The 112,921-nt window shown below is 62.3% G+C and carries 114 protein-coding genes and 3 tRNA genes (2 of these 117 only partly in view); 49 read left to right on the plus strand and 68 right to left on the minus strand.

Translation table 11 applies throughout. From position 1 onward, the window contains the following. Window positions 1-33 carry the final stretch of a trehalose-phosphatase gene (gene otsB, locus B6V72_RS10020; protein WP_088735472.1) on the plus strand. 717 nt of this gene lie to the left of the window's left edge, so only the last 33 of its 750 coding nucleotides appear in the window; its start codon lies off the left edge, out of view; the stop codon is at window positions 31-33. A 10-nt stretch (window positions 34-43) separates the two neighbouring features. Next, window positions 44-1,390, plus strand: coding sequence for a trehalose-6-phosphate synthase (locus tag B6V72_RS10025; RefSeq protein ID WP_075775207.1), 1,347 nt, complete (start codon window positions 44-46; stop codon window positions 1,388-1,390). On the opposite strand, the gene B6V72_RS10030 is transcribed toward B6V72_RS10025, so the two are convergent. Next, the gene (locus B6V72_RS10030) at window positions 1,382-2,218 is read right to left on the minus strand and encodes a methyltransferase domain-containing protein (RefSeq protein WP_088725252.1); all 837 of its coding nucleotides are present in this window, start codon (window positions 2,216-2,218) and stop codon (window positions 1,382-1,384) included. The genes B6V72_RS10025 and B6V72_RS10030 overlap by 9 nt on opposite strands. Here B6V72_RS10030 and B6V72_RS10035 point away from each other — a divergent pair. From B6V72_RS10035 to B6V72_RS10050, 4 genes are read left to right on the plus strand one after another with little or no spacing between them, the layout of a single operon-like run. Continuing rightward, complete coding sequence (locus B6V72_RS10035; protein ID WP_240497712.1) at window positions 2,217-2,975, plus strand: ComF family protein; 759 nt, start codon at window positions 2,217-2,219, stop codon at window positions 2,973-2,975. The two genes, B6V72_RS10030 and B6V72_RS10035, sit on opposite strands and share 2 nt — an antisense overlap. Window positions 2,976-3,010: 35 nt before the next feature. Next, window positions 3,011-3,268: a glutaredoxin 3 gene (gene grxC, locus B6V72_RS10040; protein ID WP_088725254.1), complete on the plus strand. Its 258-nt coding sequence runs from the start codon at window positions 3,011-3,013 to the stop codon at window positions 3,266-3,268. A gap of 2 nt (window positions 3,269-3,270) precedes the next feature. Then, window positions 3,271-4,098 carry a carbon-nitrogen hydrolase family protein gene (locus B6V72_RS10045; protein WP_075775203.1) on the plus strand — a complete coding sequence of 276 codons (828 nt, stop codon included), beginning with the start codon at window positions 3,271-3,273 and terminating at the stop codon, window positions 4,096-4,098. A 53-nt stretch (window positions 4,099-4,151) separates the two neighbouring features. Beyond that, entirely contained in the window at window positions 4,152-4,541 is a 390-nt protein-coding gene (locus B6V72_RS10050) for a MarR family transcriptional regulator (protein WP_075775454.1), read from the plus strand. Window positions 4,542-4,837: 296 nt separating this feature from the next. On the opposite strand, the gene B6V72_RS10055 is transcribed toward B6V72_RS10050, so the two are convergent. The 3 genes from B6V72_RS10055 to B6V72_RS10065 form a co-directional block, all read right to left on the minus strand. Continuing rightward, window positions 4,838-5,941, minus strand: coding sequence for a site-specific DNA-methyltransferase (locus B6V72_RS10055; RefSeq protein WP_075775202.1), 1,104 nt, complete (start codon window positions 5,939-5,941; stop codon window positions 4,838-4,840). Between the two features lie 113 nt (window positions 5,942-6,054). Beyond that, a complete protein-coding gene (locus B6V72_RS10060; protein WP_088727573.1) occupies window positions 6,055-6,690 on the minus strand; it encodes a ribonuclease HII in 636 nt (211 codons plus the stop codon). Window positions 6,691-6,794: 104 nt separating this feature from the next. After that, the gene (locus B6V72_RS10065; protein WP_075775200.1) at window positions 6,795-7,340 is read right to left on the minus strand and encodes a hypothetical protein; all 546 of its coding nucleotides are present in this window, start codon (window positions 7,338-7,340) and stop codon (window positions 6,795-6,797) included. A gap of 168 nt (window positions 7,341-7,508) precedes the next feature. Between B6V72_RS10065 and B6V72_RS10070 the strand changes: the two genes are divergently transcribed. The 4 genes from B6V72_RS10070 to B6V72_RS10085 all read left to right on the plus strand — a co-directional run bounded on the left by B6V72_RS10070 (window position 7,509) and on the right by B6V72_RS10085 (window position 10,922). Beyond that, window positions 7,509-7,790: a hypothetical protein gene (locus B6V72_RS10070; RefSeq protein ID WP_075775453.1), complete on the plus strand. Its 282-nt coding sequence runs from the start codon at window positions 7,509-7,511 to the stop codon at window positions 7,788-7,790. Then, window positions 7,762-8,466 (plus strand): helix-turn-helix domain-containing protein, encoded by a 705-nt coding sequence (locus tag B6V72_RS10075; protein WP_098409595.1) that lies wholly within the window; start codon window positions 7,762-7,764, stop codon window positions 8,464-8,466. The genes B6V72_RS10070 and B6V72_RS10075 overlap by 29 nt, the downstream gene beginning before the upstream one ends. A gap of 62 nt (window positions 8,467-8,528) precedes the next feature. After that, on the plus strand, window positions 8,529-9,623 hold the full coding sequence (gene nspC, locus B6V72_RS10080) for a carboxynorspermidine decarboxylase (protein WP_088735474.1): 1,095 nt from the start codon (window positions 8,529-8,531) through the stop codon (window positions 9,621-9,623). 51 nt (window positions 9,624-9,674) lie between these two features. Beyond that, window positions 9,675-10,922, plus strand: coding sequence for a saccharopine dehydrogenase family protein (locus tag B6V72_RS10085; RefSeq protein ID WP_088719910.1), 1,248 nt, complete (start codon window positions 9,675-9,677; stop codon window positions 10,920-10,922). Between the two features lie 57 nt (window positions 10,923-10,979). Here B6V72_RS10085 and B6V72_RS10090 read toward each other — a convergent pair. Beyond that, window positions 10,980-11,056, minus strand: a tRNA-Arg gene (locus tag B6V72_RS10090). A 327-nt stretch (window positions 11,057-11,383) separates the two neighbouring features. On the opposite strand from B6V72_RS10090, the gene B6V72_RS10095 reads away from it, so the two are divergent. Beyond that, the gene (locus B6V72_RS10095) at window positions 11,384-12,412 is read left to right on the plus strand and encodes a LacI family DNA-binding transcriptional regulator (protein ID WP_088725257.1); all 1,029 of its coding nucleotides are present in this window, start codon (window positions 11,384-11,386) and stop codon (window positions 12,410-12,412) included. Here the strand turns inward: B6V72_RS10095 and B6V72_RS10100 are convergent, their stop codons facing one another. Further along, the gene (locus B6V72_RS10100; protein ID WP_088735475.1) at window positions 12,413-13,039 is read right to left on the minus strand and encodes an SH3 domain-containing protein; all 627 of its coding nucleotides are present in this window, start codon (window positions 13,037-13,039) and stop codon (window positions 12,413-12,415) included. Window positions 13,040-13,079: 40 nt separating this feature from the next. Continuing rightward, on the minus strand, window positions 13,080-13,901 hold the full coding sequence (locus tag B6V72_RS10105; RefSeq protein WP_075775195.1) for an ABC transporter permease: 822 nt from the start codon (window positions 13,899-13,901) through the stop codon (window positions 13,080-13,082). Between the two features lie 130 nt (window positions 13,902-14,031). Here B6V72_RS10105 and cysQ point away from each other — a divergent pair, with 130 nt between their 5' ends. The 8 genes from cysQ to B6V72_RS10145 all read left to right on the plus strand — a co-directional run bounded on the left by cysQ (window position 14,032) and on the right by B6V72_RS10145 (window position 23,077). Then, entirely contained in the window at window positions 14,032-14,826 is a 795-nt protein-coding gene (gene cysQ / locus B6V72_RS10110; RefSeq protein WP_075775194.1) for a 3'(2'),5'-bisphosphate nucleotidase CysQ, read from the plus strand. After that, a complete protein-coding gene (locus tag B6V72_RS10115) occupies window positions 14,826-15,626 on the plus strand; it encodes a manno-octulosonate cytidylyltransferase (RefSeq protein WP_088735476.1) in 801 nt (266 codons plus the stop codon). Before cysQ ends, B6V72_RS10115 begins: the two co-directional genes overlap by 1 nt. A gap of 193 nt (window positions 15,627-15,819) precedes the next feature. Beyond that, the gene (gene galU / locus B6V72_RS10120) at window positions 15,820-16,713 is read left to right on the plus strand and encodes a UTP--glucose-1-phosphate uridylyltransferase GalU (RefSeq protein ID WP_075775192.1); all 894 of its coding nucleotides are present in this window, start codon (window positions 15,820-15,822) and stop codon (window positions 16,711-16,713) included. A 3-nt stretch (window positions 16,714-16,716) separates the two neighbouring features. Next, on the plus strand, window positions 16,717-17,700 hold the full coding sequence (galE, locus tag B6V72_RS10125; protein ID WP_088735477.1) for a UDP-glucose 4-epimerase GalE: 984 nt from the start codon (window positions 16,717-16,719) through the stop codon (window positions 17,698-17,700). 25 nt (window positions 17,701-17,725) lie between these two features. Then, complete coding sequence (locus tag B6V72_RS10130; RefSeq protein ID WP_088723195.1) at window positions 17,726-18,748, plus strand: glycosyltransferase family 2 protein; 1,023 nt, start codon at window positions 17,726-17,728, stop codon at window positions 18,746-18,748. A 212-nt stretch (window positions 18,749-18,960) separates the two neighbouring features. Beyond that, the gene (locus B6V72_RS10135) at window positions 18,961-19,971 is read left to right on the plus strand and encodes a glycosyltransferase family 2 protein (RefSeq protein ID WP_088735478.1); all 1,011 of its coding nucleotides are present in this window, start codon (window positions 18,961-18,963) and stop codon (window positions 19,969-19,971) included. Window positions 19,972-19,984: 13 nt separating this feature from the next. Then, the gene (locus tag B6V72_RS10140; protein ID WP_088735479.1) at window positions 19,985-21,682 is read left to right on the plus strand and encodes a beta-1,6-N-acetylglucosaminyltransferase; all 1,698 of its coding nucleotides are present in this window, start codon (window positions 19,985-19,987) and stop codon (window positions 21,680-21,682) included. A 3-nt stretch (window positions 21,683-21,685) separates the two neighbouring features. Continuing rightward, complete coding sequence (locus tag B6V72_RS10145; protein ID WP_088735480.1) at window positions 21,686-23,077, plus strand: nodulation protein NodH; 1,392 nt, start codon at window positions 21,686-21,688, stop codon at window positions 23,075-23,077. Window positions 23,078-23,143: 66 nt separating this feature from the next. Here B6V72_RS10145 and B6V72_RS10150 read toward each other — a convergent pair whose 3' ends face one another. From B6V72_RS10150 to B6V72_RS10245, 20 genes are all read right to left on the minus strand, one after another. After that, window positions 23,144-23,608: a PTS sugar transporter subunit IIA gene (locus B6V72_RS10150; RefSeq protein WP_075775186.1), complete on the minus strand. Its 465-nt coding sequence runs from the start codon at window positions 23,606-23,608 to the stop codon at window positions 23,144-23,146. Window positions 23,609-23,641: 33 nt separating this feature from the next. Then, window positions 23,642-24,217 (minus strand): ribosome-associated translation inhibitor RaiA, encoded by a 576-nt coding sequence (gene raiA / locus B6V72_RS10155; RefSeq protein ID WP_075775185.1) that lies wholly within the window; start codon window positions 24,215-24,217, stop codon window positions 23,642-23,644. A gap of 295 nt (window positions 24,218-24,512) precedes the next feature. Next, complete coding sequence (gene lptB, locus B6V72_RS10160; protein WP_075775184.1) at window positions 24,513-25,289, minus strand: LPS export ABC transporter ATP-binding protein; 777 nt, start codon at window positions 25,287-25,289, stop codon at window positions 24,513-24,515. Next, window positions 25,289-25,780: a lipopolysaccharide transport periplasmic protein LptA gene (lptA, locus tag B6V72_RS10165; RefSeq protein WP_240497713.1), complete on the minus strand. Its 492-nt coding sequence runs from the start codon at window positions 25,778-25,780 to the stop codon at window positions 25,289-25,291. Before lptA ends, lptB begins: the two co-directional genes overlap by 1 nt. A gap of 8 nt (window positions 25,781-25,788) precedes the next feature. Continuing rightward, window positions 25,789-26,391 carry an LPS export ABC transporter periplasmic protein LptC gene (gene lptC / locus B6V72_RS10170; RefSeq protein ID WP_146696196.1) on the minus strand — a complete coding sequence of 201 codons (603 nt, stop codon included), beginning with the start codon at window positions 26,389-26,391 and terminating at the stop codon, window positions 25,789-25,791. After that, window positions 26,391-27,347 (minus strand): KpsF/GutQ family sugar-phosphate isomerase, encoded by a 957-nt coding sequence (locus tag B6V72_RS10175; RefSeq protein WP_088735482.1) that lies wholly within the window; start codon window positions 27,345-27,347, stop codon window positions 26,391-26,393. Before B6V72_RS10175 ends, lptC begins: the two co-directional genes overlap by 1 nt. Further along, the gene (locus tag B6V72_RS10180) at window positions 27,328-27,942 is read right to left on the minus strand and encodes a ribonuclease D (RefSeq protein ID WP_075775180.1); all 615 of its coding nucleotides are present in this window, start codon (window positions 27,940-27,942) and stop codon (window positions 27,328-27,330) included. Before B6V72_RS10180 ends, B6V72_RS10175 begins: the two co-directional genes overlap by 20 nt. Before the next feature lie 105 nt (window positions 27,943-28,047). Continuing rightward, window positions 28,048-28,689 (minus strand): DedA family protein, encoded by a 642-nt coding sequence (locus tag B6V72_RS10185; RefSeq protein ID WP_075775179.1) that lies wholly within the window; start codon window positions 28,687-28,689, stop codon window positions 28,048-28,050. Window positions 28,690-28,763: 74 nt separating this feature from the next. Next, complete coding sequence (locus B6V72_RS10190) at window positions 28,764-29,501, minus strand: hypothetical protein (protein WP_075775178.1); 738 nt, start codon at window positions 29,499-29,501, stop codon at window positions 28,764-28,766. Between the two features lie 110 nt (window positions 29,502-29,611). Then, complete coding sequence (locus B6V72_RS10195; protein ID WP_088723201.1) at window positions 29,612-30,670, minus strand: ABC transporter ATP-binding protein; 1,059 nt, start codon at window positions 30,668-30,670, stop codon at window positions 29,612-29,614. 3 nt (window positions 30,671-30,673) lie between these two features. Further along, entirely contained in the window at window positions 30,674-31,462 is a 789-nt protein-coding gene (locus B6V72_RS10200; protein WP_075775176.1) for an ABC transporter permease, read from the minus strand. Beyond that, complete coding sequence (locus B6V72_RS10205) at window positions 31,459-32,313, minus strand: ABC transporter permease subunit (protein WP_075775175.1); 855 nt, start codon at window positions 32,311-32,313, stop codon at window positions 31,459-31,461. Before B6V72_RS10205 ends, B6V72_RS10200 begins: the two co-directional genes overlap by 4 nt. Before the next feature lie 77 nt (window positions 32,314-32,390). Continuing rightward, complete coding sequence (locus B6V72_RS10210; RefSeq protein ID WP_088719921.1) at window positions 32,391-33,497, minus strand: ABC transporter substrate-binding protein; 1,107 nt, start codon at window positions 33,495-33,497, stop codon at window positions 32,391-32,393. A gap of 237 nt (window positions 33,498-33,734) precedes the next feature. Next, a complete protein-coding gene (locus tag B6V72_RS10215; RefSeq protein WP_088735483.1) occupies window positions 33,735-34,889 on the minus strand; it encodes an iron-containing alcohol dehydrogenase in 1,155 nt (384 codons plus the stop codon). After that, window positions 34,886-36,274, minus strand: coding sequence for an aldehyde dehydrogenase family protein (locus tag B6V72_RS10220; protein ID WP_075775451.1), 1,389 nt, complete (start codon window positions 36,272-36,274; stop codon window positions 34,886-34,888). The genes B6V72_RS10215 and B6V72_RS10220 overlap by 4 nt, the downstream gene beginning before the upstream one ends. A 44-nt stretch (window positions 36,275-36,318) precedes the next feature. After that, window positions 36,319-37,683: a glutamine synthetase family protein gene (locus B6V72_RS10225; protein WP_088723204.1), complete on the minus strand. Its 1,365-nt coding sequence runs from the start codon at window positions 37,681-37,683 to the stop codon at window positions 36,319-36,321. A 103-nt stretch (window positions 37,684-37,786) separates the two neighbouring features. Continuing rightward, window positions 37,787-38,824 carry a TRAP transporter substrate-binding protein gene (locus B6V72_RS10230; RefSeq protein ID WP_075775171.1) on the minus strand — a complete coding sequence of 346 codons (1,038 nt, stop codon included), beginning with the start codon at window positions 38,822-38,824 and terminating at the stop codon, window positions 37,787-37,789. 43 nt (window positions 38,825-38,867) lie between these two features. Then, complete coding sequence (locus B6V72_RS10235) at window positions 38,868-40,193, minus strand: TRAP transporter large permease subunit (RefSeq protein WP_075775170.1); 1,326 nt, start codon at window positions 40,191-40,193, stop codon at window positions 38,868-38,870. Next, entirely contained in the window at window positions 40,193-40,699 is a 507-nt protein-coding gene (locus B6V72_RS10240; protein ID WP_075775169.1) for a TRAP transporter small permease subunit, read from the minus strand. The genes B6V72_RS10235 and B6V72_RS10240 overlap by 1 nt, the downstream gene beginning before the upstream one ends. Further along, window positions 40,699-41,469: an N-formylglutamate amidohydrolase gene (locus B6V72_RS10245; RefSeq protein WP_075775168.1), complete on the minus strand. Its 771-nt coding sequence runs from the start codon at window positions 41,467-41,469 to the stop codon at window positions 40,699-40,701. The genes B6V72_RS10240 and B6V72_RS10245 overlap by 1 nt, the downstream gene beginning before the upstream one ends. A 138-nt stretch (window positions 41,470-41,607) precedes the next feature. On the opposite strand from B6V72_RS10245, the gene B6V72_RS10250 reads away from it, so the two are divergent. Then, entirely contained in the window at window positions 41,608-42,486 is an 879-nt protein-coding gene (locus B6V72_RS10250; protein WP_233243062.1) for a MurR/RpiR family transcriptional regulator, read from the plus strand. An 87-nt stretch (window positions 42,487-42,573) separates the two neighbouring features. Here the strand turns inward: B6V72_RS10250 and B6V72_RS10255 are convergent. Further along, window positions 42,574-42,658, minus strand: a tRNA-Leu gene (locus B6V72_RS10255). Between the two features lie 160 nt (window positions 42,659-42,818). On the opposite strand from B6V72_RS10255, the gene B6V72_RS10260 reads away from it, so the two are divergent. The 8 genes from B6V72_RS10260 (at window position 42,819) to mtgA (ending at window position 54,109) form a co-directional block, all read left to right on the plus strand. Then, the gene (locus tag B6V72_RS10260; RefSeq protein ID WP_075775166.1) at window positions 42,819-43,805 is read left to right on the plus strand and encodes a complex I NDUFA9 subunit family protein; all 987 of its coding nucleotides are present in this window, start codon (window positions 42,819-42,821) and stop codon (window positions 43,803-43,805) included. A 49-nt stretch (window positions 43,806-43,854) separates the two neighbouring features. Continuing rightward, entirely contained in the window at window positions 43,855-44,652 is a 798-nt protein-coding gene (locus B6V72_RS10265; RefSeq protein ID WP_088735484.1) for an undecaprenyl-diphosphate phosphatase, read from the plus strand. A 218-nt stretch (window positions 44,653-44,870) separates the two neighbouring features. Further along, a complete protein-coding gene (locus tag B6V72_RS10270; RefSeq protein ID WP_075775164.1) occupies window positions 44,871-46,304 on the plus strand; it encodes an NAD(P)-dependent oxidoreductase in 1,434 nt (477 codons plus the stop codon). Between the two features lie 35 nt (window positions 46,305-46,339). Next, entirely contained in the window at window positions 46,340-47,095 is a 756-nt protein-coding gene (locus tag B6V72_RS10275) for a hypothetical protein (RefSeq protein WP_240497714.1), read from the plus strand. Further along, on the plus strand, window positions 47,092-51,630 hold the full coding sequence (gene gltB / locus B6V72_RS10280) for a glutamate synthase large subunit (protein ID WP_088735486.1): 4,539 nt from the start codon (window positions 47,092-47,094) through the stop codon (window positions 51,628-51,630). Before B6V72_RS10275 ends, gltB begins: the two co-directional genes overlap by 4 nt. A 76-nt stretch (window positions 51,631-51,706) precedes the next feature. Then, complete coding sequence (locus B6V72_RS10285) at window positions 51,707-52,282, plus strand: DUF1269 domain-containing protein (protein WP_168173031.1); 576 nt, start codon at window positions 51,707-51,709, stop codon at window positions 52,280-52,282. 131 nt (window positions 52,283-52,413) lie between these two features. Continuing rightward, complete coding sequence (locus tag B6V72_RS10290; RefSeq protein ID WP_088735487.1) at window positions 52,414-53,331, plus strand: Hint domain-containing protein; 918 nt, start codon at window positions 52,414-52,416, stop codon at window positions 53,329-53,331. A gap of 31 nt (window positions 53,332-53,362) precedes the next feature. Then, window positions 53,363-54,109, plus strand: a complete 747-nt coding sequence (mtgA, locus tag B6V72_RS10295; RefSeq protein ID WP_075775159.1) for a monofunctional biosynthetic peptidoglycan transglycosylase — start codon at window positions 53,363-53,365, stop codon at window positions 54,107-54,109. Here mtgA and B6V72_RS10300 read toward each other — a convergent pair whose 3' ends face one another. The 4 genes from B6V72_RS10300 to B6V72_RS10315 are packed head-to-tail and all read right to left on the minus strand — an operon-like array spanning window position 54,110 to window position 57,900. After that, window positions 54,110-54,676, minus strand: a complete 567-nt coding sequence (locus tag B6V72_RS10300; RefSeq protein ID WP_233243064.1) for a DUF3833 domain-containing protein — start codon at window positions 54,674-54,676, stop codon at window positions 54,110-54,112. It lies immediately after the preceding gene. Window position 54,677: 1 nt separating this feature from the next. After that, window positions 54,678-55,841 (minus strand): cyclopropane-fatty-acyl-phospholipid synthase family protein, encoded by a 1,164-nt coding sequence (locus B6V72_RS10305; protein ID WP_075775449.1) that lies wholly within the window; start codon window positions 55,839-55,841, stop codon window positions 54,678-54,680. Further along, a complete protein-coding gene (locus B6V72_RS10310) occupies window positions 55,841-56,593 on the minus strand; it encodes a DUF1365 domain-containing protein (protein ID WP_088735488.1) in 753 nt (250 codons plus the stop codon). The genes B6V72_RS10305 and B6V72_RS10310 overlap by 1 nt, the downstream gene beginning before the upstream one ends. Further along, window positions 56,590-57,900: an FAD-dependent oxidoreductase gene (locus tag B6V72_RS10315; protein ID WP_088735489.1), complete on the minus strand. Its 1,311-nt coding sequence runs from the start codon at window positions 57,898-57,900 to the stop codon at window positions 56,590-56,592. Before B6V72_RS10315 ends, B6V72_RS10310 begins: the two co-directional genes overlap by 4 nt. Window positions 57,901-58,090: 190 nt before the next feature. Here B6V72_RS10315 and B6V72_RS10320 point away from each other — a divergent pair, with 190 nt between their 5' ends. Both B6V72_RS10320 and B6V72_RS10325 read left to right on the plus strand, forming a co-directional pair. Continuing rightward, window positions 58,091-58,678, plus strand: a complete 588-nt coding sequence (locus B6V72_RS10320; protein WP_075775156.1) for a sigma-70 family RNA polymerase sigma factor — start codon at window positions 58,091-58,093, stop codon at window positions 58,676-58,678. Further along, complete coding sequence (locus B6V72_RS10325; protein ID WP_075775155.1) at window positions 58,675-59,313, plus strand: ChrR family anti-sigma-E factor; 639 nt, start codon at window positions 58,675-58,677, stop codon at window positions 59,311-59,313. Before B6V72_RS10320 ends, B6V72_RS10325 begins: the two co-directional genes overlap by 4 nt. Window positions 59,314-59,317: 4 nt before the next feature. Here B6V72_RS10325 and B6V72_RS10330 read toward each other — a convergent pair whose 3' ends face one another. The 8 genes from B6V72_RS10330 to leuB all read right to left on the minus strand — a co-directional run bounded on the left by B6V72_RS10330 (window position 59,318) and on the right by leuB (window position 65,973). After that, complete coding sequence (locus B6V72_RS10330; protein ID WP_088735490.1) at window positions 59,318-60,226, minus strand: glycosyltransferase; 909 nt, start codon at window positions 60,224-60,226, stop codon at window positions 59,318-59,320. Window positions 60,227-60,232: 6 nt separating this feature from the next. Continuing rightward, the gene (gene rfbA, locus B6V72_RS10335; protein WP_088735491.1) at window positions 60,233-61,102 is read right to left on the minus strand and encodes a glucose-1-phosphate thymidylyltransferase RfbA; all 870 of its coding nucleotides are present in this window, start codon (window positions 61,100-61,102) and stop codon (window positions 60,233-60,235) included. After that, a complete protein-coding gene (gene rfbD / locus B6V72_RS10340) occupies window positions 61,099-61,944 on the minus strand; it encodes a dTDP-4-dehydrorhamnose reductase (protein WP_088735492.1) in 846 nt (281 codons plus the stop codon). The genes rfbA and rfbD overlap by 4 nt, the downstream gene beginning before the upstream one ends. Next, a complete protein-coding gene (gene rfbB / locus B6V72_RS10345; protein ID WP_088735493.1) occupies window positions 61,941-62,978 on the minus strand; it encodes a dTDP-glucose 4,6-dehydratase in 1,038 nt (345 codons plus the stop codon). The genes rfbD and rfbB overlap by 4 nt, the downstream gene beginning before the upstream one ends. Further along, a complete protein-coding gene (gene rfbC, locus B6V72_RS10350; protein ID WP_168173032.1) occupies window positions 62,975-63,547 on the minus strand; it encodes a dTDP-4-dehydrorhamnose 3,5-epimerase in 573 nt (190 codons plus the stop codon). Before rfbC ends, rfbB begins: the two co-directional genes overlap by 4 nt. A gap of 98 nt (window positions 63,548-63,645) precedes the next feature. Beyond that, a tRNA-Pro gene (locus B6V72_RS10355) sits at window positions 63,646-63,722 on the minus strand. A gap of 52 nt (window positions 63,723-63,774) precedes the next feature. Beyond that, the gene (locus tag B6V72_RS10360; protein ID WP_075776754.1) at window positions 63,775-64,752 is read right to left on the minus strand and encodes a DMT family transporter; all 978 of its coding nucleotides are present in this window, start codon (window positions 64,750-64,752) and stop codon (window positions 63,775-63,777) included. Window positions 64,753-64,869: 117 nt separating this feature from the next. Continuing rightward, window positions 64,870-65,973, minus strand: coding sequence for a 3-isopropylmalate dehydrogenase (gene leuB / locus B6V72_RS10365; protein ID WP_088735495.1), 1,104 nt, complete (start codon window positions 65,971-65,973; stop codon window positions 64,870-64,872). A 216-nt stretch (window positions 65,974-66,189) separates the two neighbouring features. On the opposite strand from leuB, the gene B6V72_RS10370 reads away from it, so the two are divergent. Beyond that, complete coding sequence (locus tag B6V72_RS10370) at window positions 66,190-67,110, plus strand: hypothetical protein (protein ID WP_075776752.1); 921 nt, start codon at window positions 66,190-66,192, stop codon at window positions 67,108-67,110. On the opposite strand, the gene B6V72_RS10375 is transcribed toward B6V72_RS10370, so the two are convergent. The 5 genes from B6V72_RS10375 to leuC form a co-directional block, all read right to left on the minus strand. Beyond that, window positions 67,074-68,063 carry an endonuclease/exonuclease/phosphatase family protein gene (locus tag B6V72_RS10375; RefSeq protein WP_346394102.1) on the minus strand — a complete coding sequence of 330 codons (990 nt, stop codon included), beginning with the start codon at window positions 68,061-68,063 and terminating at the stop codon, window positions 67,074-67,076. The two genes, B6V72_RS10370 and B6V72_RS10375, sit on opposite strands and share 37 nt — an antisense overlap. Window positions 68,064-68,107: 44 nt before the next feature. Further along, window positions 68,108-68,935 (minus strand): hypothetical protein, encoded by an 828-nt coding sequence (locus B6V72_RS10380; protein ID WP_075776750.1) that lies wholly within the window; start codon window positions 68,933-68,935, stop codon window positions 68,108-68,110. A gap of 272 nt (window positions 68,936-69,207) precedes the next feature. Further along, window positions 69,208-69,720 (minus strand): DUF308 domain-containing protein, encoded by a 513-nt coding sequence (locus tag B6V72_RS10385; protein ID WP_088735497.1) that lies wholly within the window; start codon window positions 69,718-69,720, stop codon window positions 69,208-69,210. Window positions 69,721-69,846: 126 nt separating this feature from the next. After that, window positions 69,847-70,452, minus strand: coding sequence for a 3-isopropylmalate dehydratase small subunit (gene leuD / locus B6V72_RS10390; protein WP_075776748.1), 606 nt, complete (start codon window positions 70,450-70,452; stop codon window positions 69,847-69,849). Window positions 70,453-70,464: 12 nt separating this feature from the next. Further along, on the minus strand, window positions 70,465-71,886 hold the full coding sequence (gene leuC / locus B6V72_RS10395; RefSeq protein ID WP_075776747.1) for a 3-isopropylmalate dehydratase large subunit: 1,422 nt from the start codon (window positions 71,884-71,886) through the stop codon (window positions 70,465-70,467). Between the two features lie 267 nt (window positions 71,887-72,153). On the opposite strand from leuC, the gene B6V72_RS10400 reads away from it, so the two are divergent. The 8 genes from B6V72_RS10400 (at window position 72,154) to B6V72_RS10435 (ending at window position 79,969) form a co-directional block, all read left to right on the plus strand. After that, window positions 72,154-73,509, plus strand: a complete 1,356-nt coding sequence (locus B6V72_RS10400) for a mechanosensitive ion channel domain-containing protein (protein ID WP_075776746.1) — start codon at window positions 72,154-72,156, stop codon at window positions 73,507-73,509. Between the two features lie 132 nt (window positions 73,510-73,641). Next, window positions 73,642-74,004, plus strand: a complete 363-nt coding sequence (gene rsfS / locus B6V72_RS10405; protein WP_075776745.1) for a ribosome silencing factor — start codon at window positions 73,642-73,644, stop codon at window positions 74,002-74,004. A 10-nt stretch (window positions 74,005-74,014) separates the two neighbouring features. After that, window positions 74,015-74,482: a 23S rRNA (pseudouridine(1915)-N(3))-methyltransferase RlmH gene (gene rlmH, locus B6V72_RS10410; RefSeq protein WP_088723493.1), complete on the plus strand. Its 468-nt coding sequence runs from the start codon at window positions 74,015-74,017 to the stop codon at window positions 74,480-74,482. A gap of 154 nt (window positions 74,483-74,636) precedes the next feature. Then, complete coding sequence (locus B6V72_RS10415) at window positions 74,637-75,299, plus strand: class I SAM-dependent methyltransferase (protein WP_088727549.1); 663 nt, start codon at window positions 74,637-74,639, stop codon at window positions 75,297-75,299. Window positions 75,300-75,369: 70 nt separating this feature from the next. Further along, window positions 75,370-76,893, plus strand: a complete 1,524-nt coding sequence (gene gpmI, locus B6V72_RS10420) for a 2,3-bisphosphoglycerate-independent phosphoglycerate mutase (protein WP_088735498.1) — start codon at window positions 75,370-75,372, stop codon at window positions 76,891-76,893. Further along, on the plus strand, window positions 76,890-78,035 hold the full coding sequence (locus B6V72_RS10425) for a peptidoglycan DD-metalloendopeptidase family protein (protein ID WP_075776741.1): 1,146 nt from the start codon (window positions 76,890-76,892) through the stop codon (window positions 78,033-78,035). Before gpmI ends, B6V72_RS10425 begins: the two co-directional genes overlap by 4 nt. 2 nt (window positions 78,036-78,037) lie before the next feature. Further along, window positions 78,038-79,453, plus strand: coding sequence for a S41 family peptidase (locus B6V72_RS10430; protein ID WP_088725288.1), 1,416 nt, complete (start codon window positions 78,038-78,040; stop codon window positions 79,451-79,453). 30 nt (window positions 79,454-79,483) lie between these two features. Next, window positions 79,484-79,969 (plus strand): RNA pyrophosphohydrolase, encoded by a 486-nt coding sequence (locus B6V72_RS10435; protein ID WP_088719943.1) that lies wholly within the window; start codon window positions 79,484-79,486, stop codon window positions 79,967-79,969. A gap of 4 nt (window positions 79,970-79,973) precedes the next feature. Here the strand turns inward: B6V72_RS10435 and nadC are convergent, their stop codons facing one another. From nadC to B6V72_RS10470, 7 genes are all read right to left on the minus strand, one after another. Then, window positions 79,974-80,810 carry a carboxylating nicotinate-nucleotide diphosphorylase gene (gene nadC, locus B6V72_RS10440; RefSeq protein ID WP_088735499.1) on the minus strand — a complete coding sequence of 279 codons (837 nt, stop codon included), beginning with the start codon at window positions 80,808-80,810 and terminating at the stop codon, window positions 79,974-79,976. 1 nt (window position 80,811) lies between these two features. After that, on the minus strand, window positions 80,812-82,362 hold the full coding sequence (locus tag B6V72_RS10445) for an L-aspartate oxidase (protein ID WP_088735500.1): 1,551 nt from the start codon (window positions 82,360-82,362) through the stop codon (window positions 80,812-80,814). Beyond that, entirely contained in the window at window positions 82,359-83,411 is a 1,053-nt protein-coding gene (gene nadA, locus B6V72_RS10450) for a quinolinate synthase NadA (protein ID WP_088735501.1), read from the minus strand. The genes B6V72_RS10445 and nadA overlap by 4 nt, the downstream gene beginning before the upstream one ends. A 102-nt stretch (window positions 83,412-83,513) precedes the next feature. Next, the gene (gene dnaQ, locus B6V72_RS10455; protein ID WP_088719946.1) at window positions 83,514-84,212 is read right to left on the minus strand and encodes a DNA polymerase III subunit epsilon; all 699 of its coding nucleotides are present in this window, start codon (window positions 84,210-84,212) and stop codon (window positions 83,514-83,516) included. Beyond that, window positions 84,205-84,804, minus strand: coding sequence for a dephospho-CoA kinase (gene coaE / locus B6V72_RS10460; RefSeq protein ID WP_088735502.1), 600 nt, complete (start codon window positions 84,802-84,804; stop codon window positions 84,205-84,207). Before coaE ends, dnaQ begins: the two co-directional genes overlap by 8 nt. After that, window positions 84,801-85,640: a shikimate dehydrogenase gene (locus tag B6V72_RS10465; protein WP_075776734.1), complete on the minus strand. Its 840-nt coding sequence runs from the start codon at window positions 85,638-85,640 to the stop codon at window positions 84,801-84,803. Before B6V72_RS10465 ends, coaE begins: the two co-directional genes overlap by 4 nt. Continuing rightward, window positions 85,637-86,278, minus strand: a complete 642-nt coding sequence (locus tag B6V72_RS10470; RefSeq protein WP_240497715.1) for a Maf family protein — start codon at window positions 86,276-86,278, stop codon at window positions 85,637-85,639. The genes B6V72_RS10465 and B6V72_RS10470 overlap by 4 nt, the downstream gene beginning before the upstream one ends. A gap of 356 nt (window positions 86,279-86,634) precedes the next feature. Between B6V72_RS10470 and B6V72_RS10475 the strand changes: the two genes are divergently transcribed. The 7 genes from B6V72_RS10475 to B6V72_RS10505 all read left to right on the plus strand — a co-directional run bounded on the left by B6V72_RS10475 (window position 86,635) and on the right by B6V72_RS10505 (window position 94,013). Continuing rightward, on the plus strand, window positions 86,635-87,099 hold the full coding sequence (locus tag B6V72_RS10475; RefSeq protein WP_088735503.1) for a CopD family protein: 465 nt from the start codon (window positions 86,635-86,637) through the stop codon (window positions 87,097-87,099). Window positions 87,100-87,233: 134 nt separating this feature from the next. Further along, complete coding sequence (gene rho, locus B6V72_RS10480; protein ID WP_075776732.1) at window positions 87,234-88,505, plus strand: transcription termination factor Rho; 1,272 nt, start codon at window positions 87,234-87,236, stop codon at window positions 88,503-88,505. Window positions 88,506-88,539: 34 nt separating this feature from the next. Beyond that, complete coding sequence (mnmE, locus tag B6V72_RS10485) at window positions 88,540-89,823, plus strand: tRNA uridine-5-carboxymethylaminomethyl(34) synthesis GTPase MnmE (RefSeq protein ID WP_088735504.1); 1,284 nt, start codon at window positions 88,540-88,542, stop codon at window positions 89,821-89,823. 12 nt (window positions 89,824-89,835) lie between these two features. After that, complete coding sequence (gene mnmG / locus B6V72_RS10490) at window positions 89,836-91,698, plus strand: tRNA uridine-5-carboxymethylaminomethyl(34) synthesis enzyme MnmG (RefSeq protein WP_088735584.1); 1,863 nt, start codon at window positions 89,836-89,838, stop codon at window positions 91,696-91,698. Next, a complete protein-coding gene (gene rsmG / locus B6V72_RS10495; RefSeq protein WP_088735505.1) occupies window positions 91,695-92,324 on the plus strand; it encodes a 16S rRNA (guanine(527)-N(7))-methyltransferase RsmG in 630 nt (209 codons plus the stop codon). The genes mnmG and rsmG overlap by 4 nt, the downstream gene beginning before the upstream one ends. After that, the gene (locus B6V72_RS10500) at window positions 92,317-93,129 is read left to right on the plus strand and encodes an AAA family ATPase (protein ID WP_075776728.1); all 813 of its coding nucleotides are present in this window, start codon (window positions 92,317-92,319) and stop codon (window positions 93,127-93,129) included. Before rsmG ends, B6V72_RS10500 begins: the two co-directional genes overlap by 8 nt. Before the next feature lie 2 nt (window positions 93,130-93,131). Beyond that, on the plus strand, window positions 93,132-94,013 hold the full coding sequence (locus B6V72_RS10505) for a ParB/RepB/Spo0J family partition protein (protein ID WP_088735506.1): 882 nt from the start codon (window positions 93,132-93,134) through the stop codon (window positions 94,011-94,013). Here B6V72_RS10505 and B6V72_RS10510 read toward each other — a convergent pair whose 3' ends face one another. From B6V72_RS10510 to rph, 4 genes are read right to left on the minus strand one after another with little or no spacing between them, the layout of a single operon-like run. Then, window positions 94,014-94,367, minus strand: coding sequence for a YbaN family protein (locus tag B6V72_RS10510; protein WP_088735507.1), 354 nt, complete (start codon window positions 94,365-94,367; stop codon window positions 94,014-94,016). Continuing rightward, complete coding sequence (hemW, locus tag B6V72_RS10515; protein ID WP_088735508.1) at window positions 94,367-95,524, minus strand: radical SAM family heme chaperone HemW; 1,158 nt, start codon at window positions 95,522-95,524, stop codon at window positions 94,367-94,369. Before hemW ends, B6V72_RS10510 begins: the two co-directional genes overlap by 1 nt. Continuing rightward, window positions 95,521-96,132 (minus strand): RdgB/HAM1 family non-canonical purine NTP pyrophosphatase, encoded by a 612-nt coding sequence (rdgB, locus tag B6V72_RS10520; RefSeq protein ID WP_075776724.1) that lies wholly within the window; start codon window positions 96,130-96,132, stop codon window positions 95,521-95,523. Before rdgB ends, hemW begins: the two co-directional genes overlap by 4 nt. Next, complete coding sequence (rph, locus tag B6V72_RS10525; RefSeq protein ID WP_075776723.1) at window positions 96,129-96,842, minus strand: ribonuclease PH; 714 nt, start codon at window positions 96,840-96,842, stop codon at window positions 96,129-96,131. The genes rdgB and rph overlap by 4 nt, the downstream gene beginning before the upstream one ends. 118 nt (window positions 96,843-96,960) lie before the next feature. Between rph and hrcA the strand changes: the two genes are divergently transcribed. Together hrcA and B6V72_RS10535 are read left to right on the plus strand one after the other, a co-directional pair. Continuing rightward, window positions 96,961-98,022: a heat-inducible transcriptional repressor HrcA gene (gene hrcA / locus B6V72_RS10530; RefSeq protein ID WP_075776722.1), complete on the plus strand. Its 1,062-nt coding sequence runs from the start codon at window positions 96,961-96,963 to the stop codon at window positions 98,020-98,022. Between the two features lie 5 nt (window positions 98,023-98,027). Continuing rightward, the gene (locus B6V72_RS10535) at window positions 98,028-98,576 is read left to right on the plus strand and encodes a nucleotide exchange factor GrpE (protein ID WP_075776721.1); all 549 of its coding nucleotides are present in this window, start codon (window positions 98,028-98,030) and stop codon (window positions 98,574-98,576) included. A gap of 61 nt (window positions 98,577-98,637) precedes the next feature. Here B6V72_RS10535 and mutS read toward each other — a convergent pair whose 3' ends face one another. After that, window positions 98,638-101,283: a DNA mismatch repair protein MutS gene (mutS, locus tag B6V72_RS10540; protein WP_088735509.1), complete on the minus strand. Its 2,646-nt coding sequence runs from the start codon at window positions 101,281-101,283 to the stop codon at window positions 98,638-98,640. Between the two features lie 119 nt (window positions 101,284-101,402). Between mutS and B6V72_RS10545 the strand changes: the two genes are divergently transcribed. After that, window positions 101,403-103,670 (plus strand): NADP-dependent malic enzyme, encoded by a 2,268-nt coding sequence (locus tag B6V72_RS10545; RefSeq protein WP_088719953.1) that lies wholly within the window; start codon window positions 101,403-101,405, stop codon window positions 103,668-103,670. Between the two features lie 40 nt (window positions 103,671-103,710). Here the strand turns inward: B6V72_RS10545 and phoB are convergent, their stop codons facing one another. The 11 genes from phoB to tsaD form a co-directional block, all read right to left on the minus strand. Further along, window positions 103,711-104,403 carry a phosphate regulon transcriptional regulator PhoB gene (gene phoB / locus B6V72_RS10550; RefSeq protein WP_075776718.1) on the minus strand — a complete coding sequence of 231 codons (693 nt, stop codon included), beginning with the start codon at window positions 104,401-104,403 and terminating at the stop codon, window positions 103,711-103,713. Between the two features lie 16 nt (window positions 104,404-104,419). Beyond that, a complete protein-coding gene (phoU, locus tag B6V72_RS10555) occupies window positions 104,420-105,109 on the minus strand; it encodes a phosphate signaling complex protein PhoU (protein ID WP_199224649.1) in 690 nt (229 codons plus the stop codon). Between the two features lie 14 nt (window positions 105,110-105,123). Then, on the minus strand, window positions 105,124-105,921 hold the full coding sequence (gene pstB, locus B6V72_RS10560; RefSeq protein ID WP_075776717.1) for a phosphate ABC transporter ATP-binding protein PstB: 798 nt from the start codon (window positions 105,919-105,921) through the stop codon (window positions 105,124-105,126). 13 nt (window positions 105,922-105,934) lie between these two features. Next, entirely contained in the window at window positions 105,935-107,287 is a 1,353-nt protein-coding gene (gene pstA / locus B6V72_RS10565) for a phosphate ABC transporter permease PstA (protein ID WP_088719954.1), read from the minus strand. Beyond that, the gene (pstC, locus tag B6V72_RS10570; protein WP_088719955.1) at window positions 107,284-108,765 is read right to left on the minus strand and encodes a phosphate ABC transporter permease subunit PstC; all 1,482 of its coding nucleotides are present in this window, start codon (window positions 108,763-108,765) and stop codon (window positions 107,284-107,286) included. The genes pstA and pstC overlap by 4 nt, the downstream gene beginning before the upstream one ends. 81 nt (window positions 108,766-108,846) lie before the next feature. Further along, window positions 108,847-109,887, minus strand: coding sequence for a substrate-binding domain-containing protein (locus tag B6V72_RS10575; RefSeq protein ID WP_088723508.1), 1,041 nt, complete (start codon window positions 109,885-109,887; stop codon window positions 108,847-108,849). 131 nt (window positions 109,888-110,018) lie between these two features. Next, window positions 110,019-110,630 carry a CbiX/SirB N-terminal domain-containing protein gene (locus B6V72_RS10580; RefSeq protein WP_168173033.1) on the minus strand — a complete coding sequence of 204 codons (612 nt, stop codon included), beginning with the start codon at window positions 110,628-110,630 and terminating at the stop codon, window positions 110,019-110,021. 319 nt (window positions 110,631-110,949) lie between these two features. Continuing rightward, window positions 110,950-111,372 carry an EVE domain-containing protein gene (locus B6V72_RS10585; RefSeq protein WP_075776712.1) on the minus strand — a complete coding sequence of 141 codons (423 nt, stop codon included), beginning with the start codon at window positions 111,370-111,372 and terminating at the stop codon, window positions 110,950-110,952. Further along, window positions 111,372-111,641 carry a YciI family protein gene (locus B6V72_RS10590; protein ID WP_088735511.1) on the minus strand — a complete coding sequence of 90 codons (270 nt, stop codon included), beginning with the start codon at window positions 111,639-111,641 and terminating at the stop codon, window positions 111,372-111,374. The genes B6V72_RS10585 and B6V72_RS10590 overlap by 1 nt, the downstream gene beginning before the upstream one ends. 1 nt (window position 111,642) lies before the next feature. Next, on the minus strand, window positions 111,643-112,599 hold the full coding sequence (locus B6V72_RS10595; RefSeq protein ID WP_088735512.1) for an NAD(P)H-dependent glycerol-3-phosphate dehydrogenase: 957 nt from the start codon (window positions 112,597-112,599) through the stop codon (window positions 111,643-111,645). Beyond that, window positions 112,596-112,921 carry the 3' end of a tRNA (adenosine(37)-N6)-threonylcarbamoyltransferase complex transferase subunit TsaD gene (tsaD, locus tag B6V72_RS10600; RefSeq protein ID WP_088735513.1) on the minus strand. Its footprint extends 769 nt past the window's final position, so only the last 326 of its 1,095 coding nucleotides appear in the window; its start codon lies beyond the right edge, outside the window — the gene reads right to left on this strand; the stop codon is at window positions 112,596-112,598. The genes B6V72_RS10595 and tsaD overlap by 4 nt, the downstream gene beginning before the upstream one ends.

The following is a 112,921-nucleotide window of genomic DNA, read 5'->3' on the forward strand; positions in this document are numbered from 1 at the left end:
GACTGGCTGGCCGCCGCGTTGCGCGTTGAATGAGGAACGTCACATGGGTCGCCTGATCTGCATCTCGAACCGTATTCCGACCGGGGCCAATCCTTCGGGCGGGCTGGTCGTGGCGCTTGGCGACGTGCTGGAGGAGACCGGCGGCATCTGGATCGGCACCTCCGGCGAAATCGCGGAGAAACCCGCCGCGGAGCTACGCGAGATCGAGGGCGGGCCGTTCAGGCGCTACTGCTTCGATCTGACCCAGGAAGAGCAGGACAACTATTACGCGGGCTATTCCAATTCGGTCCTTTGGCCGCTGTTCCACGGGCGCGCCGATCTGATGGATATCCACCACCTCTATCTGGGCGTCTACAAGCAGGTGAATCGGCGGATCGCGAAGCTCGTGGCGCCGTTTCTCAAGCCCGACGACAGGATCTGGGTGCAGGATTACCACCTGCTGCCGCTGGCCTACGAGCTGCGCCTGATGGGCGCGACCAACCCGATCGGTTTCTTCCTTCACACGCCCTTCCCCGGGCCGACCGCGATGCAGGCGCTGCCCAACGGGCGCGAAGTCTGCCAGTGGATCGCGAATTACGACCTCGTGGGGCTGCAGGCAGAGCGCGACGTGCGGGCCTGCCTCCACTCGATGATCGAGATCGCCGGGGCTTCCGATCTGGGCGCGGGCTATGTGCATCTCTCGCCGCGCCAATGTCGGATCGCCGCCTTCCCGATTTCGATTGATGCGCGGGAATTCCAGGACCTGGCAGAGGCCGAGTTCGAGAACCTCCCCGCCGGGATCGTGAAGGATCATCGCCGGCTGGTGATAGGCGTCGACCGGCTGGATTATTCCAAGGGCGTTCCGCACCGCTTCCGCGCCTTCGGCGAATTTCTGGAGCGGCACGAGGATTGGCATCGCCACGTCTCGCTGCTGCAGATCTCACCGCCGACCCGCGAGGGCGTGCAGGCCTATGACGATATCCGCGAAGAGACCGAGCATCTCTCGGGCCGCATCAACGGCCAATTCGCAGACATCCAGTGGGTCCCGATCCGCTTTATCAACCGGGCGGTGCCGCGCGAGGTTCTGGCGGGGCTCTATCGCGCCTCGCATGTCGCGCTGGTGACGCCGCTGATGGACGGGATGAACCTCGTCGCGAAGGAGTTCATCGCAGCACAGAACCCCGACGATCCCGGCGTGCTGATGCTGTCGCAATTTGCCGGCGCGGCCGAGCAGATGGACGCGGCGCTGATGGTGAACCCGCACGACCCGGAACAGGTCGCGACCTCGATGCTGACCGCGCTGATGATGTCGCGCGGCGAGCGGCGGGAACGCTACCGGTCGCTGATGGAAGGGCTGACCACTTATGACGTGCATTGGTGGTCGAAGTCCTTCCTCGACGCGCTAGGCTGAGCCGGGCTTGTCGCCGCTCGGCCGCTCGGTCGTGCCAAGCGCATCTGCGAGCCGCTGCGCCGCCGATCCCGGGCGCAACGGTTTTTGCTGATCGGGATGCGGCTTCCAGCCGGTGAGCCAGACCATGTCGAAGGTCGCGCGCACCCGGCCATCGGGCTCCTGATAGGTCTCGATATAAAGACGCAACGCCTCGGTCAGCACATCGCGGCGCAGGAAGCGGCGATCACGGGCGGCGAGCGCATTGGTCTCGCCCATCGCGCGCAGGTCCGAAAGAAGGCGCAGCGGCGTCTCGTAGGTCACCTTGCGCGTCACCGCATCGGCGACCGGCAGCGCCAACCCGGCTCGCTGGATCAGCGCGCCGAGATCGCGGATTTCGCCCATCGGCACGATCCGCGGGCTCAAGCCTCCGGTGATCGTGGCTTCGGCCTGCGCCAGCGCCGCGCGCAGCTCGTTGAGCGTCTGGCCGCCGAACATCACGCCGATGAACAGCCCGTCGGGTTTCAGCGCACGCGACGCCTGCACCAGCTGTCCGACCGGATCGTTCGCCCAATGCAGACACAGCGCGTGAACCACGAGATCATGCGCGCCTTCCTCGAGATCGAGCACATCCGTATCGGCCACCACCTTCGCGTCGGGAAGGATTTCGAGCCAAGGTTCGGGAAAAGCGGAGATCAGGGCCGGCTCCGTAAAGGTCCTGTTAACCTCTAGCAGCCTTTCCTCGATCTCAGCCGCCGCGTCCTCGTGCAGGAACAGTTCGGGCGCGCGGGCGGCGCGTTTCCTGTGGCGCTCGAGCGCCTCGCGGTCGGTCAGAAGGGGCGGCGTATCCATGGCAGATACCCTTAACGAGGTTCGGGGCCGGATGCTAGCGGCGGGACGTCTGGGATTGCGCACCCTCTTCCCGCCGCGCTGCATCGCCTGCGGCGACGCGGTGGGCACCGATTTTGGCCTCTGTAGCGCCTGCTGGTCGGATGCCACTTTCGCGCGCGGCACGGTCTGCGACGCCTGCGGTACGCCCCTGCCCGGAGAAAGCGAGACCGCCATCCTTTGCGACGACTGCCTCACCCATCCGCGCCCATGGGCGCAGGGCCGCACGGTGATGCATTACTCTGGCACCGGGCGCGATCTGGTACTGGCGCTGAAACATGGCGACCGGCTCGATCTGGTGCCGCCGCTGACCGACTGGATGGCACGCGCCGCCGCGCCGCTTCTGACACCCGACACGCTGATCGCGCCGATCCCGCTGCATCGGCTGCGACTGCTGCGACGACGCTACAACCAAGCGGCGGAACTCGCGCGCGCGCTGGCCCGGCGCACCGGGCACGCCTATTGCGCCGATCTCTTCAACCGCACCCGCGCCACCGCGAGCCAGAAAGGGAAAAGCCGCGAGGAGCGCCGCACCAATCTCGACGGTGCGATCACCGTCGCGCCGCGCCGCGCCGCGCTGCTGCAGGGGCGCCCGCTTCTCATCGTCGATGACGTGATGACTTCGGGGGCCACGCTTTCCGCTGCGACGGAGGCAGCGCAAAATGCCGGGGCAGAGCGGATCTGCGCTGTGACACTGGCACGCGTTGCGAAGGCGCCCTAAATCCCTATAGTCTCGCAGACCAAAGGGAATACACTATGAAACGCGTCGAAATCTACGTCACCAGCACCTGCCCCTTCTGCATCCGGGCCAAGCGCCTGTTGGACAAGAAGGGCATCTCCTACGAGGAAACCGATGTGGGCCGCGAGCCGCAACTGCGCGCCGCGATGACCCAACGTGCCAATGGCCGCCGGACCGTCCCGCAGATCTTCATCGGCGGCGAGCCGATCGGCGGCTGCGACGAGCTGCATGCGCTCGAACATTCGGGCAAGCTCGATCAGATGCTGGCGGGCTGACAATGAAGGCGGCGCTCGTTCAGCTTTCGGTCACGGATGATCCGGCACGGAACCTGCCGGTCACGATCGATTTCATCCGCGATGCCGCGTCGAAAGGCGCGCAACTGATCGCGACGCCCGAGTGCACCAACCTGATCTCGTCGGATCGCGCACATCAGAACGCGGTCCTGCAGCACGAGCATCACGATCCGACGCTGGAGGCGCTTTGCAACGAGGCAGAGCGCCTCGGCGTCTATATCCTGATCGGCTCGCTCTGCCTGAAATCCGGAGACGATGCGCGCTTCGCCAATCGCTCCTTCCTGATCGGGCGCAAGGGCAATATCAAAGCCCGCTACGACAAGATCCACATGTTCGACGTGGATGTGTCCGAGACCGAACGCTACCGCGAATCCGAAGCCTACCGGCCCGGGCGCGAGGCGGTTCTGGGCGCCACGAAATACGCCCAGCTGGGCCTGTCGGTCTGCTACGATCTGCGCTTCCCGCATCTCTACCGGACGCTGGCGCAGGCCGGGGCGCAGGTGCTGACGATCCCGGCGGCGTTCAACGACACGACCGGGGCCGCCCATTGGGAGGTTCTGGTACGTGCCCGCGCGATCGAGAATACCTGCTTCGTGCTCGCGCCCGCGCAATGCGGAACCCATGCCGCGCATGGCGGTCGACCGCGCCGGACCTGGGGCCACTCGCTGGCGGTCGATCCGTGGGGCAAGGTGCTGGCCGATGGCGGCACCGAGCCCGGCGTGACGCTCGTCGATCTCGATCTCGACCAGGTGGACGCGGTGCGCTCGCGGCTGCGCTCCTTGTTCCATGACCGGAGCTTCGACGGACCGTGAGCACCTTGCCCGAGAACGATCCGCTCGCCGCGACGCTGTTCGCCGAGGTCTTCATGGCCGATCAACTGGCGCGCAACGTGGTGAGCCGCGCCCTGCCGAAGGGTATGGAAATCTCGCATTTCTCGGTGCTCAACCTGCTGGCCCATATCAACGAGGAACGCACGCCCGCCCAACTGGCCGAGGCGCTGCATGTCACCCGCGGTGCGATGACCAACACGCTCGCCAAGCTGGAATGGGCGGGGCATGTGCATATCCGGCCCGACTGGGACGATGCGCGGCGCAAATGGGTCTCGCTCTCGCCCTCGGGACGGCGCGCGCGTGATGCCGCGCTGGCCTCGCTGATGCCGATCATCGGGGGGATCGTGCGCGACCTCGGTCCCGAAAAGGTCCGAGCCACCCTGCCGGTGCTCCGCGAATTGCGCGCCCGCCTCGGTCAGGCCTGAACGGATCGGGGGGCTCTGCCCCTCTGGCCTGCGGCCATTCACCCCGGGATATTTCCGCCAAACCGAAATCCGGATTTTCGCTCTTCTTCAAATACCCTAGGGGAGCGCGGTACGCGTGGGGGCAGAGTTCCCTTTTCCCTTTTGATTGTCGCCCTCCGGCGACGGCGGCGGAGCCCCCTTTCAACGTTGCGAAAACGAAAAGACCCCGCCGTTTCGCACGGCGGGGCAAGGCGCGTGCCGAGGAGCGGTCCTCAGGCACCGGCGGTAACTTCTAATTCTTGGAAGAGGGCGGAGCCTCAGTTCATCTCGGCGCGGATCTGCTGGCGCAGCAGGTCGATCGGGACCTGTTTGCCGTCGCGCTTGAACGTCCAGTAGGTCCATCCGTTGCAGGAGGGCGCGCCTTCGAGATGGGCACCGACCTGATGGATCGAGCCTTTCACGTCGTCGCCGATCAGCGTGCCGTCGGCGCGGACCTTCGCCTTGTGGCGACCGTTGAGCGAGTAGAGCTCCTCGCCCGGGCGCAGCATCCCGCGTTCGACCAGCTGGCCGAAGGGCACCCGCGGCTCGGCGCGTTTCGAGGTGGAAACCTCCAGAGCTTCCTTGTCGAACTTGCGGATCTTGGCGAGGCGCTTGAGCGCGACTTCGCGATAGGCTTCCTCGCGTTCGATACCGATGAAATCGCGGCCCAGCATCTTCGCCACGGCGCCGGTCGTGCCGGTGCCGAAGAACGGGTCGAGGATCACGTCGCCGGGGTTGGTGGTGCCGACGAGCACGCGGTGCAGCAGCGCCTCGGGCTTTTGGGTCGGGTGGGCTTTCTCGCCGTTCGAATCCTTCAGACGCTCGCCGCCATTGCAGATCGGGATCACCCAGTCGGAGCGCATCTGCACCCCTTCGTTGAGCGATTTCAGCGCTTCGTAATTGAAGGTGTATTTCGCGCCTTCGGATTTCGACGCCCAGATCAGCGTCTCATGCGCGTTCGTCAGGCGCTTGCCGCGGAAGTTCGGCATCGGGTTCGATTTGCGCCACACGACGTCGTTCAGAATCCAGAAGCCCTGGTTCTGCAGCTCTGCGCCCATGCGAAACACGTTGTGATAGGAGCCGATCACCCACATCGCGCCGTTCGGCTTAAGGATGCGGCGTGCGGCCTTCAGCCATTCGCGGGTGAAGTTGTCGTAATGCGCGAATGAGCCGAACTGGTCCCACGCGTCATCGACCGCGTCGACCTTGGAATTATCGGGGCGATGCAGGTCGCCGCGCAACTGTAGGTTGTAGGGTGGATCGGCGAAGATCAGGTCTACACTGTCCTCGGGCAGCGAGTTCATCATCTCGATGCAATCGCCTGCGAGAATTTCGTTCAGGGGCAGTGCATTGCGCACCACCGGAGTCTTGGTCTTTGCCATTTTTAGCCTCTTAACTGCCCGCCTCAGGGCCCAATATCTGGGTGCCGGCTTTGTGCCGATCTATGGCTATAAAAATGAGTCAAAGCCGATTCATCGTCAATTTCTTTTTTGAATCAAGGGCTTATATAATTCGCTTGGCACAAGATATTGTGGACCGGCTTGAAGCTTCGTCTATGAACGGGGGTAACCCCTAAATCTAGAAGCGCCTGCAGATGATCCTTCGTCGCGTAGCCCGCATTTCGTTCCCAGCCGTAGCCAGGATACTGTTGCGCCAAATCCACCATGAGCAAATCGCGGGCCTCTTTCGCGAGGATCGAGGCCGCCGCGATCGACAGGCAGCGCGCGTCGCCCTTCACGATCGGCTCGCAGGAAAGTTGCAGATCGGACGGCACGCGGTTGCCATCGACGAGGACGTGATCGGCGATCCGGGCGAGGCCTGTGACCGCCCGGCACATCGCGAGATGCGAGGCGTGATAGATATTAAGCTCGTCGATCTCCTCGACGCTGGCATGGGCCACGCAGAACTCGGCGCAGTCCATGATCCGGGCCGCCAGATCGGCGCGGCGCTTCGCGCTGAGCTTCTTCGAATCGTTGAGCCCCTCGGGAATGCAGGCTGGATCGAGAATTACCGCGGCAGCGGTGACGGGCCCGCAAAGCGGTCCGCGGCCGACTTCGTCCACGCCCGCGACGACGATCAGGCCGCGCGCGAAAGCGGCTTCTTCGAAGGAAAAGTCAGGTGAGTCTGCCATGCGTTGGGAATGCCCCGAACCGGCAGGTCTGTTCAATGAAAAAGCGGGGACCCGAAGGCCCCCGCACTGCTCGACGACGCTCTTCTTGGCGTCTGCCGCATGTCTTAACGCCGGCGGAGACGGATACCGCGATCCTCCAGGCAGTTGCTGCCGTAGACTTTCTCGACCCCGTGACGCCCGGTGCGCATCGTGAAGGCGCAGTTGGCGGGCAGCGTACGCTCTGTGCGGCGGTCGAGGCAGGAGGCGGAAACCACCTCGCCCCAGCCGCGGCGGGTCTTCACGCGCTGCACGCATTCCGCAGGCAGGTAGATGCGGTCTCGGTCATGGCGATAGCGGTCGTGGTCGTAGCGTTCCTGCGCGCGCTTGCGGCGGGCTTCGGCGGCGCGACGCTCGCGCTCGCGGCGTTCACGCTCCAGTCGGCGCTGCCGGTCCTGCCAGCTTTCATAGCGCGGCTGCGCCTTCTTCGCCTTGTGGTCGTTCTTGTTCATACCGTCGAGCAGCAACGCGGCGGCACCGACCCCAAGCAGGATGGTTAGCGCCTGACGGTCCTTCTTGCCCAGCGCGGCGGCGGGCGTGGCACTGATCGCGACGGAGCCCAGCGCGAGGGCGAGGGCGGTGATGGCGGCGGTGGCCTTGGTCTTGAGGCTCATGGCTTCGGTCCTTTCACTCGGCAGCCCGAAGGCCGCGTGACGTCGATGAACCGAGATTGGGCCGGGGGTCGAAAGTCAGGCAATAACGGCCCCCTGCTATCGGATAACAGACCGGCCAACCCCCTTTGGCTATTGAATAACACGGGCATTGCGCGCAGCGTGTTCCACATGAAACATGCAGTCCTCATATTGGCGTTTCTCGCCTCTGCCTCGGCCGCGCAGGCCGAGTGCTATGCCGACTACAAGGCCAAGCGCGACAACCCGTTGCAGCTGCAATACGGGGTTGCGCAGGTCTCGGACTCGGCCTGTTCGAAAAAGGCGGCGGCGCGCGAATTGGCGCCGAAGCTGAAAGCCGATGGGTGGACCTTGCTGACGGTTCTCTCCACATTCGGCCCCGATGGCTTGGAGCAAAGGAAGGCCAGTGCCGGACAATATTTCCTCCGTTACTGACAGTCTGCGATTGGGCTCGCGCGCGGTCGTGGGCGGGATCGTCGCCGTGGTTGCGATTCTCGCGGTCGCTGCGGTGCTACTATTCGCGAACCTGCCGAATGCGGATGCGTTCAACGCGCGAGTCGAGCAGATCTTCGTGCAAAACGACAACCTGACCTCGCAGGCCGAAATCAAACTGCTGGAGGTGCTCGCGCAATCGGGCACCGCGTTCTCTGATGTGCTGGCGAATTACCGGGTAATCATCTTCATCCTCCTGATCTTCGCCGCCGCGTTGCTGATCGCGACGATCGTCTTCCTGCTGCTGCTGATCGCGCTGAACAAGCGCATGACCGAAATCCGCCGCGCCGGGATCGAGGTGCAGAGCCTGCGCATCCTGCGCGGCGAAAACGCGGTCATGCTCAACGATATGGGCTTCACACTGACCCCGGCCGCGATCGAGACGCTGTCTGTTCTGGCCGAAGCGCGGATGGATGACGACATCCTCACCGGCGCGCAGATCGAGGCGATGATCTCGGGCCGCGACGAGGCCGATTGCGACGAGGCGGCGGGCGCCACGCGGATCAAACGGCTGCGCGACAGCCTCGGAAATCAGCTCGTCAGCGAGCTTCTGGTGCGCAACATTTCCCGCAAAGGCTATGCGCTTAGCGTGGCCAAGGATGCGATCCGAGTCGACTGATCCGGTTGCGCCACTGTCACATGGGCCCTATATCGCAGGGTCTGTTGACCTGCGGGGGAGCCATGTCCGATACGCCCTTCTACCTGATCGACGAGGCCCGACTGCGCGAGAACATGCGCAAGATCGAGCGTCTGCGCGAACGTTCCGGCGCGAAAGCCCTGCTGGCGCTGAAATGTTTCGCGACTTGGTCGGCCTTCGACATCATGAAGCCCTACATGGATGGCACGACCTCCAGCTCGCTGTTCGAGCTGCATCTCGGGCGTGAGAAATTCGGCAAGGAAACCCATGCCTATTCGGTCGCCTGGGCCGATCACGAGATCGACGAGGCCATCGGGTATGCCGACAAGATCATCTTCAACTCGCTGAGCCAGCTGGATCGCTTTGGCGAGAAGGCGGCGCATATCGAGCGTGGCCTGCGCCTGAACCCGCGATTTTCGACCTCCGGCTTCGATCTGGCCGACCCGGCGCGGCCGTTCTCGCGGCTGGGCGAATGGGATGCCGAGCGGCTCGAGGCGGCGATGGATCGCATCTCGGGCGTGATGATCCACTACAATTGCGAGAACGCCGATTTCGCGCTGTTCGATCATCAGCTGAGCCGCATCGAAGCCGAGTTCGGCGATATTCTGAAGCGCCTGAAATGGGTGAGCCTTGGTGGCGGCATCCATTTCACCGGCGAAGATTACCCGCTCGACGATCTGGCCGACCGACTGAAGAAATTCTCCGAAGATTTCGACGTGCAGGTCTATCTCGAGCCTGGCGAGGCCTCCATCACGCAGAGTGCCTCGCTCGAAGTCACGGTGCTCGACATTCTCGACAACGGCAAGAAGATCGCCATCGTCGACAGCAGCATCGAGGCGCATATGCTCGACCTGCTGATCTATCGCGAGACTGCGAAGCTGCCGCAACAGGGCAAATACGAATACCAGATCGCCGGAAAAACCTGCCTCGCGGGCGACATCTTCGGAGAGGCGCGGTTCGACAAACCGCTCGAAATCGGCGACCGTATCTCGATTGCCGATGCCGCCGGTTACACGATGGTCAAGAAGAACTGGTTCAACGGCGTTGCGATGCCTGCTATCGCCATCCGCCGCGAAAATGGGAACATCGACCGGATTCGCGACTTCACCTATGAGGATTATCGCGCCTCATTGTCCTGAGGGCCCACAAGAGCCCCCTTCCCCTGTCCGCAAACAAAGGAGACAGCCGAAGTGAAAAAGAACGTGCTCATCATCGGAGCGGGCGGCGTCGCCCAGGTCGTGGCGCATAAATGCGCGCAGAACAACGACATCTTGGGCGATCTGCACATCGCCTCGCGCACCAAATCGAAATGCGATGCGATCATCGAAAGCGTGCATGAGAAAGGCGCGATGAAGGTCGAGGGCACGTTTGAGGCGCATGCGGTGGATGCGACCGATTCCGAGGCCGTCGCCGAGCTTATCCGCAAGACCGGGTCCCAGATCGTGATCAACGTCGGCACCGCCTTCGTGAACATGCACGTCCTCGATGGCTGCATCGCCACCGGCGCCGCCTATATCGACACCGCGATTCATGAAGAGCCCGACAAGATCTGCGAAACCCCGCCTTGGTATGCCAATTACGAATGGAAGAAGCGCGACCTGTGCGCCGAACATGGCGTGACTGCGATCCTCGGCGCGGGCTTCGATCCGGGCGTGGTGAACGCCTATGCGCGTTTCGCCATCGACCAGATGGACGAGGTGAGATCGATCGACATCGTCGACATCAACGCGGGCTCGCACGGCAAGTATTTCGCGACCAATTTCGATCCGGAGATCAACTTCCGCGAATTCACCGGAGTCGTCTATTACTGGGAAGACCAGCAGTGGAAAGAGACGAGCATGTTCGCCTCGGGCCACGAATGGGATCTGCCCGTCGTAGGCCCGTCGCAGGCCTACCAGTCGGGCCATGACGAGGTGCACTCGCTCGCCACCAACTATCCGCAGGCCGACGTGCGCTTCTGGATGGGCTTCGGCGATCACTACATCAACGTCTTCACCGTGCTGAAGAACCTCGGCCTGTTGTCGGAACAGCCGGTGAAAACCGCCGAGGGTCTGGAAGTCGTGCCGCTGAAAGTGGTGAAGGCCGTGCTGCCCGACCCGTCGAGCCTCGCGCCGAACTACACCGGCAAGACCTGCATCGGCGATCTGGTGAAAGGCACGAAGGACGGCAAGGACGTGGAGTATTTTGTCTATAACGTCGCCGATCACAAAGAAGCCTACGAAGAGGTCGGCTCGCAGGGCATCTCCTATACGGCAGGTGTGCCGCCGGTTGCCGCCGCAATCCTGATCGCGCAGGGCGACTGGGATGCGAAGACGATGAAGAACGTCGAAGAGATGGACCCCAAACCCTTCTTCACCGAGCTCGACCGCATGGGCCTTCCGACCCGCGTGATGGTCGGCGGCCTCAAGGGCGAGGACAAATCCTGGACCGAGGTTTGAGCGGTCGCACCAGAAACACGAAAGGCCCGCATAGCGCGGGCCTTTTTCATGTCTGATTGGCGATCCCGGCAGGATTCGAACCTGCAACCTGCCCCTTAGGAGGGGGCTGCTCTATCCAGTTGAGCCACGGGACCGCACAGCGCCTTTGATGCCGCCAAAGAGCTTGTGGCGCAAGTCCATCGCGGTGGTGCTGCGAAAAACCGCAGCCGCTATGCCGCGCATCTAGTGCGGTCGTGAATTCGGGAACTGGTTGGGAAGAAAGAAAAGGGAGCGCAAATTGGCCCACTGCGCCCCCTTTCGCGTCCCTCGCCCTGACGAATCCGACAGGTGCGCGGGTCTGTCCAGGTATCGAGCGGAGATTATCCGACCCTATAACCGTTAACGCTAACATACTGGTCATCATTCGCTTGCGCAAGGGAAATGTTTGGCGCTAACAAGAGGTGAAACTTGAGGAACTGCCCTTGTCCCGCCCCATCGAAACCCGCCGCCCCTTGACCCTGCGCGATGTCTCCGAAGCCTCCGGCGTCTCCGAGATGACCGTGAGCCGCGTGCTGCGCAATCGCGGCGATGTCTCTGATGCGACACGCGAAAAGGTCCTGCAAGCCGCGAAGGCGCTTGGCTACGTGCCCAACAAGATCGCCGGCGCGCTCGCCTCGCAGCGGGTGAACCTCGTGGCCGTGATCATCCCGTCGCTGTCGAACCTCGTCTTCCCGAAAGTCCTGTCGAGCGTATCTGACGAGCTTGAGGATACCGGGCTGCAGCCGGTCGTGGGCGTGACGAATTACTCGCCCGAGAAGGAAGAGCAGGTTCTCTATGAGATGCTCTCGTGGCGCCCCTCGGGGGTGATCATCGCGGGGGTCGAACACACGCCCGCCTCTCGCGCGATGCTGCAGAACGCGGGCATTCCGGTGGTCGAGATCATGGATGTCGATGGTGAGGGGATCGACTCGGTCGTCGGTATCTCGCATCGCCGCGCCGGGCTGCACATGGCCGAGGCGATCATCGCCGCGGGCTATCGCAAGATCGGGTTCCTCGGGACGAAAATGCCCGAGGATCACCGGGCGCGCAAACGGCTCGAAGGGTTCAAGGAAGGGCTCGCCAAGGCGGGGATCGAACTGGCCGATACCGAGTTCTACGGCGGCGGTTCTGCGCTCGCGAAAGGACGCGAGATGACGGAGACGATGCTCAAGCGCTCGCCCGATCTCGATTTTCTCTATTATTCGAACGACATGATCGGCGCAGGCGGTCTGCTTTGGTGCCTCGACAATGGGATCGACGTGCCCGGCAAGATGGGTCTCGCGGGGTTCAACGGACTCGAACTGCTCGACGGTCTGTCGGTGCGGCTCGCCACGATGAATGCCTGCCGGGCCGAGATCGGGCGCAAGGCGGCGCAGATCATTTCGGGTCGCTCGCAAAGCGGGATGATCGGCGGCGAGGTGATCGAGCTGGAGCCGACCCTCGATCCCGGCGACACGATCCGTAAAGTCTGATCAGTCGAGGCGGCAGCATCCGGTCAGCGCGCGACGACCTGCGGATGTCTTCAGGAAGAGATCGAGCCCGATCGCGTAAAGCGCATCGCTCATGCCATCGGAACACGTGCCGCCCTTGAACACCACAAAGCCGTCCGTGCCTTTTCCCGACAGTTTCATCCCCACCGTCTCGGCCTTTCCGTTTTGCGGAGCCCCTGACCATCCGACATCGAGGTTTTGCGCAGCCTCCCCCGCCATCTCGAACCGAAAGAGCCCCGGCGCGTAGCGCAGCGACCAGAACGGCTCCGTCCCGGAACAGGCTAGCGGCACCTGTTCGGTCCACCACGGCGGCATCGGAACGTCCTTGAGAAATCGCGCCGCAGCCCACCCCGTGCGTCCATCGACATTCAACCTGAGCCATTTTTCGTCCGCGGATGCGCCCGTTATCTCGATGCCTGTCGCTCCGGGAGACAATGTGCCTAGGACGGGCGCCGATGCGGTCGGCTCCGCCCGGAGATTGAGAACATCGTCGGCAGCGACGCCGGTGACCGCCGCGTAGTGGGGAAAGTCCTCTGCCAGAACGGATCCGGCAGAACTCATCGCAAGGGCCAGACCGAGGCCAATCGTTCGGATGGTATTCGCGGCCATAACAGCGCTCCTTTTCGAAACGAGCCTGCCTGAAAAGGCACTAACGCCGCGCCCCCCAGCTGATCGAGGCGTATTGACGCGTGTAGAATTCGCCCAGAAGGCCGATCATCAGGATCGCTAGCCCGACATAGAGCGGATATTCCCAGTTCGAGAAATGCGGATTGTAATTGATGAAGGTGAAGCCGCGCGCTTGATCGATCGTGTGGAACAGCGGGTTCCAGTTGAACAGGATCAGCATCTTGTGCGGCAGATTGTTCGCGAGAAACATCTTTCCCGAGGCGATCATGTTGGCACGGGTGTAGACCTGCTGGATCACGCCCACCACTTCGGGTGCCCAGGGCTTCGCCGCCAACAGCACAACCCCGACCGCGAGCCCCGTGAACCACGCCAGCAACACCATCCCGAAGGCACCGACCCAATCGTAGATCTCGATCGGCTTGAAGGCCGCATGGTAGATGTAGAGCACCGTCACCATCGACAGCACCTGGATGTAGAGCGCGCTCAGCGCCGCCGCGGAGATCGAGACCGCGGTGGTCATCGGCGCGTGTTTCATCATCGCCGAGGTCGGCCCCTCAGATCCGAAGACCGCGCCCAGGGTCTTGGTATGGGTCATGTAGAGGAAAATGCCGGTCATGATGTAGAGCAGGAAATCGCCGCGCACCGAGCTGGACCGCATCCCCAATATGCTGAACATGACGTAGAAAGAAATGACCAGCATCATCGTCTGGACCATGTTCAGCAGCAGGCCGATCAACGCATTGCCGTGGGTCTTGCGCAGATTGCGCACCGTCGCATGGTAGATCAACTCCAGCAGGCTGAAGGTCGTCCCGAGCTTGGTCGCTTTCGTCTCCGGTCTGAACATGTTCCTGCCGATTCGGGCGCGTTGCGGCCCAAGCTAGGTCGGATTGCTTGCTCAACCCTTGTCGCCGCATCATAAGGGGGGAGTTGGAGCATAGCAATTGGGCCTTAACAAGGCCGGGAGAGGCGTGACGATGGATTTCGAACATCTGATGCGAGTGATGCGGCGACTGGCGCTCGAGGCAGGCGACAAGATCATGGAGATCTACGACTCGCCGGATTTCGAGGTGAAGTCGAAGTCGGACAACTCGCCGGTGACCGAAGCCGACGAGGCCGCCGACGCGCTGATCTCCGCCGGGCTGCGCGCCGAATTTCCCGACGTGCCGCTCGTCACCGAGGAACAGGCCGCGAGCCATTCGCAGGAGGTGTCGACCTTCCTCATCGTCGATCCGCTCGACGGCACGAAGGAATTCGTGAAGCGCCGCGGCGATTTCACCGTCAACATCGCCTATGTCGAGAATGGCAAGCCGGTGCGTGGCGTGGTCTATGCGCCCGCCAAGGGGCGGCTGTTCTACACACTGGCCGAGGGCCGCGCGGTCGAAGAAGACGGCCCCTTCGACAAGGAGCGCCCCGGCAAGCAGCAGCCGATCACGGTTTCGATGCCCGACAATCGCGGTCTGATGGTGGTTGCGTCGAAATCGCATCGCGATCAGGCGACCGACGAATACATCGGCAAATACGCGGTGAAGGATATGGCCTCGGCCGGGTCGTCGCTGAAATTCTGCCTTGTCGCGACGGGCGAGGCAGACCTCTATCCACGTCTGGGCCGCACGATGGAATGGGACACGGCGGCAGGTGACGCGGTTCTGCGCGGCGCGGGCGGCGAGATGATCCGCTTCGAAGATCACGCGCCCTTCACCTATGGCAAGCCTGGCTTCGAGAACCCGTTCTTCATCGCCTACGCTCCCGGCGTTCTGCTGGTGAAGTGATGTCTGTCCTCATCGTCATTCCGGCGCGCTACGCGTCGAGCCGTTATCCCGGCAAGCCGCTGGTCGAACTGACCGGCGCCACGGGCGAGAAAAAGACCCTGATCCAGCGTAGCTGGGAGGCGGCGACGCAGGTCGGCGGCGTCGACCGGGTCGTGGTGGCCACCGATGACGCCCGTATCCGCGACGCCTGCCAGGCCTTCGGCGCGGAGGTGGTGATGACCTCGGAGAGCTGCCGTAACGGGACCGAGCGCTGCGCCGAAGCTGCCGCAACGCTTGGCGGTGACTACGATATCGTGGTGAACCTGCAAGGCGACGCGCCGCTGACTCCCGCCTGGTTCATCGAAGACCTCGTGACGGGGTTGCGCGCCAATGACTGGGCCGAACTCGCGACCCCGGTGCTGCGCTGCGAGGGCGCAATGCTGAAAAGCCTTCTGGAAGATCGCCAGAACGGGCGGGTGGGCGGCACCACGGCGGTGTTCGGCGCAGGCAATCGCGGGCTCTATTTCTCGAAAGAGGTCATTCCTTTCACCTCCGAGAGTTACGCGGACGAAGCCCCGACGCCGGTGTTCCACCATGTGGGCGTCTATGCTTACCGACCGGACACGCTGGCGGCCTATGCAGGCTGGCCGATCGGGCCTCTGGAGACTCTCGAAGGGCTGGAGCAATTGCGTTTCCTAGAGAACGGGCGTGCAGTGCTCTGCGCAGAAGTCGAGGCGCGCGGACGGCAATTCTGGGAACTCAACAATCCATCAGACGTGGCCCGGATAGAATCCATGATGCAGCAGATGCAGCTCCCCTGACTGCGGCGATTTATCGCCGAACACGCGTAAACCGCGAATTTTCACGGCGTTGAACGAAACAATTTTCGCGTTTGCAGCATTTCTTCCTTTTGGAGTGCTCAACGCGAAAATCGGTCCCTTGTTGGATTGAGGCTTTGGGGACACAATAAACCAACTTCTGACGATTTGATCGTAGCAACCCTATAGGTGACGAATGAAAAGCAAGGTGACGAAGGCGATCTTCCCGGTGGCCGGCCTCGGAACCCGCTTCCTGCCCGCGACGAAATCGATCCCGAAAGAGATCCTCACGCTGGTGGACCGCCCGCTTATCCAATACGCCATCGACGAGGCGCGCGCGGCCGGTATCGAGGAATTCATCTTCGTCACCTCGCGCGGCAAATCTGCGCTCGAGGATTACTTCGACAACGCCCCCGAGCTCGAAAGCGCGCTCTCGCAGAAGGGCAAGACCGAGATTCTCGACGAGTTGAAGAAGACCAACATGGATAGCGGCGCGATTGCCTATGTCCGCCAGAACCAGCCGCTGGGTCTGGGCCATGCGGTCTGGTGCGCGCGCCGTCTGGTGCATGACGAAGCCTTCGCCGTGATCCTGACCGACGACGTCATCGCCGCCGACAAGCCCTGTCTGCAGCAGATGATGGAAGCCTATAACGAGACCGGCGGGAACTATGTCGCGGCGATGGAAGTCCCCGCCGACAAGACCGCCTCCTACGGTGTTCTGGATGTGGGCCCGGGCGACGGTCCGCGCCTGCCCGTCAATGGCATGGTCGAGAAGCCCAAGCCCGAAGATGCGCCCTCGAACCTCGCGGTGATCGGTCGTTACATCCTGACCCCGCGGATCATGTGGAACCTCGATGCGCGCAAGGCGGGAGCCGGTGGAGAGATCCAGCTGACCGACGCCATCGCGCAGGAAATCCACGGCGGCAACTCGGTCTACGCCTATCGCTTCGACGGCCAACGTTACGATTGCGGATCGAAAGCGGGCTTCCTGCAGGCAACGGTGGCCTTCGGCCTCCAGCGCCCGGATCTGAAGGACGAGTTCGGCGAGTATCTCTCCGATCTCTCCGCGATGCGGCAGGCTGCCGAGTAAGCGATGAAGCATGTGTTGGTGACGGGCGGTGCGGGCTATATCGGCTCGCACGCCTGCAAGGCGCTGGCCGCGGCGGGCTACGTCCCGGTCTGTTTCGACAATTTCTCGACCGGCTGGAAAGAAGCGGTGAAATTCGGCCCCGTCGAGGAGGGCGATCTGGCCGATCGCGCCCGGCTCGACGAAGTGTTCGCCAAGTATCAGCCCATCGCTGTAATGCATTTCGCGGCGCTCAGCCTCGTCGGCGAGTCGATGAAAGATCCGGCGAAATATTGGCGCACCAACGTGAATTGCGCGCTGAACCTGATCGAGGCGGCCGTCGATGCAGACTGCCGCAACTTCGTCTTCTCCTCGACCTGTGCGACCTACGGCGATCAGGACGGGGTGGTGCTGGATGAGAACACAGAACAGCGCCCGATCAACGCCTATGGCGGATCGAAACGCGCCATCGAAGACATGCTGCGCGATTTCGGCGCGAGCCACGGGATGAACTCCGTGATCTTTCGCTATTTCAACGTGGCGGGCGCCGATCCCGACGCAGAAGTCGGCGAGCAGCACATCCCCGAGACGCATCTGATCCCGCTGATGCTCGACGCGATCGCGGGCAAACGCCCGGCGCTGACCGTGTTCGGCTCGGATTACGCGACGCGCGACGGCACCTGCATCCGCGATTACGTGCATGTCTCCGATCTGGTCGATGCGCATGTGCTGGGTCTGAAATGGCTCGAGGATGGCAAACCCTCGCGGGTCTTCTGCCTCGGCTCTGGCAACGGGTTCTCGGTGCGCGAAGTGATCGACGCCTCGCGCGCGGTAACCAATCGCGATGTTCCGATCGTCGAGGGGGACCGTCGACCGGGCGATGCGGCGTCGCTTGTGTCGGGCTCGAAACGGGCGACCGAGGAGCTTGGCTGGCAGCCGAAGCGGTCGGACCTGTCCACCATGATTTCCGATGCATGGCGTTGGCATCAGGCGAAAGAGTATGAATACTGACCCCGAGGCAGGGTCAGGAGTATGGATGCCATCGCGCCATGAGCTTTGGGAGAGCTACAGGCTGCGCCTCAAGCGCAAGCACTTCCTGTGGCGCGCCCTGCGCAAGCGGCATCAGCTCGACAGCGTCACCAACCGCACCGGCAAGATAAGGCCCTGTGCGATCCTCGCCTTCGCGGTGATGCGCAACGAGGCGCGGCGGCTGCCCTTTTTCCTCAAGCATTACCGCAAGCTGGGCGTCGATCACTTCCTGATCGTCGATAATGGCAGCACGGATGACACCGCCGCGCTGCTGGCGGAAGCGCGCGACGTCTCGCTGTGGCAGACGGCGGGCAGCTACCGGGCCTCGCGTTTCGGGCTCGATTGGGTGACATGGCTGATGCTGCGCTACGGGCACGATCGCTGGTGCCTGACCGTCGATGCGGATGAGCTGCTGATCTACCCTTATCACGACAGCCGCCCCCTGCCCGCGCTGACCGACTGGCTCGACCGGTCCGAGCAGCGCTGTTTCCCAGCGATGATGCTCGACCTCTACCCGAAGGGGCCGCTGGGCGCGCAGCGCTATGAGGCGGGGCAGGACCCGCGCAAGATCCTGAGCTGGTTCGATGCCGGGAATTACATGATGACCCGGCAGGACCGGACCGACGCGCTGTGGATTCAGGGCGGACCCCGGGCACGGGCGTTTTTTGCCCACAACCCCCGGCAAGCGCCGACCCTGTCGAAAATCCCGTTGGTGCGGTGGCATCGCCGGTGGGCCTATCTGAACTCAACCCATGCGCTGCTGCCCCGCCACCTGAACCAGACTTACGACACGGAGGGCGGCGAGGCCATCTCGGGGCTGCTGCTGCACACGAAGTTTCTCGACGAGATCGTGGACAAGTCGAAGGAGGAGAAATCACGCGGCGAGCATTTCGGCCAGCCCGCGGAATTCGACCAGTATTACGACGCGCTGGCCGCCGATCCGGAACTCTGGACGCCGCATTCGACGCGGCTCGGCGACTGGCGACAACTGGAGGCGCAGGGGCTGATGTCGCGCGGCGGGTGGATGTAAATTTGTTGACTTGGGGGCAACAATACTGACGTGAGCGTGAAGCGCGGGCTTCTCAGTTGCAAGCAAACCGGGTAAGTATCGGAAGATATTGATAACCCGTTAAAAACTTGCCGATTTGAACCGGGCGACCTTTAACGATTTGAAAACTACGATACGAGCATCACGGGACCGAAGCGGCACGAAATGACCGCGACGTCGAAGAGGGACGGATATTGGGACTGAGAGAAATCGCCAGACTGCGCCGCAAGCGCAGAATTCGGCAGATTCGGGCTTTCCGGAAAAGCCGCGAACTCTCTCTCTATTCCGATCGCACCGGCGACATCCACCCCGAGGATATCCTCGTCTTCGTCACCGCCCGCAACGAACGCATCCGCCTGCCCTATTTCCTGCGCTATTACCGCGAAATGGGGGTCGGCCACTTCCTGTTTGTCGACAATGGCAGCGACGACGGCAGCGCCGAGTATCTCGCGCAGCAGGAGGATTGCTCGGTCTGGCGCACGGAGGCGTCTTACAAGGCGTCGAATTTCGGCATCGACTGGATGAACTGGCTGCTGCGCAAATACGGCACCGGGCATTGGACGCTGACGCTCGATCCGGACGAGTTCTTCGTCTACCCGTTCTGCGACACGCGGCCCATTCAGGCGTTGACCGACTGGCTCGACACCTATGGCATCCGGTCTTTCCCGGCGATGCTGCTCGATATGTATCCGAAAGGACCGATCGACGCGCAGCCCTATCGCGAGGGGCAGAACCCGTTCGATCTGGCCTGCTGGTTCGATGCGGGCAATTACATGATCTCGCAGAACTCCGAGACCAATAATCTGTGGATCCAGGGCGGACCGCGGGCACGCATCTTTTTTCCCGACGCGCCGAAGAAGGCCCCCTCGCTCAACAAGATACCGCTCGTCAAATGGGAGCGCGGGAATGTCTATATCTCCTCGACCCATGCGCTGCTGCCGCGCGGCCTCAACCGGGTCTACGACACGATCGGCGGAGAGATGGTCTCGGGGTGCCTGCTGCACGCGAAGTTCCTCTCGCCGCTCACCGACAAGGTCGAGGAAGAGTTGGAGCGCAAACAGCATTACGCAGGCTCGCGCGAATATCACGCCTATGCCCGCACGATCTCAAAAGAGCCCGATTTGTGGTGCAAATGGTCGGAGAAATATATCAACTGGCGCCAGCTCGAAATCCTCGGGCTGATGTCGAAGGGCAATTGGGCGTGAGGAAACAGGTCTCGTGACGGTCGGATTCATCATGATGTGCCACACCGCGCTCGACCGGGCCGCGCAGGTCGCGCGGTTCTGGTCGGAGGGCGGATCGCCCGTGGTGATCCATGTCGATGCCCGCGTCACCGCGCATGACTATAACGGCTTCAAGAAGATGCTTGCCGATCTGGAGAATGTCTCCTTCTCGCGGCGCTACAAATGCGAGTGGGGCACGTGGTCGCTGGTCGCCGCCAGCCAAGCTGCGGCCGAACAGATGCTGGCACTGCATGCCGACGTGCGCCACGTCTATCTGGCGTCGGGCTCCTGCCTGCCGCTGCGCCCGCTGCACGAGCTGACCGACTATCTCGACGCGCGGCCCTATACCGATTTCATCGAGAGTGTGACCACCACGGAAGTCGGCTGGACGGTTGGCGGGATCGACATCGAACGCTTCACGCTGCGCTTCCCCTTCTCGTGGAAAAAACAGCGGCGGATGTTCGACCGCTATGTCGAGTTCCAGCGCCGCGTAGGCTTCAAGCGACGCATTCCCGACGGGCTGGTGCCGCACTTGGGCAGCCAGTGGTGGTGCCTGACGCGCCAGACCCTGTCGGCCATTCTGGAAGACCCGGATCGCGCGCTTTACGACCGCTATTTCAAGCGCGTCTGGATCCCCGATGAGAGCTATTTCCAGACCCTCGCAAGGCTCTATTCCACCTCGATCGAGAGCCGCTCGCTGACGCTGACCAAGTTCGATTTTCAGGGAAAGCCGCACATCTTCTACGACGATCATCTGCAGCTTCTGCGGCGGTCGGATTGTTTCGTGGCGCGGAAAATCTGGCCCAAGGCGGACAAGCTCTATCGGACCTTCCTCGACAAGAGCCCCGGCCGGTCCGTCATGGCAGAGCCGAACCCGGCCAAGATCGACCGGCTGTTTTCCAAGTCGATCGAGCGGCGCACACGCGGGCGGCCCGGCCTTTATATGCAAAGCCGTTTTCCCAGGAAGGACCACGAGAACGGCAAGACCTCGGCACCCTATTCGATCTTCCACGGCTTCTCTGATCTCTTCGAGAATTTCGACGGCTGGCTCTCGAAATACGTGGGTGCCCGGGTTCACGGTCATCTCTTCGCCCCCGAACGCGCCGAGTTCGCGGGTGGCGAGCGGATGTTCAACGGTTGCCTGACCGACAACGCGGCGCTGCGCGATTACAACCCGCGTGCCTTCCTGACGAACTTGATCTGGAACTCGCGCGGGGAACGGCAATGCTACATGTTCTCGCCGCGCGACAATCAGGCGAATAACTGGTTCACCGCGACCGATCCGAATGCGCAAATCTCGGTCATCACCGGGGCCTGGGCCCTGCCGCTGTCGCGCCGCAACGAGAATTTCACGACGATCCGGCGCGAGGCCGCGATGCTGCAAAAGCGCGAGCTGGAGCATCTGGATATTCTCCGCTCGATGTATGTGAAGGCGCGGGTGCGGATCTGGACCGTCGCGGATTTCATCGAGAACCCGATGGAGCCCCTGCAGACCATCATCGACGAGATCAGCCCCCGCGCCACGCGCCGCCTGACCGAAGCGCCGCAGATGGTCGACCTGTCGGGGTTCAACCAATTCCTGCAAAATCTCAAGAACCAGGGGATGCAGCCACTCGTGATGGGGGATTTCCCGCTCGAGCAAAGCGGGCAGCGCGACGCTGTCCGCCGGGGCCGCCCCTATCTGGTGAAATAACCCATGCCCAAGTTTGAGAGTTTCGTCGTCTTCGCCGAGATGCGCACCGGCTCCAACCTCGTGGAAGCCGCGCTGAACGATCTGGACGGCGTGACGTGCCATGGTGAGGCGTTCAACCCGGCGCTGATCGGGTACCCGAACCGCAAGGAGCTGGTGGGAGTCACCAAGGCGCAGCGCGACGACAATCCTCTGGTGCTGTGGAATGCGATCAAGTCTCAGGATGGGCTGAACGGCTGCCGCTATTTCCACGATCATGACCCGCGGATGCTGGCGGTCTTCGTGAACGATCCGAAATGCGCGAAGATCGTGCTGACCCGTAACCCGATCGAAAGCTATGTCAGCCTGATGATCGCGCGCGCGACGGGCCAATGGAAGCTGGGCGATGCGAAACACCGCAAGGCCACGAAAGCGCGCTTCGATGCGGAGGAATTCGAGGCGCATCTTGAAGGGCTGCAGGATTTTCAGGTGACGTTACTGAACGCTCTGCAACGCTCGGGACAGACAGCCTTCTATATCGATTATGAAGATGCACAGTCCGTCGAAGTGCTTAACGGTCTGGCGAATTGGCTGGGCGTCTCGGGGCGGCTGAAACAGTTGCCCGAGAACCTCAAGGTGCAGAACCCGGAGCCGCTGGAGGCAAAGGTCGCAAATTTCCCGGGGATGGAGGCGTCGCTGGCACGACTCGACCGGTTCAACCTGTCGAAGACTCCGAATTTCGAGCCCCGGCGCGGTCCCGGCGTGCCCGGTTTCATCGCGAGCGAGGCGGGGCTGCTTTATATGCCGCTCCGGCCCGCGATGGATGCGCCGATCCGCGACTGGCTGGCCGCGACCGGAGATCTGGTCGAAGGGTTCAGCCAGAAAACCCTGCGCCAGTGGAAGCGTCGACATTCCGGCCATCGTAGCTTCACCGTGCTACGCCATCCCCTGATGCGGGCGCATCTGGCGTTCAATGCGGTGCTGAACTGGGACACTATGGACGAGACGCGCGCCGTTTTGCGCGAAAGCTACAAGCTGCCAATCCCGAAGGAAGGGCAGAGCATCGCGCAAGACGACTACGCCGAGGCGCTGATCGCTTTCTTGGGCTGGCTCAAATCCAATCTCGCGAACCAGACGAGCCTTCCGGTGAACACGCTCTGGGCCACGCAATCCGCGGCGCTTCAGGGCATCGGCCAGTTCGCGCTTCCCGACCTGCTGGTGCGCGAAGAACGGATGGCCGAGGACTTCGCGTATCTCGCCAGCATGGCCGGGGTGGAGGCGCCTACGTTCGCGCCCGGAGAAACCGACACCGCGGCGATCAAGCTCGCTGATATCTGGACGCCCGATCTCGAGGCCGCCGCGCGCGAGACCTATACGCGCGACATGATGCAGTTCGGCTTCGGAAACTGGCGAGACTGATCTTGGGCCATGAAAAAAGCGCGCCGGGAGGACCGACGCGCTTTTTGATTTTCATTCGAGACCGGTTCAGGCCGCCTGACGGCTTTGCGCTTCCGTCAGCACTGCGTGCAGCGTAGAGGGATCGGTATTCGCCCGCAGCTTCTCGCATGTTTCCGGATCGCGCATCGTGCGCGACACGAGGGCCAGCGCCTTGAGATGCTCGACGCCGGAATCCTTCGGCGCGAACAGCGCGAAAACCAGATCGACCGGCAGCCGGTCCACCGCGTCGAAATCGAGCGGCTTTTCCAGACGCAGGAAGACACCCACGACCTCGCTCAGCCCGTCGAGCCGCGCATGCGGAAGCGCAACACCATGGCCGACGCCGGTCGGTCCGAGGCTCTCACGCTCCTGCAGCGCATCGACGGTTTCCGAGGCGTCGATCTTGTAGCACGCCGCCGCGATGTCACCGAGATCCTGAAACAGGCGTTTCTTGCTCGTGACATTCGACAGCACTTTGACCGCGCCAGGCACGAGAAGTTTAGATAGGTCCATGAACTCGTCTACTCCGCGCCCGTTCCGGGCCGCTCATTTGCTGTTGCGCGGGTCGATCCAGCCGACATTGCCGTCTTCACGCCGATGAACGACGTTGACCCCGCCATGTTTCTCGTTGCGGAAGACGAGTAGCGACGCGTCGGACAGCTCCATCTGCATGACCGCTTCACCGACCGAGAGCGTGGGAACCTTGGTTTCCATCTCGGCTACGATCATCGGAGCGCCTTCGCGCGTCTCGCCGGTATCGTCATCCTCTTCCGAGGCGAGCACATATAGACCTGCAGCTTCGAATTCAACTGGTTCGGCACGGTCGCGGTGATGATCTTTCAATCTGCGTTTGTGGCGCCGCAGTTGCTTGTCCATCTTTTCGCGGGCCGCATCGAAGGCCGCGTAGATTTCGGTGGCATGCCCCTTGGCCGAGGCGGTCAGCCCGGTCGACAGGTGCACCGTCGCTTCGCAGATATATTCATGCGCATCGCGCGAGAAGGTGATCTGCGCGTCGGTGGGACGCTGCATGTATTTCTCGGCGACTTCGCCCAGCTCCGACTTGACGTGAGATTGCAGGGCCTCTCCGACATCGATTTGTTTGCCGGTGATTTGGTAACGCATGGATTTCCTCCTTCACGCATTGGGCCAGTGACCCCAGCCTTGGGGCTGAGGTGTTTCGGGCCGGTTAATCTCTTGAAAAGTCGCGTCGAGTCTGAATTCGCCCGGGCCCTCTTTCGGGGACCTTTCGCGCGCCGGACCCCTCTCGGGGGCCGCAAGCGCGCCCGGGGAGTGGGGGCGAACATCACGCATCTCTTATGTATTTGGGGATGGATCGCAGGGGGTGTCAACGGGTGACACTCGCTGCGGTGCAAAACTGCCGAGGGTCGGAGTCGCTTGGGCGATCCGTAGAGCATGCTCAGAGGATGCGGAAATGCTGCCCGAGATAGACGCGGCGCACGTTTTCGTCCTGCACAACCTCTTCTGCGGTGCCCGACATCAGCACCGTCCCGTCATGAAGGATGTAGGCCCGATCCACGATCTCGAGCGTCTCGCGGACGTTGTGATCCGTGATCAAAACCCCGATACCGCGATCCTTGAGCTGACCGACGAGGGCGCGAATCTCCGACACCGCGATCGGATCGACGCCCGCGAAAGGCTCGTCGAGCAACAGATATTTCGGATCGGCGGCCAGACAGCGCGCGATTTCGCAGCGACGGCGTTCACCGCCCGACAGCGCCAGCGCGGGCGCGTGGCGCAGGTGGCCGATCGAGAAATCGCCCAGCAACTCCTCCAGACGTTCCCGCCGCGTGTGCGGGTCCGGCACGGCGACCTCGAGAACCGCCATGATGTTCTCTTCGACCGAAAGCCCGCGGAAAATCGAGGCTTCCTGCGGCAGATAGCCGATCCCGAGCCGCGCGCGGCGATACATCGGCAGGCCCGTCACATCGCGTCCGTCGATGAGCACCTCGCCCGCATCGGGACGGATCAGCCCGGCGATATTGTAAAAACAGGTGGTTTTCCCGGAACCGTTGGGCCCCAAAAGCGCCACGACTTCGCCGCGCGACAGATCGAGCGAGACATCGCGAATCACGGGGCGGCGCTTGTAGCTCTTGCGCAGCCCGCGGATCTGCAAACCGCCGTGGCCCGCGACCGGGGCCAGCCCGGCGTCGCTCTTGGCGGCATCCTCGACCATCACTTGCTCCCGGCGGGCTTCAGAAGCGTGCGGACACGTCCATCCATCGTGCCCGTGCCGGTGCTCAGATCGACATTGAGCTTGTTGCCCGACATCACGTTGTTGCCTTGGGTCAGAAGAACCTTGCCCGTCATCACGACGGTGCCCGCCTTCACGTCGTACACGGCTTCCTCTGCCTCGGCGGCTTCGGTGGGCGACACCAGCGTGACACCGCCGGTCGCATGCAGCTTCGTGATCTCGGAGCGTTTGTCGCTGGCGTAGAACACCTCAAGCTCGGCCGCTTTCATATGCATATCGCCTTGGGTGACTTCCACATTGCCGGAGAACACCGCCTGGCCGCTTTGCTGATCGACGTTGAGCGAGTCGGCCGTGACCTCTACCGGGGCGGTCTTGTCGGCGCGCAGACCGCCGAAATCGACGCTTTGCGCCATCACGAGAACCGGGAACGAAACCACCATCGCGCAGGCGGTGAAAAAACGCGCTCGAAACATCCACACCCTCATTGTTGCGGCTGATATACCAGCTTCACACCCTGTTTGAAAACAAGATCGTGACCGCTGCCATCCGCCGTCGGGACGATCTGCATATAGCCCGCATCGAGCGTTCCGAAAGGGGATGTCCCGTGAATCGGGCCGGGCGAGGTCAGAACGCTGCTATCGGTCTGAAGTTCAATTTTCTCGGAATTCACCCGATAGCCGTCGGAGGTCTGCATCGCGACCTTCCCGGTCAGGTCGATACGGTTCGAATTAGGCTGAAACAGACCCTCATTCGCGCTCAGATCAGTCACGTGGCCATCGGGCGCGGTCAGCTTCGCCGCGATCTGATCAGCACTCGCGCCCTGGTCCTGCGCGGGCTGCGTGCGCGCCATCGCCGCGGTCACCGAAAGCGTCGCGCCGGTATCGGTTACGCCGGAATATTCCGGTCGCGTCACCGCGTTTTCCCGCGCGAGTTTCTCGACATCGACTTTGGCATAGGGGATCGCGGCGCTCGGATCGATCCGACGTGAAACGAGGAAGATCGTCGACAACAGCGCCAGCGCGAGCAGCGGCAGGACGATCTTCGCCCAGTTCACCAGTCGCGTATGGCTATTGTCGTACATCATCAGACGATCCCGGCCCTCAGGCAGTCGTGGATCTGCAAGAAGCCCACGGGTTTCTCATCTTCGACGACGAAAAGCGCGGTGATCTTGCGCTCGTTCATCTGCGCCACCGCAGCCTCCGCCAGTTGCTCCGGCGCGATGGTGCGCGGATTGGCGGTCATCACTTCCGAGACCTTATGCTCCAGCAGCCCCTGCATATGGCGCCGCAAATCGCCATCGGTGACGATCCCGGTCAGACGGCCCGCCTCATCGGTGACGCCAACGACACCGAAGCCCTTCTGGCTCATCATCAAGAGCGCATCGGGCATCGGCGTGTCTTCCGCGACAAGCGGCATATCGCGATGCATCAGGTCCGAGACTTTCGACAGCCGCGCGCCCAGCTTGCCGCCGGGATGGAACGTGCGGAAATGCTCAGCGGTGAATTCGCGGTGCTCCATCAGCGCGACGGCCAGCGCATCGCCCAGCGCGAGCGTCATCGTCGTCGAGGTCGTGGGCACCACGCCCGTCCCGCAGGCTTCCTCGGCCTTGGGCAGCACCAGCGCGAGATCCGATTGCCGCAGCAGGGTCGAGTCCGGGCGGCTCGCGACACCGATCAGCGGAATCTGAAAGCGCCGCGTATGGGCGATCAGATCGGCCAGCTCCGGCGTCTCGCCAGAATTGGACAGCACCAGCGCCAGATCGTGCCGGGTGACCATGCCCAGATCGCCGTGGCTCGCCTCCGCCGGATGCACGAAATGCGCCGGTGTCCCGGTCGAGGCCAGCGTCGCCGCGATCTTGCGCCCGATATGGCCCGATTTCCCCATGCCGGAAACGATCACGCGCCCCTCGGTCTTGAGGATCATCGACACCGCGCGCGAAAACTCGCCATCGAGGCTCGCCGCCAAGGCTTCGAGCCCGGCGACCTCGATGCCGATCACGCGGCGGGCGATGTCGGAATAATCAGTGGTGGAAGATGTCATTGGGTTCATCCCAGCCCAGCAGATCGAGCTTCGCACGCGTCGGCAGGAAATCAAAACAGGCCTGCGCCAGCCCGATCCGGTTCTCGCGCTCCAGCCGCTTGACCAGTTCAGCCTTGATCTGGTGCAGGTAGAGCACGTCCGAGGCCGCGTATTCCATCTGCGCGTCGGTCAGCTCCGCCGCGCCCCAGTCCGAGCTTTGCTGCTGCTTGGAAATGTCGACGCCGACAAGCTCCTGCACCAGCACCTTGAGCCCGTGGCGATCGGTGAAGGTCCGCACCATCTTCGAGGCGATCTTGGTGCAGAAGACCGGCTTCGTCTCAACCCCGAATGCGTTGTAGAGGGCCGCCACATCGAAGCGCGCGAAGTGGAACAGCTTCTCCACCGACGGATCGGCCAGCATGCGGCACAGGTTCGGCGCTTCGGTCTGACCTTGGGCGATCTTCACCAGATGCGCGTCGCCATCGCCCGCCGAAAGCTGCACGAGGCAGAGCCGGTCGCGGCGCGGGTCAAGGCCCATCGTTTCGGAGTCGATGGCCACGACGGGACCGAGATCGAGCCCGTCGGGAAGGTCGTTTTGATGCAGGTGGATTGCCACGGCGTGTCCTTCTTTAACGTCTTGCCGGGCATATAAGCCTTTTGCCGCGTTCTTGCCAACGCGAGATGGCGAAAGGCAGCCGAGGTATGGCGCTTGCTTCGCCGATCAGCTCTCGCGTGACGGCATGGCGCCGCTCGACTCGTCGGGGTCTTCCAGCGGCTTCCAGGTAATCACGCGGTAGATGTAGAGCAGGACGAGGATCACGATCACGCCGGTCGAGACCGGGTTCACCCAGCTTGCGACTTCGCTGTACTGCTTTCCGAGCAGATAGCCCGCAACGGTCAGCAATGCCGTCCAGAGCGCGCTGCCCACCGTGGTGTAGGCGAGGAACGGCAGGAAGGGCATCCGCGCCATGCCAGCCGGCACCGAGATCAGCGTGCGCGCGCCGGGCAGCATCCGCCCGAAGAACACCGCTGCCCAGCCGTGCTTGTCGAACCATTTCTTGGTCCGGGTAATGTCGCGGGGGGTGATGCCGATCCAGCGACCGTGGCGGCTCGAGAGGTGACACAGACGCTTGATCCCGATCTTCAGACCAATCCAGTACCAGAGAAGCGCCCCGATGACCGAGCCGATCGTCCCCGCGACGATCAAACCGATCAGCGAGAATTTCCCTTGCGCCGCCATGTACCCCGCGAGCGGCATGATCAGCTCCGACGGGATCGGAGGAAACACGTTTTCCAGCAACATCAGCCCCGCGATGCCGAAATAGCCGAAGGACGCGATAACGCCGGTAATCCAGTTGAACATGTTGTCTCCTTTGGCGACGAAAACCGGAACGGCGCGTCTTGGTCGGGTGGGTTAAACTGAGGTATCTGTCCGCTTCATTCAGCGGCCTCGTGCGGAGCCTTTGTTTGGCGCCCGTCGCCGCGTTGTTTCAGGCGTAGCTGCCCCAACTCGGCGCCGCGCCCCCGGCGTTTGCCGTCTTCGCCGGTCAGGTAGGCGCGGGCTTCCTGCTCCAGCATCTCCTCCAGCCGCGACGCCAGTTCCCGACGCTTGCGAAAACTGCGCAGTTGCTCGGTCGATAGGCTCTGCGGCAAGAAGCGTTGATGCTCCCCGGCGTTATAAACGTCGAGAGAGAGGCGTCCGGCGACGAGGATATTGTCGCGACTGCTTTCCGCCAGAACGGTGAATACCACGGTTTCCATCTCTTTCGCGTCGTCAGGCAGGCTGGAGAATTCCAGTGCGACATCCACGAGATCTGAAATCCGGCCCAAATCCCGGTACTCCGCAGTGTTCAACGGGCCCTTGATCGACTCGTCAGGTTGGGAATCCCCGAAAGGAGCGAAGCCGCCGGAGTCGCTGGCGATCGAGTGATAGGTTTTCCCGTCGACCACCAGATCGGCGAGAAGCGCTTTCACGAAGATTGGCTCGGCACCCATATTGCCAAGCATCAGATGCCCGCGTTCATGGCCGCCCGCGACCCGGGTGAGCAGCAGTTTCGAGCGCCGTTCACGCCGAAAATTCTGCAGTAGAAGTTGCAGGTAGACCAGCCAGACGAACGCGGTGACGATCTGCACCGCGATGCTTACAACCTGATTATGGTCGACAAGCCACTCCATCTTCATCCTTCTGCATCGGTCGCACGTAGTGTTCTATCGGCAACGCGGCAGAGGGGCGTCCGGGTCCGGAAACCTGAAGAAATGAGGAGCGCAGGACCGGTTTTGCCTCGTCAGTCGGCAAGAACCAGCAGATCACGGCTCGCTACGCTGACCTCGGCTTCGGTGCCGACCTTGGGCGGCGGGTTGCCGGGGCGGTTGAACGTGTCGAGCGCGATGAGCTGCCCTTCCACTTCCATTTTTACCCGCAGGATCGAGCCGAGGAAATGCGTCTCGACGATCCGCCCGGTGAACACCGTGTCATTGCCCTCGCGGCGGCCCAAGGCCAGAACCTCGGGCCGTGCGGCCAGCGTCACCGGAGTCCCCTGCCCCATGGTGACCGGTTCGGAGAGGATCACCTCGGTATCGCCGACCCGCAATGCGCCCCGCGCGGGATCGGCCACCTCGGCCTCCAGCGCGTTCAGCGTGCCCACGAATTGCGCGACGAACCGGGTCTTCGGCTGATTGTAGATTTCGAAAGGCGCACCGATCTGCTCGGCGACGCCACCATTCATCACCACCACGCGATCCGAGATCGACAGCGCCTCTTCCTGATCGTGGGTGACGAAGATCGTCGTGATGCCCAGACGTCGCTGAATGTCGCGGATTTCCTCACGCAGGCTCACGCGGATCTTGGCATCGAGCGCGGAGAGCGGCTCGTCCAGCAGCAGCACGCGCGGCTGAATCGCGAGCGCCCGTGCGAGCGCCACACGCTGCTGTTGTCCGCCCGACAGCTGGAACGGGTAGCGATTGCCCAGATCGGGCAGGCCGATCAGCGACAGCATCTCGGCGACACGTGCCTTGATCTCAGCGCGCGGACGTTTCGCCACGCGCAGCCCGAAGCCCACGTTCTGCGCGACTGTCAGGTTGGGAAACAGCGCGTAGGCCTGGAACACCATACCGATATTGCGCTGGTTCGCCCCCATATGCGTCACGTCCTGCCCGCCGATGCGGATCGCACCGCCCGAGGGGGACTCGAAGCCTGCCACCATCCGCAGCACCGTCGTCTTGCCGCAGCCCGACGGGCCAAGGAGCGAGATGAATTCGCCCTCTTCGATGGAGAGGTTGAAATCCTTCACAACGCGGTTCGCGCCGAAGGATTTTTCCAGATGTTCGATCTCGAGAGAGGCCATGGGTTACCGCTTTGCGTTCGTATGTTTGGAAAACCGGGTGACAAGTTGAATGAGCCCCATGCAGATCCAGGTGATCGAGAAGGCGATCACCGCAAGCGCGGCGGGCTCGTAAGCCTTGTTCGCGCCGGTCAGCTGCATGTAGGGGCCGAAGGCCGGCCGGTTGAGGAGCGAGGCGAGGACGAACTCGCCGATGACGATGGCGAAGGTGATGAAGGCGCCCGAGAGCACCGCGACCAGCACGTTCGGCAGGATGACGCGGGCGAGGATCGTGCTCCATCCCGCGCCGAGGCTTTGCGCCGCCTCGGTCAGCGTACCGACATCGATGGTGCGCAGGCCGGTATCGACGGCGCGATACATGTAGGGCAGCGAGAGCGTGGCATAGCCCAGCATCAGCAGGACATTGGTGCCCGTCGTCGTGCCGGTCAGCGGCAGGATCGACGATGTGTTATAGAGCCGGATATAGCCGAAAACGATCACGATTGGCGGGATCACCAGCGGCAGCAGCGTGATGAACTCCACCACCGGGCGCCAATGCGGCAGGCGCAACCGCACCCAATAGGCGGTCGGCACCACGATCAGCGCCCCCACGAGGATCGTGAAGATCGCCATCACGACGGAGTAGCTGAAGGTCTCGCGGAATTGCGGATCGGCCAGCACCGAGCGGTAAGCGTCGAGCGAATACACCCCGCGCCGCGCCCGCAGCGAGAATTCCAGCGTACCGAGCAGCGGCAGGGCGAAATAGAGCGCCCCGAACGCCAGCGCGAGCCATGACCAGAGTTTCTTGGATTTCATCGCATCCACCTTTCCGAGCGTACGCGCAGCCAGACATAGGCGAGGTTGGCGAGGCCGGTGATGACGATCATCCCGAAGGCCAGCGCGTAGCCCAGATGCGGGTCCTGCAGCACATCGCCACGGATTTGCGCGTAAAGCATGATCGGCACGATCGACATCGACGAACCGGTGAGCGCATAGGCCGTCGCCACCGCACCGAAGCTATTGGCGAACAGCAGCGCCAGCGTACCGAGCAGCGAGGGCCAGAGGATCGGCAGCGCGACGATGCGCCAATACTGGAAGCCGGTCGCGCCGAGGATGCTCGCCGCCTCTTTCCATTCGCGCTTCAGACCGTCCAGCGCAGGGGTGATGATCAGCACCATCAGCGGGATTTGGAAGAACAGATAGGTGATCGTCAGACCGAAGAAGCTGAGCAGGTTGAAGCCGTGCGTGTAGATGTTGAAGCCGAACCACGACTTCAGCAGCACGGTCACGAGACCCAGACGTCCCAGCGTCGCGAGAAAGGCGAAGGCCAGCGGCACGCCCGCGAAGTTCGAGGCCACGCCCGAGAAGGTCATCACCGGACCGCGCAGCCATTTCGGCAGGCCGCCCAGCGTGACGGCCGCAGCGAGCGCGAACCCGATCAGGCAGCCTACAAGCGCAGTGGCGAGGCTGATCCTGATAGAAATCCAATAGCTCGCGAGGATCGTCGGTTGAAACAGGTTCACGAGGTTCGACAGCGTGAACCCCCCGTCACTCGTCCTAAACGCGCCCACCACGATATACATCGTCGGGGCGATCAGGAACAAAAGCGCGAAGAGCGTGAAGGGAACCATCCCCACCCAAGTCAGCGGCAGCTTGCGGCTTTGCATCGGGCCTCGCCTTACAGAAATTCCAATAAAGTCGCCCCGCGCGATCAAGCGCGGGGCGTTTTCTTATGCCGGTTCGGTTACTGGACGTTCGCGCCGACGACGCTGTCCCAGCCGCCGGTCACGACTTCCTTGTTCGCAGCCTGCGCGTCGAGCGAAGGGAAGATCGCCTTGGCATAGCCTTCCGCCGGAGGCATCGCGTCGAGCATCTTCTGCGGAACCTTGCCGTTGGCCGACAGGTCGTTGAAGCGGATCGGGTGGCAATAGCCTTCCAGCCAGCCGAGCTGACCTTCGTCCGAATAGAGGTATTCCATCCAGAGCTTGGCTGCGTTCGGGTGCGGCGCGTAGGCCGAGATCGCCTGAACGTAGACACCGGCGACCACGCCCGATTTCGGCACGACGACGTCGACCGGCGGGTTGCCGTTCAGCGTGTCGCGACCGGCCAGAGCGTTATAGTCCCACTCGATGACGATCGGGGTCGCACCCTGTGCGAGCGTCCCGGTCTTGCCGATGACCGGCACGAAGTTGCCGTTCTTGTTCATCTCGGCGAAGTACTTCAGGCCAGCTTCACCCGAGGCTTTGCCCGGCTCGCCGCCTGCTGCGACGCCCGCGGCCAGAACGCCGAGGATCGCCTGGTTCGAGGCGCGCGGATCGCCCGCCAGAGCCACCGAGTTCGCGTATTCCGGCTTGAGCAGATCCGACCAGTCCTGCGGCACGTTGTCGACGATGTCCTTGTTCACCGCGAACGACAGCACACCGTAATAATCACCGTACCAGTAGCCTTCGGAATCCTTGGCGCTGTCCGGGATCGTGTCCCAGGTCGAGACCTTGTAGGGCTGGATCAGACCTTCGTCCTTGGCCGCCGGGCCGAAGGAAAGACCGACGTCGATCACGTCGGGCGCCTGCGGACCCTTGTTGTCCTTGTTGGCGCGGATCGCCTCGAGTTCGTCGGCCGAGCCCGCATCGGGGTTCAGCTCGTTCACGGTGATCCCGGGGTACTTCTTCTTGAAGCCGTCGATCACGCCAGAGTAGTTGCACCACGAATGCGGCAGCGCGATCGTGGTCAGGCTGCCTTCTTCCTTCGCGGCGGCGTAGAGGTCATCCATGCTGTCGGCGAAGCTGGCGCCGGTGCTGGCAGCGAGGGCCATCGCGCTGGCTGCCGCAAGATAACGGAACTTGAAGGTCATATTCAGGTCTCTCCCCGTTGATGGAGGGCGGTGCCGCATCATGCGGTCCTGTCCCCCGAGCTATGTCTTTCGACGATTGTGCCGTCCGGTTGGCTCCGGCATCGGCGACCCTTTATGCGGGTCTTGTAACAGAATTTTGGCAAGATTGATCATGCAGTCAATTTACTTATCAACACGAGCCACAGATGCGTGAGCCGCAGGCGCGTGCGACGACCTTCCGGCCGCCGCACGCAGATTTTATAGGCACGCCTCGTAGAGCGCGCGGGTATTGTCGGCGGTCATCTCGACCGGATTGCCACCACAGGACGGATCTTCCAGTGCCATCTCGACCAGCATGTCGAGATCCTCGCGTTTCACGCCCATCTCGGTCAGGTTAGCCGGGATGGACAGTTCGGTGCGCAGGCTCTCGATGCGGGCCTTGAAGCCGTCGAAGCCGCCCGGGATGCCAAGGTAAGCCGCCGCGCGGTTGATCCGCTCTTCGATGGCGACGCGGTTGAAGTCGAGCACCATCGGCATCACGCAGGCATTGGTCGTGCCGTGATGGGTGCCGTAGACCGCGCCGACCGGATGGCTGAGCGAGTGGATCGCGCCGAGCCCCTTCTGGAAGGCCACCGCCCCCATCGCCGCCGCCGACATCATGTTGGCGCGCGCTTCCAGATCGTCCGGCGTCGTGAAGGCGCGCGGCAGGTTCTCGAAGACCAGCCGCATCCCTTCAAGCGCGATACCCTGGCTCATCGGGTGGTAATGAGGGCTGCAGAACGCCTCGAGACAATGCGCCAGCGCGTCCATCCCGGTGCCCGCCGTGATGAAGGGCGGCATGCCGACCGTCAGCTCCGGATCGCAGATCGTGATCGCGGGCATCAGCTTCGGGTGGAAGATGATCTTCTTCTTGTGAGTCTCGGAATTGGTCAGAACGCCCGCGCGCCCGACCTCCGAGCCGGTCCCGGCGGTCGTCGGTACGGCGATGATCGGCGCGATGGCGTCGCCATTGGCGCGCGTCCACCAGTCGCCGATATCTTCCAGATCCCAGACGCTGAGCGAGCTGTCCTGCCCCGCCATCAGCGCGATCATCTTGCCCAGGTCGAGCGCCGAGCCGCCGCCGAAGCAGATCACGCCGTCATGGCCGCCCGCTTTATAGACCTCGATCCCGGCGGCCATGTTGCCCTCGTTCGGGTTCGGATCGACCTCGGAGAAAACCGCGCGGCCCAGACCCGCGCCGTCCAGAACGTCGAGCGCGGCAGCGGTGATCGGCAGCGCCGCCAGCGCCTTGTCGGTCACCAGAAGCGGCTTGTTCATGCCCACGGATTTGCAGTGATCGGCCAGTTCCGAGATCCGGCCGGGGCCGAACTTGATCGTGGTCGGATAGGACCAGTTTGCGGTGGGGGCAGTCATTTCGTCACCTTCTTGAGATGGTAGGATTTCGGACGCGTCAGCGCGTGATAGCCCAGCACCGAGAGCGAGCCGCCACGGCCCGTTTCCTTGCAGCCGGTCCAGCACAGCGCCGGGTCGAGATAGTCGCAGCGGTTCATGAAGACGGTGCCGGTCTGCAGCCGCTTGCCCATCGCCTCGGCGCGGGCGGGATCGGCGGTCCAGATCGAGCAGGTCAGCCCGTAATCGCAATCGTTCATCGCGGCGATGGCTTCCTCGTCATCCTTCACCGGCATGATGCCGACGACGGGACCGAAGCTTTCCTCGCGCATCACGCGCATCTCGTGGTTCACGTCCACGAGGATCTGCGGCGCGAGATAGGCGCCGCCATCGTCTGCCGGGAACAACGAAGGATCGAGCAGCGGCTTCGCGCCATCGGTGATCGCGTCCTCGATCTGGCCGCGCACCACTTCGGCGAAACGCTTGTTCGCCATCGGGCCGAGGGTCGTTTCCGGCTCGAACGGATTGCCGAGGGTCAGCTTGCTTGCCCAGGCTGCGGCCTTTTCGACGAAAGCGTCGTAGAGGCTCGCATGGACGTAGATTCGTTCGATCCCGCAGCAGCACTGGCCCGCGTTGAACAGCGCACCATCCATCAACCCGTCGACCGCCGCGTCCAGGTCGGCGTCTGCGGCGACATAGCCCGGATCCTTGCCGCCCAACTCGAGGCCTAACCCGGTAAAGGTGCCCGCCAGCGCGCGCTCCACCGCGCGACCGCCGCCGACCGAGCCGGTGAAGTTGACGAAATCGAACGCCTTCGCGCCCATCAACTCTTCCGACACCTCATGCGTGAGGTAGACATTCTGGAACACGTCCTGCGGCACGCCCGCCGCGTGGAAGGCTTCGGCGATGCGTTCGCCCACCAGCATCGTTTGCGTCGCGTGCTTCAACATCACCGTGTTGCCCGCGATCAGGGCCGGGACCAGCGAGTTGATCACCGTCATGTAGGGGTAGTTCCACGGCGCGATGATGAAGACGACGCCTACGGGTTCGCGCGCGATCTGGCGCAGGAAGCTGTCGCTCTGCTCGACCACCATCGGGGCCAGCGCCTCTTCAGCGATCGAGGCCATGTAGCCCGCGCGCTCGTTCATGCCGCCGAATTCACCGCCATAGCGAGTCGGGCGGCCCATCTGCCACGCGAGCTCCTCGACTACGAGGTCTTTCATCTCGTTAAGCTTGGCGATGCCTGCCTCGACGAGCGCGATACGCTCGGACAGCGGGCGCTCGGCCCATGCCGGCTGCGCGGCGCGCAGGCCTGCGGCCAGCGCCTGCGCGTCGGAGGCGCTCAGCGCCTCGCGTTCGGCATAGACCTGCCCGTCGACGGGCGAGATACATTTCAGGGTCTTGGTCATCATGTCTCCTTGCGGGGTGTAGGGCCCCGCGGGTCTGTCAAAACTCAGGCGCGTTCGAAACCGCGCATCCGCTCCCAGTCGGTCACAACTCGGTTCTGTTCTTCGATTTCCCAGCGGGCGGCGCGCACGTAATGGGCCATCACGTCCTCGCCGAAGGCGGATTTGAGCATGTCCGAACCTTCCAAAGCGCCCAGCGCCTCGGTCAGGGATTTCGGCACCTCGGTCACTTCGCCCGCCTTGTAGATGTCGCCCGCGGCTTCCGGGCCCGGGTCCATCTGCTGCTCGATCCCGGCGAGCCCCGCCGCCAGAAGCGCGGCGCAGGCCAGATAGGGGTTCAGGTCGGCACCGCCGATGCGACATTCGACGCGGATGGATTTCGTGTCCTCGCCGCAGATGCGGAAACCCGCGGTGCGGTTGTCCAAAGACCAAACCGCTTTCGTCGGCGCGAAAAGCCCCTCGCAGAAACGCTTGTAGCTGTTGGTGTAGGGCGCGAGGAAATAGGTGATGTCACGCGCATGGGCCATCTGCCCGCCGAGATAGTGGCGCATCAGCTCGGACATGCCATTGGGCGCGTCCTTGTCGAAGAAGGCAGGCTTGCCACCCTTCCAGAGCGACTGGTGCACGTGGCTCGAACTGCCCGCCTTGTCGGTGTGGTATTTCGCCATGAACGTCGCCGACAGCCCGTGGGACTGGGCGACTTCCTTGGCGCATTGCTTGACCAGCACATGCATGTCGGCGGTCTGCAGACCGGCCGCATATTTCACGTTCAGCTCTTCCTGACCGCGCTCGGCCTCGCCCTTGGAGCATTCGACCGGCACGCCTGCGGCGTAGAGCGCGTTGCGCATCGCCCGCATCGCCGGTTCGGCGCGCGAATTACCCATGATCGAGTAATCGACATTGTAGCGCGCGACCGGGGTCGGCTCCGGATAGCCCGCGTCGAACAGCTGCGGATAGCTTTCCTCGAACAGGAAGAACTCCAGCTCGGTCGCCATCATCACGTCATAGCCCATGTCCTTCGCGCGCTTGAGCTGCGATTTCAGCATCTGGCGCGGCGCATGGGGAATCGGCTCGTGGCTGTGATGATCGAGCAGATCGCAGATCACCAGCGCCGTGCCCGGAACCCAAGGGATCAGCCGCAGCGTCTCCATGTCGGGCTTCATCACGTAATCGCCGTAGCCGCGTTCCCAGCTGGACGCGTCATAGCCCGGCACCGTGACCATCTCCATGTCGGTCGCCAGCAGGTAGTTGCAGCAATGGGTCTCTTCCCATGCGCTGTCGATGAAATGCGCCGCGTGGAACCGCTTGCCCTGAAGCCGTCCCTGCATATCCACAAGGGCTGCGATGACGGTATCGACCTCGCCAGCATTGACCGCCTTCTTGAGCGCGTCGAACGACATTTTTCGCGACATGAGTTCCTCCGGGATCAGGGTCACCGCGCGAGAGTGCCGCGCGGTGCAAGGCCCTACAAGAGGGCAAATAAGAGCGGGCAGGACGGGCTGCCCGCCGACGAGATCAACCGCAACGGTAGGGCGGGCCTGCCTTGCGCATCGTCTCGTTATACTTGCGGAAGATGTCGACGACTTTCGCCTTCAACTCGCTCTCGGCCGCGATCTCGTCCCAGAACTTGTGCGCCGCATCCTCGACCTTCTGCCATTCGGCATCCGGGATCGTGGTGAGCTGCATGTCCTCGCCATCGACGCGCAGCTTCGCCTCGCCCGACCAGTACCAGTACTGGCGGTGGTAATGCGATTGATCGAAGCAGGTCTTCATCAGCGTCTTCAGACGATCCGGCACTTCGTTCCAACGATCCATGTTGGCGAAGAAGTGGCCGATCCATGCGCCCGAGATGTTGTTGGTCAGGAAGTAGGGCGCGTTCTTGCCCCAGCCCGAGGTGTAATCCTCCGTGATGCCCGACCATGCGACGCCGTCAAGCTCGCCGGTCTGCAGCGCGACTTCCACGTCTTCCCACGGAATCGTCACCGGCACCACGCCGAATTGCGCGAGGAAGCGCCCGGCGGTCGGGAAGGTGAACACCCGCTTGCCGTTCAGATCGTCGAGCGACTTCACCGGCTCTTTCATGGCGAAGTTGCACGGATCCCACGAGCCCGCCGAGATGTGCTTCACGCCCACGGCCGAATACTGCTCGTCCCAGATCTCGTTGAGACCCCATTCGTTGAACAGCGTCGGCACGTCGAGCGAGTAGCGCAGGCCGAAGGGGAAATAGCCGCCGAAGACGGTGACTTCGGTGGGCGAGGCCATCGAGTCGTCGTCGGATTGCACGGCGTCGATCGTGCCCGACTGCATCGCGCGGAACAGCTCGGAGGTCGGCACCAGCTGGTCGGCGTAGTAAAGTTCGATCTCCATCTCGCCATCGGCGATTTCGTTGAAGGTCTTGATGCAGTTATCCACGACCTGTTCAGCCAGCGCGGGGCCGGCATAGGTCTGCATCCGCCACTTGATCGGCGTGGTTTGCGCGACGGCCGGGGCCGCAAGGCCCGCCGCAGCCGCACCCACCGCACCGGTGGTGAGGAACTGTCTTCTTGTCGTCATCACTCTCTCCTTGTTGGTTGATCCCGGTTTTTCCGGGTTATGGTTATCTTCCAAGCACCGCATGCGGCAGCCAGAGCGCCAGCTGCGGAAAGATCATCACGAGGATCAGCGTCAGGACCATCACGCCCACGAAGGGGATCACGGAGGCGTAGATCACAGGCAACGTGAATTCCTTCGGCGCCATCGCCTTCATCAGGAACAGGTTATAGCCGAAGGGGGGCGTGAGATAGGCAACCTGACAGGTGATGGTATAAAGGACACCGTACCAGATCATGTCGAAGCCCAGATGCCGGGCGAGCGAGACATAGACCGGAGCCACGATCACCAGCATCGCCGTATCGTCGAGGAACATCCCCATCACGAGGAAGCTCAGCTGCATCAGGATCAGGATCTGCCACGGGCCGAGACCGAGGCTGTCGGTGAAGAAATCCTCGATCGCGCGGCCCGCACCCAGGCCGTCGAACACCGCCCCGAAGGAGAGCGCCGCGGTGATGATCAGCATGAACATCACGGTGATCTTGAGCGTGTTCTCGGTCGCGACCTGGAACACCTGCCAGGTGAAACGCCGCTTGATCACCGCCGCGAAGACAGCGGCCAGCGCGCCGATCACCGAGGCTTCGGTCAGGCTCGCCCAGCCTTTGAGGAATGGCACCATCATCGCAATGAAGATGAACACCGGCATCAGACCCGCACGCAGCAGACGCAGTTTCTCGCGCATGGTGATCATCGCGCGCTCTTCCGCATCCATCGGCGGCGCGAGGTCGGGGTTCAATTTGCAGCGGATCACGATATAGGCGACGAAAAGCGTGGCCATCAGAAGCCCCGGCACCGCGCCGGCCAGCCACAGTTCGGAGACCGGCTGGCGTGCGATCAGCGAGAACAGCACCAGCACGACCGAAGGCGGAATCAGGATGCCGAGGCTCGACCCCGCCTGGATCACGCCCGAGATCATCAGCTTGTCGTAGTTCCGGCGCAGCAGTTCCGGCAGTGCGATCGTGGCGCCGATCGCCATGCCCGCGACCGACAGCCCGTTCATCACCGAGATCATCACCATCAGCATGATTGTCCCGATGGCGAGGCCGCCCGGTAATGGCCCGAACCAGACGTGGAACATCCGATATAGGTCTTCGGCCAGACGGCTCTCGGACATCACATAGCCCATGTAGACGAACATCGGCAGCGTCAGCAGCGGCGTCCATTTCATCAGCTTCATGACCGAGCCGAAGCCCATCTGCGTGCCGCCCGGCCCCCAGAGCCAGAAGGCCGCGACGACCGCGACGAAGCCGATCGCGCCGAAGACGCGCTGGCCGGTCAGCATCATCAGCAGCATCGTCGAGAACATCAAAAGGGCGATGGTGTTGTGATCCATCAGATTTCCTCTCCGCGAATAGTCGCGACATCGCGGATCAGAAGCGCCACGGCCTGCAGGAACAGAAGCGCGAAGCCCGTCGTGATGATGACCTTGATCGGCCACAGCACCGGACGCCACGCGGTCGGATTTCGCTCGTTGTATTCGAAGGAATAGACCGTCGAGTCATAGGCCGAGTAGACCATGATCCCGAGATAGAAGAGCAGCGCGAAGACGGTGAAAGCATCCCACCACGCCTGCCCCTTCGCCGACCAGCGGGAATATAGCAGGTCCATCCGCACGTTGGTATCGCCCTGCAGCGTCCACGGCGCGCCCAGCATGTAATAGGCCACCAGCGTGAACTGGGCCATTTCCAGCGTCCATAGTGCGGGGATCTGAACAATCTTCGTCACCGACGAGAACAGCATGATGCCCATGATGACGTAGAGCAGGTACATCGCCAGTTTGCCGAGCTTGCGATTGAACCCGTCGATCAGGCGGACATAGGCGACACTCCAGCGTGGCATCAGGCGGCCTCCCCGTTATTTGCGGTGATCCGTGACAGCGCGGCTTGCAGTACCGGCGCAAGCGTCGCGGCCATCGCCTCCTGCGCGGCGGGATCGGCGATCAGATCGTTGCGCAGTTCCAGCATGACATTCGGCAGCCCCATCGGCGTCGCTTGCAGCGCCAGCGTATGACAGACGCCATCGGCGCCTGAGTAAGGTTCGTTAAGACGCGTATCGAGCTCGGTGACACGGCGGGCTTCCTCGAGAACCGCCTGCGCAAAGCTCGGATCGGCGTCGTGGATCACGCCGAACTCTACCGCGCGGGGCTGACCGAACCAGATCGGCGTGAAGGAATGCACCGTGACCAGTGCAGTAGCTTGCCCGCGCGCCAGCCGTTCGGCAACGAGACCGCCCAGAGCCGCGTGGAACGGAAGATAAAGCGCCTCGGTGCGGGCGCTGCGGTCGTCCGGTGTCAGCCCCGCATTGCCGGGGATCTCGTGGATCTCCGATTGCACGGGCATGGCTCCGGTATGATGCGGCGGGCGGTTGAGATCGTAGATCAGCCGCGACTGGCAGGCCGCAACCAGCGGCGCCTCCAATTTCGCGGCCAGACCGCGCGCGAGGCCCAGCGCGCCGGGATCCCAGGCGATATGCGCGTCGCGTTGATCGGGGGTCAATCCCAGCTCGCCCCAAGGCGCGGGAAAGGCATTCGACGCATGTTCGCAGACCAGAACGATCTGGCCCGAACGCTCTGCGCCTTCGATGTCCACCGCTGCATGCGCGCTGTTCAAACTGGTCCCTTCCTGTTGCAAGGCGCGATTCTGCGTCGCGTCCTTAGAGTCAGGCTCGCCCCGGCACCTCGTGTCTGTCAAGAAAATTTCAGAGAAGAAAATTCTGTTACAATCATTTCTAACGTGATTCGCACGGGAGTGCCCGATTTGTCAGCAGCCACGCAAAGCATCGAAGACAGGCTCCGGTCGGGCATCGAAGAGATGACCCGGACCGAGAAGCAGCTCGCCGGACATATCCTGCGTCACTATCCGATGGCGCTTCTGGGATCTGTCGCGCAGCTGGCGCGCGCCGCCGAGGTCTCCTCTCCCACCGTCGTGAGACTTGCCCAGAAGATGGGCTATGGTGGCTATCCGGGACTGCAGCAGGCGGTGCGCGACGAGCTGGAGGCGCAGCTTGTCTCACCGCTCGTCAAACATGACCGCTGGGCGGGGGATGCGCCCGATACCCATATGATCAACCGCTTCGCCGATACGGTTCTGGGCAACCTGCAGGCGACCCTGAAGCAGATCGACCATGCCGAGTTCGACGCCGCCGCCGCGATGATGGCCGATCCGAAGCGGCGCATTTTCGCGACCGGGGGCCGGATCACCGGCCCGATCGCAGCTTATTTCGTGGCACATATGAAGGTGATCCGGCCCGGGGTCGAGCTGCTCGAACCGCTATCGAACAGCTGGCCGCCCGCGCTTCTGGAGATGCAGAAGGGCGACGTGCTGCTGGTATTCGACATTCGCCGCTATGAATCGAGCGTGCTGCAACTGGTGGAGATGGCGGTCGAGCAGGGCGCGGAAGTCGTGCTGATCACCGATCCCTGGGTCTCGCCTGCCGCGACGCATGCGCGCTATCGGTTTTCGGCGCAGATCGAAGCGCCCTCGGCATGGGATTCGACGGTCGCGATTCAGGTTCTGGTCGAAACGTTCATGGCTGCGATCCAGTCGCTCACTTGGGAGGAAACCTCGGCCCGCATGGCTAGGCTCGAGGCGCTTTACGATCGCGCGCGCTTTTTCCGCAGGAAATAAGACGGAGCGCGGGCCGCTGCACGAGGACGCGCCACCCGAAAACGAAAAAGTCGCGCAACCCAGATGAGTTGCGCGACTTTTTAATAGTGGTGCCCAGGAGAGGACTCGAACCTCCACGCCTTGCGGCACACGGACCTGAACCGTGCGCGTCTACCAATTCCGCCACCTGGGCAGGTGCCGTGGAGCGCGAGATACAGAGCGGCGCTGGGACTGTCAACGGGGATCGACACGAAAAATTCGCAAGCTTTCACTCTTCGGGTCTTTGGCCTTGTTCCCGCGGGGGCGAGGCGGTAATCAAAGGACGAAATTCTTGCAAGGAAAGGCCTCTGCCCATGTCCAAGCTGGTTACGATCTACGGCGGTTCGGGGTTCGTCGGGCGGTATATCGCGCGGCGCATGGCAAAGGACGGTTGGCGGATTCGCGTTGCGGTCCGGCGTCCGAACGAGGCGCTCTTCGTCAAACCCTACGGTGCGGTCGGGCAAGTCGAGCCGGTCTTCTGTAACATTCGCGACGATGCCAGCGTGCGCGCAGCGATGCAGGGCGCGGATGCGGTGATCAACTGCGTCGGCATCCTGGTGAACGAAGGCAAGAACAAGTTCGGGGCGGTGCAGGCCGAAGGCGCAGGCCGCGTGGCACGTATCGCCGCAGAGATGAACGTGCCGAAACTGGTGCAGATCTCGGCCATTGGCGCCGATCCGGACAGCCCCAGCGAATATGCCCGCACCAAGGCTGCGGGCGAGAAAGCGGTTCTGGAGGCCTATCCGCAGGCCGTGATCCTGCGTCCCTCGATCATTTTCGGCAACGAGGACGGTTTCTTCAACAAGTTCGCCTCGATGGCGCGCTTCACCCCGATCCTTCCGATCACCGGTGGCAAGACCAAGTTCCAGCCGGTCTTCGTCGACGATGTCGCGAAGGTGGCGGTCATGGGCGCCGACGGGAAAGTCGCGCCCGGCATCTATGAACTCGGCGGCCCGGATGTAGAAACCTTCCACGACCTGATGAAGCAGATGCTGGCAGTGATCCACCGTCGTCGGCTCGTGCTGTCGCTGCCGCGCTGGATCGCAAGCATCATGGGCGGCGTCTTCGATCTGGGCCAGGCCGTCACCGGCGGGCTGTTCACCAACCGCATCCTCACGCGCGATCAGGTGAAGAACCTGCAGGCTGACAATGTCGTGTCCGAGGGGGCGAAAGGCTTCTCCGATCTCGGAATCCATCCTATGGCAATGGAAGCCGTGATGCCCGGCTACCTGTGGCGCTTCCGTCCCGGTGGCCAGTATGACGACATCAAGGCTTCCGCGAAGAACCTTCGCAAGACCTGACCCACCTCCAAGCGTCGCGTGCGGCGCAGTTCTGACATAGGCGGTATTCTTGAGCTATCTGAACGATGTTCTGCTCGGTGTGATTGAAGGGATCACCGAGTTCCTCCCGATTTCGAGCACTGGCCACCTCATTCTCGCCGAACATTGGCTCGGTACGCGCTCGGACACCTACAATATCGTCATTCAGGCCGGGGCGATCCTCGCCGTCACGCTGATCTACTGGCGCCGCCTTATGGAACTGCTGTTCAACTGGCGCGATCCTGAAAACCGCGACTATTTGGCGAAGCTTACCGTTGCCTTCCTGATTACGGCTGTTCTGGGCCTGATCGTAAAGAAGATGGGCTTCGAGTTGCCGACGGCCATTCAGCCAGTCGCCTGGGCGCTGGTGATCGGCGGCTTCTGGATGCTCTTTGCCGAGCGGGTCGCGGATCGTCAGCCCGATAGCAGCCACGTCTTCTGGCGTGTCGCGATCGCAGTCGGGATCGCGCAGATCGTGGCCGGGGTCTTTCCGGGCACCTCGCGTTCCGCCACGACGATCTTCGTAGCGATGCTTCTGGGCACCTCGAACCGCGCGGCCGCGACGGAATTCGCCTTCCTCGTCGGCATCCCCACCATGTATGCGGCGAGCGGTTACGAATTGCTCAAACAGTTCAAGGACGGTGCCGGCGGCAACGAGGACTGGACCGCGCTCAGCGTTGCCTTCGTCGTCTCGACAATCACGGCCTTTGTCGCGGTGAAATGGCTCCTTGGCTACATTCAGGGGCACCGTTTCACCATCTTCGCGATCTACCGGATCATCTTCGGTGGGCTCTTGCTGAGCCTCGCGGCGGTCGGTGTGCTAGGCTAACGAAGCGCGAATCGCTTTTTGGCGGTGCGTCATCTTCAGGAAAATCAGGGAAAAGCCGCAATAACGTAAACTAAGCTGACCTAGTTTGAGTGATTTTGAGGGGCCTTCTCGCGCACCTCACACAAAAAACGCACATTTAGGTCAGCCTTGCTTACTTTTATTGCTGCGGCAAGCGGTGTAGTCATGCGCACCCACCGGTTTTCTAGGGAGGCGCCACAATGGCCAAGCAACCGATGCTCAAGTTCGTCAAGACGGCGAAAGAGATGCCTCAGAAGCGCGACGCGAACGTGCGCTCCCATGATTTCAACGAAATCTATCGCGAATACGCGGACGAGAAGGCTGCCGAGCAGGCGAGCCGCTGCAGCCAGTGCGGCGTGCCGTATTGCCACACGCATTGCCCGCTCCATAACAACATCCCCGACTGGCTGCGCCTGACCGCCGAAGGCCGTCTGCAGGAAGCCTACGAGATGTCGCAGGCGACCAATACCTTCCCGGAAATCTGCGGTCGCATCTGCCCGCAGGATCGTCTGTGCGAAGGCAACTGCGTGATCGAACAGTCGGGCCACGGCACCGTCACCATCGGCGCGGTCGAGAAATACATCACCGACACCGCTTTCGACATGGGCTGGGTGAAGCCGATCAAACCGGCGACCGAGCGTGCCGAAAGCGTCGGCATCATCGGCGCGGGTCCGGGCGGCCTGGCAGCGGCCGACATGCTGCGTCGCGCAGGCGTTCAGGTCACCGTCTATGACCGCTACGACCGCGCGGGCGGCCTGATGACTTACGGCATCCCCGGCTTCAAGCTCGAGAAAGACATCGTCATGCAGCGCGTGAAGCAGCTGGAAGATGGCGGCGTCGAATTTGTGCTGAACTGCAATGTCGGCACCGACATCTCCTTCGACGCGATCCGCGGAAAGCATGACGCGGTGTTGATCGCGACGGGCGTCTACAAGACGCGCGAACTGACCGACGAGGGGTCGGACGCGGCCGGCATCGTGCGCGCGATCGACTATCTCACCGCCTCGAACCGCAAGAGCTTCGGCGACGAGGTACCGGAATTCGAGGACGGCACGCTCAACGCCAAGGACAAGCGCGTCCTCGTCATCGGCGGGGGCGACACCGCGATGGACTGCGTGCGCACCGCGATCCGTCAGGGCGCCACTTCGGTGAAATGTCTCTATCGCCGCGACCGCGCCAACATGCCGGGCTCGCAGCGCGAAGTGCAGAATGCCGAGGAAGAAGGCGTGGAATTCGTCTGGCTCTCCGCACCGGCCGGCTTCTCGGGCAATCCCGTCACCAACTGCTCGGTGCAGCGGATGCGTCTGGGCGCTCCGGACAAGTCGGGCCGTCAGAGCCCCGAGAAGATCGAGGGCGGCATCTATGACGAAGAGGCCGACCTGGTGATCAAGGCGCTCGGTTTCGAGCCCGAAGACCTGCCCGGCGCGTGGGACGCCGACGATCTGGAAACGACCCGCTGGGGCACCGTGAAGGCCGAGTTCGGCACCCACGCGACCTCGATCCCCGGCGTCTACGCGGTCGGCGACATCGTGCGCGGTGCTAGCCTCGTTGTCTGGGCGATCCGCGACGGGCGCGAAGCGGCTGGCTCGATCCTGAGCTATCTCGAAAACGTGGCGGCGGTGGCAGCGGAGTGATCCGCGCCCTGTCGATCTGAAAAGGAATGCATGCGATGCGGTCGAATTTTCTCGGCATGGCGATCTGCGGGGGGCTCTTCAGCGCCCTGCCCGCCCATGCCGCAGACTTCAAGCCGCCGCAGGGCTGCGAGGTCTTCATGACCGTGCAGATGCATAACTGTCAGGTCGCCAATTACTATCGCTGCGCCGCCGATCCCGAGGGCGATCTCTGGACCGCGTTCGCGGATGGCGAGGGCATCTATTACCTGAGCCATATAGATTCCGAGACCCGCTGGCTCGAAAGCGTGTCGACCGATACCGGCGAGATCGAGATGTTCGATCCGGGCGCGTCGAAGGACGCCCCCTCGTTCTCGGCGCTCCTGTCGGATGGCAAGGACGATTACGATTTCGTCACGCGGTCGAATTACCGGGGCCTGCGCCGCTATGTCGGCAGCGATGCCCTCACCGGCAACTCGCTCAGCATCGACGATGTTCCGCTCGAGACAATCACCTTCGACCTGCGCGAAGACGACCAGAACGGCCAAACCGTCGCGACCCGCACCGGCACGCAATATAGCTCGCGCAAGTATCGCGTGTTCTTCAGCGGTGCCGAGCGGTTCGAGAACGATCAGGGCGATGTCGTGAGTTATGACGACAGCCCGGTACGCTTCGACTTTCCCGGCGATCCCGGTTTTTCGACCGAGACGCCTGAATATGACTGCGACCTGATGATGACGGAGGCCGATCTGCGGCCCACGCGCGTCAGCCTCGCCCCCCTTTCCCGCTCTTTCTCCAAGGAGGCACTGCAATGACCAAATATGACGAAGCCTGGGTGGCCGCCGAGGAAGCGAAACGCCAGTGGATGAACGAGAATTCGCTGTGGAAGGAAGATGACGAGAAGGCGTCCTGCGGCGTCGGTCTCGTGGTGTCGATCGACGGCAAGGCCTCGCGCCGGGTCGTGGAGAACGGCATCGACGCGCTGAAGGCGATCTGGCACCGCGGCGCGGTCGATGCCGACGGCAAGACCGGCGACGGCGCGGGCATTCACGTCCAAATCCCGGCCCCCTTCTTCTACGACCAGATCCGCCGCACCGGCCACGAGCCGGACATGGAGAAAATGGTTGCCGTCGGTCAGGTCTTCCTGCCGCGCACCGATTTCGGCGCGCAGGAGCGCTGCCGCACGATCGTCGAATCCGAAGTTCTTCGGATGGGTCACTACATCTACGGCTGGCGCCACGTTCCGGTGAACACCGAAGTGCTGGGCGAGAAGGCCAACGCAACGCGTCCCGAGATCGAGCAGATCCTGATCCGCAACGACAAGGACATCGACGAGGAGCAGTTCGAGCGCGAGCTCTACATCATCCGTCGCCGCATCGAGAAAGCGGCGATCGCTGCGCAGATCAACGGGCTCTACATCTGCTCGCTGTCGACGCGCTCGATCATCTACAAAGGCATGATGCTGGCCGAGCAGGTCGCGGAATTCTATCCCGATCTGAAGGATGAGCGCTTCGAATCCGCCTTCGCGATCTATCACCAGCGCTATTCCACCAACACCTTCCCGCAGTGGTGGCTGGCGCAGCCCTTCCGGATGCTGGCGCATAACGGCGAGATCAACACGATCAAGGGCAATACCAACTGGATGAAGAGCCATGAAATCCGCATGGCCTCCTCGGCCTTCGGCGACAGCGCCGAAGACATCAAGCCGATCATCCCGGCAGGTGCGTCGGATTCCGGTGCGCTCGATGCGGTGTTCGAACTGATGGTCCGCTCGGGCCGCAACGCGCCGATGGTGAAGACCATGCTCGTGCCCGAGCCGTGGTCGAAATCCACCGATACGATGCCCTCCGCGTGGCAGGACATGTATGCCTATTGCAACGCCGTGATGGAGCCGTGGGACGGCCCCGCCGCGCTGGCGATGACCGATGGCCGCTGGGTCTGCGGCGGTCTCGACCGCAACGGCCTGCGCCCGCTGCGCTATGTCATTACTGGTGACGGCGTCCTGATCGCAGGCTCGGAAGCCGGCATGGTGCCGATCGATGAGGCGACGGTCGTGGAAAAGGGCGCGCTTGGCCCGGGTCAGATGATCGCGGTCGATATGCGCGAGGGCAAGCTCTACCACGACACCGAAATCAAGGACAAACTGGCCGCGGCACAGCCCTTCGGCGAATGGGTCGGCAAGGTTACCGATCTGAACGCGATCCTCGTGGACGTGCCGGAAGAGCCGAAATTCTCCGGCGGCACGCTGCGCAAGCGTCAGGTCGCAGCGGGCTACACGGTCGAAGAGATTGAACAGATTCTCGCGCCGATGGCAGAGGACGGCAAGGAAGCCATCGCCTCGATGGGCGACGACACGCCGCCTGCGGTTCTGTCCAAGCAATACCGTCCGCTGAGCCATTTCTTCCGTCAGAACTTCAGCCAGGTGACCAACCCGCCGATCGACTCGCTTCGTGAAAGCCGGGTGATGTCGCTCAAGACGCGCTTCGGCAACCTGAAGAACGTCCTCGACGAGGACAGCTCGCAGACCGAAATCTGGATCCTCGAAAGCCCGTTCCTCGCGAATTCCGAATTCGACCACATGCTCAAGGAATTCGGCGAGCAGGTGGCGATGATCGACTGCACCTTCCCGGCCAATGCGGATCAGGATGCGCTGCGCGAGGGTCTGACCCGGATCCGTCAGGAAGCCGAAGACGCGGTGCGCTCGGGTGCGCTGCATATCGTGCTGACCGACGAGGAGCAGGACGAGAACAAGGTCGCGATGCCGATGATCCTCGCGACCTCGGCGGTGCATAGCTGGCTGACGCAGAAAGGTCTGCGGACTTTCTGTTCGATCAACGTCCGCTCGGCGGAATGTATCGACCCGCATTACTTCGCGGTGCTGATCGGCTCGGGCGCGACCACAGTGAACGCCTATCTCGCGCAGGACACGATCGCCGACCGGATCGACCGCGGGCTGCTGAGCGGCTCGCTCGTCGATGCGATGCGCAAGTATCGCGATGCGATCGACGCCGGTCTGCTGAAGATCATGTCGAAGATGGGGATCTCGGTGATTTCCTCCTATCGCGGCGGTCTGAACTTCGAAGCCGTGGGTCTGTCGCGCGCGATGGTCGCGGAATATTTCCCCGGCATGCACTCGCGCATCTCCGGCATCGGTCTGCACGGCATCCAGCACGCGCTGGAAGGCGTGCATGCGAAGGGCTGGAAAGGCGGTCAGGACGTGCTGCCGATTGGCGGCTTCTACAAGGCGCGCCGCACCGGCGAAAGCCACGCCTGGGGCGCGCAGTCGATGCACATGCTGCAATCGGCCTGTAACCGCGCGAGCTATGACCTGTGGAAGCAGTATTCCGCGATGATGCGGGCGAACCCGCCGATCCACATCCGCGACATGCTGGACATCAAGTCGCTGGGCAAGCCGGTGCCAATCGAAGAGGTCGAGTCGATCACCTCGATCCGTAAGCGTTTCGTGACGCCGGGCATGTCGTTGGGCGCGCTTTCGCCCGAGGCGCACAAGCTCCTGAACGTCGCGATGAACCGGATCGGCGCGAAATCGGACTCGGGTGAAGGCGGCGAAGACCCGGCGCATTTCGTGCCCGAGCCGAACGGCGACAACCCGTCGGCGAAGATCAAGCAGGTGGCGTCGGGCCGTTTCGGTGTCACCGCCGAATACCTCAACCACTGCGAAGAGCTTGAGATCAAGGTCGCTCAGGGTGCCAAGCCCGGTGAAGGCGGCCAGCTTCCGGGGATGAAAGTCACCGACCTGATCGCGCGTCTGCGGCACTCGACCAAGGGCGTGACCCTGATCTCGCCGCCGCCGCACCACGACATCTACTCGATCGAAGACCTCGCGCAGCTGATCTACGACCTCAAGCAGATCAACCCGAAGGTCAAAGTGACGGTGAAGCTGGTGGCGTCCTCGGGCGTCGGCACGATCGCGGCCGGTGTCGCGAAGGCGAAGGCCGATATCATCCTGATCTCGGGCCACAACGGCGGTACCGGTGCATCGCCTGCAACCTCGATCAAATATGCCGGTCTCCCGTGGGAGATGGGTCTGACCGAGGCGCATCAGGTTCTCGCGATGAACAACCTGCGCGAACGCGTCACGCTGCGGACCGATGGCGGTCTGCGCACGGGGCGTGACATCGTGATGGCGGCAATGATGGGGGCCGAGGAATACGGCATCGGCACTGCCGCCCTGATCGCGATGGGCTGCATCATGGTCCGTCAGTGTCAGTCGAACACCTGCCCGGTGGGCGTCTGCACCCAGGATCCGGAGCTGCGCGCCAAGTTCACCGGCACCGCGGACAAGGTGGTGAACCTCATCACCTTCTACGCTCAGGAAGTACGCGAAATCCTCGCCTCAATCGGTGCGCGTTCGCTCGACGAGGTGATCGGTCGCGCCGATCTTCTCAGCCAGGTGAGCCGCGGGTCGGCGCATCTCGACGATCTGGATCTCAATCCGCTCCTGATCACCGTCGATGGCTGGGACAAGATCGTCTACGACCGCTCGAAGCCGCGTAACTGGGTTTCGGACACGCTCGACGCCGAGATCATCAAGGACGGTCACCGCTTCTTCGAGGATGGCGAGAAGATGCAGCTCTCCTACGCGGTGCGCAACACGCTGCGCACCATCGGGACGCGCGCCTCTTCGCACATCGTGAAGAACTTCGGGATGCGCAACGCGCTGCAATCGGACCACCTGACGGTGAAGCTGACCGGCTCCTGCGGTCAGTCGCTGGGCGCCTTCGCGGCCCCGGGTCTGAAGATCGAAGTGTCGGGCGATGCCAACGACTATGTCGGCAAGGGCCTCTCGGGCGGCATGATCGTCGTGCGTCCGCCCATGGCTTCGCCGCTGGTGGCCTCCGAGAACACGATCATCGGCAACACCGTGCTTTACGGCGCGACCGAGGGTCACCTTTTTGCGGCGGGCCGCGCGGGCGAGCGCTTCGCGGTGCGGAACTCGGGTGCGAAAGTGGTGATCGAGGGCTGCGGCTCCAACGGCTGTGAATACATGACCGGCGGCGTCGCGGTGATCCTCGGCTCGATCGGCCCGAACTTCGGTGCGGGCATGACCGGCGGGATGGCCTATCTCTACGATCCGGACAACACGGCGGAAGAGCTGATCAATCTCGAAAGCCTTGTCACCTGCGGTCTGGGCCACGAGCATTGGGAAGCCGAGCTGAAAGGCCTGATCGAGCGTCACGTCGCCGAAACGGGATCGCGCAAAGGCGCAGATATTCTCCAGCACTGGGAGACCGAGAAGGCCAACTTCCTGCAGGTCTGCCCGAAGGAAATGCTGGCGCATCTGTCCTATCCGCTCAGCGACGAGCCGCAGGCAGTGCCGGCGGAATAAGGGAACCCACCCCCTCACGGAACCGTTTCAAAGGGCGAGACAGATGTCTCGCCCTTTGTTCTGTCTGGAGGTAACGATGTCCGAATTACTGGTGATGGCGCATGAAACGGAAGCCGCCGGTTTCGCGATGCGCGAGGAACTGACCGCCCTCGAGAAAGAGGGATTTTTCCGGTCGCAGGACATTGTCGTCGTGACCCGCGAGCAAAGCGGCGCGGTCCGGGTCCATGAGAACAACAATACGGTCGCCCTCGGCGCGATCGGCGGCGCGGTCTGGGGCGGCGTCCTCGGGTTGGTTTTCCTGTCGCCACTGGTCGGTGCAGTGGTGGGCGCCGGGGCCGGGGTGATCTCGGGCAAGTTCACGGATGTCGGGCTGAATACCTCCTTCCTGCGCGAGGCGGGGGAGAGCCTGCCGGAAGGCGGCTCTGCGGTCTTCATCATGCTTAAGAAAGCCAGCGCCGCCGAAGTGCTCGACCGAATGCGGACACTGGGCCATGCAAGCGGCCGCGTGCTGCAGATTCCCTTGCCGGAAGATTTCCACGAACGGCTGGAAGTCGCGCTCTCCTCCGGGGGCACCACGGCGTTCACCGGCGAGGAAATCAGCGAAGGCTCGACCGGCGGCCTTGCTCGTATGGTCGGCCCCTCTGCGCTCTGAATTGGCCCGTCGCCGGGCTGCCACTTTTTAATCCTGTGTTAATTTTGCGCCTTGCAGGCGCCTTCGTGTCGCCCAGATCGCTGCTTACCACGTAACGAATAACCAATAATAACGTTACCAGGGCAGTAAAGATGGCGACTTATTACGATCAGTTCTACGTCATGGACCCGGGCAATCCGCCCACCGCAGGCACCGCCCTGTCTCCGACGACATTCGAAATCGTCGACAGGAACAACGACAACTGGATATCAAGCAGCAACGGTGCCCGCGACACGATTAACGGCCAACGCGTCACCGATGTCTGGCGCGGCGACACGATCACGATCGAACGTGCGAACGGCATGCAGGAAACGATCACCGGCGATACGTTCTACCTGCGCGACGGGACGGCCGTGTTTACGCCCTCGGACGGTACGATCCTCCACAACGCGACCTTCGTCAGCTCGACCTACGTCACGCAAAGCACGCAGGCCCCTGTCGGCGACCTCGGACCGGCCTGTTTTCTCGCCGGAACGCGGATCGAGACACCCACTGGTCCGCGTGCGGTCGAAACGCTCTCGGCAGGCGATCTCGTCTCAACCGAAGACGAAGGGCCGCAGCCGCTCCTTTGGGCGGGGGGACGGGTCTGCCGTGGCGCCGGCCTTTACGCGCCGGTCCGCTTCGCCGCCGGTGCCATTGGGAACGAACGTCCGCTCTACGTATCGCAGGAACACCGGATGTTGCTGCGCGGCTGGCGCGCCGAGATCGCCTGCGCGGATAGCGAGGTGCTGATCGCCGCAAAGCATCTGGTGAATGGCAAAAGCGTGCGGATCGAGCCGAGGGCAACCGTCCACTATCGCCATCTGCTTTTCGCGCGGCATCATATTCTGATTGCCGAAGGTGCGCCGAGCGAGAGCCTTTTTCCAGGGAACATGATCCTCGACGAAGATCGCGACCTCGCGCAGGAGATCCGCACCGCGTGGACAGCCGTCGCAGACGCACCGATCGAAGCCATGGTAACGGCGCGACAGGTGGCACGCGGGCCGGAATTGGCGCTCCTTGTCGCTTGACCCCTCGGGGCGCGCTGTGACTTATACGCGCATGGCAAAGAGCACGAAAAAAACGGGCAGAAAGCCCGCCAAACGCAGCACGAAATCGAGTGTCTCCACCCGCATGCGAGCGCCGTTTCGCGGTGCTCTTAAATGGGCACTGCGCGGCCTGCTCGGTCTCGTCGCGCTCGTGCTCGTGCTTATGGTTCTTTTCAAGTTCGTTAATCCACCGACCACCTGGACGATTTGGAGCGAACGCCAGCGGCTCGGTGCGGTGGATCAGAAATGGGTGCCGCTCGAGGATATTGCGCCGGTGCTTGCCCGGTCGGTCGTCGCGGCGGAGGATGCCAATTTCTGCAATCACTGGGGCTTCGACATGCGCGCGATCCGCAAGGCGATCGACGATGGCGCCAATCGCGGCGCCTCGACGATCACCCAGCAGACCGTGAAGAACGTGTTCCTCTGGCAGGGCCGAAGCTGGCTGCGCAAGGCGCTGGAGGCGTCTATGACACCGCTCGCCGAAGCGATCTGGGGCAAGAGACGGATTTTGGAAATCTATCTTAACGTCGCCGAGTTCGATGAGGGAGCGTTCGGGGTGGATGCTGCGGCGCATCGCTATTTCCGCAGCACACCCGACAAGCTGAGCGCCCGGCAATCCGCGCTGATCGCAGGCGTCCTGCCGGACCCGAAGGACCGTTCGGCAGCGAAGCCCGGCAGCTTCCTGTCGCGCCGCGCGCGTTCGATCATGGATGGCGCGGCGACGATCCAGAAAGACGGCCGCGCCAGTTGCTTTGAGTGATCATTCGGCCGGTTCGGTCATCGGCCGCATGACCGCGAAGAGCTCCGCCACCTTGATGCCGAATTTGCGCATCTGCGACCGGTTCAGAAGCGTCCCGTCCGGCATCAGGTAAATCCAGTCGGTCACGTCGAGCACATGGCCGCCCGCGTCTTCCGGCAGCCGCAGCCGGTACCGCATCCGCAGCGCGTTGCCCGACTGCTCCATCTCGGCGCGGCCTTCGATATCGTCGGCGGTCGAGCTGATCTCGCCGTTCGGCCCGAACTGAATATTCCATGCCCGGCTCTGGCGACGCCCTGAGGCATATTCGAACTCTTCCTCGATTACGCCACCGTCATTGGTGAACCGCCCCGTCATCACAGCGCGGAAGCGGGAGGTGACGCGGCCGTCGGGCCCGTAGATCATGCCGTGCGCCTCGACGGGACCGTCGAAGGCCCGCCGGATGTCGAATTCCGGGCTCTCTGCCGCGTAATCCGCAGATTTCTGCGCCGGGAAAGAGAAGAAGAAGTGTCGGACCAGCAAAGCCGCAAAGATCAGGGCCGCGACGACAATTAACAATTTCAGCATCATGTTACGCCCTCGCATGTGCCAGTTGCACCTGAACGACATCGGTATGGCCGACCGCGAAAGCCGCCGCGCAGGCTTCGAGATAGTAGGCCCAGTTGCGCAGGAATTCCGGGCCAAAGCCCAGCTCGGCAGCCCGCGCGCTGCGCTCTTTCAAGCGGGCGGCCCATTGCCGGCAGGTTTCGGCATAGTCCTGCCCGAAAGCGAAGCTGTCCTTCACCGCCAGGCCCGCCTTCGCCGCCTGATCCCGGATCACGCCATCCGACAGGAGCATCCCGCCGGGGAAGGTGTATTGCCGGATGAAATCCGAGGTCTGGCGATATTTCGGAAAGTAGGAATCAGACACTGTTATGGCCTGAATCATTGCCGAACCGCCCTCCGCCAGCCGCTCTTTCAGAGTACGGAAATAGTTCGGCCAGTAGCGCTCTCCGACCGCTTCGATCATCTCGATGGAGACGATATGATCGAACTGCCCCGGCGTACGGCGATAGTCCTGAAGCCGGATATCCGCGCGCCCGTCGAGCCGCGCATCGGCATAGCCTTTCTGACTGGGCGAGATCGTGATGCCGGTGACGTGGCGCCCCTGCTCGGCCGCGCGTTCGGCGAAATGTCCCCAGCCGCAGCCGATCTCCAGCACCTGCTCCCCCTCACCCATCCGGTCGAGAATGCGATCGAGCTTGCGGTTTTGGGCCCGGTGCAGATCGCTGTCGCCCGGCGCGAAAAGCGCCGACGAATAGCTCATCCCTTCATCGAGCCAGAGTTGATAAAACTCATTTCCGACATCGTAATGCGCCCGAATGTTGCGCGAAGCGCCACGCAGCGAATTGGCCCGCATCAACCGGTCGATCAGGCGGAATTTCAGGTTCGACCAGAAGCCCGCATAGGCATAGCCGTCGACCACATCGAGGTTCTTCAGCGCGAGAGAAAGAAGCGCCTCGATCGAGGAGGTCTCCCATAGCCCCGCAATATAGGCCTCGCCCAGGCCGACATCGCCGCGAGACGCCATCGCCACCACGGCTTGCCAGTCGCGGATTTCCATATCGGCCTGCGGCTCTCCGTGACCAAAGCGGCGAGCGGTGCCGTCGGGCAGGCGCAAATAGAGCGTCCCATGCTCGATTTTCTCGCATGTGGCGAGGAATTCGCTGCGGATGCGGTTGGTCAGGAAAGGCATCATTGGCTGATCTCCTCGGTCGGGGGTGTGGGCCGCGGCAGGTAGCGGGCGCCTTTGAGCTTGAGCCGCAGGGCCTGCCAGTAGATCAGGCCGAGCGTGCGGATTGGGGTGAGCGGACGGCGCAGCGCCATCCCGAGAAGTGCCGCCGAGGTGAGTGGACGCCGGTCGGTCACGAGGGTCGCAACCACGCCTTCTTCTCCATTTCGGTGGTCGATGCGGATGCGGATATGTTCCGCCCGGATATCGAAGCGGAAGCGATACTCGCCCGCGATCGTCTGGAACGGGGAAACATGGAAGATCTTCGCGGCGTGAAGCTCGGTTTCCGCAGAAATAGGGTCGAAATCTGGGGTGGCGCAGAGATAGGAGTGCCGATCACCGAAAGTGTTGTTCACCTCCGCGATAACGGCGCGCAGGTCGTTTTGCGCATCATAGGCCAGCCAGAAATTCACAGGGTTGAACCCCGCCCCGAGAATTTTCGGTTGGGTCAGAAGGCGGAGCTTCGCGATCTCCGGCGCACCGAGCCGAGAGAGCTGCTTGCGGACCCACTCCGCGCCTTCCCCATGATGAGGCGTCCCACCATAGTCCTTGTCCTGCACCGTCGCGAGGTTGCGCCCACGTCGTGAGAATACTCTTGGCCAGGGGCCCCGCGAATCCGGATCGATCAGCACGTAATCGACGTGATAGCGGAACTGGTGCGCAATCGCGCCCCGCCGGGCATGGACCGTGTGACCGGGACAGAATTCGCCACTCATGCGGGCACCTTCTCGAACTTGATCTGCGGCTGCGCCCCGCGATTGAGCTCGCGCGCAACCCGAACCGCCGAGGCGAACCCGTCCTCGTGGAAGCCATGACGTAGCCACGCCCCTGCAAACCAGGTCCGATTCAGACCCTGTATCGCCTGGATTTCGCCCTGCGCCCGCAACGCCGCGCGGTCGAAGACCGGGTGCCAGAAGACCTCGTGGTCGTAGATCTTTTCCTCGGCAATCGGTGTGTCGGGGTTCAGTGTGACAAAGAGCGGATCGCGCTCGGGGATGTTCTGCAACTTGTTCATCCAATAGGTCACACCAAGCCGCGTCTCGCTCGCACGGGTCTGCGCCTGGTAGACCCAGCTCGACCAACATGCGCGCCGACGCGGCATCTGCGCCTCGTCGCGATGAAGATATACATCGTTTGGCTGATAGCGGACCGCCGAAAGCGCGGCCTGCTCCTGCGGGGTCGGCTTGGCCAGCAGCTTGAGCGCCTGATCGGAATGGGTGGCGATGATCACCTGGTCGAACTGATCCGGAAGGGCCTTTTCCGCCAGAATGGCGACCGAATTTCGCTCCCGCTTGATCGCGGTGACCGGGGTACCGGTGCGGAATTCGACACCGCGCAGACGCAAGGCCGCCTCCAGCCGCTTTACATATTCGATCGACCCGCCCGAGACTGTCCACCACTGATGCTGACCGGTCGCTGACAACAGCGCGTGGTTCTCGAAGAAGCGCAGCAGGCTTTTCGCGGGAAACGCGCCGATCTGATCGGCGGGCGTGGACCAGATCGCCCCGCAAATCGGCAGCAGGTAATAGCGCCGGAACCAGTCGCCTAAGTTCAACTCGTCCAGCAGGCCGTCGATCGTCACGTCGTCACTCTGCGCGACAGAGACGGCTTTCGCATTGAACTTCGCGATATCCGCGACCATCCGCAGAAATCCCGGCCGGGCGAGGTTGCGCTTTTGCGCCACGAGGCTGTTCAGATCGCGCAGCGCATATTCGATGCGGCCTTGATCGATCGTCACGCCAAAGCTCATGTCGGATTTCTCGACGGGGACGTCGAGCTCGGAGAACAGGCGCGTCAGATGGGGATAATTCGCGTAGTTGAAGACGATGAAACCGGTATCGACCGGCTGATCGCCGTTGCGCCCCGCGACGATCGTCCGCGAATGCCCACCGAGCCGCGGCTCCGCCTCGTAGACGGTAACGCGGTTTTGCGGCGCGAGTTGCCACGCCGCGGCCAGACCGGAAATCCCCGAGCCGATGACCGCGATGCGTTGCGCCTGTGGATGCACGGCATCAAATGACATTCGAATTCTCCCAAGCTCTTGAAGGCTTAACGGTGCATATTACCGTTTGGATCAGAAGTTTTTTCGCGACTCATGTGAACCAGATTCCCATAAGCTGCGTATCGGTCACATGCTGAGAGATGCGACCATCAACTTCGACACCACGGGGACCCCGCCAATCGCGGCGGGACATACCTTTGCCGGGAAGAGTATGGACGACAAGAATTCAGCGAAACCGACGCCAGAGGCGGCATGCGAGCAGACCGACTGGCTCGTCGCCGTCCGTGACAGGCGTGACAAAATGGCCTTCGCGCGGCTTTACGATCACTTCTCGCCGCGGCTGAAGGGGATGCTGGTGCGCTCTGGCATGTCGCAGGCGGCGGCGGAGGATGTGGTACAGGACGTGATGCTCACGATCTGGCGCAAGGCTCATCTTTACGACGAGACGCGGGCGCGCGCCTCGGCATGGATCTACCGAATTGCGCGCAATCGGCAGATCGATGTGATCCGAAGACGTCCCCGGCCCGTTCCAGACGAGCTGGTCGCCGAAGCGGAAACGCGGGAAACCCGAGAAGCCGACGCGGCGATCGGGTTGGAACAGGAAGCGGCGCAGCTGCGTGAAGCGATCAAGGCTCTGCCCGAAGCGCAGCGCGACATAATCGAGCGGGCCTACGTGGGTGAACTCACACAGGCCGAAATACGCGAGGCAACCGGCCTCGCACTTGGGACGATCAAATCGCGGATCCGGCTCGCGCTGGAGAAGCTTAGACACGAGTTAAGGGATCTGAGAGACGAATGACGGAGATTACGCATCATTTGCCCGATTGGTTGGTTCGGTCTTACGCGACCGGCTCGCTGGGTCATGCGTTTTCGCTGGTCGTCGCGGCGCATGTGAGCCAGTGCGACGAGTGTCGCGCACGGCTTGAAGCAGAGGAACTGGCAGGCGGGCTGGTTCTGGACGAGCTTGAAGGCATGGCGCCGAGCGACGATTTGCGGCGACGTGTGTTTGATGGGCTGGACGACGACGATGTGATCGTCGCGGCGCAACCCGCGCGCGCAGGAATCTATCCGGGCGCCGTGGTCGAGGCTATGGGTGCGGACAACCCGCGCTGGCGTGCCTTGGGCGGCGGCATCAAGCAGGCCATCCTGAGCGAGGATAAAGAGGGGTCGGCCCGGCTTCTCTACATCCCGCCGGGAATGGCGGTGCCCGATCATACCCATGGCGGCCTGGAACTGACCATGGTTCTGCAAGGCTCCTTCTCGGACGAAACCGGGCGCTTTGGCGTGGGCGATGTGGAAGTGGCGGATGACGATCTCGACCACACGCCGATCGCGGGGATGGAAGATGTCTGCATCTGCCTCGCCGCGACCGATGCGCCGCTGAAGTTCAAGGGGCTCCTGCCGCGCCTGCTGCAGCCGATTTTCCGGATTTGAGACCCTAAATCAGGCGAAACACGGCCCCAATCCAAAGGGCAAGCGTAGCCGCCCGGCTTTGGCGATAGAGCCTCAGCCGGGCGAATTCTTTCATTCGGGTCGAAAAATCTGCCTCGCGCATATTCAAGAAGCGGTTGAAAATGGTCCGGTTTTCGGGCGTGAACCGATGCGCGGAGGCGGTAAGCGCCGCGCATTGGACATCGACCCAACCACGCCATTCACCCTTCAGCAGCCGCTTCAACCGAGAGAGCTTTGCACGCATCGTGAGGTTCGCACCTTCCGCGTTGCGGCCGTGCTGTCGATAGAGAAGCGTAGGTTCCGCGTCATAGACGACCCGGACGCCGCAGCCAGTGAACAGTTGATAAATCCACCAGTCATGGCGCGGCGCGACCTGCAATTCGCGCGCCGCAGAGATGGCGAGCTCGGCCCCGCCCGGGTTCAGGAGGATCGTGTTACCGGCCGCGATATTCTGGACCAGAGCGTTACGGAACGATGGCCGATCTGGATGTCGCGCCGAAAGGTGTTTGTTTCCCAAATTAGCGTCACAGACCCATGTGCGGCTGCAATAGAGAGCAGGTTTACCCTCGTCCAAGGCCGCAATCCCCCGCGCGAGCCGATCCGGCAACCAAACATCATCCTGATCGCAGAAGGCGATGAACTCGGTCTTGGCGGGGTCCAAGCCGCTTAGAAGAGATAGGAAATTTACCCCCGCGCCTTTTTGCGGCCCTGCTCCAATCCGTACCTCATGGCTCCGCGCGAACTCTGCCAATAGATCGTGTGCGGCATCGCTTCGGCTGTCGTCCCCAACAATCAGCCGCCACTCAGGATGCGTCTGCGTCGCGAGGCTTTCGAGCTGATCGCGCAACTCCGGGCCCGGATCGCGTATCGCCATCAGGATCGTGACCCGTGCCATTGACCATCACTCGATCAGGCGCAGCAGATACTCGCCATAGCTGTTCTTACCGAACTCATTAGCGCGATCTTTCAGTTGCTCGCCACTGATCCAGCCCTTCTCGAAGGCGATCTCGTCGGGCGAGCCGCTTTGCAGCCCTTGCCGCTCCTCCAGCGTGCGGACGAAATTCCCCGCATCGAGCAAGCTGCCATGCGTTCCGGTGTCGAGCCAGGCGAAGCCGCGGCCCATCTGGGTGACCGAGAGCGCGCCGTCATGCAGGTAGGTTTCCAGAAGCGAGGTGATCTCCAGCTCGCCCCGAGCGGACGGCGTGATCGTCTTGGCGCGGTCCGGAGCGGTCTCGTCGAGGAAATAGAGCCCCGTCACCGCGAATTGCGAGGGCGGCACGTCGGGTTTCTCGATGATCGCGCGCACGGTGCCGCTCTCGTCGAAATCCACCACTCCGTAGCGTTCGGGATCGCGGACGCGATAGCCGAAGACGGTGCCGCCCTCTGTGGTCGCATTCGCCGCTTTCAGGATCTCGCCGAGACCCGCGCCGAAAAAGATGTTGTCGCCGAGAACCATCGCCGAAGGGCTGCCCGCGAGAAAATCTTCAGCTAGCAGATAGGCCTGCGCCAGACCGTCGGGCGAGGGCTGGGTGATATAGGTCAGGCTCAGCCCCCATTGACTGCCATCGCCGAGCGTGCGGATGAATTGCTCCTGATCATGCGGCGTGGTGATCACCGCGATCTCGCGAATACCGGCCAGCATCAGGGTGGTCAGCGGGTAGTAGATCATCGGCTTGTCGTAGACCGGCAGAAGCTGTTTTGAGACGCCCATCGTGATCGGATAGAGTCGCGTGCCCGAGCCGCCCGCCAGAATGATCCCCTTGCGCGTCATATCGCCCCCAATTCGGTTAAAACCTCGTCCAATCCCAATCTCCAATCGGGTCTCTTCAGGCCGAACACGGCCAGGTCGCTGCAGTCGAGCCGCGAATTGAGCGGCCGTTTCGCGGGCGTCGGATAATCGGCGGTGCGGATATCCTCCACCGTCACGTCCCGCCCGGCCCGCGCGAAGATCTCCCGCGCGAAGCCTGCCCAGCTTACATCGGGAGAGCCTGAGAAATGGTAAACGCCGCTTTTCTCGGGCGCGCGCTGCAACTCTTGCGCCATCGTCAGGCAGGCCTCGGCAATCGCCTTGGCCGGGGTCGGGCCGCCGATCTGGTCGGCGACGATCGTCAGGTGATCGCGGCTCTCGGACAGGCGCAGCATCGTCTTCACGAAGTTCCCGCCATGTGCCGAAAAGACCCAACTCGTGCGCAGGATGGCGAAGGTCCCTCCTGCTGCGCGGATCGCCTGTTCTCCGGCGAGCTTGGTGCGGCCATAGGCGCCGAGCGGAGCGGTCGGATCGGTCGGTTTGAACGGCGCTTCACCGGAGCCGTCGAAGACGTAATCGGTGGAGATATGAACGAGCGGGATGCCAAGGTCACGGCAGGCTTTGGCCATCGCAGCGGGCGCGTCACCGTTGACGGTTTGGGCGAGCGCCTCTTCTTCTTCGGCCTTGTCGACAGCCGTATAGGCGGCGGCGTTGATCACTGCCGTTGGCTTCGCCTCCCGGATCGCCTCAGCTGCGGCATCAGGGTTTCTCAAATCGACCCTATTCCGGCCCAGAAACGCCGCCTCGGGTGCGAGGCGCTGCAATTCCTGCGCCACCTGGCCGGTCTGTCCGAAGACGAGGATCATGCCTTGCCCAGCCTTTCACCGACGCCGTGCCGCTCCAGCAGCGGGCGCCACCAGTCCTCGTTCTCGAGATACCAGCGCACGGTGCGCTCGAGCCCCTCTTCGACGGTGACGCTCGGGCGCCAGCCCAGCTCCTCGCGGATGCGGGTCGGGTCGATCGCGTAGCGGGCATCGTGGCCGGGGCGGTCGGTGACGAAGGTGATCAGATCGGCATAGGGCGTCTCGCCCGGACGCAGCCTGTCGAGAATGGTGCAGATCGTTTGGACCAGTTCGAGGTTCGACCGCTCGTTCTCGCCGCCAATATTGTAGCTGCGACCCAAAGCGCCCTTCTCCAACACCAGAAGCAGCGCATCGGCGTGATCTTCCACAAAGAGCCAGTCGCGCACATTCGAGCCGTCGCCATAGATCGGCAGCGGCTTGCCCGCGAGCGCGTTCAGAATCACGACCGGGATCAGCTTTTCCGGGAAGTGATAGGGGCCGTAATTGTTCGAGCAATTGGTGAGCACGACCGGCAGCCCATAGGTCTCGTGCCAGGCGCGCACGAGATGGTCCGAGCCCGCTTTAGAGGCGGAATAGGGACTGTTCGGGGCGTAGGGCGTGTTTTCGGTGAACTGGCCGGTGGCGCCGAGCGTGCCATAGACCTCGTCGGTCGAGATGTGATGGAAGCGGAAACTCTCGGGGCGGCCTTCACCCTCCCAAAAGCTGCGCGCCGCCTGCAGCATGTTGTAGGTGCCCATCACGTTCGTCTCGATGAAAGCCCCGGGACCGTCGATCGAGCGATCCACGTGGCTTTCGGCCGCGAGATGCATCACCGCCTCGGGCTTGTGGCGCGCGAAAATCGCCGTCAGTGCCTCGGGGTCGCGGATATCGGCCTGCTCGAACGCATAAAGCGGGCTGTCGGCGACGGGCGCGACATTCTCGAGGCAGGCGGCATAGGTCAGCGCGTCGAGGTTCACAACCTCATGGCCGCGCGAGACGGCGAGGCGGACGACGGCGGAGCCGATGAACCCGGCACCACCGGTGACGAGAATCTTCATGCTGCGCCCTCCCAGGTGAAGGGGCTGTCGAAGGTAGCGAAAAGAGGTGCCTCGGCATCCTTGCCGGACAAAACAGGCTCTGTTCCTGCGGAAAGCGGCCAGTCTATGCCCAGATCGGGATCGTCCCAGCGGATCGCGCCTTCACAGTCGGGAGCGTAGTAATCCGAGCATTTGTAGACGATCTCGGTGCCCGGCTCGAGCGTCACGAACCCATGCGCAAAGCCCGCCGGGATCAGCAGCTGCTTGCCGTTCTCGAAGCTCAGCTCGGTGCCGAACCATTGCCCGTAAGTCGGGCTGCCCTTGCGGATATCAACCGCGACATCCCAGAGCCGCCCGCGTCCGCAGCGCACCAGTTTCGCCTGAGCATGGGGTGGCGCCTGAAAATGCAACCCGCGCACGGTGCCCACGGCCTCCGAGACCGAATGATTGTCCTGCACGAAATCGATCTCGATCCCGGCCTCGGCAAATCGCTTCGCCGAATAGCTCTCGGAGAAAAACCCGCGGTGATCGCCGAATCGCTTCGGGGTGATCACCAGAACGCCGCTGAGGGGTGTTGCTTCGGCCTGCATGCGCCCTGCCTTCATTGCTTCGGGAAAGTTGTGCCAAAGCACGGGCCGAAAGGCCAGCGACATCGCCAAAAGCCAAGGAATCAGGGAAAATCGGGAAATGGTCGGAGCGAGAGGATTCGAACCTCCGACCCCCTGCTCCCGAAGCAGGTGCGCTACCAGGCTGCGCTACGCTCCGACCGTGGGCGGGGAATTAGCGGCTTGCGCGGGGTTTTGCAAGGGGGTCTTGATCAGCTTCTTGAATTGGGTGCGCGAAGGCCCAAAACGCGGCCCAGAAGCGACGAACGCGGCGCGGTCGCGGTTTCCGAACGACCCCGCGTGCGCAGCACCGGCTGGTTCGTGGAGACGCGGGTCTCGCGGATCACGATGTAGATGCCGGACAGGATCACGACGCCGGCGCCGACGAGCGTCGGGATATCCACGCTCTCGTGGAAAATGATCCAGCCGTAAAAGACCGCCCAGAGGATCTGTGAATATTGCATCGGCGCGACGATTGCGGCCTCTCCCGCCCGATAGGCGAGGATTTGCAGGAAGGACGCGGTCAGGCCGAACATCGCGATCACCGCCATCAGGCCGAGATCGGTAATCTGAAGCGGCTGCCAGACGAAGGGGAGAAGGATCGCCATGACGATCACGTTGCCCAGAAGCGGCGAGAGCAGGAGGACGACCGAACGCTCCTCCGAACCGATCTTGCGCACGATCACCGAGGCGAGGGCGCCGGTCACCGCCGCCGTCATCGCCGCGAAATGGCCCGGCGCGAGTTCCGCCTGTCCGGGGCGCACCACGATCACCACGCCGATCAGGCCGAGGATGACAGCGGCCCAGCGGTGAATACCGACCCGCTCGCCGAGGATCGGGATCGAGAAGACGGTGACCAGCAGCGGCATCGCGAAGAGAAGCGGATAGACCTGCGCCAGCGGCAGGGTCGAGAAGGCGTAGAACGCGCAGAGCCCAGTGACGACGGTGGTGACGACACGCCCCACGACCCAACCGGGATGAACCGGGCGCAGGCTGCCCTCGCGCTTGTCGTTAAGCAGGATCACCGAGAGCAGCGGGAAGGATAGAAGCGCCGCGAAGAACACGATCTGAACCGGCGAATAGGTCTGGCCCAGATGTTTGATGATGACGTCATGCGTGGCGTAGATCGCCATCGATGTCAGGCCGAGCGCGGCGCCGCGCGCGTTTGATTTTCCGCCGAAATCGGGCATGGAAGGCTCCCGGTGTTATCGCTCGCATCTTGGGCGGATGTTCGGGAGTTGCAAGGCCGCGGCATGAAAAAGGCGCGAGCTTTCACCCGCGCCTTTTCATGAGACTTTTCTCTTGGATCAGAGCGAGGCGTCGAGCGCTTCGATGATCTTGTCGCCCATCTCGGCGGTCGAGACCGGGGTGCCGCCTTCGGGGCCCATCAGGTCCGCGGTGCGCACGCCATCGGCCAGCACTTTCTCGATCGCGTTTTCGAGGCGGGTCGCCTCTTCGCCCTGATCGAAGCTGTAGCGCAACGCCATCGCGAAGCTGAGGATACAGGCGATCGGGTTGGCCTTGCCCTGCCCCGCAATATCGGGCGCCGAACCGTGAACGGGCTCGTACATCGCTTTCGGGCGACCATTCGCCATCGGCGCGCCGAGGCTCGCCGAAGGCAGCATCCCGAGCGAACCGGTCAGCATCGCCGCGCAGTCAGACAAGATGTCGCCGAACAGGTTGTCGGTGACGATCACGTCGAACTGCTTGGGCGCGCGCACGAGCTGCATCGCGCCGTTATCCGCATACATGTGGCTCAGTTCGACTTCCGGGTAGTCCTGACCGACGCGGGTCACGACTTCGCGCCAGAGGATGCCCGACTCCATCACGTTGGCTTTCTCCATCGAGCAGAGCTTCTTGTTGCGCTTCATCGCCAGTTCGAACGCGGCACGGGCGGCGCGCTCGATCTCGGACTCGGTGTAGCGCTGGGTGTTGATGCCGACGCGCTCGTTGCCTTCTTCGAAGATGCCGCGCGGCTCGCCGAAATAGACGCCCGAGGTCAGTTCGCGCACGATCATGATGTCGAGGCCTGCGACCACGTCCTTCTTCAGCGAGGAGAAATCGGCGAGCGCGTCGAAGCATTGCGCGGGGCGCAGGTTCGCAAACAGGTCCATCTCTTTGCGCAGACGCAGCAGGCCGCGCTCCGGCTTCACCGAGAAGTCGAGCGTGTCGTATTTCGGGCCACCCACGGCGCCGAGCAGAACCGCGTCCACTTCCTGCGCCTTCGCCATCGTCTCATCGGCCAGCGGCACGCCGTGCTTGTCATAGGCCGCGCCGCCGACGAGGTCTTCGCTCACGTCGAAGGCGAGGTCGCGCTTGGCACCGTACCAATCGATGACTTTGCGAACCTCGGCCATGACTTCAGGGCCGATCCCGTCGCCGGGCAGGATGAGGATGGAAGGGTTGGTCATTAGGATAATCTCCCGAGAAAACAGGGTCTCGAAGGGGGTATCCCCTGCCCGCCCCCTGGTCAAGCGGCACAGGTCGCGAAACCGTGTCTGGACGATCGGCAAGCGGTTGCCGAGGCTTCGGCGGGCTTTTGCGGATCAAGTGGTTGGCGAGTGGCCCCCGCGCGCGTATGAGCGCATGCTAGAGTTTAGAGCAGGCAGACGACACATGAGGGCGAAATGAATCGCAGGGTACTGATCCTGGGAATGGGCGGTTTGTTCGGATCAGCTGCGGCACGGTCCTTCCGAGCGGCTGGCTGGGACGTCGATCGCTATCGCCGGGGCACCGATATGGCGATCGCGGCGCGCGGCGCGCGGTGGATCGTGAATGCGATGAACCCGCCGAATTACCACGACTGGGCGAACCAGATCCCGCAGATCACCAAGCAGGTTCTGACCGCGTCGCGCGATAGCGGCGCATCGGTGATGGTGCCGGGCAACGTCTATGTCTACGGGCGCGAGCCGTCTCCGTGGAGCGCGTCGACCCCGCATCACGCCTGCACCCGCAAGGGCAATATCCGCGCCGAGATGGAGGCGCGCTATCGCGCCCATGCCGAGGAGGGCCGTTCGGTCGTGATCCTGCGCGGCGGCGATTTCATCAATGCCGAGGCGCCCGACACACTACTCAACCGGGTGATGCTGAAGGATTTGCGCAAGGGCAAGATCACCGCGCTCGGCAAGCCCGATGCGCAGCGCGTCTACGCCGATCTCGAGGACATGACGCGTGTCGCGGTGCAACTTGCCGAGACCGAAGATCACTCGCCCGGTCTTCTCGATCTCGGGTTCCCCGGAACCCGGTTCTCCGTTCGCGAGCTGGCCGAGGAATTCTCCCGCCAGATGGGGCGCGACATCTCGATCAAGAAATTCCCGTGGACGGCGCTTCTGCTCGCATCGCCCGCGTGGGAACTGGCACGCGAACTACGCGAGATGCGCTACCTGTTCGACATGAGCCACGAAATCGACGGCACCGATTTCCACGCACGCTTCCCGGAATTCACGCCGAAGACGCTGCAGCGCGTGGTGTTCGAGCATCTCTATATCCGGGGCCTCAAGGTCGTGCCCGATCAGGGCAATACAATGTCTAGCCAGACCATCTTGTGACGCGAGGCGGCGCGTGCCGCCTCCGCCAAGGGCGCGCCCGGCTCGGGCCAGACGACGCCCGCCGCCTCTACATGCAGATCATTCGACGGCAGAACGTAGTCGAGCCGTAGGTTGCCCGGGCCGTCGTAATCGGCGGTATCAAGGCTCGGGTCGCCCCTATGATCAGGATCCGCCGCAGCTTTCGCCCCCGCGCTCCGCGGCTGGGGGTCTCGGAAATGCGGACCGTTCAGCAGCAGATCGAGCGCATCGCGCCGCCCCTCCCCGTCCTTCGGGTCGAGGTTGGCGTCGCCCATCAGGATCACCGGCGCTTCGGGCGGCAGCGCGTCGAGCTCCCCATCCAGATAGCGCAGCCAGAAGGCGATCTCATCACGATTGCGGCGTCCGTTGCGATCTTCCGGCCCATCGAACACCGGCGGCGTCGCGGAGAAGGCCAGAAGATGAAGGCGCTCGCCCGACGGCAACTTGAGCGGCACGTCCCAATGCCCCGTCGAACTGAGGCGCTGTACCGCCATCGCGTCGGGCGACAGCTCCGCCCCGGCGATCCTCCCGTCGGGCAGGTCCTTCCACAGCATCCTGGAGAAGTCGCGCACACGGTCGGCCTCGATCGGATAACGCGACAGAAGCGCCATGCCGCCCTGCCCCGGAAATCGTCCGTAGCCTTGGGCATCCCGCGCTTCGCCTAGCTTTCCGTTGCCGTCGAGATCGGCCCCGCTCGGCCAGCCGCTATTGGGGCGCGGCGCGAAAAGGTGCGGATAGGGCTGCGCGAGGCGTTCGTTCAGCGCCTCCAGCGACAGCCCGTCGAGATCCCAGTCGATCCCGGTCAGCAGCAGAACATCCGGCGCGATCGTGTCCACGATCCGCGTCGCCGCCGCGACCTGCGCCTCGCCTTTGCGGATATCTTTCAGAAGAAGGCCGGGACCCCGGCGCGACAGCCCAGCATCCCATGTCGCCACACGCAGAGTCTCTGCCGTGGCGGGCAGCGCGAAACAGAGCGCGATCAGGCCGGCAAGTAGTCGCTCGCCCCGGAGGCGAGACGCTTGTTCTCGATCATTTGCGCGACCCGGGCCAGCGCGATGCCGCGCATGAACAGGCTTGCGGGAAGGAAGGCCCATGCCGTCACCATCCAGATCATCGTGTGTGGCACTTCCAGCGTCACGATCACGAAACTGACCGAAACGAGTTTGAGCACCGCCGGAATAAGGAAGGGTAAAAGAAATCCGAGTGCAATGTTGAACCACGCGTCGCGGCGCAGGCGCTCGACCACGTCGCCGCCCGCGGTGGGGTCGAAGGTCGGCAGATTTACCCAGACGTTGAATTTGGTATGCGCCTGCGGCCAGCCCATGATCCGCATGACGATGACGAAATAGCCGAGGGTCAGCAGCGAGATCAGGTAGGCCATCCCCGCCGCGGTGCGCACCAGCGCGACCTGATGCAAAGAGGCATCCGCCGGAAGCGCGAGCTGTAACAGGCGCACGGGGCTGTAAGGCACGTCGATGGAGCTTGCGACCGTAGTGCCTAGAACCTCGATCAACCGGGTCAGCGTCGACGCGTGATATTGCGACTGTACCGCAAGAGAGAGCAGGCCGACGGTTAGAAACAGCGACATGAACCGAATGCGGTTGAAGGGCGGCGCATCGCGAAACTCGATCAGACCGGGATAGACCGAGGCGTATTCGAACAGGGTCAGCGCAAATCCGAACAGCGCCATCAACGCCACGATCTGGGCGGTGTCGCTACTGGTATCGGGCAGTATGAGCGCGGGGATGCAAATCACCACCGCAACGAGGATCGCGCGAAAGAGCGCCCCTGAGAGACGTGAAAACACAGTTACCCTACCCTTCCCTGCGGTCGGATTCGATACATTGCCGATCCTTTTACCCGCAAGACGCGCGCCAAATGTGACCCGCTGCCTCAAACTTGCCATGATTTTGCCCAAGTTCCCGATCCAAGCAAATACTGTTTTCAGACTCTCTGCCGTATTCGGGCGTTTTCTGGAAAGACCTGGTGCGACATTGCATCAATAAAGGTGCAAAATTGTGGCAAACTAGGGAGCGGAACCATATTTTGTGGATCAAGGGCTTAGCGGGTCAAAAGCCCTCAGGAGTCGCGGCTGGCAAAGCCAAGTGCGGCAAGACCGACACCATCCGCGAGAAGCTGGATGCCCAGCAAAAGCCCGAGGATCTGCGTCGCGATCTGATCGAAGGCCGCGAAGATCAAAAGCCCGAGAAGGATCGAAACCGCGCCCGACAGGACCAGCATCCAGCGCAGGCGCGGCGCCGCGAGGCGCAGGCCGATCAGCAGGCGCAACGCCCCCATCAGCAGGAAGAGCACGCCGACCACCGCTGCGAGCGAGACCGTGCCGGACATCGGATCGGCGATCAGCCAGACGCCGACGACGATATTGAGAAGCGCGATCAGCCCGTGCCACGCGCGATGCGCCCCGTCTCGGCCGTTGAAGGCGAGCCACGCCTGCACCACCCCGGCAATCAGGAACAGTATGCCCACGAAGGTAGTCAGGGCCAGAGAGGTCGCGAAAGGATTCGTGATGGCCGCGACGCCGAGAACAATCAGCACGAGGCCGGTCATCAGAAACAGGGTCGAAACGCGCATCGCATCATCCTCTCGGTCTACGTCAAATGATGAACGATACCACGGGCGGTGCGTTCCCGCGCCCCCTCCTCACGAAAAAAGCCGCCCGGGTCGGGGCGGCTTTTCCTGTTCTTATGGTATCGGGTATTACACCCAGGGACGCGCCTGATGCATCTGCGTCTCGAAGCTGTCGATGGCTGCGGCCTTTTCAAGCGTCAGGCCGATATCGTCGAGACCTTCGAGCAGGCAATGCTTCTTGAAAGCGTCGACATCGAACTTGATCGTCTCGCCTTCCGAGGTCGTGATCTCCTGGTTCTCGAGATCGACGGTCATCCGTGCGTTCGAACCCTTCTCCGCATCCTTCATCAGGATATCGACCTGCTCCTGCGGCAGCACGATCGGCAACATCCCGTTCTTGAACGAGTTGTTGTAGAAGATGTCGGCGAAGGAGGTCGAGATGATCACCTTGATGCCGAAATCGGCGAGCGCCCACGGGGCGTGCTCACGCGAGGAGCCGCAACCGAAGTTGTCGCCGACCACGAGGATCTGCGCTTCCCGATATTGCGGCTTGTTGAGAACGAAGTCGGGGTTCTCGTTGCCCTGACGGTCGTAACGCATCTCGTCGAACGCATGCACGCCGAGCCCGGTACGCTTGATGGTTTTCAGGAAACCCTTGGGGATGATCATATCGGTGTCGATATTGACCAGCGGCATGGGCGCGGCGATCCCGGTAACTTTTTCGAACTTTTCCATTCTCGTCGCTCCTTACGCGTCTTCCATTTCCATCAGCTTCCGAACATCCGTCAGATGACCGGTGACGGCAGCGGCGGCGGCCATGGCCGGGCTCATCAGATGGGTGCGGCCCTTGTAGCCCTGACGCCCCTCGAAGTTACGGTTCGAGGTCGACGCGCAACGCTCGCCCTCTGCCAGCTGGTCGGGGTTCATCGCGAGACACATCGAGCAGCCCGCCATGCGCCATTCGAACCCGGCGTCGAGGAAGATCTTGTCCAGACCCTCTTCTTCGGCCTGAGCCCGCACGAGACCCGAGCCCGGCACGACCATCGCGCGGACGCCGTCGGCCAGCTTGCGGCCTTTGACGACTTCGGCGGCGGCGCGCAGATCCTCGATCCGGCCGTTGGTGCACGAGCCGATGAAGACCACGTCGATCTTGATGTCAGTCAGCTTGGTGCCCGCTTCGAGGCCCATGTAGTCGAGCGCGCGCTTGGCCGCTTCGACCTTACCGCCCTTGAAGTCTTCCGGCGCGGGCACGGAGCCCGAGATCGGCAGCACGTCCTCGGGCGAAGTGCCCCAGGTCACGACGGGCTCGATCTCTTCGGCCTTGATGGTGACGACCTTGTCGAAATGCGCGCCCTCGTCGGTGTAGAGCTGCTTCCACCAATGCAGAGCCGCCTCCCATTGCGCGCCTTTCGGAGCGTGAGCCCGGCCTTTGACGTATTCGAAGGTCTTCTCGTCCGGCGCGATGAGGCCAGCGCGCGCGCCGCCTTCGATCGCCATGTTGCAGACGGTCATGCGGCCTTCCATCGACAGCTCGCGGATCGCTTCGCCGCAATATTCGATGACATGACCAGTGCCGCCGGCAGTGCCGGTCGCGCCGATGACCGACAGCGTGATGTCCTTGGCGGTGACGCCCGGACGCAGCTTGCCGGTGATCTCGACCTTCATGTTCTTCGACTTCGACTGGATCAGCGTCTGGGTCGCCAGAACATGCTCCACTTCCGAGGTACCGATGCCGTGAGCGAGCGCACCGAACGCGCCATGGGTCGCGGTGTGGCTGTCGCCGCAGACGACCGTCATGCCCGGCAGCGTCCAGCCCTGTTCAGGACCGACGATGTGCACGATGCCCTGACGCACGTCGGAGACCGGGTAATAGTTCACCCCGAAGTCCTTGGCGTTCTTGTCGAGCGCATCGACCTGAATCCGGCTTTCCTCGTTCTCGATCCCCTTCGCGCGGTCGAGCGTGGTCGGCACGTTGTGATCCGGTACGGCGATAGTTTTCTCCGGCGCGCGCACCTTGCGGCCCGCCATGCGCAGCCCTTCGAAGGCTTGCGGCGAGGTCACTTCGTGGACGAGGTGGCGGTCGATATAGAGCAGGCTGGTGCCGTCTTCGTCTTCGGACACGACATGCGCGTCCCAGATCTTGTCATAGAGGGTCTTCGGAGCAGACATGGCTCTCACTTTCTTTGGATGGCTGGCCTATAAAACGGCCGTTTGTCAGACATGGGACAGCAGGCGCAGATATGCGCCCGCGGGCGCAGAGCATCAAAGTCGTGCCAGCACCGAGCGGCTTTCGCCGTAGAAGCGCTCGCGGAGGCGGGCGCGGTCATCCATGTCGAAAACGAGTGTCATGGGCCGCTAAATACGGCGAATCCGGCGCTGAGGCAATCGAAGAGTCCGTGTTTGGCCTGATCGCAAAACCGGGCTAACGTCATTTCCATGGATTTCGCGAACGGGGACATCGTCAAGATTTTGAGTTCGATCTGGGCGCAGATCGAAATCTTCCTCAATTCTATGGTCTTGCCCTCGCGGCTCTGGCAATTCGGGATCATCGCAGCGTGTTTTGCGCTGGCCCATCTCGGGCGCATCTGGCTCGCGCCGAAAGTCGACGACTGGGGGCGGAGGCGTGAGCTCTCGACCCGTCAGCTTCGCTGGCTGATCCTGCTCCGGAAGCGTCTGCGCGGATTTCTCTTCATTGTGTTCGCATGGGCGTCGGTGTTCGTGCTCGAGGCAACCAAGGGTTTTTATTCCTGGCGCTTCCTCGTGGTGCTGGCCGCCACGCTCGTCACGGCATGGCTCGTCGTCGGCCTCGTCGCGCGGCTGATCCGAAATGCGCTCCTGCGCGGTATCGTGCGCTGGGGCGCGTGGATCTGGGTCACGCTCTATTACCTCGGGCTTTGGGACGAAACGGTGCGGCTCTTGAACGGGACCGCGGTCGAATTCGGTGATTTCCGCATCACGGCCTACGGGGTTCTCAAGGCACTGGTGCTGACGACGATCCTTCTGTCGGTGGCGCGGATCATCTCTGGGCAGACCTCGGCGCGGCTGCGGACCAACGAGGATATCAGCCCGTCGATGTCGGAGCTGGTCATCAAGGTGATGCAGGTTCTGCTTTACGGCGCGGCGCTGTTCATCGGGATCAAGGCGGTAGGATTCGACCTGACCGGGCTTGCGGTTCTGTCCGGTGCGATCGGCGTGGGCCTTGGCTTCGGTCTGCAGAAAGTCGTGTCAAACCTCGTCTCGGGCGTGATCATCCTGCTGGATAAATCGATCAAGCCCGGCGACGTGATCAGCCTTGGCGAAACCTTCGGCTGGATCAATTCGCTGGGCGCGCGCTATGTCTCGGTCGTCACGCGCGACGGCAAGGAATACCTGATCCCGAATGAAGACCTGATCACGGGGCAGGTGGTCAACTGGTCCCATTCCAACGAATTCGTCCGGATCGACCTGCCCTTCGGCACCTCCTATCACGATGACCCACATCTGGTGCGCAAACTCGCGGTGGAGGCCGCGCAATCGGTGAACCGCGTCCTGAAGAACCGCCCGACGGTTTGCCACGTGACCGGTTTCGGCAACAGTTCGGTCGATTACCTCCTGCGGTTCTGGATCACCGACCCGGTCGAGGGACTGACCAATGTGCGCGGCCAAGTGTTTCTCGCGCTCTGGGATACGTTCAAGGCGAACGGCATTTCGATCCCGTTCCCGCAGCGCGAAGTGCGCGTGCTCGAAGGGTCACAGCTTGACTTGCAACAGGCTCCGGAAACGCATAGCGAAAATTCGCCGCAGGAAAATTGAAATCGGACCTGCGGAATGCTACTTTTGAAAGACGTCCAGCGCCGGGACTATTGTGGCGCGTAACATCTGGAGGACCATGTCCTGTCTCATCTTTCCCTCGTGCCGAGTGATGCCGGCACAAAGGCAGCGGCCATGAATACACGGGCCGTCAACGCCGAAGCGACGAGCGAAGAAATCCTCGCGCGCGTCATCTCTTCCCTCGAAGACGACAAGGCCGAAGATATCGTGACCATCGACCTGCGCGGTCGGTCCTCGATCGGCGACTATATGGTTGTCTGTTCCGGGCGCAGCACGCGTCAGGTCAGCGCCATAGCCGAAAACCTGACCGAGCGGCTGAAGCACGAATTCGACCGGGCTTGCAAAGTCGAGGGCAAGGATCAGGGCGACTGGGTGCTGATCGACAGCTCTGACGTCATCGTTCACGTCTTCCGCCCGGAAGTGCGCGAGTTTTATCAGCTGGAAAAGATGTGGATGCCTGCGGGCGCCCCCGTCTGAGTTCGGCTGCATGAAGATCACGATCTGCGCGGTGGGCCGCTTGCGCAAGGGGCCCGAGCGCGAGCTGATCGACGACTACCTGAAACGCTTCGAGAAATCCGGGCGCGCCTTCGGGCTCGGCCCGGCTTCCGTCGTCGAGGTCGAAGACAAGAAAGGCTTGGGGCAGGGCGCGGAAGCAGAGTTGCTCAGCCGCGCCATTCCCGAGGGATCGGTCATCGTCACCCTCGACGAACGCGGCAGCCTGATCTCATCGCCGGAATTCGCCACGAAACTGCAAGGCTGGCGCGATCAGGCGCGCGACGTGGCTTTCGTGATCGGCGGTGCGGACGGGATCGACCCGGCCCTGCGCAGCCGCGCCGAGTTTTCCATCTCCTTCGGCAAGATGGTCTGGCCGCATATGCTGGCCCGCGTCATGCTGACCGAACAGATTTACCGCGCCGGACAGATCATCGCCGGCACACCCTATCACCGCGTCTGATCGACAGGTCACTAACCTCTGCTCCCATCGACAGCTTGCACCGCATCACGACGACGTTACGCTGCGTCCGAAAATGATGTGCAGCAGGTCAGGCCCGATGAATACTCTTCGAGACATGAACATATCCGGCGCGTCCATTTCCCGCGAGGCAATGATGCTACTGGGGTTCCAGCGCACGCGCCAGATTTCCGGCACTGCGCGAAAGGCTTGGGAAGACGGTGACAGGGGGCCCGCGTTCGAAGAAGTCGAGACCCGCAACGAGGAGATCTTTCGCGGCGCGCTCGCCGAGGTCTTCACCGAGTATCTACCGCTGCGCAAGACGCTCGAGGAAACCGGCCGCCGTCCGACCCATGTGGTCGACATCGGCTGTGGGCAGGGGCTCAACGACGCATTGCTGATCAAGGATTACGATTGCGCCGTGACCCTGATCGATATCGAGGAAACCCCGGAGCAATATCATTTCTGGAGCGATACCGGTGCAGGCTATGCCTCGCTCGACGCCGCAGCGGCGTTCCTGCGCGACAATGGCGCCCGCGCGGTCGAGACACTCAACCCGGTCAAGCAGCCTGATGCGCTGGACGGAGTCACGGGCGATCTTGTCACCAGCCTGATTTCCTGCGGCTTCCATTATCCGATCGGCGATTATCTCGACCTGATGATGCGGGTGATCCGGGACGGCGGGGCTGTCGTGCTGGACCTGCGCCGGCGCTATATGGAAAAGCCCGACGCGGCGCTCGCCTCGCTGCTCGAAGTCACGCGACAGACCGAGATACTCAGCTACGAGAAGAAGGCCCGGCGGATCATGTTCCAGGCCTGAGCCTCGCATGCCCCCGGTTGCCGCGACGGCCTGCGAGGCGTATGAGGGGGCAACAGATTAGGAGGCCGCCATGACCCGCCCGAAACCCGTCGTCCTGTGCATTCTCGATGGCTTTGGCGAGCGAAAGGAGCGCGAAGGCAACGCGCCCTTGCTGGCCGACACCCCGAACCTCGACCGTGTCCTGTGGAACAACCCGGCGAAATCGACGCTGGTGACCTTCGGCCCCGATGTCGGTCTGCCGAGCGGTCAGATGGGCAATTCCGAAGTCGGCCACACCAATATCGGCGCGGGACGGGTGGTGGCGATGGATCTGGGCCAGATTGATCTGGCGATCGAGGATGGCTCTTTCTTCGAGAACCAGGCGATCTTGTCCTTCATCGACACGATGAAAGAGAGCGGCGGGCGCGCGCATCTGATGGGCGTCATCTCGGATGGTGGTGTGCACGGCCATATCGAACATACGCTCGCTGCGGCGAAAATGGTCTCGGAGGCAGGCGTCCCCGTTCTGATCCACGCGATCACCGACGGGCGCGATGTCGCCCCCGATAGCGCGAAGTCCTTCGTTTCGGATCTTTGCGACCGGCTCCCCGAGGGCTGCACCGTCGTCACCGTCGATGGCCGCTATTACGCGATGGACCGCGACAACCGCTGGGACCGCGTCGGCCTTGCCTATGACGCGATGATCAACGGCAAAGGGCAGGGGGCAGACACCCCAGTGGCCGCGGTCGAAGCCAGCTACGACAAGGACGAGATGGACGAGTTCATCAAGCCCACCGTGATCGGCGATTACGAGGGCGCAAAGGATGGCGATGGCTTCTTCTGCCTCAACTTCCGCGCCGACCGCGCGCGCGAAATCCTGCGCGCGATCGGCGAGCCGGACTTCTCGGAATTCGAGACGGGAACGCGTCCGAAATGGGCGGCGCTGCTGGGGATGGTCGAGTATTCCGACAAGCATAACGCCTATATGAAGACCGCCTATCCGAAGCGCGAAATCGTAAACACGCTCGGAGAGTGGATATCAAAACAAGGGCTTAGCCAATTCCACTTGGCGGAGACAGAGAAATATCCGCACGTCACTTTCTTCCTCAACGGCGGCAAGGAAGAGCCGTGGGAAGGCGAAGACCGCTACATGCCGAAATCGCCCAAGGTCGCGACCTATGACCTGCAGCCCGAGATGAGCGCGCCGGAAGTCACCGACAAGTTCGTCGAGGCGATCGAGACCGGGTACGACCTGATCATCGTGAACTACGCCAACCCCGATATGGTCGGCCATACCGGCTCTCTGAAAGCCGCGATCGCTGCGGTGGAAGAGATCGACCACGATATCGGCCGCGTCGTCGAGGCGCTGGAGGCTGCGGGCGGCGCGATGATCATCACCGCCGATCACGGCAATTGCGAAACCATGATCGATCCGGAAACCGGCGGTCCGCACACCGCGCATACCACGAACCTCGTGCCGGTCTCTCTGGTTGGCGGGCCGGAGGGCGCCAAGCTGCGCGACGGACGGCTTGCGGATCTCGCGCCGACGCTACTGGACCTGATGCAGATCGATCAACCCGAAGAAATGACCGGAAAGAGCCTGATCGTATCGTGATCCGCGCCGCACTCGCAGCTCTTCTGATTTCCGCCGGGCCGCTTTGGGCGGACGGATCTGGCGACGCCGCACTCAAGGCCTCGGCCGATCTGCGCAAGGCGATCACCGCGCTCGACGCGGCGCAGTCGAAGTCGGATCGCATTGCAGCACTAACGAAAACGATCCATGCCTATGAACAAGGGCTGAGCGCGCTGCGCGACGGGTTGCGCCGCGCAGCGATCCGCGAGCGCGAGATCAAGCAAGGCTTCGACGCGAAACGCGAAGAGCTTGGCAGTTTGCTGGCTGTCATGTCGACCATGCAGCAATCCGACGGGCCGCTGCTGCTGCTGCATCCGTCCGGTCCCGAAGGCTCGGCGCGGTCCGGGATGGTGCTGTCCTCGGTCGCGCCTGCCTTGCAGGACGAGGCGCAGAAGCTGAGCGTCCACCTTGAGGAAATTGCGACCCTGCGCAAACTGCAGGAAAACGCGCGCGAGACCCTCGAAAAGGGGATGGTCTCGGTGACCAAGGCCCGCACTGCGCTGTCGGAGGCCATTTCCGAGCGCCGCGAAAAGCTGCCGCAGCGCTATCTCGAGGAACCCGAGGAGCTGACCGCGCTGGTGCAAAGCGCCGATACGCTCGAAGGCTTCGCGACCGGGTTGAGCGATATGGAAAACGATATCGGTCCGCCGCGCGGAGATTTCGCGGGCGCAAAGGGCACGCTGAACTTGCCGGTTATCGGCTCGGTGCTGCGTGGCTTCAACGAACCGGATGCGGCAGGGATCAAACGTCCCGGCCTCGTGATTGCCAGTGAGCCGGGATCTCTGGTCACGACGCCTTGGGCTGCGACGATCCGATACCGCGGTCCCTTGCTCGACTACGGAAATGTGATGGTCCTCGAACCCGCAGATGGATATCTTCTGGTTCTTGCGGGCCTCGGAACCGTCTATGGTGAGGTCGGAGACGTGCTGCCAAAGGGCACGCCCATCGGCTTGATGGGCGGAATTCAGCCGGGAGCGAAGGAATTCGGCAAGGAATTCGTGCAGGCGGCGACAGATGGCGCTGGTGCAGATCGCAGCGAGACGCTTTATTTGGAACTGAGAGAGGGCGGCAAGCCCGTGGACCCGACGCCGTGGTTCATCCAGACAAAAGACGACAAGGGTTGAGTATGAAAAAGTTCATGATGGCAGCGGTTGGCGGGACGCTTGCGGGCGCGCTTCTGTCCACGCAAGTCGCGGCGCCGCTGATGGCTGAGGAAACGAAACGCAACGAAACCGTCTACCAGCAGCTGGACCTGTTCGGCGACATCTTCGAGAAGATCCGCCAGGACTATGTCGAGCCGGTCGATAGCAAGAAGCTGATCGAAGCCGCAATCAACGGCATGCTCAGCTCTCTCGACCCGCATTCAAGCTACCTGCCGCCTTCCGATTACAGCGATATGCGCGTGCAGACGCGCGGTTCGTTCGGCGGTCTCGGTATCGAGGTCACGCAGGAAGACGGCTTCGTGAAGGTGGTTTCGCCGATGGACGGTACGCCCGCGGCCGAAGCCGGCATTCAGTCCGGCGATTTCATCACCGCGGTCGATGGCGAGTCCCTGATGGGTATCCCGCTCGATCAGGCAGTCGACAAGATGCGTGGGCCGGTCGGCTCGGACATCACCGTGACCATCGTCCGCGAAGGCGAGCAGGATCCGTTCGACGTCACGCTGACCCGCGACACGATCAAGCTGACCGCCGTGAAGGGGCGCCATGACGGCGATACCGTCATTCTGCGCATCACCACCTTCAACGACCAGACCTTCCCGAACCTCGAATCCTCGATCAAGGAGCAGGTGAAAGAGGTCGGCGGCATGGACAAGGTCGACGGCTTCATCATCGACCTGCGCAACAACCCCGGCGGTCTTCTGACGCAGGCGATCAAGACGGCGGATGCGTTCCTCGACAAGGGTGAGATCGTCTCCACCCGCGGTCGGAACCCGCAGGATAGCGAGCGCTTCAACGCGACCGCGGGCGACATGGCCAACGGCAAGCCGATCGTCGTGCTGATCAACGGCGGCTCGGCGTCGGCTTCGGAAATCGTGACCGGCGCGCTGCAGGATCATCACCGCGCGATCGTCGTCGGCACCAAGAGCTTCGGCAAAGGCTCGGTCCAGACGGTCATGCCGATCCAGGGCGAGGGCGCGATGCGTCTGACAACCGCGCGCTACTACACGCCGTCGGGTCGTTCGATTCAGTCGCTGGGCATTGCCCCCGACGTGGTCGTGCCGCAGCCCGATCAGCCGAAATCGCAGGATAAGGCGGCCGCTGAAGGCGACAACGCCCGCAAGATGACCTCCGAGGCCGATCTGAAAGGTGCAATCACCAACGACTCGATGACCGAGGACGAGAAGAAACAGGCCGAGGACGAGCGCGCGAAAGCCGAAGAGGCCGCGAAGCGCCGGATGGAAGATTTCCAGATGTCCTACGCGATTGACCTGATCAAAGGCCTCTCGGCCATCGCGCCGGAAGCCAAGGCTGACACCGCGTCGACGCAGCAAGCCGAAGCGCCGAGCGCCGACAGCAAAACCGACACGCAGCAGAATTGAGGGGAAGGGGCCTTCGGGCCCCTTTTTCATATGACTCCCGAAGAAATCGTTAAACTTCCTTACCGCCGCAATGTCGGCGTCGTTCTGATGAACCCCGCGGGCCTCGTCTTCGCGGGCCAGCGCATCGACAATCCTGGACCGGCCTGGCAGATGCCGCAGGGCGGGATCGACAAGGGTGAAAAGCCGAAAGAAGCCGCACTGCGCGAGTTGGAAGAAGAAACCGGGGTGAACCCCGATCTCGTCGAAATCGTCGCGAAAACCTCCGATTGGGTACGCTACGACCTGCCGCACGATCTTGTGCCGAAAATCTGGAACGGTCGCTGGCGCGGGCAGGAGCAGAAATGGTTCCTGATGCGCTTCCTCGGCTCCGACGATCAGGTGCGCATCGACACGGACCATCCCGAATTTTCGGTCTGGCAGTGGATGCCCTTCGACGAACTGGTCGAGAAGATCGTCCCCTTCAAACGCTCGGTCTACGAGGCCGTTCGCGCCGAATTCAGAGACTATCTCGGCTGAATTCTCAGAAATCGAGGCCCAGATCAAGCGTCCGCGCCGAATGGGTGAGCGCACCGGAAGAGATGTAATCCACGCCGGTCGCTGCCACTTCGGCAATCCGCTCGAACGTCATGTTCCCCGAGGCTTCCAGTACGACGCGGCCCGCATTAAGCGCCACGGCCGCACGCAGCTCCGCGCTGTCCATATTGTCGAGCAGGATGACATCGGCGCCACCGATTTTCAGCGCCTCTTCCATCTGGCGCAGCGTGTCGACTTCCAGCTCGATCCGCATCATGTGACTGCGCGCCGCTTTCGCCGCTTCGAGCACCGCGCGCACGCTCCCGGCGGCCGCAATATGGTTATCCTTGATCAGGATCGCGTCCGACAGGCCGTAACGATGGTTGAAACCGCCGCCATGGGTCACCGCCGCTTTCTCGAGCGCGCGTAGACCCGGGGTGGTCTTCCGGGTGCAAGTGATACGCGCCTTCGTGCCTTCGGTTTTCGCGACGAAGCTCGCGGTTTTCGTGGCAATCCCGCTGAGGCGTCCCGCGAAATTCAGCGCCACCCGCTCCGCCATCAGGATCGACGCGGCCGAGCCATCGACCGTCAGCAAGGTCTCCCCGGCTTGGCACGGTTTGCCATCCGCGATCAGTATCGAGACGCGCAGCGTCGGATCGACCAGTCGAAACGCCATCGCCGCGACCTGCAACCCTGAAGCGACGCCATCTTCCCGCGCTTTCAGCCGCGCGGAATAGGTCTTGCCCGCCGGAATCACCGCCTTCGTCGTCGCGTCGCCCATCGGCGAAAGGTCTTCGACCAGCGCGGCGCGGACAATCGGTTCGATCAGCAAATCGGGCAACATATCAGTCCTCCAGGGCTGCGGCGCGAATTTTCAGCGCCTCCTCCAGCGTAATTTTCGTTCTTTTCGCCAATTTTGGGTCCATGTCCGGAAAATCGGAACGGAAATGGCCGCCGCGGCTCTCTTGGCGCGCAAGCGCCGCTGCAGCGATCAACGTGGCCGTAGCGGTCATGTTCCGCATCGTTTCCGTGCGGGCCTCCGCCTCAATCTTCGCAATGACGCGCAGGGCCGCCTTCAATCCCTCCGCATCGCGCACGACACCGACACCATCGGTCATCGCGTTGCGCAGCACCTGCACGGCTGCCTCGTTCACCGGGACATCGCCGTCGGGAAACGCGGGGGTTACCGGCTCAGCGTCGGCGATATCCGCAAGCTCTGCAGCGATACCGACAGCGCAAATCCGTGCGAAAACCAAAGCCTCAAGCAACCCGTTCGACGCTAGACGGTTCGCGCCATGCAGCCCGGTCGACGAGGCCTCGCCGCAAACCCAGAGCCGGTCGAGCGAACTTCGTCCCTCCGTATCGGTATCCACTCCGCCCATATGATAATGTGCGGCCGGCGCAACGGGGATGACGCCGGAAACAGGGTCTATTCCGGCCCGTTCGCAGGCTTCGGCAACGGCGGGGAAGCGGGTCAGGACTTCAGCCCCTAGGGCTGTACGCGTATCCAAAGCGGGTTCGCGCCCGGCCTGTCGCTCCAGGTAAACCGCCCGCGCCACAATATCGCGCGGAGCAAGCTCCGCGTCGGGATGAACGGAGAGCATGAAGCGCTCGCCATCCGCGTTAACGAGTATTGCACCTTCACCGCGCAGCGCTTCGGTCGCGAGCGGGGCAGGGTCTTCGCCACTGGCGATCGCGGTCGGGTGGAACTGTACGAATTCCGGATCGGCGATCCGCGCGCCAGCGCGCGCAGCCATCCCGATGACCTGCCCACGGATCCGAGGCGGGTTTGTCGTAACGGAAAACAGCCCGCCGGACCCGCCGCCCGCAAGCAAAACCGCCGGGCTTTTGATCAGAACGGGCCCCGAAGGCTCAAATGCGCGTTCGATCCACACGCCGGTCACACGGTCATCTTCGGTCTCCAGATACGTGGCCAGGACGCCTTCGAGAACCTGAACCGAGGGTGCCTGCCGGACTGCCGCGACGAGAGTCTGCATGATCTCGCGACCCGCCTGATCGCCTTTCACCCGGACGACCCGCGCGTGACTGTGCGCTGCCTCGCGCGACATCACGTAGTCGCCCTCGAGATCGCGATCGAAGGGCGTTCCGAGTTCGGTCAATGCGAGGATGTGCTGACGTGCTTCTTCGGTGACCAAATGGGCGATTTGCGGTGAAACAGTGCCTGCTCCGGCGATCATCGTGTCGCGTGCATGCGCCGCAGGCGTGTCGCTGACCGACATCGCCGCCGCGACACCCCCCTGGGCCCAAGCCGATGATGCGCCTTCGCCCAGAGTTTCCGGCGAGATGATGAGAACGGGGCGGGGCGCGAGGCTTAGGGCCGCGTAAAGTGCGCCCAAGCCCGCGCCGACGATGACGATCCGCTGCGTTTCGATCACTTCGCCAGCGTCCGGGAGAGTTCGATCATCCGCTCGACCGCGACGCGCGCTTTCTCGGCAATCTGCGGGTCGACGATCACTTCCTCGGTCCCGGTATGCAGCGACCACAGGATTTTTTCGAGCGTGATTTTCTTCATGTAGGGGCACATATTGCACGGACCCACAAAATCTACTTCCGGTAGCGCGTCTGCGATGTTGGATGCCATCGAGCATTCCGTCACCAACATGGCCTCTTTTGGCTTGTTGGTTTCGACGTATTTAATGATCCCCGACGTCGAGCCCGAGAAATCGGAGGCCGCGACAACATCCGGCGGGCATTCCGGGTGCGCGATGATCCGGGTATTTGGGTGCATCGCGCGGAAGTCACTGATATCCTTGGCAGTGTACTGCTCGTGGACGATGCACGAACCTTCCCACCAAACCACATTCTTCTCGGGAACCTCGTTCGCCACGTTCTGCGCAAGGTACTGATCCGGGGTCATGATGACCGTGTCACTCTCCATCGCCCGCACGATCTGCGCGGCGTTGGACGAGGTGCAGCAGATGTCGGACGCGGCTTTCACCTCGGCTGTTGTGTTAACGTAGCTTACCACGGGCGCGCCCGGGTATTTCGCGCGCATCTCCGCAATGCCGTCAGCGGTGATCGACTCCGCCAGCGAGCAGCCGGCTTTCATATCTGGGATCAGGACGGTCTTGGCCGGGTTCAGGATTTTTGACGTTTCGGCCATGAAGTGCACGCCGCATTGGACGATCGTGCCCGCCTGAACTTTGGTCGCTTCGATAGCAAGCTGCAGACTATCACCTACTACATCTGCCACGCCGTGGTAGATTTCCGGCGTCATGTAGTTGTGAGCAAGAATTACCGCGTTCTTCTCTCTCTTCAACTGGTTGATTGCGCGGATATACGGCGCGTAACGCGCGAAATCCGGAAGGGGGATAACGCGATCCATCTTTGCGTGGATCTCGTGCATCTCCTCGGCCAGCTCGATGGACGGCGCAAGATCATAGGTCTCGGCCAGCGTGGCACGCATTTCAGTCAGGTCCAGCATGGACGGTACTCCCGCTCTCTCCCTAAGAAGCCCCCGATTTAAGGGAGGTTGACGCTCGGTTAAATGGGAAACTTGTTTATTTTGATAGAAAAGGCGCCGACGTCAGTCGTAACGGTTCCAGATCGCCGCTTCCCCCAGCTTGGCGACAAAGGCAGCATGGGCTTCGGCTTCTTCAGCAGTCAAACGTGGGGGCAGGGGCTCCGGACGGGGCTTCGGACGCCAGCCTTGATTTGCGCCGGCTTGCAATTTCTGACCGGTTTCAACGGGTTGCAGTCCAAAGCCCGGCTGCCGACCGCCAATCAGCTCGAGGTAGACCTCAGCCAAAATCTCACTGTCGAGCAGTGCGCCGTGCAAAGTCCGCGACGAGTTGTCGATGCCGAAACGACGGCAGAGCGCGTCGAGCGTCGCGGGCGAGCCAGGAAATCTACGCCGTGCCATCGCGAGCGTATCGAGTGCGCGTTCATCCGGGATCAGAGGCATTCCGGCCCAGCGAAGCTCGGCATTCAGAAATTTCATGTCGAACTTGGCGTTGTGGATCACGAGAACCGAGTCCGTGCCGATGAAATTCAGGAAATCGAGGCCGATCTGGGCGAATTTGGGCTTGTCCGACAGGAATTCGTCGCCCAATCCATGCACTTGGAAGGCTTCCTGCGGCATCGAGCGCTCGGGGTTAATGTATTGGTGATAGGTGTTACCGGTGGGCATGTGGTTGAACAGCTCAACCGCGCCGATCTCGACGATCCGATCGCCGTCTTCCGGCTCGAAACCCGTGGTTTCGGTATCGAGAACGATTTCACGCATTTTGCTCACCCCTGATCTGCGCGATCAGGTTTCGCACATCTTGGCGGGTCTGCTCAAGATCGACGGTTTCGATGATGAAGGTCGCGCGGCGGCGTTTCTCTGCGTCCGGCATCTGTCGCGACAGGATGAAATCGAGCTGCGCCTCGGTCATCTCGGGCCGCTCCAGGACGCGCGCGCGCTGAACCTCCGCCGGCGCGGAAACGACAAGAGTGGCATCGCAAGCAGCATCAGCCCCGGTTTCGAACAAAAGAGGGATGTCGAGGAGGATCAGATCCGCCTCTGAGTGATCCGCGATGAACTGGCTACGAGAGGCCGTCGTGAGTGGGTGAACGATCTCTTCAACGCGGTTTAGAGCCGTTTTGTCGTTCGCGAGCAGTTTTTTCAGCTCCACCCGATCCACTGCGCCCGCCTTGATCGCAGAGGGAAAAGCGGCGGCGATCGGCGCAACGGCCGCACCATCCTTCGCATAGAGATCATGCACCGTCTGATCCGCATCCCACACGGGCACGCCGACCTCGGCGAACATCGCGGCGGTCGTGGATTTTCCCATCCCGATGGAGCCGGTCAGACCGAGCAGGAAAGGCTTGCTCATCCCCCGAGCACCGCGTTGCGGACGGTTTCACCGACTTCCGGGCGCTGGCCGAACCAACGCTCAAATCCCGGGACGGCTTGATGCAAAAGCATGCCAAGCCCGTCGACCACGGTGCATCCCGCGTCTTCGGCCTCGGTGAGAAATTTGGTCTTAAGGGGTGTATACACGAGATCACAGCAAGTCGCGCTGGGACGCAATGCATCGAGCGGAACGCGAAACTCCGACTTGCCTATCATACCGAGCGACGTCGTGTTCACCACCGTCGCCGCATCTTCGAGCATATTGCCCGCCCGCACCCAATCGTAAACGACCAGACGCGCCCCGAATTCCTGACGCAGCGCATCGGCGCGCGCCCGCGTCCGGTTCGAGATACGGATTTCCGGCGCTCCGCTTTCCAGAAGCGAAGCGACGATGGCGCGCGCGGCCCCGCCTGCGCCGAGAACGGCAGCCGGGCCAGACTTCGGGTCCCAGTTCGGCGCATTCTGCCTCAGATTAGCGATGAAACCGTAACCATCTGTATTATCTGCGTAAATCTTGCCATCCGGGCGGAACACCAAGGTATTCGCAGCGCCGATTAGGGCCGCGCGATCGGAGATGACATCGGCAATCTCGAGCGCGCGGATCTTGTGCGGGATCGTCACATTCGTGCCGACGAACCCCGCCTTGGGCAAGGTCCGAAGCACGGTTTCCAGATCGTCACTGGCCACATCCATCGGAACATAGAACCCTTCGATCCCGTATTCTGCAAACCAGGTGCGGAACAGGAGCGGCGAGCGCGAATGCGCAACCGGCGATCCGATGACGCCAGCGAGGGGAATGCGCGGATGATCCGTCATGTCGTGAAATCTCCTCGGGCATGAAGCCAGTTAAGGAATTCGATCAAGGGAAGGCCCAGGACGGCAAAATAATCGCCTTGGACGCGGGAGAAAAGACGCACGCCTTCCTCCTCGAGCTTGTAGCTGCCCACGGACCAGCGGATGCTCTCCCAGTTCCGGGCGACGTAATCGTCGATGAAGGGCTCAGTAAGCTCATGCATCGTCAGACGAACTTCGCCCACATGGCGCCAGAGCGGCTCGCCATCCCGGATCGCAACCATCGCGGAAAGCAGTTTGTGGGTTTGGCCGGAGAGGGCACGCAACTGCGATTTCGCGTCCTCCGGTGTCTCCGGCTTCGACAAGACCGTGCCTTTAAGCTCCAGAACCTGATCCGCGCCGACCACCAGTTCTCCGGGATGGCGCGCCGACAGTTTCGCAGCCTTCATCTCGGCGAGAAGGTCCGCGACATCGCGCGGCTTTGCCTCTTCGGCCTCCAAACTCCGCCTGATCGTGTCCTCGTCAATGCGCGCGGGCGCGACCGTCACCGACAGACCGGCGTTGCGCAGAAGCTGCGCGCGGATTTCTGAAGCGGAGGCAAGGAGGATGTTCATGAACTTGTGGATAAGCAGGCGCAGAAGTCTCGGGGTCGAATTGGGCATAACGCGGATCGGCGGATTACTCCACCGGATCGGCACGTTTCATGGCAGATTTGCGAAACTTGTCCACCTGTGGAATTCGGATTCGAGCCGTTGGGGACATGGTGGGGACTTCACAATTTTCTCCAAAGAGTTATCCACAGGATGACGTTGAGACTCTTCGAGACATAAGCACGCAGTATCAATGTTTTAGGAGAAACTAGCCAGCCGAAAGATTCCTTCCCACCAGATGTTTTCCGCCTGTGGAGAAACTCTTGATAAAGTGTTAATCCACATCATCAACAGGCCCTACATCATCATCATCTTTTTCTTTAAAGAATCTTTTTTGAAGATGATGGCAGCTGTCAGCCGGAGGCGAGATGACCGATTTCCTGAGCACTTGGTATTTGTGGATCAAAGCGCTCCACGTGATGGCGATCATCACATGGATGGCGGCCTTGTTTTATTTGCCGCGGCTTTACGTTTACCACGTCGAGGGGCTGAACAAGGCGGGCATGGTGCGCGACAGTGATCAGGAGCTTCTGTTCCGGCATCAGGAACGGCTTCTTCTCAAGGCCATCATGAACCCGGGGATGATCGCGAGCTGGCTTTTCGGTCTGATGCTCGTCTTCACGCCGGGGATCGTCGATTGGTCGAGCGTCTGGCCGTGGACCAAGGCTGCGGCCGTTCTGGGCATGACATGGTTCCACATGTGGTGCGCGAGGGAACGCAAGGCGCTTGTAGAGGGCAGGGCGAACCGCAGCGGGCGCTACTACCGGATGATGAACGAGATCCCGACGATCTTCATGATCGTTATCGTCGCGTCGGTGATCGTGAAATTCTGACTTTCGTTGACTCAGCGACGCTTTGCGCTTATCTGCCTCGCCAAGCCCCGGCCGTCCTGGCCGACCGGTTTTTCTGAGACAAAACGAATCTTTGCGCCCATCGCTCTGGTGAGGCGCCAGCTGCAGGTAATCCGATGAGCGATGAACGCCTCAATCTCTCCGACTTGAAAGCCAAGAGCCCGAAGGAACTTCTGGCGCTGGCCGAAGAATGGGAGATCGAAAATGCCTCGACCATGCGCAAGGGCGAGATGATGTTCTCGATCCTGAAGGAGCATGCCGAGGATGATTGGGTCATCGGTGGCGATGGCGTCCTCGAAGTTCTGCAGGATGGTTTCGGCTTCCTGCGTTCGACCGAGGCGAACTATCTGCCGGGTCCCGACGATATCTACGTCTCGCCCGACATGATCCGCCAGCACAGCCTGCGCACCGGCGATACCGTCGAAGGCGTGATCCGCGCCCCCGGCGAGAACGAGCGGTATTTCGCGTTAACGAAGGTTGAGCGGATCAACTTCGAGGAGCCGGAGAGGGCGCGCCACAAGGTCGCTTTCGACAACCTCACGCCGCTCTATCCGGATGAGCGCCTGAAGATGGAAATCGAGGATCCGACGATCAAGGACCGTTCGGCCCGGATCATCGACCTCGTCGCGCCGATCGGGAAAGGCCAGCGTTCGCTGATCGTCGCCCCGCCGCGGACCGGTAAGACGGTTCTGCTGCAGAACATCGCGACGTCGATCGAGCGTAACCACCCGGAATGCTACCTGATCGTTCTGCTGATCGACGAACGACCGGAAGAAGTCACCGACATGCAGCGTTCGGTGAAGGGCGAGGTGATCTCTTCGACCTTCGATGAACCGGCGACGCGCCACGTTGCGGTGTCCGATATGGTCATCGAAAAGGCCAAGCGCCTCGTCGAGCATAAGCGAGATGTCGTTATTTTGCTGGATTCGATTACCCGTTTGGGCCGCGCCTTCAACACCGTCGTTCCGAGCTCGGGCAAGGTGCTGACCGGTGGTGTCGACGCGAACGCGCTGCAGCGTCCGAAGCGGTTCTTCGGCGCCGCGCGGAACATCGAAGAGGGCGGCTCGCTGACCATTATTGCGACCGCGCTGATCGATACCGGCTCGCGGATGGACGAAGTCATCTTCGAAGAATTCAAGGGCACCGGTAACTCGGAGATTGTGCTGGACCGCAAGGTTGCCGACAAGCGTGTCTTCCCGGCGATGGACATCCTCAAATCCGGCACCCGGAAAGAGGATCTGCTCGTCGATCAGAAGGATCTTCAGAAAACGTACCTTCTGCGCCGCATCCTGAATCCGATGGGTACGACCGATGCGATCGAGTTCCTGATCTCGAAGCTCAAGCAGACCAAAACGAACTCGGAATTCTTCGACTCGATGAACGGCTGAGGCCGTCCTATCTTCCGCTCGGAAGAGGATTGCTATGGACACGATCTATGCTCTGGCCACGGCCCGCGGAAAAGCGGGCGTGGCCGTCATTCGTATTTCAGGACCGCAAGCCTGGTTTGCGGCGCGCGAACTGGCGGGAACCTTGCCGGAACCGCGCATCGCCGGGCTGCGCAGGCTGCGGCTCGCGGGCGAGGAACTCGACGAGGCGGTGGTGCTGTGCTTTGAGAGTGGGGCCAGCTTTACCGGCGAAGAGGTCGCGGAACTGCATATCCACGGGGCGATCGCGACGGTCTCGGCTGTCTTGCGTGCGCTTGGACAGATCGACGGGTTGCGGCTTGCGGAACCTGGTGAATTTACCCGGCGGGCGTTGGAGAACGAACGGCTCGATCTGGCACAGGTCGAAGGACTTTCCGATCTGATCGAGGCGGAGACAGAGGCGCAGCGCAAACAAGCGTTGAAGGTTTTGTCAGGCGCGGTTGGCGCTCTGGTCGAGGATTGGCGGGCGAAGCTGATCCGGGCGGGGGCGTTGATCGAAGCAACGATCGACTTCGCGGATGAGGAAGTTCCGGTCGATGTGTCGCCCGAGGTGTTGGAGCTGATCGACGCGGTCACAGCCGGAATTCGCGATGAATTACGCCGGATTGGTGCGGCAGAACGGATCCGCGAAGGGTTTGAGGTCGCGATTGTCGGGCGTCCGAATGCCGGGAAATCAACCTTACTCAACGCGCTCGCAGGGCGCGAAGCGGCCATCACCTCTGAATTCGCAGGCACGACGCGCGACGTCATCGAGGTGCGAATGGAAATCGGCGGGCAGGCGGTGACCTTGCTCGACACCGCTGGCCTGCGCGAAACCGACGATGTCGTGGAAGCGATCGGGGTGGAGCGGGCTCTGGAACGCGCCCGGCAATCCGACCTGCGCGTCTTCCTGCTCGACGGCGAAGAAGTACCTTTGATCGCGCCAGAACCGGGCGATCTGGTGGTGCATGGCAAATCGGATATCGCCGAGCATGACGGGCTGAACGTGTCCGGGAAAACAGGAGCAGGTCTGGCAGAACTTATCTCCGCAATCGAAGAAAGGCTGTCCGGGCTTGGTGAGGGTGCCGGCGTGATGACGCGCGAGCGACACCGGGTTGCAATGCAACGTGCATTCGGGGCTTTGGAATCGGCGCGAGATGAGGTATTGCGCGGGTCCGACCGGAGCGAGCTGGCAGCGGAATCATTGCGCCAGGCGGCTTGGGCGCTGGAAGCGTTGCTCGGGCGGGTGGATGTCGAGAACCTGTTGGACGAAATTTTCTCGAGCTTCTGCATCGGAAAGTAAGGAGTGTTTCACGTGAAACATTACGACGTCATCGTGATTGGAGGCGGGCACGCCGGAACCGAGGCAGCCCACGCCGCCGCCCGGATGGGCGTGCAGGTGGCCTTGGTGACCCTGCGCGCTGATGCGATCGGGGTAATGTCGTGCAATCCCGCGATTGGTGGGCTCGGAAAAGGCCATTTGGTGCGCGAGATCGACGCGATGGATGGCGTTATGGGGCGGCTCGCCGATGCGGCGGGGATTCAATTTCGCCTTCTTAACCGACGTAAAGGGCCAGCGGTGCAGGGTCCCCGCGCTCAGGCGGACCGTAAACTCTACCGTGAGGCCGCCCAGAGGGTGACTGCGGCGCAACCCAATCTTGAGGTGATCGAAGGGGAGGTGACCGACCTGAGCGTCAAAAGCGGTCGTGTGACCGGCGTGATGCTTGCAGATGGCGTAGCGCTTAGCTGTCATTCGGCGATCCTGACTTCGGGAACGTTCCTGAATGGGGTGATTCATATCGGCGATCAGCAGCGTCCTGGAGGTCGCATCGGGGATCGGCCGTCGCGTGCACTCGCAGAGCGGCTTTATGCGATGGAACTGCCGATGGGCCGTCTGAAAACCGGTACGCCGCCGCGGCTGGATGGGAAGACGATCGCTTGGGAAAAATTGGAGAGCCAGCCGGGCGATGATGATCCGGTGATGTTTTCCTTCCTTAACCGGTCGCCCGAAGTGCGGCAGATCTCCTGCGGGATCACCCATACGAATGGGCGGACTCACGACATCATCCGGGGCAATCTCAACCGCTCAGCAATGTATGGCGGGCATATTTCTGGGGTTGGCCCTCGCTATTGCCCGTCTATCGAAGACAAGGTCGTCCGTTTTGCCGACAAGGGTTCGCATCAGATCTTTCTTGAACCGGAAGGGCTGGACGACGACACGGTCTATCCGAACGGAATTTCGACTTCGCTACCTGTCGATGTTCAGGAAGATTACGTCCATTCGATCTTCGGTCTGGAAAAGGCGAAGATTCTGCAACCCGGTTACGCGATCGAATATGACTATGTCGATCCGCGGGCACTGGACGGCACGCTGCAGTTGCGCGCCGTGCCCGGCCTATATCTTGCGGGACAGATAAACGGAACCACAGGATATGAGGAAGCCGCCGCCCAAGGTTTGGTCGCGGGGTTGAATGCGGCGTCTTCCGCCAAGTCGGGCGAACCGGTGCAATTCAGCCGGACCTCAAGCTATATCGGCGTGATGATTGACGACCTGACCTCACGCGGCGTTACCGAACCTTACCGGATGTTTACCTCGCGCGCCGAATTCCGCCTGTCGCTGCGGGCTGATAACGCCGACCAACGTCTGACCGGGATGGGGATCGAGATTGGCTGCGTTGGCGAAGCGCGCCGTGCGCAGTTTGAAAAGAAGTCCGCCGAACTTGCGGCTGGCGGCGAATTATTGCGGTCGATTTCGCTTACGCCGAAGGAAGCGAAGGAGAAGGGTTTCAAGGTTAACGAGGATGGGACTCGACGGACGGCGTTCGATCTCTTGTCCTTCCCGGATATCACGATGCCCGCTTTGCAGGAGGCGCTTCCGGAACTGAAAAATCTTTCCGAAGATGTCGCGCGGCAATTGTCGATCGATGCGCTTTACGCGAATTACGTGGCGCGTCAGGAGGTCGACGCGGCCTCTCTCAAGCGCGATGAGGGCTGGGAAATCCCCGAAGATTTCAATTTCGATTCTTTGCAAGGGCTTTCGAATGAGCTGAAGGCGAAGCTTCAGCGCGCGATGCCCAAGACTTTAGGTCAGGCGGGGCGTATAGATGGAGTGACGCCGGCTGCGCTAACCTTGATCTTAGCGCGCCTGCGGCAGTCAAAGCGGGAACGCTCTGCATGAAGACGCCCGAAGCCGAGGAGTTTGCGAAGCGATTCGATGTTTCACGTGAAACACTGGATAAGCTCCTAGCCTACGAAGTCCTCCTGAAGAAATGGAACCCGGCGATCAACCTCGTCGCGAAATCGACCTTGGAGGATATGTGGTCGCGCCACTTCCTCGATTCGGCCCAAATATTCGCGATGGCGCCTGAAAATGCGCAGATATGGGCGGATTTCGGGGCAGGGGGAGGGTTTCCAGGCCTGGTGATCGCGGTTTTGTCGGCAGAAAAAGAACCCGAGAGGCAAGTGGTTCTCGTCGAGTCGGATCTTCGCAAATCTGCTTTTCTGTCGACGGTCAGTCGCGAATTGTCGCTCAATACCCGCGTTATCGCGCAGAGAATCGAAGAAATCGCTCCGCTGGACGCGGACGTCGTTTCTGCCCGTGCTCTCGCTAGCCTGCCAAAATTGTTGGAATTCACCGCGCCACATCTGAAGCCGGACGGGACGGCTCTCTTTCCGAAAGGCGCACGCTGGCAGGAAGAACTTGCGCAGGCGCGGGAAAGCTGGTCCTTTGACCACGAGGCGATCGAAAGCCTCAGTGATCCAAACAGTGTTGTCCTGAAAATCCACGGAGCCGAGCGTGTCTGACCCAATTCGCGCAAACGAACCGAAAATTATTGCGATTGCGAACCAGAAGGGCGGCGTGGGCAAGACGACAACGGCGATCAATCTCGCTGCCGGGCTCGTCGAGGCCGGGCGGAAGGTGCTTCTTATCGACCTGGATCCGCAGGGGAACGCGTCGACGGGGCTCGGAATCGAACCTGATGATCGCGAACTGACGACCTATGATCTTCTGATCGAGGATGCGCCGGTTTCGTCAGTCTTGCACAAGACGGAAATCGACGGTCTTTACCTTTGTCCAGCGACAACGGACCTGTCCTCGGCCGATATGGAGCTCGTATCGACCGAAAAGCGCAGCTTTCTTCTGCATGACGCGCTACGACATCCTGATGTCGATACCTATGGCTTCGACTATATATTGATCGACTGCCCGCCTAGCCTTAGCCTGCTGACCATCAACGCGATGGTCGCATCGCATTCGGTGCTGGTGCCGCTTCAGGCGGAATTCTTCGCGCTCGAAGGGCTTTCGCAGCTGATGCTGACGATCCGGGAGATCCGGCTCAGCGCAAATCGAAACCTGCGGATAGAAGGGATCGTTCTCACGATGTATGACGTGCGGAACAATCTCTCGCAGCAGGTGGAGGCGGATGCGCGCGCGACCTTGGGTGAGCTGGTTTTCCGTACGATGATTCCCCGGAACGTGCGGGTCTCCGAGGCGCCTTCCTACGCGATGCCGGTGCTCAACTATGACAGCAGCTCGCGCGGGGCGGTGGCCTATCGAAACCTGGCGAGCGAATTGATGTCGCGGCACGAATTGGCAAAGGCGGTGTGAGCATGGCGAAAGAACGCGAAAAGCGTGGATTGGGGCGCGGTTTGTCGGCGTTGATGGCGGATGTCGATTTGAATCCAGCAGAGACAACAGCGTCGCCGCGCCGGCCGGAGCAATATGTGCCGGTCGAGAAGATCGAGCCGAACCCGGACCAGCCGCGTCGCGATTTCGAGCCTGCCGCCCTGGAAGAACTGGCGGCGTCGATCCGCGAAAAAGGCGTGATTCAGCCGCTTATCGTGCGCAAACACCCGACGAAGCCGGATCATTATGAGATCGTGGCCGGTGAACGCCGGTGGCGCGCGTCGCAGATGGCCAAGCTGCACCAGCTTCCGGTCATCATTCGCGAGTTCAACGACACGGAAGTTCTTGAAGTCGCGATTATCGAAAACATTCAGCGCGCCGACCTCAACGCGTTGGAAGAAGCACTGGCCTACAAGCAATTGATGAGCCGCTTCGGCCACACACAAGAAAAGCTGGCCGAGGCGCTGTCGAAAAGCCGTAGTCATATCGCCAACCTGATGCGTCTGCTGCAACTTCCCGAAGAAGTGCAGGGCTACCTGCGCGAGGGGAAACTCTCCGCTGGTCATGCGCGGGCGATGATTACCGCTGAGGATCCGGTCGGTCTGGCCCGGCAAGCCGTGGCAAAGACGCTGTCGGTGCGCGATGTCGAAAAGCTCGCTAAAAAGCAGCAGGGTGGGGAAGAGCGCAAGGCGCGTCCGAAGCCCCAGAAGGATGCCGATACGCGCGCGCTCGAAGGCGATCTTTCCGCGACGATCGGGATGAAGGTCGCGATCGATCACACGAGCAACGGAAGCGGTAAGATCACGATTTCCTACGGTGATCTGGAGGGGCTCGACCGTCTTTGCCAAATGCTCAGCAACGGCTAATCAGCTATTCGGGCGGGTCCAGATGAAAATCAGAACGCCGAGCAGCGTAATCCCCTGAATCGCTAGGATGCCGACTGGCAACCGGAAGGCTAACGACAGGCCAAAAGCCGCGAAAACAGACACTGTTGCCGCGATTTTTGCGCGTTTCGCGATAGCACGCCGTTCCTGCCAGTCGATGACCTGTGGCCCGAAACGCGGATGGGTGATGATCCAGTTGTGCAGGCGATCGGAGGACCGCGCGAAGCAGAACGTCGCTAGAAGAATCAGGGGAACGGTAGGGACAAGCGGCAGAAACAGCCCGATGATACCGATGGCGGTCGAGACGATGCCAAGCGTGAGCCAGACGATGCGCATCAGGGGATCAGGTCGCGAATGATGGCGTTCAGGACCGGGCGGCCTTGATCCGTCGCGCGCAGAAATCCGTTCTCTCTCTCGATCATGCCGATATCCTCAAGATGGCGCATCGTCGCCTCGTCGAGCGGTGAACGCGAGATCGTGTTGAACCGTTCCATCTCGAGCCCTTCGGAGAGGCGTAGCGCGAATAGAAGATACTCGATTGCCTGCTCTTCGCGGGGCAGGGCGGCGCGTTCATTCTCTCCGGCACCGGTTTTTTCCACCTGCGCAAGCCAGGCGCCGGGTTGTTTGAGCGTATCGGTGGCGTGACGGACACCATTTTCGGTCAGGCGCCCATGCGCGCCGGGACCGATGCCGATATAGTCCCCATAGCGCCAGTAAATCAGGTTGTGGCGGCTCTCGGCGCCGGGGCGCGCGTGGTTCGAGATTTCATAGGCGGGGAGGCCGTGCTTCTCGCAGATTTCCTGCGTCGCGAAATACATTTCGGCGGAGATATCGTCCTCGGGAATGCCGCGGAGCTTGCCTGCATCGTGCCGCGCACCGAACACCGTGCCGGGTTCAATGGTCAGCTGATAGAGGGAGAGGTGGTCGACTGCCATTCGCAGCGCCTCGTCCAGCTCTGACTTCCAATCTTCGATCGACTGGTGCTGGCGCGCGTAGATCAGATCGAAGCTCACACGGTCGAATTGCTTGCCCGCAATGTCGAAGGCTTTCTGGCCTTCTGCGACCGAGTGCATCCGGCCCAAACGACGCAGATCTTCGTCATTCAGCGCCTGCATCCCCATCGAGACGCGGTTCACGCCAGCCTTGGAAAAGGCTCTAAACCGCCCGGATTCGACACTTGTGGGGTTTGCTTCGAGGGTAATCTCGAAATCGTTGCTGGTTTGCCAGTTTCTGCGAATGCGTTCGATGATCGCGGCGACGATCTCGGGATCCATTAGCGATGGAGTGCCGCCGCCGAAGAAAACCGTGTTCAAAACCCGGCCTTCGGTCTGAGCGGCATAGCGGTCGAGTTCGCTGAGATAAGCAGACAGCCATCGTTTTTGGTCGATGGAGGTCGCGACGTGCGAATTGAAGTCGCAATAAGGACATTTGGCGGCACAGAACGGCCAGTGAAGGTAGAGGCCGAACCCCCCGTGCCGCCAATCCTCGGTCATTTCGCCTCGAATACCGTAACGAATTTGCGGAAAGCGTCCGCACGGTGCGAAATCTCGTTCTTCTGCGCGGGGTCCATCTCCGCGAAGGTGAGATCGTAGCCCTCGGGCTGGAACATCGGGTCGTAGCCATGGCCAAGCGCGCCGCGCATCGGCCAGACCAGTTGACCCTCGGCGCGGCCTTCGAACACTTCGTCATGCCCGTCGGGCCAGGCGAGAACCAGCGTCGAGCGGAACCGCGCAGTCCGGGGCGAGGGGGCCTCGATATCGTCGCAAGCCTTCCACGTCTTCTCCATCGCCATGGTGAAATCGCGACCGTTCGGGGTCGTCGCCCAATCGGCGGTATAAACGCCCGGCGCCCCGTCGAGACAGTCCACTTCAATCCCGGAATCGTCAGCCAAGGCGGGCAGGCCCGTCGCCTTGGAAGCGGCGTGCGCCTTGATCCGGGCATTGCCGACGAAGGTGCTCTCGGTCTCTTCCGGCTCGGGTAGGTTCATTTCCTTCGCGCCGACCACCTCGACGCCGAAAGGCGCGAGGATAGCTTTGATCTCCTCGAGCTTCCCAGCGTTATGGGTCGCGACCAGCAGCTTCTTCTCGGTGAAGCTCCTCATCCGATCGCCGCTTTCTGCGCTTCGACGAGCTTCGCCGCGCCTTCCTCGGCCAAATCGAGAAGCCGATCCATCTGCTCGCGCGAGAAGGTCGCGCCTTCGGCCGACATCTGCACTTCGATGAGCTTGCCGCGCCCGGTCATGATGAAATTCCCGTCGGTGCCCGCTTCGCTATCCTCGGCATAGTCGAGATCGGCCACCGGCTGGCCCGCATAAATGCCGCAGGACAAGGCTGCGACATGGTCGAGCAGCGGATCCGAGGTGCAGGCGCCCGATTTCATCAACTTGTTCGCTGCGAGACGCAGCGCGACCCAACCGCCGGTGATCGAGGCGCAACGCGTGCCGCCATCGGCCTGGATCACATCGCAATCGACGACGATCTGACGCTCGCCAAGCGCCGAACGATCTACGCCAGCGCGTAGAGCGCGTCCGATAAGTCGTTGAATTTCAACGGTTCTTCCGCCTTGCTTGCCCGCCGCGGCCTCGCGACGGTTACGCGTGTTGGTCGCGCGCGGCAGCATGCCGTATTCTGCGGTCACCCAGCCAAGGCCGGAGCCTTTCAGGAAGGACGGGGCGCGATCCTCGATGGTGGCGGTGCACAGCACATGGGTGTCGCCCATTTTGATGAGGCATGACCCTTCTGCGTGTTTCGTAACCCCGGTCTCGATTGAAATCGGGCGAAGTTCGCTTAACTCTCTGCCGGAAGGGCGCATCGTGGGGTCCTTTCTACTGAATTCACCCCATTTGATCGCCCATGCGCAGCGATGCAACCCCCGAGCCGAGATTGACCTTCGGCTTCGCGCGGCTTTAAGTCAGCTTGGATGAAGCGCGATGAGTGACCAGAACGATATTCTCTCTGAACTGAACGACCGCTCCCGCGAAGTGTTTCGCCGGGTGGTCGAAGGCTATCTGACGACTGGCGGTCCCGTGGGCTCGCGCAGTCTGACCCGAGAGATGAACGAGAAGGTCTCGGCGGCGACGATCCGCAACGTTATGCAGGACCTCGAATATCTCGGGCTTCTGGACAGCCCGCATGTCTCTGCGGGGCGCGTTCCGACCCAGATGGGTCTGCGGTTGTTCGTCGACGGGGTGATGGAAGTGAGCCACCTCGGGGACGAGGACCGCGCGGCGCTCGATGCAACGATGGGCGCGAATTCAGGCGATGTAGGGTCTTTGTTGGACCGAGTGTCGAGCGCGCTTTCGGGAATGACGCAGGGCGCGAGCCTCGTTCTCACGCCCAAACACGAGGCCCCGATCCGCCATATCGAATTCGTTTCGTTGGCGCCCGACCGTGCACTGGTCGTGCTCGTCTTCGCGGATGGGCAGGTAGAGAACCGCGTCTTCACGCCGCCGCTCGGACAGACGCCTTCGTCGATGCGGGAGGCCGCCAATTTCCTCAACGCGATGGCGGAGGGAAGAACCCTGTCCGAGCTGCGGGGCCACATCGCCCGCCAGATTGCAAATCACCGTAACGAAATCGATTCGCTCGCGACTGAACTGATCGACAGCGGTCTGGCCGCTTGGGAGAACAAAGGCGAGCGCTACGAACGGCTGATCGTGCGTGGTCGCGCCAACCTCTTGGGTTCTGAAGACGACCTCGACCGCATCCGCTCGCTATTCGACGATCTCGAGCGGAAGCGCGACATCGCCGAATTCCTCGATCTGGCCGAGGATGGCGAAGGTGTGCGTATTTTTATTGGCTCAGAGAACAAACTTTTCTCTCTTTCGGGTTCCTCTTTGGTTGTCTCTCCATATATGAACGCTGACCGAAAGATCATTGGTGCGGTGGGCGTGATTGGGCCGACCCGGCTCAACTACGGGCGCATCGTGCCGATCGTGGACTACACAGCGCAACTGGTCGGGCGGATGATCTCCGGCCAGGGCAAAGGATGAATGGCATGAGCGAGAAAAAAGACGAGATTGCCGAGGATCAGGCGCATATCGACGAGAGTTTTGAAGACGTGATGTCTTATGAAGCCGACGAGCTCGAGGCGTTGCGTGCGGAGCGCGACGATTATCGCGACCGTTTCATGCGTGCGCTGGCAGATGCCGAGAACGCACGCAAACGGGCCGACAAAGAGCGTCAGGAAGCCTCGAATTACGGCGGGACGCGTCTTGCGCGCGACATGCTGCCGGTGTTCGACGCGCTGTCGCGTGCGCTCGAGGCCGCGAATGAGGACGTGCGTTCGCAGGCCGGGCCGTTCCTCGAAGGGGTCGAACTGACCCAGCGCGAATTGCTCAACGTGTTCGCTCGTCACGGCATCACCACCGTTGCGCCTGAAGTCGGCGAGAAGTTCGACCCGCAGATGCATGAAGCGATGTTCGAAGCGCCCGCGCCCGGCACCAAGGCCGGCGACATCATCCAGGTCATGGAGAACGGCTTCATGATCCACGACCGGCTTCTGCGGCCGGCGAAAGTGGGCGTCAGCTCCACTCCGAAATCCTGATCGGTAAGGCTGGGGGCACTGCCCCCAGACCCCCGGGATATTTCCATCAAGAAGAGGAAGACTACTCCGTGAGAAGCGCGCGAAGCTCGTAGAGGGCGTCGAGCGCGTCTTTCGGTGTCATGTCGTCCGGAATGAGCGATTTCAGGCGTTCCTCCAGCGGAGACGGACCGGTTGGCGGGGCGGCGGGTTGCGGTGTGTTAGACACTGAAAATAGCGGCAGATCGTCGATCACCGCCTGTTTCTTGCCACCGCCTTCGCGTTCGCCCTTCTCCAGCGCATCAAGGACGATCCGCGCGCGTTCCACGACGGAATGCGGAAGCCCGGCGAGCCGTGCGACCTGAACGCCATAGGAGCGGTCGGCGGCGCCTTTGCGAACCTCGTGCAGGAAGATCACTTCGCCTTCCCATTCCTTCACCGCGACAGTCGCATTTTCGACGCCGTCTAGCTTCGCCGACAGCGCGGTCATCTCGTGGTAATGGGTCGCGAAGAGGGCTCGACAGCGGTTGGACGCGTGCAGATGCTCCATGACCGCCCAGGCGATCGAGAGCCCGTCATAGGTTGCCGTTCCGCGGCCGATTTCGTCGAGGATCACCAGAGCGCGGTCATCGGCCTGATTGAGGATCGCGGCGGTTTCCACCATCTCGACCATGAAGGTCGACCGGCCCCGCGCCAGATCGTCCGCCGCGCCGACGCGGCTGAAGAGTTGTGACACAAGACCGATATGGGCGGATTTCGCCGGAACGAAGCTGCCTGCCTGTGCGAGAAGCGCGATCAGGGCGTTCTGGCGCAGGAAGGTCGATTTACCGGCCATGTTCGGACCGGTGAGCAGCCAGATCGCGGGGGTCGCGCCTTCGGTCAGTTCGCAGTCATTCGCGATGAACGGCTCGCCGGATTTCTTGAGCGAGGCTTCGACGACCGGATGCCGCCCGCCTTCAATCTCGAAAGCGTGGCTGTCATCGACCGTGGGTTCTGCCCAGTCTTCGTTGCGCGCGAGCGTCGCGAAAGCGCTGGCGAGGTCGATTTCGGCAAGTGCGCGCGAGGCCTCGTTGATCGGACCCGCGCGGTCGAGAATTGCTTGTCTCAGACTGGAATAGAGCCTTTTTTCGATCTCCAGCGCATGGTTTCCAGCGTTCAGAATGCGGGTCTCGATCTCGCTCAGTTCGACCGTCGTGAAGCGCACCTGGTTCGCAGTGGTCTGACGGTGGATGAAGCGCTCCGACAACGGCGGGGCGAGCATCTTCTCGGCATGGGTGGCGGTGGTTTCGATGAAGTAGCCCAGCACGTTGTTGTGCTTGATCTTGAGCGAATTGATCCCCGTGGCCTCGATATATTCCGCCTGCATTTTCGCGATCACGCCACGGCCCTCGTCACGCAGCTGGCGCGTCTGGTCGAGATCTTCGTCGTAGCCTGCCGCGATGAAGCCGCCGTCGCGCGCAAGAAGCGGGGGCTCCGCGATGAGCGCCGCATCCAGAAGGGCGGTGAGGTCGTCATGGCCCATCAGTGCCTTGGTGGCCTCGGCGAGCAGCGGCGGGGCCTCGACGGCGGACACCGCTTCGGCGATCCGCTCGGCCTGCGCCAACCCGTTGCGGATCGCGGCCATGTCGCGCGGGCCGCCGCGGTCGAGGGCGAGGCGCGAAAGCGCTCGATCCATATCGGGGCAGCGCTTCAGATCGGCGCGGATATCTTCGGAAAATCGACCCTGTTCCAGCAAAAAACGCACGGAATCGTGCCGCGCGTGGATTTCGGTCAGACTCCGGGACGGGGCGGAGATCCGGCGTTCCAGAAGCCGCGCGCCGCCTGCCGTAACGGTGCGGTCGATGGCATTCAGGAGCGAGCCGTCGCGCCCGCCCGAAAGTGCCTGCGTCAATTCCAGATTGCGGCGCGTCGCAGCGTCGATCTGCATCGCTGCGCCGCTGTCTTCATGCACGGGACGGCGCAGGAGGGGCAGTTTCCCTTTCTGCGTGATCTCGAGGTAATCGACAATCGCCCCCATCGCGGCCATCTCGGCGCGGGTGAAGCTGCCGAACGCATCGAGCGAGCCGATGGAATAGAGCGACAGAAGCCGCGTCTCGGCCGCCTGACTGTCGAAGCTCGCCCGCGACAAGGGCGTCATTGCCGCTCGCATATCAGAGACTATTTCGGCGCAATCGGCCTCTTTCGCCTCACTGACCAGCACTTCACGAGGCGCAAGCCGGGCAAGCTCGGGGCCCAGCCGCGACAGCGGGCATGGCGTCACGCGGAATTCGCCGGTAGAGATATCGACCCACGCAATCGCGGCTTCGTCGCGCACCTCGGCCCAGGCAGCGAGGAAGTTGTGGCGGCGCGCCTCCAGCAAGCTTTCCTCGGTGAGCGTACCGGGCGTGACCAGCCGCACCACATCGCGTTTCACGACGGATTTCGAGCCGCGCTTCTTCGCTTCGGCAGGGTCTTCCATCTGCTCGGCGATCGCCACGCGGAAGCCTTTTCGGATCAGCGTCAGCAAATAGCCCTCGGCCGCGTGCACGGGGACGCCGCACATCGCGATATCCTCTCCCATGTGCTGACCACGCTTGGTCAGTGCGATGTCGAGCGCGGCCGCGGCATCGACCGCGTCCTGAAAGAACATCTCGTAGAAATCACCCATCCGATAGAACAGGAGTGCGCCCGGATTGGCCTCCTTGATCCCCAGATACTGTTCCATCATCGGTGTGACGGTCGGCTTGGCCATGTGCCCCCCATTTGCTGGTCGCGCGACCCTACAAAACCCCGGATTCGGGCGCAATTCCGTTGAGTGACGGATCACGGGACGTTAAACCGGTTCGGACCTGCAGGAGGAGCACCGGCCCAATGCCCAGCAAGAACCGTATCACGCCCGAAGAGGCGTTGGCCTATCACCTCGACCCGCATCCGGGGAAATACGACATCACGGCGTCGAAGCCCATGACGTCGCAGCGCGATCTGTCGCTGGCCTACAGCCCCGGCGTTGCCGTGCCGGTGGAGGCGATCGCGGAGAACCCCGAGCTCGCCTACGACTACACCGTGAAGGGGAACATGGTCGCGGTGATCTCGAACGGCTCGGCCATTCTTGGGTTGGGCAATCTCGGGGCGCTCGCCTCGAAACCGGTGATGGAAGGCAAGGCGGTTCTCTTCAAGCGCTTCGCCGATGTGAACGCGATCGATATCGAGCTCGATACCGAGGATGCCGAAGAGATCATCAACGCAGTGAAGCTGATGGGGCCGACCTTCGGTGGGATCAACCTCGAGGATATCAAGGCACCGGAATGTTTCATCATCGAGCAGCGGCTCAAGGAGTTGATGGACATCCCGGTGTTTCACGACGATCAGCACGGCACGGCGGTGATCTGTGCGGCGGGTCTGATTAACGCGCTGGAGCTGTCGGGCAAGAAGATCGAGGACTGCAAGATCGTGCTGAACGGCGCGGGGGCTGCGGGCATCGCCTGTCTGGAACTCGTGAAGGCGATGGGCGCGAAGCACGACAACTGCATCATGTGCGACACCAAGGGCGTGATCTATCAGGGCCGCACCGAGGGCATGAACCAGTGGAAATCGGCCCATGCGGCGGTGACCGATGCCCGCACGCTGGAAGAGGCGATGAAGGATGCCGACGTGTTTCTCGGGGTGTCGGCCAAGGGGGCTGTGACGCCCGAGATGGTTCAGTCGATGGCCGACAACCCGGTTATCTTCGCGATGGCGAATCCGGACCCGGAAATTACCCCGGAAGAGGCGCAATCGGTACGTCCCGATGCGATCGTGGCGACGGGGCGGTCGGACTATCCGAACCAGGTGAACAACGTCCTCGGCTTTCCGTACCTGTTCCGTGGCGCACTCGACATTCACGCCCGTGCGATCAATGACGAGATGAAGATCGCCTGCGCCAACGCCCTGGCGGAGCTGGCGCGCGAAGACGTGCCCGACGAGGTCGCGATGGCCTATGGGCGCAAGCTGAGCTTCGGGCGCGATTACATCATTCCGACGCCCTTCGATCCGCGGCTGATCCACGTGATCCCGCCGGCGGTCGCGAAAGCCGGGATGGATACCGGCGTGGCGCGCCGTCCGATCATCGACATGGAAGGCTATGCCCAAAGCCTGAAGGCGCGGATGGACCCGACCGCCTCGATCCTGCAGGGCATCCACAGCCGCGCGCGTCAGGCGCAGGCGAAGATGATCTTCGCCGAGGGCGATGACGAGCGGGTGCTGCGCGCTGCCGTGGCCTATCAGCGCTCCGGCATGGGCGAGGCGCTGGTCGTGGGCCGCGAGCAGGACGTGAAGGAAAAGCTGGAAGCGGCAGGTCTGGGCGATGCCTATCGCGAGCTGCGCGTAGTGAATGCGGCCAATTCCAAGCATACTGAGACTTACAAGGATTTCCTCTACAAACGCTTGCAGCGGCAGGGCATCGACCGGCAGGACGCGCATAAAATGGCGACGCGTGACCGGCATGTCTTCGCGGCGCTGATGCTGGTCCATGGCCATGGCGACGGGATGGTGACCGGGGCGACGCGCAAATCGGCGCATGTGCTGGAACTGATCAACAAGGTGATCGACGCGCGGCCTTCGGATGGCGCGGTCGGGATCACCGCCGTGCTGAACAAAGGCCGCGTCGTGCTGATCGGCGATACACTGGTGCATGAATGGCCCGACGAGCACGATCTGGCGGATATCGCGACGGCGGGGGCGCATGTGGCGCGCGGGCTCGGGCTCGAACCCCGCGTGGCGTTCTGCTCCTTTTCGACCTTCGGCTACCCGGTTTCGGAGCGCGCCACGAAGATGCATGTCGCACCGAAAATCCTCGACCAGCGCGGCGTGGATTTCGAATACGATGGCGAGATGACCGTCGATGTGGCGCTCAACATGGAGCAGATGAAGAACTATCCGTTCTGCCGTCTAACCGGCCCAGCCAATATCCTCGTCGTGCCCGCGCGGCATTCGGCGTCGATCTCGGTTAAGCTGATGCAGGAAATGGCGGGCGCGACCGTGATCGGACCCATCCTGACCGGCACGAGCCATGCCGTGCAGCTCTGTTCCACGAGCGCGACGGTGAACGATATCCTGAACATGGCGGCGCTCACCGCGTGCAAGCTCTGCCTGAAGGAATGATTTGAAAAAGGCGCGCGGTGATCCGCGCGCCTTTGTCGCTTTATCCGAGCGCGTAACCCGTGCCGCGCACCGTGCGCACCGGATCATCTCCACCATTCGCCATCAGTGCCTTGCGGAGCCGCCCGACATGGACGTCGATGGTCCGGGTGTCGACATAGATGTCGCGTCCCCAGACCCGGTCGAGCAGCTGGTCGCGGGTCCAGACGCGGCCCGGTTTTTCCATCATCGTGGACAGCAGCCGGAACTCTGTCGGCCCGAGTTTCAGCGGCTGGCCGTTACGGAAGACGCGGTGTTCCTCGGCATCGAGGATGATGTCCTCGAAGCTCAGCCGTTCACCCATCGTCGCGGGGCGGGTGCGGCGCAGTTGCGTGCGCACGCGCGCCATGAGCTCGACTACCGAATAGGGCTTCACGACGTAGTCGTCTGCGCCGGTTTCCAGACCCCGCACCCGGTCTACCTCTTCCGAGCGCGCCGAGAGCATGATGATCGGGATGTTGCGCGTGTCGGAATTGGCCTTCACGCGGCGGCAGATCTCGATGCCGGAAACGTTGGGCAGCATCCAGTCGAGCACGATCAGATCGGGCTTTTCTTCCTTCACGAACAGCAGGCCCTCGTCGCCGTTCTCCGCCATCACGACGCGAAACCCTTCGGCTTCGAGGTTGTAGCTGAGAACTTCGCGCTGGGCGTTTTCGTCTTCGACCACGAGGACGCAGGGCTGTTGGGCTGGCGACATTTTTCAGGGTCTCCGGTCAGGCCACGCTGGAACTTTTCGGACGCGCATCCTCCGGCATTTCGCCGGTCACGAGATAGATCACCTGTTCGGCGATCGTCGTCGCGTGGTCGCCCATCCGCTCGATATTCTTCGCGATGAAATGCAGGTGCATGCAGGGCGTGATGTTGCGCGGGTCTTCCATCATGTAGGTCAGGAATTCGCGGAACAGCGCGTTGTACATCTGGTCGACTTCGAGGTCGCGCTCGCGCACATCGGCGGCCAGTTTCGCGTCTCGCTGGATATAGGCGTCGAGCGCGTCCTTCAGCATCGCTTCCGTGGTGCCGGCCATACGGCGGATCGCGGTGGCGGTGCCGGTAATCTGCGGGCCGTCGGACAGAACCTGCGTGCGCTTGGCGATGTTTTTCGCGTAATCGCCGACGCGCTCGAGGCTCGCCGAGATCTTGATGACCGAGAGCGCCATGCGCAGGTCGCGCGCGGCGGGTGCGCGCAGGGCGATCAGGCGCGCGGCTTCTTCGTTGATCTTCTCTTCCAGTTCGTCGACCGCACGGTCGCGGGCGCGGATTTGCTCGGCCAGTTCGAGGTCGCGCACTTCGAGGGCGCGGGCGCTTTCGAGGATCTGTTCCTCGACGAGGCCGCCCATCTTCACGACCAGGGCCTGCACGGCTTCAAGGTCGCGGTCGAAGGCGGAAAGGATATGCTCGCTCATGATTATTTGCCTCCTCAGCCGATCCGGCCGGTAATGTAGCTTTCCGTCCGGCTGTCGGACGGGTTGGTGAATATCTTGTCCGTATCGTCGTATTCGACGAGATTCCCGAGGTGGAAGAACGCGGTTCTCTGGCTGACGCGCGCGGCCTGCTGCATCGAGTGCGTCACGATCACCACCGAGAAATTCGCCCGAAGTTCGTCGATCAGTTCCTCGACCTGCGCGGTCGCGATCGGGTCGAGCGCCGAGCAGGGCTCATCCATCAGCAGCACTTCCGGCGAGGTCGCGACGGCGCGCGCGATGCACAGGCGCTGTTGCTGGCCGCCGGAAAGCCCGGTCCCGGGAGCGTGGAGGCGATCCTTCACTTCGTTCCACAGCGCGGCCTTGCGCAGCGAATCCTCGACCACCTGATCCAGCTCGGCCTTGTTTTTGGTCAGGCCGTGGATTTTCGGGCCGTAGGCCACGTTGTCGTAGATCGATTTCGGGAAGGGGTTCGGTTTCTGGAACACCATGCCGACCTTGGCGCGCAGCTGCACCGGATCGACGCGCTTGTCGTAGATGTCCTCGCCATCGAGCAGGATTTCTCCCTCGACGCGGGCGACGTCGATCGTGTCGTTCATGCGGTTCAGGCATCGCAGGAAGGTCGATTTCCCGCAGCCAGAGGGGCCGATGAAGGCGGTGACAGTCTTGTCGAGGATGTCGACATTGACGTCTTTGATCGCGTGGGTGTCGCCGTAGTAGACCTGCACGTTGCGTGCGGTGATCTTGATGTCGTCAGTGGTCACGGCTCTCTCCGTCAGGCTCATGTCTTCCATGTCTCGCACTCCCTTACCAACGGCGCTCGAACTTGCGGCGAAGGATGATGGCGATGATGTTCATGCCCAAAAGGAAGATCAGTAGAATGATGATACCTCCCCAGGCGCGTTCGTAAAATGCCGGGTCGGCGCGCTTGGCCCATTCGTAGATCTGCGCAGGCATGGCGGAGTTGGGAGAGACGAAGCCGTCCCAGAACCCGTCCGGCGAGTTCGTTGCGATATAGCCGACCATCCCGATCAGCAGGAGCGGCGCGGTCTCGCCCAAGGCTTGCGCCAGACCGATGATCGTGCCGGTCAGGATGCCGGGCATCGCCAGCGGCAGAACGTGGTGGAATACCGATTGCATCTTAGACGCGCCGATGCCGAGCGCCGCGTCGCGGATCGAGGGCGGCACGGCTTTCAGCGCGGCGCGGGTCGAGATGATGATCGTCGGCAAGGTCATCAGCGTCAGCACGAGGCCACCGACCAGCGGGGCCGATTGCGGCAGATGCGCGAACTGGATGAACACCGCGAGGCCGAGGATACCGAAGACGATCGACGGCACTGCGGCGAGGTTCGAGATGTTCACCTCGATCAGGTCAGTGAAGCGGTTCTTCGGTGCGAATTCTTCGAGATAGATCGAGGCGGCGACCCCGATCGGCAGGGCCAGCACCAGCACCACGAGCATCATGTAGAACGAGCCCAGCATCGAGATCCCGATTCCGGCCTGCTCGGCGCGGCTGTCCGAGGCGTCGGCGCCGAAGATGAAATCCCAATTGAAGCTCTTGTGGATGATGCCCGCGTCACGAAGCTGATCGACGAGGTCGAGCTGCGCCACGGTGATGTTCTTGTCCTTGGCGATCTCGTCGCGATGCACCCGCCCCTTGAGGTAGCTGTCGACCCGCGAGGATGCGAGGATCTCGAAATTCACCGTCTGGCCGATCAGCGATGGGTCTGCGAGGACCGTATCGCGAACCTGGCTCGCGGCAGAGGCCGAGATCAGGTTCTTCATGTCCTTCGCCTTGGCGAGATCGGTTGTCGCGCCGGATTTCTCCACCGCGTCGAGAAGCCCTTTCTCGATCAGCGGTTTGTAGGTGAAGGTCGTCGCCTTCTTAAGGTCCGCCGGGTCGCGGTTGCCCTTCTTGTCGAGCTTTGCGGCGTCTAGGTAGACCGGCACCTGAATGAAGGTCTGCTGGAATGCGGTCGCACCGTTGGAGACGATCGTCACCAGCAGGATCACGAGGAAGGCGAGACCAATCCCGATCGCACCGATGCCGAGCGCTTTGAAACGCTTCTCGGAGGCGTTGCGGCGCTTCGTGCGGGCATCGACATGATGCAGCGAACGTGTCGCGGGCTGGCTTGCGCCGTGTTGGGTCGCATCACTCATTCGTATTGCTCCCGGTATTTGCGCACGATGTAGAGCGCGAAGATATTGAGCCCCAGCGTCAGGACGAACAGCGTCATGCCGAGCGCGAAGGCGACCAGCGCCTCGGGGGAAGCGAAATCGGCATCGCCGGTGAGCTGCGAGACGATCTTGGCGGTGACGGTGGTCATCGCGTCGAACGGGTTCATGCTGAGGCGCGCGGCGGCGCCTGCACCCAGCACGACGATCATCGTCTCGCCAATGGCGCGCGAGGTCGCAAGGAGCACCGCGCCGACGATGCCGGGCAGGGCGGCGGGCAGGATTACCTGCTTGATCGTCTCGGATTTCGTCGCGCCGAGGCCGTAGGAGCCGTCGCGCAGCGATTGCGGCACCGCGTTGATGATGTCGTCGGACAGCGAGGAGACGAAGGGGATCAGCATGATGCCCATCACCAGACCCGCGGTCATCACCGCCGTGCCCGCATGCATCCAGCCGCCATCTGCCATCGCAGCGGTCGGACCCGAGGGGCCGAAGATCGACAGCAGGAAAGGCCCGACGGTCAGCAGGGCGAAAAGGCCGTACACGATGGTGGGGATCCCGGCGAGCACTTCGAGCAGCGGTTTCACGACGCTACGCACCGATTTCGTCGCGTATTCCGACAGGTAGACGGCCGCGAACAACCCGATCGGAACCGCCACGAGAAGCGCCACGAGCGAGATGTAGAGCGTGCCCCAGAGAAGCGGCAGGATACCCAGCTCCGACCCGCCGCCGAAGCTCGGCGACCAGGTGGTGCCGAAGAAGAAATCGGTGATCGGATAGAGGCGGAAGAACTCGATCGTATTGAAGACAAGCGAGAGGACGATACCGATCGTGGTCAGGATCGCGATCGAGGCGGCGGCGATCAGAAGAACGCGAACCCCGTGCTCCACCGTGTTGCGGGCACGAAAATCCTTGTTCGTGCGTATATAGGTGACGGCGAAACCCGCGGCTGCGGCGAGAAGGACGAAGATCGTCATCGCCAGATCACCGGTCGAGGTCATATCGCGATAGGTCTGTGCCGCCTTCAGCGTCGCCGGATCGACATTGGAGCCGAGCGCGACACCGACCGAGCCGAGAACGTCGCGCAGGTCCGTGGTCTGAAGATCGAGATTCGCGGCTTGTCGTGCGCTCAGCGCGCCTTCCGAAATCGCGATATCGAGCCCGTCGGCGACGCGCCGGACATCCGACATCACGAGGCTCATGTTCGAGCCTTCCAGCAACGTTTCCGGAATCTCGGCGGAGACGCGAGCATTCACGATCAGCGGCTGTGCCACCATCCAGACCACAAGGAGAAGAAGCGCCGGAACCGCGGTGAACATCGCGACGTTGAAGCCGTAATAATTCGGCAAACTGTGCAGGGAACGTCGGTCTTCGCCCGCCGAATGCAGCGCGCGCATTCGACCCATCACGAAGCCGACTCCCGCCAGCACGACCACGATCACAACGATCCACAAAACAGGCATTTCAGCCCCACCAGTTGGAAATTACCAAAAAGGAAAAAGGGGGCGGCGAAATATGCCGCCCCCTGAAGATAGCGGTCTCGATTACGAGCCCGAACCCATGGTCACTTCGTTCGCCACGGCTTCCTGGGTCTTCGCCAGTTCCGGGTCGGCGACGAGGCCGTATTGAGCGAGCGGGCCGTCGGGGCCAGCCATGTCGTCGGAGACGAAGAACTCAGCGTATTCCTTCAGGCCGGGGATCACGCCGATATGCGCTTTCTTGACGTAGAAGTAGAGCGGACGCGACACCGGGTAGTCGCCCGACGCGATGGTTTCGGTCGAGGGCTCGACGCCCGACATGGTCGCAACTTTCAGCTTGTCGGTGTTGTTCTCGTAGAACGCCAGACCGAAGACGCCGATGCCGTTCGGGTTCGAACCGATGCGGGCGAGGGTCTCGGTGTAGTCGCCGTCGATATCGACAGCCTTGCCGTCGGTGCGGACTTCCATGCAGGCCTTGCTGGCAGCCTTGTCGTCCATGCCCGAAGCCATGAAGGCTTCTTTGGCGCCGGTGGCTTCGCAGCCAGCTTCCAGAACCTTCTCTTCGAAGACTTCACGGGTGCCGTGCTTGGTGCCCGGGATGAAAGCGACGATGTCGGCATCCGGCAGGTCCGAGTTGAACTCGTTCCACTTGGCGTAGCTGTTGTCGACGATCTTGCCGTCCTTCAGGACCTTCGCGCCGAGCGCGTTGAAGATGTCCGAGGGCGTGAACGCGTTGAAGGCCGGGCCGTCTTTTTGCGACGCGAAGACGATGCCGTCATAGCCGATGCGAACTTCCATGATGTCGGTGACGCCGTTGTCGGCGCAGGTCGCGACTTCCTTGTCCTTGATCTTGCGCGAAGCGTTCGCGACGTCGATCGTGTTTTCGCCAACGCCTTCGCAGAAGCGCTTCAGGCCAGCCGAGGAGCCGCCCGATTCCACGACCGGGGTCGGGTAATCGAAGTTTTCGCCGAAAGCTTCGGCGACGATGGAGGCGTAGGGCAGCACGGTCGAGGAACCGGCGACCTGGATGTTGTCACGCGCGATGGCGGCGGTGCCCGAAACGGCGACGATCGCGATCGCGGAAGCGGCGAGGTTGAACGATTTCATAGATCACTCCCAGTGTTCTGAAATTTGGGCCGTCGTGTGGCCTCAGCGCGGTCCTAGGCGTCTTCGGTGACGCTTATGCAAACATTATGTAACAGCTATGTGACAATCTACGAGTCCGTGAAGGATCGTGATCAGCCTCGCGAAATCGCCTGTGCAATCAGGACGGGAACCTCACGATGCGCCCCGATTTCGGGCAAAAGGCTCCCCCGGTAGCTAGCCGCCTGCAACGCCTGAGGAATATCGCCTGTCACATGTCCTGCCCGCAGCGCGAAGAACGGCAAACACACGCCATCCGGGTGTGCCCGGGCCACGTCTTCAAGGTAGGGCGGCTCCTCGATCAGGGCCACATGAATCTCCGGCATGAGCGGATTCCGGACCAGAGTTTCCGCCATGTCGTAAACCGAATTGCGCGATTTCCGCGAGATTTTCGACCCGTGCGCCACGAGAATCACCGGCGAGTCGGTCGGGACATTTTCTGATTCACGCGCCTCGAAAATGACCTTGGTCAGCAGATCGGGCAGCGCCGGATCGACGCCGAACGGATCGAGCTGGCGCGCATCAGATCCCGCAGCCGCCAGCCGTCGCGGAAGTTCGGTCTTTGTGAACCATCCCTGGGCCATGAAATAGGGATAAATCAAAGGGTTTTCGTGCCGCGCCAAGGCGGCTTCCAAAGACCCCGGAGTCGCGAGCGTCGCCGCATCTATGGAGCGCCCGGAGCTTTCTGCTGCAACCTTTTCGGCCAAGGACAGCAGGGCCTTTTCCTGAGTTTCAGGCTCTGACGGGGATCCATGTGCGACGAGAATGACCGGTTGCATGGGCTTAGATTAGCGCGGCGGCGTCCCTTGGCAACTGCCTGACTCCCGCGTGAATTCTGCATTAACGCCATGAATTTTAAGAGTATTGTCCGCAGATGCCATTTGCACGAGCATTTCTTTGGATATACGGAGATCAGAGAGGCTAGGACGGCCAGACCCGAGATTTTGTTTCACGTGGTGCGCAGGGGTGCGCGCGGGGTGACGGAGGGTTCTGGCCGAGGTGCCGGAACCCTCCAGTTTTTCCTGCTCAGTTCGGATCGGTCTCGCCCATGTCGCAGACGATCTTCCATTCTTCTTCGGTGACGGGCTGAACTGACAACCGCATCGAGGTGACGAGCGACATCTCCGACAGGCGCGGCTCGCCTTTCACATCGGCCAGCGTGACAGGCTTGGTGAACGGCCGCACCGCCTTGAGATCCACGCAATCCCAGCGCGGATCGTCGGTCGTCGAATCCGGATGGCTCTCGGCGACGACTTCGCAGATGCCGACGACCTCCTTGCCGATATTCGAATGATAGAACAGGCCGCGATCGCCGATCTTCATCTCGCGCATGTTGTTGCGCGCGAGATAGTTGCGGATGCCGTCCCATTCCTCGCCCGCATCGCCCTTGGCGACCAGATCGTCCCAGGAAAACTTGTTGGGTTCCGATTTGAACAGCCAGTACCGCATCAGCCGATCACCTTTTTCCACGCCTTGACCTGCACATCCTCGAACAGTCCCGCCTTGGCATAGGGATCGTTCGCCGCCCAATCCTGCGCGGCTTTGAGGCTGTCGACTTCGAGGATCACGAGTGAACCCACCATCTGTTCATTCTCGATAAACGGGCCCGCCATGACGACTGCGCCGGTCTCTTCGATATAGGCGAGATGCGCCTCGCGATTGTCCATCCGGGTTTGCAGGGCGCCGGGTTTGTCGCGGCAGATCACGGCAAAATACATCTCATTCCTCCTTCAAGGGGCGGGCGAGCAGAGCCTGCATCGCCTCATCCACGCTGATTGTTCGTTCGGTAAGCGCAAGAACCATCGCGGCGACGGGAATTTCCAGCCCGCGCCGATGCGCCAGCTTGTTCAGGGCCCCGGCGGTCGCGACGCCCTCGACGGTGATCGATGGATCGAAGCCTTCGCCGGACCCGATCGAGCAGCCCAACCGGAAATTGCGCGATTGCGTCGAGGTGCAGGTCAACACCAGATCGCCGAAGCCCGACAGACCCGACAGCGTCTCGGCCCGCGCACCCAGTTCCGTCGCGATCCGCAACATTTCGGCGAAGCCGCGGGTCATCAGCGCGGCGCGCGCGGAGTCCCCGAGCCCCGCGCCGATCACGGTGCCCGCGGCGATCGCGTAGACGTTCTTCAGCGCACCGCCGAGTTCCGCCCCGGTCGTATCGGTCGTTCGATAAAGCCGCAGCGTCGGCGTCGACAGCTCGGCCTGCAATTCCTCGGAATGATCGGCGCAGGCAAGCGTCAGGGCGGTCGGCAGACCGCGCGCGATATCGGCTGCGAAACTCGGCCCCGTCAGCACGGCGGCGCGGGCGCCGGGCACCTTGGCGCGGATCAGGGCCGTCGGCCCTTGGCCGGTGGAGAGGTCGATTCCTTTGGAGCAGGAGACCAGGGTTTTGCCCGCGAGCGTCTCGGAATGGGCATCGAGAAAGCCGGCCATCTTCTGCATTGGCATCGCGAGAAGCAGCGTCTCGGCGGCGAGCGCGTCCTCGATGTCTGCCGAAACAATGATGTCTTCGGGCAGCTTCACACCCGGAAGGCGGCGCGAGTTCTCCCGGCTTGCCTGCATGGTCCGAACCTGCTCGGCATCGCGCGCCCAGAGGGTCACCGGTCCGTTTTGAGAGAGGCTCACCGCCATCGCGGTGCCAAAAGCGCCCGCGCCCAAGACCGAAATCGTCATGCCTTCGCCCCCTTCTTTCCCGATCCGAGAAGCGGCGCGGCGCTCCGGTCCAGCGGCCAGCGCGGGCGGGCGACCAGATCCATCCCGTCCTGCGCGCCGCTGCGGAACCGTTCGATCCCGGCCCACGCGATCATCGCCGCGTTATCGGTGCAAAGCTTTAAAGGAGGGGCCACGAATTCGGCGCCCATTCCTTGTGAAACAGTCTCTAATCCGGCCCGAATGGCCTGATTTGCCGCGACGCCACCTGCGACCGCGAAACCGGGATTGGCGGGCGAAAGCTTTAGATATTCCGCCAAGGCACGACGCGATTTCTCGACGAGAA

This window comes from Thioclava sp. F34-6, from assembly GCF_002213235.1.
Classification (GTDB): domain Bacteria; phylum Pseudomonadota; class Alphaproteobacteria; order Rhodobacterales; family Rhodobacteraceae; genus Thioclava; species Thioclava nitratireducens.

Coding starts and splice junctions, on each gene's coding strand:
- B6V72_RS10025 (WP_075775207.1), top strand. CDS start 44: ATGGGTCGCCTGATCTGCATCTCGAACCGTATTCCGACCGGGGCCAAT.
- B6V72_RS10035 (WP_240497712.1), top strand. CDS start 2,217: ATGGCAGATACCCTTAACGAGGTTCGGGGCCGGATGCTAGCGGCGGGA.
- B6V72_RS10030 (WP_088725252.1), bottom strand. CDS start 2,218: ATGGATACGCCGCCCCTTCTGACCGACCGCGAGGCGCTCGAGCGCCAC.
- grxC (WP_088725254.1), top strand. CDS start 3,011: ATGAAACGCGTCGAAATCTACGTCACCAGCACCTGCCCCTTCTGCATC.
- B6V72_RS10045 (WP_075775203.1), top strand. CDS start 3,271: ATGAAGGCGGCGCTCGTTCAGCTTTCGGTCACGGATGATCCGGCACGG.
- B6V72_RS10050 (WP_075775454.1), top strand. CDS start 4,152: ATGGCCGATCAACTGGCGCGCAACGTGGTGAGCCGCGCCCTGCCGAAG.
- B6V72_RS10055 (WP_075775202.1), bottom strand. CDS start 5,941: ATGGCAAAGACCAAGACTCCGGTGGTGCGCAATGCACTGCCCCTGAAC.
- B6V72_RS10060 (WP_088727573.1), bottom strand. CDS start 6,690: ATGGCAGACTCACCTGACTTTTCCTTCGAAGAAGCCGCTTTCGCGCGC.
- B6V72_RS10065 (WP_075775200.1), bottom strand. CDS start 7,340: ATGAGCCTCAAGACCAAGGCCACCGCCGCCATCACCGCCCTCGCCCTC.
- B6V72_RS10070 (WP_075775453.1), top strand. CDS start 7,509: ATGAAACATGCAGTCCTCATATTGGCGTTTCTCGCCTCTGCCTCGGCC.
- nspC (WP_088735474.1), top strand. CDS start 8,529: ATGTCCGATACGCCCTTCTACCTGATCGACGAGGCCCGACTGCGCGAG.
- B6V72_RS10100 (WP_088735475.1), bottom strand. CDS start 13,039: ATGGCCGCGAATACCATCCGAACGATTGGCCTCGGTCTGGCCCTTGCG.
- B6V72_RS10105 (WP_075775195.1), bottom strand. CDS start 13,901: ATGTTCAGACCGGAGACGAAAGCGACCAAGCTCGGGACGACCTTCAGC.
- cysQ (WP_075775194.1), top strand. CDS start 14,032: ATGGATTTCGAACATCTGATGCGAGTGATGCGGCGACTGGCGCTCGAG.
- B6V72_RS10115 (WP_088735476.1), top strand. CDS start 14,826: ATGTCTGTCCTCATCGTCATTCCGGCGCGCTACGCGTCGAGCCGTTAT.
- galU (WP_075775192.1), top strand. CDS start 15,820: ATGAAAAGCAAGGTGACGAAGGCGATCTTCCCGGTGGCCGGCCTCGGA.
- galE (WP_088735477.1), top strand. CDS start 16,717: ATGAAGCATGTGTTGGTGACGGGCGGTGCGGGCTATATCGGCTCGCAC.
- B6V72_RS10130 (WP_088723195.1), top strand. CDS start 17,726: ATGCCATCGCGCCATGAGCTTTGGGAGAGCTACAGGCTGCGCCTCAAG.
- B6V72_RS10145 (WP_088735480.1), top strand. CDS start 21,686: ATGCCCAAGTTTGAGAGTTTCGTCGTCTTCGCCGAGATGCGCACCGGC.
- B6V72_RS10150 (WP_075775186.1), bottom strand. CDS start 23,608: ATGGACCTATCTAAACTTCTCGTGCCTGGCGCGGTCAAAGTGCTGTCG.
- raiA (WP_075775185.1), bottom strand. CDS start 24,217: ATGCGTTACCAAATCACCGGCAAACAAATCGATGTCGGAGAGGCCCTG.
- lptB (WP_075775184.1), bottom strand. CDS start 25,289: ATGGTCGAGGATGCCGCCAAGAGCGACGCCGGGCTGGCCCCGGTCGCG.
- lptA (WP_240497713.1), bottom strand. CDS start 25,780: ATGTTTCGAGCGCGTTTTTTCACCGCCTGCGCGATGGTGGTTTCGTTC.
- lptC (WP_146696196.1), bottom strand. CDS start 26,391: ATGATGTACGACAATAGCCATACGCGACTGGTGAACTGGGCGAAGATC.
- B6V72_RS10175 (WP_088735482.1), bottom strand. CDS start 27,347: ATGACATCTTCCACCACTGATTATTCCGACATCGCCCGCCGCGTGATC.
- B6V72_RS10185 (WP_075775179.1), bottom strand. CDS start 28,689: ATGTTCAACTGGATTACCGGCGTTATCGCGTCCTTCGGCTATTTCGGC.
- B6V72_RS10190 (WP_075775178.1), bottom strand. CDS start 29,501: ATGGAGTGGCTTGTCGACCATAATCAGGTTGTAAGCATCGCGGTGCAG.
- B6V72_RS10195 (WP_088723201.1), bottom strand. CDS start 30,670: ATGGCCTCTCTCGAGATCGAACATCTGGAAAAATCCTTCGGCGCGAAC.
- B6V72_RS10200 (WP_075775176.1), bottom strand. CDS start 31,462: ATGAAATCCAAGAAACTCTGGTCATGGCTCGCGCTGGCGTTCGGGGCG.
- B6V72_RS10205 (WP_075775175.1), bottom strand. CDS start 32,313: ATGCAAAGCCGCAAGCTGCCGCTGACTTGGGTGGGGATGGTTCCCTTC.
- B6V72_RS10210 (WP_088719921.1), bottom strand. CDS start 33,497: ATGACCTTCAAGTTCCGTTATCTTGCGGCAGCCAGCGCGATGGCCCTC.
- B6V72_RS10215 (WP_088735483.1), bottom strand. CDS start 34,889: ATGACTGCCCCCACCGCAAACTGGTCCTATCCGACCACGATCAAGTTC.
- B6V72_RS10220 (WP_075775451.1), bottom strand. CDS start 36,274: ATGACCAAGACCCTGAAATGTATCTCGCCCGTCGACGGGCAGGTCTAT.
- B6V72_RS10225 (WP_088723204.1), bottom strand. CDS start 37,683: ATGTCGCGAAAAATGTCGTTCGACGCGCTCAAGAAGGCGGTCAATGCT.
- B6V72_RS10230 (WP_075775171.1), bottom strand. CDS start 38,824: ATGACGACAAGAAGACAGTTCCTCACCACCGGTGCGGTGGGTGCGGCT.
- B6V72_RS10235 (WP_075775170.1), bottom strand. CDS start 40,193: ATGGATCACAACACCATCGCCCTTTTGATGTTCTCGACGATGCTGCTG.
- B6V72_RS10240 (WP_075775169.1), bottom strand. CDS start 40,699: ATGCCACGCTGGAGTGTCGCCTATGTCCGCCTGATCGACGGGTTCAAT.
- B6V72_RS10260 (WP_075775166.1), top strand. CDS start 42,819: ATGTCCAAGCTGGTTACGATCTACGGCGGTTCGGGGTTCGTCGGGCGG.
- B6V72_RS10270 (WP_075775164.1), top strand. CDS start 44,871: ATGGCCAAGCAACCGATGCTCAAGTTCGTCAAGACGGCGAAAGAGATG.
- B6V72_RS10275 (WP_240497714.1), top strand. CDS start 46,340: ATGCGGTCGAATTTTCTCGGCATGGCGATCTGCGGGGGGCTCTTCAGC.
- gltB (WP_088735486.1), top strand. CDS start 47,092: ATGACCAAATATGACGAAGCCTGGGTGGCCGCCGAGGAAGCGAAACGC.
- B6V72_RS10285 (WP_168173031.1), top strand. CDS start 51,707: ATGTCCGAATTACTGGTGATGGCGCATGAAACGGAAGCCGCCGGTTTC.
- B6V72_RS10290 (WP_088735487.1), top strand. CDS start 52,414: ATGGCGACTTATTACGATCAGTTCTACGTCATGGACCCGGGCAATCCG.
- mtgA (WP_075775159.1), top strand. CDS start 53,363: ATGGCAAAGAGCACGAAAAAAACGGGCAGAAAGCCCGCCAAACGCAGC.
- B6V72_RS10300 (WP_233243064.1), bottom strand. CDS start 54,676: ATGATGCTGAAATTGTTAATTGTCGTCGCGGCCCTGATCTTTGCGGCT.
- B6V72_RS10305 (WP_075775449.1), bottom strand. CDS start 55,841: ATGCCTTTCCTGACCAACCGCATCCGCAGCGAATTCCTCGCCACATGC.
- B6V72_RS10310 (WP_088735488.1), bottom strand. CDS start 56,593: ATGAGTGGCGAATTCTGTCCCGGTCACACGGTCCATGCCCGGCGGGGC.
- B6V72_RS10315 (WP_088735489.1), bottom strand. CDS start 57,900: ATGTCATTTGATGCCGTGCATCCACAGGCGCAACGCATCGCGGTCATC.
- B6V72_RS10320 (WP_075775156.1), top strand. CDS start 58,091: ATGGACGACAAGAATTCAGCGAAACCGACGCCAGAGGCGGCATGCGAG.
- B6V72_RS10325 (WP_075775155.1), top strand. CDS start 58,675: ATGACGGAGATTACGCATCATTTGCCCGATTGGTTGGTTCGGTCTTAC.
- B6V72_RS10330 (WP_088735490.1), bottom strand. CDS start 60,226: ATGGCACGGGTCACGATCCTGATGGCGATACGCGATCCGGGCCCGGAG.
- rfbA (WP_088735491.1), bottom strand. CDS start 61,102: ATGACGCGCAAGGGGATCATTCTGGCGGGCGGCTCGGGCACGCGACTC.
- rfbD (WP_088735492.1), bottom strand. CDS start 61,944: ATGATCCTCGTCTTCGGACAGACCGGCCAGGTGGCGCAGGAATTGCAG.
- rfbB (WP_088735493.1), bottom strand. CDS start 62,978: ATGAAGATTCTCGTCACCGGTGGTGCCGGGTTCATCGGCTCCGCCGTC.
- rfbC (WP_168173032.1), bottom strand. CDS start 63,547: ATGCAGGCCGAAGCAACACCCCTCAGCGGCGTTCTGGTGATCACCCCG.
- B6V72_RS10360 (WP_075776754.1), bottom strand. CDS start 64,752: ATGCCCGATTTCGGCGGAAAATCAAACGCGCGCGGCGCCGCGCTCGGC.
- leuB (WP_088735495.1), bottom strand. CDS start 65,973: ATGACCAACCCTTCCATCCTCATCCTGCCCGGCGACGGGATCGGCCCT.
- B6V72_RS10370 (WP_075776752.1), top strand. CDS start 66,190: ATGAATCGCAGGGTACTGATCCTGGGAATGGGCGGTTTGTTCGGATCA.
- B6V72_RS10385 (WP_088735497.1), bottom strand. CDS start 69,720: ATGCGCGTTTCGACCCTGTTTCTGATGACCGGCCTCGTGCTGATTGTT.
- leuD (WP_075776748.1), bottom strand. CDS start 70,452: ATGGAAAAGTTCGAAAAAGTTACCGGGATCGCCGCGCCCATGCCGCTG.
- leuC (WP_075776747.1), bottom strand. CDS start 71,886: ATGTCTGCTCCGAAGACCCTCTATGACAAGATCTGGGACGCGCATGTC.
- B6V72_RS10400 (WP_075776746.1), top strand. CDS start 72,154: ATGGATTTCGCGAACGGGGACATCGTCAAGATTTTGAGTTCGATCTGG.
- rsfS (WP_075776745.1), top strand. CDS start 73,642: ATGAATACACGGGCCGTCAACGCCGAAGCGACGAGCGAAGAAATCCTC.
- rlmH (WP_088723493.1), top strand. CDS start 74,015: ATGAAGATCACGATCTGCGCGGTGGGCCGCTTGCGCAAGGGGCCCGAG.
- B6V72_RS10415 (WP_088727549.1), top strand. CDS start 74,637: ATGCTACTGGGGTTCCAGCGCACGCGCCAGATTTCCGGCACTGCGCGA.
- gpmI (WP_088735498.1), top strand. CDS start 75,370: ATGACCCGCCCGAAACCCGTCGTCCTGTGCATTCTCGATGGCTTTGGC.
- B6V72_RS10430 (WP_088725288.1), top strand. CDS start 78,038: ATGAAAAAGTTCATGATGGCAGCGGTTGGCGGGACGCTTGCGGGCGCG.
- B6V72_RS10435 (WP_088719943.1), top strand. CDS start 79,484: ATGACTCCCGAAGAAATCGTTAAACTTCCTTACCGCCGCAATGTCGGC.
- nadC (WP_088735499.1), bottom strand. CDS start 80,810: ATGTTGCCCGATTTGCTGATCGAACCGATTGTCCGCGCCGCGCTGGTC.
- nadA (WP_088735501.1), bottom strand. CDS start 83,411: ATGCTGGACCTGACTGAAATGCGTGCCACGCTGGCCGAGACCTATGAT.
- dnaQ (WP_088719946.1), bottom strand. CDS start 84,212: ATGCGTGAAATCGTTCTCGATACCGAAACCACGGGTTTCGAGCCGGAA.
- coaE (WP_088735502.1), bottom strand. CDS start 84,804: ATGAGCAAGCCTTTCCTGCTCGGTCTGACCGGCTCCATCGGGATGGGA.
- B6V72_RS10465 (WP_075776734.1), bottom strand. CDS start 85,640: ATGACGGATCATCCGCGCATTCCCCTCGCTGGCGTCATCGGATCGCCG.
- B6V72_RS10470 (WP_240497715.1), bottom strand. CDS start 86,278: ATGCCCAATTCGACCCCGAGACTTCTGCGCCTGCTTATCCACAAGTTC.
- B6V72_RS10475 (WP_088735503.1), top strand. CDS start 86,635: ATGACCGATTTCCTGAGCACTTGGTATTTGTGGATCAAAGCGCTCCAC.
- rho (WP_075776732.1), top strand. CDS start 87,234: ATGAGCGATGAACGCCTCAATCTCTCCGACTTGAAAGCCAAGAGCCCG.
- mnmE (WP_088735504.1), top strand. CDS start 88,540: ATGGACACGATCTATGCTCTGGCCACGGCCCGCGGAAAAGCGGGCGTG.
- rsmG (WP_088735505.1), top strand. CDS start 91,695: ATGAAGACGCCCGAAGCCGAGGAGTTTGCGAAGCGATTCGATGTTTCA.
- B6V72_RS10505 (WP_088735506.1), top strand. CDS start 93,132: ATGGCGAAAGAACGCGAAAAGCGTGGATTGGGGCGCGGTTTGTCGGCG.
- B6V72_RS10510 (WP_088735507.1), bottom strand. CDS start 94,367: ATGCGCATCGTCTGGCTCACGCTTGGCATCGTCTCGACCGCCATCGGT.
- hemW (WP_088735508.1), bottom strand. CDS start 95,524: ATGACCGAGGATTGGCGGCACGGGGGGTTCGGCCTCTACCTTCACTGG.
- rdgB (WP_075776724.1), bottom strand. CDS start 96,132: ATGAGGAGCTTCACCGAGAAGAAGCTGCTGGTCGCGACCCATAACGCT.
- rph (WP_075776723.1), bottom strand. CDS start 96,842: ATGCGCCCTTCCGGCAGAGAGTTAAGCGAACTTCGCCCGATTTCAATC.
- hrcA (WP_075776722.1), top strand. CDS start 96,961: ATGAGTGACCAGAACGATATTCTCTCTGAACTGAACGACCGCTCCCGC.
- B6V72_RS10535 (WP_075776721.1), top strand. CDS start 98,028: ATGAGCGAGAAAAAAGACGAGATTGCCGAGGATCAGGCGCATATCGAC.
- mutS (WP_088735509.1), bottom strand. CDS start 101,283: ATGGCCAAGCCGACCGTCACACCGATGATGGAACAGTATCTGGGGATC.
- B6V72_RS10545 (WP_088719953.1), top strand. CDS start 101,403: ATGCCCAGCAAGAACCGTATCACGCCCGAAGAGGCGTTGGCCTATCAC.
- phoB (WP_075776718.1), bottom strand. CDS start 104,403: ATGTCGCCAGCCCAACAGCCCTGCGTCCTCGTGGTCGAAGACGAAAAC.
- phoU (WP_199224649.1), bottom strand. CDS start 105,109: ATGAGCGAGCATATCCTTTCCGCCTTCGACCGCGACCTTGAAGCCGTG.
- pstB (WP_075776717.1), bottom strand. CDS start 105,921: ATGGAAGACATGAGCCTGACGGAGAGAGCCGTGACCACTGACGACATC.
- pstA (WP_088719954.1), bottom strand. CDS start 107,287: ATGAGTGATGCGACCCAACACGGCGCAAGCCAGCCCGCGACACGTTCG.
- pstC (WP_088719955.1), bottom strand. CDS start 108,765: ATGCCTGTTTTGTGGATCGTTGTGATCGTGGTCGTGCTGGCGGGAGTC.
- B6V72_RS10575 (WP_088723508.1), bottom strand. CDS start 109,887: ATGAAATCGTTCAACCTCGCCGCTTCCGCGATCGCGATCGTCGCCGTT.
- B6V72_RS10585 (WP_075776712.1), bottom strand. CDS start 111,372: ATGCGGTACTGGCTGTTCAAATCGGAACCCAACAAGTTTTCCTGGGAC.
- B6V72_RS10590 (WP_088735511.1), bottom strand. CDS start 111,641: ATGTATTTTGCCGTGATCTGCCGCGACAAACCCGGCGCCCTGCAAACC.
- B6V72_RS10595 (WP_088735512.1), bottom strand. CDS start 112,599: ATGACGATTTCGGTCTTGGGCGCGGGCGCTTTTGGCACCGCGATGGCG.